Genomic DNA, 93,818 nt, shown 5'->3' with positions numbered 1-93,818 from the left:
TCGGCAATCCGAACAGTGATTTCGGAAAAAGGCTAAAAGTGATCGGATAAAACCGAAACAGGTGATCGGTTTAAACCGAAATGGGTGATCGGATTGAACCGAAATGAGTGTTCGGATTCATCCGAAACATGCAGTACTAGCAGAATACAAAAGTTACGGTACATTTGCCGCTGTTTTTATATCTACAATACTACTTGTTCTGAACTCTTACACCAAGGATTATGACCTTGGGGAAATTGCCCAAAAACATCGACAAGCTGGAGCTGATTTATGGGTAATTCGTGAAAATTATCTCTCTCTATTAACGGACTTGAAAATGGATGCTGACACAGCACATGAAATCCGACGTCGGCGAGATGAGCTAATTGAAAAGTTACACGCTGTATATACTGGAAGCCCGATCACCAATTACCGTGCTTATACCAAGGCCCAAAAAGCATTAAAGAAGCTTGAAGACATGACTTTTGCCGAGGCCGAAATTGACGCTTTTCTACCCAAAGAGTTGAAACAAAAAAATACATGCTAAAACTCCACCCCACCCGCAAGCTCTTCGACAAACTAACGCTCACCAGCGACGGTGCACTGCCGGTCACTCCAATGAGCAAGTGGCTGTATGAAAAGCCGAGCCTTGATATCAATCCTTTGAGCGGATGGCATGGTCACCTGGTTACGCTGCAACGAAGAAACTGCGTATTAATGGCGCATGACAGCACACGCTTCCCGCTGGTGTTGCCGGCGCTGACTAAGCCGGACTTCGCTGAGCTGAACGACCGCTTTGTCGATACCTTTATGAATACCCTGCTTAAATGCGGCGCTAATGAGGTTCACCTTGAAACTGCGGATAAATACCTGCGCCCATTACAAATCGATAGTGACTGTAGCCGATCCGTTCAGGGCACGCTAAACCGCATGAAAGACGAGTTTGAACATCAGCTTTATTACGACCGGCTGAATATAGCCGACATGACCGGCTATAACGCCGGTGCCTGGCTCGCCGACACGCCACGCTCAGTAAAAGGTCAAAAGACGGTGCTATGGCCAAAAGATGCTATGCTGACTCTGCTGGAGCGATTGGCTAAGTCCCCCGCAGATAATCAGGACATTCGGTAATTATGAACACTCGCAATCAACCATCCGGAAATTCCGGATGGTTAGTAAAAGCGCGTTGAAGCAGTCATTGGATATAATGAACTCAAGAGATAATTAATATGCCTCGGCAACAAAAACCCTGGATATCATTAGGTCAGCAGTTAGAATTGCTAACCGACCGTGGTATGACAATTGATGAACCTGAAATAGCAAGAAGTTACTTGGAAAAGCTGGGTTACTACCGGCTAAGTGGGTATTGGTACCCCTTTCGCAAAATATCAACGCACTTCAACCAAGAATTGGATATACCTATCCGTTATGATGAGTTTATTAATGGCTCGCACTTTCGGGATATTGTTGATTTATATATTTTCGATAAGCGACTCCGGCTTCATGCGCTAGATGCCTTAGAACGAATAGAAATGGCAGTACGAGTCGACATTGCTCACTTACTAGGCGAAATAGACTGTTATGCGCATGAGAACCCAAAATGCTTGCATGGCCGCTTTAGTAAACAGGCTAAAAAGAAAGGGCCTGCAAAAGGTAAAACGGAGCACCAAGTCTGGTTAGAAAAGTACGAAAGAGCCATATGGCGAGCTAGACGAGAGCCATTTATTGAACACTACAAAAAGAACTATGAAGGAATACCAATTTGGGTTGCTATTGAAGTGTGGGACTTCGGCATGATGTCGATGCTTTACTCAGGCATGAAGGTACAGCATCAAGATAAAATAGCTGAGAAGTATGGTGCTCCCAGTGGCCATGATTTTAGTAAATGGTTAAGAAGTTTAAACTTTATACGTAATGTTTGCGCTCACCACAGTAGGCTTTGGAACATCAACGTTCTCGAGCGAGCTCCCGTTCCTCATTACGAACATTGGCAAAAGATAAATAACTCACGCCCATTCTTCTACTTTTGCCTTATGCAAAAATTACTCGCAGTAATAAGTCCTAATTCGACATGGAATAAGCGATTTGACACTATTGTTGAAAGCTTCCCCGAACCGGAAAATAACGCAATAAAAATTAGCGAGTTTGGGGTGGTTGATAACTGGGAGTCTTGGCCAGTGTGGGGCCTGAAATGAGAGCCGACGCGTACACAACAAAGTTGCGAAGAGGCGCCGGGCGTATTACGGGTTAGTATAAACAAGATGTTTTACCTGTCAATTACTTTAAGGTAATTTAGGCAAAGTACAATTAAAGGACTAATGGAATGACCGAAGACCAGTTAGAACAACAATGCCTGGAATGGTTTGCCGAGGATGGCTGGGAAATTGCCCATGGTCCTGATATTGCCCATGACGGCCCCTACCCGGAACGGGTCGATTATAAGCAAATTCTGTTGTTCGCTGATCTTGAAGCCGCTTTACGTCGCATTAACCCGCACCTACCCGACAGCGCCATCGAGCAAGTTGTTGCGGTTGTCCGCAAACCCGACAGCCTAGACTGTGTTGTTAACAACCGTGAGTTTCATCGGTTGCTTATTGACGGCGTACCGGTTGAATACAAAAAGCAGGATAAGGTCATTCATGACCGCGCGTTTTTAATGGATTTTGGCGACCTGGAAGCCAATCGCTTCCGAGCCATTAATCAATTTACTATTGAAGGTTCAAAGCAACTGCGTCGGCCGGACATTATCTGTTTTATTAACGGCTTACCGGTCGCTGTTATCGAGCTTAAAAGCCCGAGCGCCGAAAACGTCAGTATTTGGGACGCGTTTAACCAGATACAAACCTATAAAGACGAGATCCCAGACTTATTTGCCTACAACGAAGCCTTGGTTATCAGTGATGGTTACAATGCCAGAGTCGGCTCGTTAACCGCTAATCAAGAGCGCTTTATGCCATGGCGCACCGTCAACCACGAAGACGATAAGCCTTTGCTGGAATGGCGCATGGAAACCATGGTTCGCGGCTTTTTTAAACGTGAGCTGTTGTTAGATTACATTCGCTATTTTGTGATTTTTGAAAACGACGCTGACAACCTCATTAAGAAAATAGCGGGTTACCATCAATTTCATGCAGTACGCGAAGCCGTTCGTGCCACCGTTGTTGCAGCAGCGCAGCAAAGCCTGGATGAAGTTGCGGAGAAGCGCGCAACCTACGCGGATGACGTTGTACCTGGCAGCAAAAAAGCTGGTGTTGTCTGGCACACACAAGGCTCAGGCAAGAGCATTTCAATGTGTTGTTACGCCGGAAAATTACTGCAACAACCGCAAATGAATAACCCGACGTTGATTGTCGTTACCGACCGCAATGACTTAGACGGTCAGTTGTTTGCAACCTTCAGTGCCGCTAAGGATCTGCTCAAACAAGAGCCGGTGCAGGCAGATAATCGGGACAAACTTCGACAGTTGTTAGCCGAGCGCGAGTCCGGCGGAATTATTTTCACCACGGTACAAAAGTTCGCGTTACTGGAAGATGAAAACGGCCACCCCATTTTAAACGACCGCCACAACATTGTAGTGATTTCGGACGAGGCACACCGTAGCCAGTACGGTTTAAAAGCCACGTTGAAAAAGGACGGAAAATATAAGTTTGGCTACGCAAAGCACATGCGCGACGCCTTACCCAACGCCTCGTTCATTGGCTTTACCGGCACACCCATTGCCAGCGAAGACAAAGACACCCGCGCCGTTTTCGGTAGCTATGTGTCTATTTATGACATTCAGGACGCGGTGGACGACGGCGCTACGGTCCCCATTTATTACGAATCACGCCTTGCCAAGTTGGACATCAATCAGGATGTTATCGAAGAGCTCTCCGAGCAGGTCGATGAGGTAGTCGAAGACGAAGAAGATGTCGGCGCTCGAGAGAAAACCAAAAGCGAATGGAGCCGCTTAGAAAAGTTAGTAGGCTCTGGCCCTCGTTTGGCGCAAGTAGCTGAAGATCTGATTAACCACTACGAAACCCGCGCAAAAAGCATTGAAGGCAAAGCCATGATTGTGGCGATGAGCCGCGATATTTGTGCGCATCTGTACAACGAAATTGTGAAGTTACGCCCTGACTGGCACGACCCTGACCCTGAAAAAGGCGCGATTAAAATCGTCATGACCGGCTCTGCGTCAGACAAGCCGTTGTTGCAGCCACACATCTACAATAAGCAAACCAAAAAGCGGCTGGAGAAGCGCTTTAAAGACATTAACGATCCGCTGAAACTCGTCATTGTGCGTGATATGTGGCTGACCGGATTCGATGCGCCTTGTTGCCATACAATGTACGTCGATAAGCCAATGAAAGGGCACAACTTGATGCAGGCCATTGCACGGGTAAACCGCGTATTTAAGAACAAACCCGGTGGCTTGGTGGTTGATTACATCGGTATTGCTAACGAGCTGAAACAAGCGCTTAAAACCTACACCGACTCGCAAGGTAAAGGGCAACCGACACACAGCGCCGAGGAAGCTTTTGCAATGCTCCTGGAAAAGCTGGATGTCATTCATGGCATGTTTGCCAAAGGTCCGAACGCGGACGGTTTTGATTACACCAATCATAATGGTAAGAGCTACGAAGACGACCCAAACCAATTGCTGCTGGCAACGGCGAACTATGTACTCAGTCTGGAAGATGGCAAGAAACGCTTTCTGGACACAGTGCTAGCCATGAATAAGGCATTTTCATTGTGCAGCACGCTGGACGAAGCGCAGAAATATCAAAAAGAAGTGGCGTTCTTGACGTCGGTAAAAACCGCCATTACTAAGTTCACCAGTGTCGATAAAAAGCTCACGCAGGAAGAAAAAAACTCAGCGTTGAAGCAGATTTTAGACAATGCCGTTCGAGCGGAAGGTGTGTCCGATGTCTTTGCCATGTGCGGGCTGGACAAGCCCAACATCGGTCTATTGTCTGAGGAGTTTTTGGAAGATGTGCGGCAGATGCCTTACAAAAACTTTGCCGTAGAGCTGCTTGAGAAGCTGCTTAAAGACGATATTAAGGCCAAGACACGTAACAACGTGGTACAAGAGAAAAAGTACGCTGAGCGCCTGCAAGAGACATTGCGAAAATACAACAACCGCGGCATTGAAACGGCTCAAGTTATCGAAGAGCTCATCGCCATGGCCAAGCAATTTCAGGAAGAGCTGGCTCGTGACGAAGCCCTGGGTCTAAACCCCGATGAAATTGCCTTCTACGACGCCCTCGCCGAAAACGAAAGCGCTGTTCGCGAACTGGGCGACGACACACTGAAGAAGATTGCCGTCGAAATTACGGACAAACTACGAAAATCCACCACGGTAGACTGGCAAGTCAGGGAAAGTGTCCGGGCAAAACTTCGAATTCTTGTACGCAGAACCTTGCGCCGATACAAGTACCCACCCGACCGCGCACCAGCAGCCGTCGAGTTGATTTTAAAACAGGCGGAAGTGCTTTCTAGTCGTTGGACTGGGTGACTTCAAAACTTAAAATCATAGTCGGTCGCTTTTTACTGTAAATAAGACGGCGGCTACTCTATTTAAGAATCCCAACATCCGCTAGCTAAAATACTCATTTTTTTCTAATACATCATAATATTTTGACGCAAAAAACCGGCCTAAAAGTCGAATTTTAGAGCCCACCAAAACCCCCTCTCTAACTTCTTAACTTTTGCAAGTCACTCACACACAATGGGCTCATCTTAACGACGGAGAAACACGATGTACCAAGAACCGAGCCCTGAAAATCGATCAGAGATTTTAAAACGTTATAACCAAACCGAGCGCATGTTGCGTAGTTGCGAAGTACTGGACATGCTGGCGGTTAGTAGAACAAGCTGGTGGCGTTACGAGCAAGCAAACCTCGTGCCGCCTGCCCGTACCCTCGGTGGCTTAAAGTACTGGCGTTTATCGTCAATCCTGTATTTTATTGAGAACATGCCTGCGAGCCGATCTGAATCATGTGCAGCGTAAAACACAGGGCCATTGCTAAGGTATACCCTAAGGTAACCCCAAGCGGAATTCGGCAAAACACAAAATGACCTAAGTCATTGATAAGAGTGGTGGCCCCTCGCAGATTTGAACTGCGGACCAATCGATTATGAGTCGACTGCTCTGACCACTGAGCTAAGGGGCCTTATTCGGAAGGATTGCTATAAAGCGGCGCAAATTATACGAACTTTTTACTCGCTTGTCATGGGTATCTGCAAGATAAATCGAGAGTTTTCGCCATCAGATTCGTAACTCACGGTTGCGTGAATGATCGCAAGCGTGTCGCGCACCAGTTTTAGCCCCTGGCCGTAGGCTTCGGGTAAAACATCATCGTCGCGGAATACGCGCCGTTCCTGTTGTGCGGATAAGCCGTTATGTTCATCGATGACTTCAACGGTAATGGTTTTATCATCGGTGCTACCAGCCTTTATCAATATCTCGCCGCGATCGGGGCCGAAGGTGGCTGCGTGGCCTATTAGTGTATCCAGCGCGAACCGTATTAGTAAAAGATGGCTGTGCAGCGCAAGTTGTTCTGTGCACACCGCGGTAATGGTTTGGGTATCTTTTGCCGTGTGGTCTTGATGGTAATTGGCAATATGATCCAGCCAGTCGGCCAGATTTTCACGTTCGTAGCCCTGCGAACTTGGTGCCGCCAAATCTAAGTTCTCGTAGCACACAACTAAGGTGTTAATCCGGTCCAGTTCAGCGGCAACATGGTTCAGTTGGTCAATACGCTGTTGTTCTGTCGATAACGCCAGGAAGTTGTTTTTTGTTTGCTCCAGCCGTTTGCTCAGTTCTTTGGCGAATGAGGCTGCAATACGCGCCACAGCCGAAAGGTCAGAAGTACGTGCTAACTTAGCCTCCAGCGCAGCAATTGTTTGTTCTAAATTTATATTCTTTTGACGCGCCTGATACAACAGCATTAACAGCGGTTGTACTTCGTTAATATTCGACGTGACAGGCACAGGTTGGGTCTCGTCATCCCCCTGCTTTACTAATTTGTCACGCTCTAGATACCAACGCCGCTCAAACGCTAGCGACTTCAAATACATAACAACCCCGCCGATGGCGAGTAATGCGAACAAAATGACATTAGTAATGGTGCTGGCCGTCGGCACCAAACTACTGCGCTGTATTAACCACGCACTGAGTCCCTCATGGGTCGTTATCGGGCAGGCAACCGCAAGAACTGCCATATTATTGTCCCGCTGTACCGATTCAACCAGCCCGCCTTGTTCAATAGCACGCAATGAGAGTGCAGCCAGCAAGGTGCGCTCTGTTTCCGGCGTGTCTCTTTTTATATCGCTACCGCGATAGGACGGGAAGGTATAACCAAAAAAGCCACTGTCTAAATGCCACAGACCGCCCTCAATTCCTTCTTGGCTGGACAAGACGCGTGTTAACTGTTGTTGGAACAGTTCTGGGTTATTAACCCGGGTCTGGGTTTCTTCTTCATTGGGGAAAAGCTGTTGAATCTCTGACTGTATTGCCCCACAGGTTTCAAACAGGTGCAGTTGACGATTATCGACTGTTTGCTGTGCTGATTGTGACAAAGCAAAGCTAAAACCAATAACCGCAATGGCGACAAAAGCTATCGCCATCCAGCGGTTATACTTGGAATGATTAGAAAGTGAGTACACCCAATACCACGCTTGTCTCGTGAATAAACTAACTAAGGTAGCTTATAAAACTCTCGCGCATTTTGATAGAAAACTTTATCAACGGCTTGTTCGTCATCAAGCGCTGCCACCATGGTATCGATGTCACTGGGTTCAAACGACCGGTTACTGCGAGTTCCCGGTAAATCAGTGCCAAACATCAGGCAATCCGGATTAGCCTTGTATAAGGTCTTCATCGCGTCGGTAATATTAACTTCGGTACGTCCGAATCCACTGGCTTTGATTTTCACACCAGCTTCTGCCAGCCGGCGGACTTGTGACAAACCTGACTTTGCCATACCCAGGTGATCCACGCTAAGTTTAGGTAGCTTCAACAAAGTTGGCACCATGTCATCCAGCTCTCGACTGTCGACATAAATTTCCAGGTGCCAGCCAGCCAGATCCCAAATACGTTTACCAAAGTCGACAATACCTTCGATGTCGCGGTGAACACCACGCTTTAGGTTGACTCGTACACCACGAATACGGTGTTCATTGAGCTGCTGAATTTTTTCATCGCTAACACTACCGGGTAACTGAGTTACGCCGACAAAGTTATCACCGAGATTTTCCAGCGCCGCTTTTAAGTAACGCTGCTCAAATCCCTGAAACGAGCCCGACACGATAACGCCGCCCTCGACAGGCATGCCGGTAACTAACTTGCGGTAGTCGTCGATGTAAAAAGGCTCTGGGATATGCCCTTGGTTTTCAATCAACGGAAACTGTTCATCGTATATATGCAGGTGTGAATCAATAATCCGTTTTGGCCAATTGTTGCGGCTATTTCCCATAGTGCCTCCTGACATTGCAATCGAATCGTGGTCAGGTTAACGCACCTGACCTCATAACGTAAGCCTTATCTTTACTCGTCCAGGAACGACTTAAGCTGTTCAGAACGGCTAGGGTGACGAAGCTTACGTAATGCTTTGGCTTCAATTTGACGAATTCGTTCCCGAGTTACATCAAACTGCTTACCCACTTCTTCCAATGTATGGTCGGTATTCATATCAATACCAAAACGCATACGCAAAACTTTCGCTTCACGCGCAGTTAAACCACCGAGTACTTCACGCACCGAATTGCGCAGGCTTTCGGAGGTGGCTGAATCAATCGGTAGGTCCAGCGTGTTATCTTCAATAAAGTCGCCCAGATGCGAATCTTCGTCATCGCCAATCGGCGTTTCCATCGAGATCGGTTCTTTTGCGATCTTAAGCACTTTACGAATTTTGTCTTCCGGCATCATCATGCGTTCAGCAAGCTCTTCCGGTAACGGCTCACGTCCCATTTCTTGCAACATTTGGCGTGAGATACGGTTTAATTTATTGATCGTCTCGATCATATGCACCGGTATACGAATGGTCCGCGCCTGATCCGCAATCGAACGCGTAATCGCCTGCCGTATCCACCAGGTCGCATAGGTAGAGAATTTGTAGCCACGACGGTATTCAAACTTATCTACCGCTTTCATCAAGCCGATGTTACCTTCCTGGATCAGATCCAGGAACTGCAATCCGCGGTTGGTGTACTTTTTGGCTATTGAGATAACCAAACGCAGGTTGGCTTCGACCATTTCTTTCTTGGCTCGACGTGCTTTCGCTTCGCCAATCGACATGCGGCGATTGATGTCTTTTACCTTGGCAATCGTCAACCCGGTTTCGCGTTCAACTTCGAGTAATTTACCGACGCTGCGCTCAATGTCAGCACGGATTTCCTTAAGGCCGTCAGCGTAATTTTCCCCTGAAGCAATGTGCTCATCGACCCAGGCCATAGAGTTCTCATTACCTGAAAACGCCTTCATAAACGCGCGTTTAGGCATTCCGCCTTGCTCAACGCTGGCCTTCATCACCAGGCGTTCCTGCACCCGCACTCGATGCATCATGTCGCGCATGTCTTTTACCAGGCGGTCAAATTGCTTGGGCACAAGACGGAACTGTTTAAACAGGTCGCTAAGTTTTTCTATTTCAGCGCGTGCTTTTGCATGTTCGCGCCCATTGTCGATAATCGCTTGGCGGGTTGCTTCGTACTGTTCACGCAGCTCGGTAAATTTAGCACGAGCAAACTCTGGATCGATGCCGGTATCAGTCTCTTCATCGTCTTCATCTTTGTCGTCTTCTTCCTCTAACTCGTCTTCAGACAACTCAGAGCCTACGTGGGTCGCGCTAACCGGCGCCTCATCAACCTCGTCAGGGTCAATAAAACCAACAATAATATCGGTTAAACGCAGTTCTTCCGCCTCGTACGAATCCCACTGATCCAGCAAAAAGTTTATCGCTTCGGGATATTCCGCAACGGAACACTGAACTTGGTTAATACCTTCTTCGATACGCTTGGCGATATCAATTTCGCCCTCACGGGTCAGTAGTTCCACGGTACCCATTTCGCGCATGTACATGCGAACGGGATCCGTTGTTCTGCCGATTTCGCTATCGACAGAAGCAAGTGCCTGGGCTGCTTCTTCTGCGGCATCTTCGTCGGCTGCACTCTCCGCCATCATCAGATCATCGGCATCAGGCGCACTTTCGAATACGCGAATACCCATGTCATTAATCATGCGGATGATGTCTTCTATTTGATCGGAATCAACAATTTCCTGAGGTAAGTGATCATTTACCTCAGCGAATGTCAAAAACCCTTGTTCTTTGCCTTTCGCAATAAGGACTTTAAGTTGCGATTGCCGACTCTGCTGCATACAGATGTTCCACCCAATAACTGACTAAAGATTACTCAAAATGACCAGAAAGTATAACAGATAACTGACTTTTAAACCAGCCAATCACGCATTTCTGACCGTTCAATGCTTTTTACGAAGATGTTGTAACAACATCAAATATTCCTGCTTTTCTGCTTTAGTTAATTGTGTTGTTTGTTCCTTTTTCAATAGGTCATTTGCTCGTTGCTCGACATACTGATCAATCAAATAAATAAAAATATCGTTAAACTCAGCGGCAATTTGTTCCTCATCCAATTGGTGATCCCAACTCGCCAATTTGGTTAACGCACTATAATAATCTGTATCACGCCACTGCTCTAGTAACTGCGCTGTCGTCATAGCCTGCGTTGCGGTCTGCTGGTGTATGGCTGCAAACAAATCTATACCGGCTATTCTCAATTGCGCCAGCTCCGCTCTTACCGGTGCTGTTTGGCCTAAACCCGGATGCTGCAATAACAAGGCAATGGCCTTTCGCAGCGGCGTCATTCGCATTGACTGCGGCATGGCCCGTTGTTGCGCCGGCTTATCCACATAACGCTCTAATTGCGACCGGTCACGGCGTAAAAGCGTTGCCAATTTTTCCATCAGTGATTCACGATAAAAATCGCTGGCAACCCGTTCAATACGTGGCTTAGCTTCATTTAATAATTGAGAACGTCCGGCATCGCTACTTGGATCGATTTCTGCCAATAAATGCTCGAAAAAGCAATCGATGAAAGAACTTGCCTGTTTAAGCTTTTCCTCGAATACCTCTGCACCGTGACGTTGTACCAGCGAATCAGGATCATCGCCGTCGGGCAGAAACAAAAACTTCATGTCGACACCGTCTTTAAGCAACGGTAACGCATTCTCCAACGCCCGCCATGCCGCATCTCTCCCAGCCCGGTCGCCATCGTAGCAACAGACCACGGTTTGCGTTGTACGAAACAATCGCTGTAGTTGCTCGCTGGTGGTTGCCGTACCAAGTGAGGCCACCGCATAATCAACGCCCGCCTCTGCCAGGCTAACGACGTCCATGTAGCCTTCCACGATGACGATTTGCTGTGGTCGTTTATGAGCCTGCTGTAAATGCCAGAAACCATAGAGTTCCTGGCCTTTATGAAACAGTCGGGTTTCCGGTGAGTTAAGGTATTTGGGCCCGTCACTATCAATCACGCGGCCGCCAAAGCCAACAACCCGACCCCGGCGGTCATGGATAGGGAACATAATACGATCACGGAAAAAGTCGTAATGACGGCCGTTATCATTTTTATTAATTAACTTTAATTCAAGTAATTGCTGGCGTTGCTGTGCGGATTGCCCAAACGTAGTTAATATTCCGTCCCACTCGTCGCCGGCGTAGCCTATTTGAAAACGTTTTACCGTTGCGCCGGATAAGCCCCGGTTTTTTAGGTAATTAATGGCTTTATCAGCCTGCGCGTGGTGCTTTAACTGATGCTGAAAATAGCGTGCGGCCTTAGCCATAAGGTCGCTGTCGGCTCGTTGTTGCTGCTGGCGTTGTTGCTGTTGTTGTGGGTTCTGTGTAGCGCTTTCCCGCGGTACTTCAAGCCCCATCATGTTGGCGAGTTCTTCCACCGCATCAGGGAATTCAAGACCATCGTAGTTCATCAGAAAATCAATGGCATTACCGTGTTCGCCGCAACCAAAACAATGATAAAATTGCTTATCCTGACTTACCGTAAACGAGGGTGTTTTCTCGTTGTGGAAGGGACAACAGGCCTGATGATTTTTGCCCGCCTTTTTTAACGTAACCCGGCTGTCGACGACGTCCACAATATCAGCTCTATCCAGCAAATCGTGAATGAAGGATTTTGGGATCAGCCCAGCCATGCAACACCGTACCTTTTAAGTTACCCACATAAAACACAAAAGCCGCGACGGCTTTCCGACACGGCTTTTATAACATGACAATGATTAAGTTTATAAACTCAATGCGTCATTGTTGTTGCGAAAGAATCCGCTCGTTGGGCTCGGTGTTCGAGCACCAATCTATTAATACAAACGAGTACGACGAGCGTTTTCGCGAGCCAGCTTTTTAGCGTGACGCTTAACAGCGGCTGCTTTCTTGCGCTTACGTTCTGCAGTTGGCTTTTCATAATGTTCGCGACGACGAACTTCAGACAGAACGCCTGCTTTTTCACAAGAGCGCTTGAAGCGACGCAGAGCTACGTCAAACGGCTCGTTTTCTTTCACTTTAACGACTGGCATTAAAAAATCACCTCGGATAAATTATCTGTTTTGGTTAAAAATTAACCGTTTCGGGTTCAATTGGTGCTGAATTGTACCGAGTCAGATTACAGTTGTAAAGCCTTATCCGAAATTGATCTTTCTGATCGTTTGCCATCTTTTACCGCAAGAACCGACAACGAATTGAGCAATAAGTTTTGCATCAACTGCACCCGTTGCTCGTCACTTAAATCACATTCCAGACCAATCCGCCATTGCCTTGGCCCTCGTTCTTCGACAAGCTTAACCCGCACCGACAGCGATTCGCATTGGTCATCGGAATACTGAATTCTAAGGTCGAGTTCCCGCCCCAGAAGCTGACTTTCAAAACATGGCAACACGCCTTCGCAGTCAAAGCCAAACCCCTGCGCCGACATGTCGTGTAACATACCATTTAACAACGGCTCAGGTGCCTCGGGCTCTATTAGTTGAGCTCGCACCTCTATTTGCATACGGGGTGTTTTTCGCAGTGCACGGGCTTGCAGGTTTTGTGGGTACGAAATAAACAATAGTTTGTCAGGAAACTGCGTTGCATGAACAATATTGACGTAACCGACAATAACCTCTCCGTTAGCCGATATCGTCCGCATAACTAACTTGTCGCTGTTACGCAGCGCGGGCAGAACATCTTGCCAGCGATATAACGTTGGCACATCAAGGATCAAATAGTCAGGGTAATGTTGCCCGATTAAAGTGAAATGAAAGGTAGCCTCGCGCTCTGCATTGTCGTTAACAACACCCTGAATTTCTACTACCTGGTTGTAGCCAGAGGCGATGAGCTTATCCGCGCTTGTTTTCATATAGTTATTATTATGATGTTTTAATTGATGAATTCAGCATAGCGCATTTTTTTCTGATGTAAAAAGTTAGCTTTAAAAAATAGTTATGACGTTATTTGACGTCAATTTATGACTGCCTATGCTGTGTGTATCACAGTCTTTGTGCGAAATCAGTTTAAATAGGTACACTAAAAATGGATTAAACCTGTCAGCAGAAGGGATGCGGCTTTGGTTAGAGAGGGCAATAACGCCAACAAGTATAATGTGTTGATCAGTGATAACGACGGCGACGCTTCGTTTCCGTACCGTATCGCTGAGCGTTATCATTGCAAAGGCTTTCTTGGCAGTGGCGGCAGCGGCTTAGTATTTAAAGCCTGGGACGATATGTTGCAACGCATGGTTGCAATAAAGTTTATCCGCAACCCTTCCTTTGTCGCACGGCAACGTTTGGTTGCAGAAGCTCGCGCTTTGGCTAAAGTCAATCATCCGAGTATTTGCTCAATCTATGACATTGGCGAGCCAGTTGACGAGCATTCATCACTATTTATGGTTATGGAGCTTATTGAAGGTCCCCGCCTTGCTGAACTGGCCGGCAAATTAACCACCACTCAGGCTATTAAACTCATCCACAAACTTGCCGAGGGCGTGAGTGAACTGCATGCCGTTGGTTTAGTCCACAATGACATCAACCCAGGCAACGTCATCATTACCCAGCAGGGTAATGAAGAGCCGATGCCCACGTTAATTGATTTAAGTATTGCCGGCAGGCCCAGTAAACAGTCGCGACCCAAAGGGTTTGGCGTTACGCCGTTATTTTGTGCGCCCGAGCAGCGAGAAGACAACGAAATTGCAGCCGATATGCTGGAGAAGGTAGACATATACAGCCTGGGTGCATTACTGCTGTTTTTAGTCAGCGGACAGGCGCCATCGAAAAATCCTGCGGCTCAACTTAAAACAATAAGAAGACGCTGTTCGCCTCCTTTACGTAAATTTATCCTGCGATGCCTTGCCGAGTCACCGAAAAAGCGATTCAGCTCAATGGCCGAGGTCGTCGGTATCTTAGGCGAGCTTAGTTACTACAAACCCAACCGACAGCCAGCTATTTTAGCTGCCAGCGCAGGTGTCATTGTAGCGTTAAGCGTGTTAGTTACCACGCAATTAACCCCGTCTGCATGGTCTGATGACGAGGATAGCGAGGGTTTAGTAAATCAGGCTTCTATGCATGCACTTTATGCCACTCAACTTATGCATGAAGGTAAAGGTAGGGAAGCACGACAACAAGCACAAAAATCGATCCAATATTATCGTCAGGCGATCACTTTAAGTGACGGTCAAACTATTGAACCATTACTGAGACTGGTTGATTTTGTCGTTACCCAGCAACAGCTATTTAGCCAATCGGAGTTATCGGCACTGTTGCTGGATACGTTATCTCTGGCAGAAAATATAAACAGTGAGCAACCACAGTTAGCGTTTGCGATGGCAAAAATATACTATCACCTGGCCAAGCTTCACCAACCCCGGACAAACGTTTATCAGCGATGGCTTGAACATGCCAAAACCGCTATAGAGCGGGCGCTTTCGATTCAGCCTGACACACCGCACTACCGCACGCTTGAGTGCAAAATTGATGCACTGCAAAATCAATCCAGTGGCGGCACCTGCTGATCACGAGCCGCATAAAAGCCGCTTACAAATTCGTCAAAACTATCATTATCCAGCGCTTCGCGCATATCGCTCATTACACGCTGGTAGTAGCGCAAGTTATGGATAGTATTGAGCCGTGCGCCCAGGATCTCATTGGTGCGATCGAGGTGATGTAAATAGGCCCGTGAATAATTTTTGCACGTGTAACAATCACAGTCTGAATCCAGTGGCCCGGTATCAGTGCGATGAACAGCGTTGCGGATTTTTACCACACCGGTACTGATAAATAGGTGGCCATTGCGTGCGTTACGGGTTGGCATCACACAGTCAAACATATCAACGCCCCGGCGCACTGCCTCGACCAGGTCTTCAGGTTTGCCAACGCCCATCAAATAACGCGGTTTCTGTTCCGGCATTTGTGGTGCTGTGTGCTCGAGAATACGCATCATGTCTTCTTTCGGCTCACCCACCGAAAGACCACCGATAGCGTAACCATCAAAGCCGATATCTGTTAACCCCTTTAACGAGATGTCGCGCAGTTCTTCGTACATACCGCCTTGAATAATACCGAATAGTGCAGCTTGGTTACCTTGGTGAGCCTGTTTCGATCGTTCAGCCCAACGCAGTGAGAGCTCCATCGACTTTCGCGCTTCACTTTGCGTTGCCGGGAAGGGTGTGCACTCGTCAAAAATCATGACAATGTCTGATCCCAGTTCGCGTTGCACCTGCATCGACTTTTCCGGCGTTAACAAGATTTTTTCGCCATTTATCGGCGAGCGAAATGTTACGCCCTCTTCGGTGATTTTACGTAACTCGCCTAAGCTAAACACCTGGAAGCCGCCCGAGTCAGTTAAAATCGGTTTATTCCAGTGCATAAAATCGTGTAAGTCACCATGCTGCTGAATAATCGAGGTGCCCGGACGCAGCATTAAATGGAAGGTGTTGCCCAGGCAAATTTGTGCTCCGGTTTGTTCAACCTCTTCTGGCGTCATGCCTTTTACGGTACCTAGTGTACCGACCGGCATAAAGGCCGGTGTTTCTACCGTGCCACGCTCAAACTTCATACGCCCGCGACGCGCGCGGCCATGTGTTTTGTCTAATTCAAATTTCATCATAGTCATTAATCTTTGTTGTTAACACGTCAAAAACATCGCGTCGCCATAACTAAAAAATCGGTATTTCTCGTCAATAGCTTGTTGATAAGCACTCATAATCAGATCTCGTCCTGCAAAGGCAGAAACGAGCATGATTAGTGTCGATTCCGGCAAATGAAAGTTTGTGATCAAGCCGTCGATAACACGGAACTCGTAGCCCGGATAGATAAAAATATCAGTGTCATCAAAAAAGGGTTCAATGAGTTTCGCTTGACTAGCGGCAGCGGCTGACTCCACCGAGCGAACGGATGTTGTGCCGACAGCAATAACACGTTTGCCCGCTGCCTTGGTCGCTATAATTTTCTCGCAAGTTTGTTCGGGGACTTTCGCATATTCACTGTGCATAACATGCTGCTGGATATCATCCACGCGCACAGGCTGGAAGGTGCCGGCGCCAACATGCAATGTCACATAGGCAAACTCAACGCCCTTATCCTGTAATTGCTGTAAAATATCATTATCGAAATGCAAACCGGCGGTTGGTGCTGCAACCGCGCCCGGCTCTTTGTTGTAAACAGTTTGATAACGCTCTTTATCACTGTCTTCATCAGGTCGGTCGATATAAGGTGGTAACGGCATATGGCCATATTGCTCAAGCAAATCGAGCACCGTCTGTTGGTGCTCAAAGCGCAGCTCAAATAATGCATCATGACGACCTATCATCGTCGCCGTTATTTCACCTTCTAAGCGCAATTGTTGATCAGCTTTGGGCGCCCGGTTTGCCCGTACATGAGCCAATACCCGATGATCATCAAGGATCCTCTCTACCAGAACCTCAACTTTTCCACCCGATACCTTTTCGCCTAACAAGCGTGCCGGAATCACCCGTGTATCATTAAAAATCAGCAGGTCACCCGGTTCAAGCAAGTCGATAATATCGGTGAACTGATTATGGCCAATGTGCTGCGTTGCCGCATCAACACGCAACAAGCGACTGGCACTACGTTGCTGCTGCGGATACCGCGCAATGAGTTCATCGGGTAAATCAAAATTGAAGTCGCTGACTTTTAGCGAAGTCTCAGGTCGGCTCATGGGTCGCACAAGAAATCTGTTAAGGTAATGTGCGCGGATTTTACTCGAAACTCGGCAACCTGTCACGGCTGCCGAGTCGTTCAATGAATTAAAAGTAGTAGGGTTTTGCCTGTTCCAACAGTTGCCGGGCGCCATTATCGTCGGTGCACGCATCTATCGTCTCTTTGGAAAACACATAAACACGGTCACGACGACGCTCACCCACACTATTATCAGCCCCTTCAATTATGAAGGTAACAAACTCGTCTTCAGGAAGAGATTTTAACGTAACCCCATAGTCACACAACGTTTTTGAAAGTAACTGCTCAGCTGTCGCAATTGTTTTGTCTCGTGTTTCTATACGTTGTTGACGTGCTTCTTGCTGTTGCTGCTTAAGTTGCTGCTTTAACGCGGCTGCCTCAGCTTTTATTGCCGCTTGCTGTTCACGCAGCTGTTCGATCTCTAAGGCTAAATTATTGCGCCGTTTTGTCAGCTCAGCTTTATCACTGTCCTTGGCATTACGTAACTGAAATTCTAAGTCTCGTAACTCGCGTTCGCCATCACGAATATCCCAGGCCAGGTCGCGTTGCTGCTCAACTAGATCAAACCACTCCTGTGAATATTCACCGCTTAGCTTACTCAGTATTCTATGGGCACTGCGCAGCCCCTGCTCAACGACAACATCAAGTTGCATATCCCGTGCAAACTCGCCCATCTCCGGTGCTTCCGGTGGTAACGGCGGTTCTGGAATATCGGGGGCAACAAAACGCCAATTAGATGCGCCAAGACGAGCTCGATAAATTACGCCCTGATCTCTGACGTAAGTGTAACGAAAGTCCTCCAGCTTTGTTTGCTCGTCACTTTGCTGGCCAACTGCAGTCGTCAGAATACCGGTGAATATCTCTAACTGATTCTTCAGTTCCTGATAAGGTTCATTTGCTGCCGCCGGCACCGATAATATGGCGCTACCTAAAATCAATCCACTCATCCACTTATTCATCATTCATTCTCCAGCATCGTTGATGGACCTGCTACTTCAGCGCGACGTAACTGCTGTGCATAAAAAGTTAAGTCGTCTTCGCGTGTTTCGTTTACATATTCAACTATGTTTTGCATATCGTCTTTTCGTTCCTGGCGGTTAGTTGCCAAAATGTAGGTTGCCAACTGGGTGGTCGACGTCGATAACTGCTGCCGAAAATCGTTACGTAATGCTTTACTTTGCTGAGCCAAACGTATTTTCTGCTGTTCTTCGAAAACGCTTAGCTTCTGCTCCACCAGTTCTGCCACCCGATGATCAACTTCAGCGGCCATATCAGCTCGATAACTTTGAACAACAACTAAGGACACAGCGACACAGGACAGGGCAAAAGAGGCAAAAGCCATCGGTTGTAACCAGCGCTGACGTTTACCGGAAGGCGCATATTGGCGTATCGCATGCTCCCGATCCCACTCCGGTAATTCCTCAGTTGACTGGTAACGTTCTGTCGTATGACTCAGCCATTGCTCGAAGTTAGGCGCATTTTTACCTGACTGCTTGTTCATATACATCCTCCAGGTACACTTTTAATTTATCTAAACCACTGTACAGGCGCGACTTTATGGTGTTTTCTGATTCACCCTGCTGCTGCGCAATTTCACGTGTCGTTAACTGCTGAAAAAACTTTGCCTCGACAACACTGCGTTGTTCTATGGGCAAATGTTGTAGTGCCTCGATGATACATTGCTGCTGTTGTTCCAGCGTCGCGACATCATGCGGACTCGCTGCGACTGTTTCATCGACTTGGTCATGTTCGCTTAAATCCCAACCCTGTTCATTCTTCCGTCGCCGGTAATATTCTACGCAGCGACGATGCGCAATCGTCATCAACCACGCATTAAATGCGTGCGCCTGGTTCCAGCTATGTAAGCTTTTAAACACACTGGTAAAGGTTTCCTGCACCAAATCCATTGCTTCATCAGCACTGGGAAGCATCCTTAAGCCATAGTGAAATACTCTTTTTTCATACCGCTTAACCAGTGCTACCCATGCTGATGACTTTCCCTTCAGCGCTTGTTCCGCAAGTCGTTTATCCGATTTTTTGAACACGTGTCAGTTTGTCCATCAAGTTATTTTTAATCGTTTGCTAGTTAAGTCGATAGTGGCGAAAAAATAGTTGGATGAAAATAAAATATTTTTGTTGAGAGGCAGTAATAAAAAAGCCCCGCAACGAGCGGGGCTTTTGAGCGTATTAAAGCATCGCTTAAGCAACGCCAAATATCGCCTTAAGAATATAAAAGAAGATAATCGACATAATGGCACCAGCCGGTAAGGTGACAACCCAGGATACTACGATGTTACGCACAACCCCCAGGTTAAGCGCGGCAATACCTCGCGCCATACCGACACCCAAGACCGCACCAACCAAGGTTTGTGTGGTAGAGATGGGCAGGCCTGTACCCGATGCCAGCACCACTGTTGAAGCGGCTGCTAATTCTGCGGCGAAACCCCGGCTTGGGGTCAAATGCGTTATACCTTTACCGATAGTGGCGATAACGCGTTTACCCAACATTGCCAAACCAGCGACGATGCCAACAGCACCTACTGGTAATACCCACCAGGCTAGCGCGGCAGTTGAATTAATCTGGCCTTCGCTGGAAACAATACTGACTACTGCAGCCAATGGCCCGATGGCATTGGCAACGTCGTTTGAGCCGTGCGCAAACGCCATCGCACACGCGGTAACAACCATTAGTACAGCAAACACCTTTTCAACGTTGGTGTAATGCATTTCTTTGTCATCAGAAGGATTAAATTTAAGCCGCGAAATCGCAAACTTACCGATAACAAAAACGACAGCTGCAACACCTAACGCCCATAGATAGCCCTCTAGCGAGCCCAAGTCTAAACCAACGTGTTTAAGGCCTTTTTTGATGGTCACCAGCGATAGCACAAAGCCGGCAAATGCCATGTAAAATGGCACATAACGTTGCGCCATTTTTAGCGGGTTAGAGCGGTCAAAAATCAGTTTCTGAGCACTCATAAAGATCATATAAGCTATAAACCCGGATATGGCTGGTGTTACAACCCAGGAGCCAACAACCCCTCCGACTTTAGCCCACTGCACCGAATCCATGCTGACGCCAATGGCGGAGAAACCGACAATAGCACCAATGATCGAGTGCGTGGTTGATACCGGCCAACCCAGATACGACGCAATAAGCAGCCAAAAACCTGCAGCCAATAGTGCGGCGATCATACCAAACACGAGCAGTTCCGGTTGGTCGACAAAGTACGCAGAGTCGATAATACCTTTGCGTATGGTCGAAGTCACTTCGCCCCCCGCCAAGTAAGCACCGGCAAACTCAAACACCATCGCAATAATAATGGCTTGTTTAATCGTAAGCGCTTTTGAGCCAACGGAGGTGCCCATGGCATTGGCTACGTCATTTGCGCCGATACCCCAAGCCATAAAAAAGCCAAAGACTGCCGCCATGATCACCAGGATCATGCCATAAGAAGTAATAATATCCATGAATCGCTCCTTTAAACTCGTGCTAGCATGAGTTCGAAGCGTGCGCCGACACGCTCTGACAGGTCGGCTAAGTCACCCACCCAATCTAAAATCCGATAAAGGAACATCGCATCCAACGGATTCATTTCGGTTTCTATCTTGCGCAAGTCTTGGCGTAATTGTACTTGCAGGCTGTCTGTGTCGGCCTCTATGGCGTCGAGTTCAGCGATAAAATTATTAACTAAGTCACGCTCACGACCTTTAAAGCCGGTTTCCAGCAAGTCATCAAACTCGCCAATCGTTTCTCTGGCTTTTTCTGTCGCATCAAGGCAACGATGAAGGTAGGCATCAAATGATTTAACTAAGGTTTCAGGAATTTCCAACTGACGCCCCGTCATTAAGCCGGAAATATCTTTAGCTTTGTTAGCTATGCGGTCCTGTTGCGATACCAACTCGAGTAAGTCTGTGCGCTCTACCGGCATAAACAAACCGCCCGGCAAATTTAAGCGAATTTTGCGCTTTAATTCATCAGCGCGCTGTTCATGCTCAACAACGTGTTGGCGCGCTTTTTCTGCAGCGCTCCAGTCTTTTGCATAAACGGCTTTAAAAAACTCCTTTAACCATTCAGCACACCGATGCACTTCATCCATGTGCTCGATCATAGGTTTTATCGGGGACTTAGCAAACACCCCTAAAAACGAGTTTACCGACATATCGGATCCTTACTTGGCTTAGCTTGTTTTAGCTGCGCGAATGTTAGCTAAATCTTAGTTCAAAAGGAACCGTTTTGCCGACAAAACTTGCAGCTAGTCGCCAAAAACCTGCTCAATTTTTTGTTGTTGCTGTGCCGTTTGGGACGCCGTATGCTGCAACAGTTGTATACTTTCACTCAGTTTATGCAACATATCTTGCATCGCACGTTCAAACTCCGACATTTTGTCAGCTTGGGATGCTACTAATGCATAGGCTTCATTTACTTCTGCCGACGACGACCGTGCTTGCGCGCCGGTCTCTGCATTGATCGATAAAATTTGCTGAATTTGCTGCTGTTGTTCTGACGCTGACTGGTCAATAACAGCGTAATTTTTACTGAGTGTACTGGCCGCACTCTGCAAGCGTTGCAATATACCCTGAACTTGAGCCAATGAATCATTGGTCTTACTGGCGAGCTTTCTAACCTCGTCGGCCACCACTGCAAAGCCGCGCCCATGCTCTCCGGCACGAGCCGCCTCAATCGCTGCATTTAACGCCAATAGATTCGTCTGTTCAGCAACGGTACTGATCACATTAAGTATCTGGCTTACTTCATCAACCGAACTATTAAGTTCTGTTACTGAGCTTTCGCCGTTGCTAATAATTGCCTGAGTTTGTTTGGATGAGTCGGTTAGTCGCGCACTCGTTGTCTCACTTTCAGCCACAAATTCAGCCGTCTGATTGGTATTTTTTTCTAACACGTCAAATCGTTCACGGAGCCGAATACCAATGTCAGCCAACACAGATAACTGTTGTTGGTTATCACCTGCAACTTGATGGTTGCGTTGCGAGTCCTGCTGAACCCGCGCTATTTCTGAACCAATCGAATCCAGAGCTGAGTTGACTGCCTGCATTTGATGACGTTTTTGCTCAGCCTCCGCATCATGTTGTGCCAGTATGTGATTAAAGCTAGTGGCTATTTCTCCCATCTCGGTATCGACATTTGCACCCGCAAGTTTTTCCTTGTGTCCGTCACTAACCAGGCGCTGCATAGCATCCCTCAAGCGCCTTAGCGGTGCCAGCACCATACGATTTAATAAAAGATAATTCACCGCTGAAAATAACATCAGCACAACCACCAGACCTACTACCGCAAGCTTTACTTGCAGCAGAGTTTCGTCACTGTGCTTAGCAACGTTAGTCTCTGCTTTAATCACGCTATCCTGCACATGTGCAATGTCTTCACGCAGCTTAGAAAATGCTTGTTGCCGCTGGACAATTTGTTCCCGCGTCTTTTGCATTTCCCCGGGGTAGCGGCCCAATAAGCTGTTAAGTTCGCTAATGATGCCTAAGCCGAGATCCTTGGCTTCACGTTGTACGAGCATCATACTTTGGTCAGGTAGCGACTCTTTTATCCCCAGCAGGGGCAATTGCTCTAGCTGACTCATACTTGCTTGCATCTGGTTAATCGTGACTAAGTAATCGGCCTGTTGTTGACGGGCATGGATTAAATGGATTAACTGCTGCATCAAGTCATTTGCCAGCGCCAAATAGTCGCTCGAATTAGGTCGTCCCTCTTTTAAGCCCTGCTCGGCGTAATCCAGTAAGCTGGATATCTCATTCCCTATCGAGCGTTCGGCGTTAATCACTAATTCCTGTTCGGCCCCTGCAAGCTTTCCCAGCGCTCGATAATCACTGTTAGTTCGTTTAAGCAGTGTACTCACTGAAGGTTTAAGCAACTGCTGAGTCTCGGGTGTCATTGTCTCAAGTTGCGTATTTACGGCCACCAGTATCTCCGACGCCTGACTTAAAAGCACGGCGTCACCTGATTGCAGGTACTGACTGAGTGTTGTCACCAATTCGACCTGCACCTGTTGCTTTAATGCTTGAAATGAATCAGTTAATTGCTTTTGCTCAGAAAGCTTCTGGTTACCCCAAAGTAGCAAACCTAAAAAAGCGAGCGAAACAAGCGATAACGATAATGACGATAGGCGACTAAAATGAGAGACCCGCATACGGTACAAGAGACGGTGAAACGTAGCGATAGAATACGTGTTAAAAATGACACTTTTATGAAAAAGCCCGCTCAAAGGCGGGCTTGTAAAGAGGGTACTCGCTTTTAGAAGCTATAAACCAAGGTCACTGCGGTTTCTGTATCTAAATTTTCGATCGTTTCGTTAGCAACCTCAGAGTTATGGGTTGCCGAAAGTGAAATTTTCATGGCCAGCGAACTATTCAGGTTTGATGAAACAGACACCTCACCACGGCTCTTGGTGTTGTCTTCACCAATCTCTGATGACAGCAATGCATTAAATTTCGAGTTTTCAGATATTTTCCAATGCGCATTGCCTGCTAGACGCAAAATTGCTGAGCCTTCAGATTCTTGTGCTATACCATTTTCTATTGGCTTAGAACGAGCGTAACCAGGACCGATCTCATAGTCTGCATACACGTTTTCGCTATAACGATAACGTGCACCATAACCCAGCGCTACTGTGCTCTGATATTCATAACCACTGTATTCATCCTCTTCGTAGGATACGAAGACAAACATGGACGATTTACTATTCGGAGCAAATTTGTAGTTACTTTGTGCGGATAAAAACAAACTGTCAGCCGTTTCGTAGGTATCGCCGGTTGACTGATCTTCCTGCTCCGCAGTGTAATAATCTAACACCCCTTTGTGACGCCACTTTTTATAGTCACGCGCCACATTAAGTTTACCTTTTAGACTTTCTGTTTCAGTATTACCTGTTGTAAACAATAAGCCGAATTCAGCACTTGCTTCCCATTCTTCGACGGTATCGGTATCCATATCGTTAGCATCGTCAAACATAAATGTTTGCGCTGATGCACTAAGTGGAAGCATTAAACTGGCAAATAAAACTGATAAGCGCACGCACACCTCGATATACTGCTGTAAATATCAGTTACTGCCGCCCACGACAGAAGTAACTAACGTTAAGTGATTTTTTGCAAAGTTTACGTTACTTTACGATGGCCTTCAAATCACCGTTTTCGTATTGTTTAAACATTGTCTCAAGAGAAATCGGTGTAATTTTGCTCGCCTGACCTTCACAACCAAAAGCCAAATAACGTGCTTCACAAATTTCCTGCATGGCTTCAGTTGCTGCAGTAAAGAATTTACGTGGGTCAAAGTTAGACGGATTTTCTGCCAGGTGGCGGCGGATAGCCCCCGTCGAAGCTAGGCGCAAGTCTGTATCGATGTTGACTTTGCGAACACCGTTTTTAATGCCTTCTTGGATCTGCTCAACAGGAACACCATAAGTTTCGGGAATCTCACCACCATATTCATTAATAATGGCAAGCCAGTCTTGCGGTACCGAAGATGAACCGTGCATCACTAAATGCGTATTTGGAATGCGACGGTTAATTTCTTTAATGCGGTCAATGGCAAGAATGTCACCCGTTGGTGGACGAGTAAATTTGTAAGCACCATGAGAAGTACCACAGGCGATTGCCAATGCATCAACCTGGGTTGCTTTGACGAAGTCAGCAGCTTCTTCCGGATCGGTCAACAGCTGTTCATGCGATAACTTACCTTCAGCACCAACGCCGTCTTCCTCACCAGCTTCACCTGTTTCTAACGAACCCAAACAACCGAGCTCACCTTCTACCGATACACCACATGCGTGCGCCATAGCTACTGCTTGCTGGGTTACACGTACGTTATAGTCGTAGTCTGCTGGTGTTTTGCCGTCTTCCAGCAACGAGCCATCCATCATAACCGAGGTAAAGCCCAATTGGATTGAACGCTGACATACCGCTGGCGAAGTGCCGTGGTCCTGGTGTACAACCACAGGGATATGTGGCCATTCTTCGGTAGCCGCTGCCATTAGGTGGCGCAAAAATGGAGCACCGGCATATTTACGCGCGCCAGCTGACGCCTGCACAATCACCGGGCTGTTGGTCTTATCTGCGGCCTGCATAATCGCGCGCATTTGTTCCAGGTTATTAACGTTAAACGCTGGCACACCGTAGCCGTTCTCCGCGGCGTGGTCCAGTACTTGTCTAAGTGACACAAGGGCCATGATATAACTCCTTACTATTCGGTTCTGTTAAGCGTCTTTCGCGCGCTGTTCTAAAATTTCTACTGCCGGTAGCTTTTTGCCTTCTAAAAACTCCAAAAAAGCGCCGCCGCCAGTGGATATATAGCTCATCTTATCAGCGATACCATATTGGTCAATTGCTGCCAGCGTATCACCACCGCCGGCAATAGAGAACGCATCACTATCTGCAATCGCATTCGCCATCACTTCGGTGCCGTTACTAAACGCCTCAAATTCAAAAACACCAACGGGTCCATTCCAAACAATGGTACCGGCAGTTTTTAATTTCTCAGCAAGCATATTTGCCGTATCGGGACCGACATCAAAAATCATGTCGTCTTCTTCGATTTCAGTAACGGGCTTTGTTTCTGCACGAGTGTCAGCGCTAAACTCTTTACCCGTCACCACATCTGTCGGTAACGGAATTTCAGCATTATTAGTTTGTGCCTGTTCCATTAAACGTCGCGCTTCAGCAATTAAATCAGGCTCATACAATGATTTACCGACATCATGCCCGGCCGCAGCAATAAACGTATTAGCAATACCACCGCCGACAATCAGTTGGTCGACAACGTGAGACAACGATTCTAGTACGGTCAGCTTGGTCGACACTTTTGAGCCGCCAACGATAGCAACAAGCGGACGCTTCGGGTTATCCAATGCCTTGCTTAAGGCATCCAGCTCGTTGGCCAACAACGGCCCGGCACAGGCAATTGGCGCATACTTTGCCACGCCGTGAGTTGACGCCTGAGCGCGATGCGCGGTGCCAAATGCATCCATAACGTAAACGTCACAAAGTGCCGCTAATTTTTTTGCCAACGCATCATCATTTGATTTTTCGCCGACATTGAAACGCACGTTTTCGAATACCACCACGCTACCGGCAGTGGTCTCTACACCGTTCAAATAATCGTTTTCCAGACGCACCGGCACATCCAGCGCTGCAGCCAAGTAATCGACCACCGGGGCCATTGAGTAAGCCGCATCAAACTGCCCTTCGGTGGGGCGGCCTAAGTGCGACATCAGCATCACAGTTGCGCCTTTTTCTAAGGCTAACCTGATGGTTGGTAGTGCGGCCCGCAGGCGTGCATCAGAGGTGACTTTGCCGTCTTTTACCGGTACGTTAAGGTCTTCGCGAATTAATACCTTTTTGCCGTTAAGGTCTAAATCCGCCATCGCTAAAACTGACATGGTTTGTCCTCTTAATTCAGTGTGTTGATCATCACGTTAGTGGTATCAAGCAGGCGATTTGCGAAGCCCCACTCGTTATCGCACCAACACAACAGTTTTACTAAGCGCTTATGACTAACCCGCGTCTGCGTTCCATCGACAATGCTGGAGTGTGAGTCGTGGTTGAAATCAATCGAAACCAAGGGTTCTTCGGTGTAATCGATAATCCCCTTTAAACCACTGCGAGCAGCCTCTTTAATCACCCGGTTGACGTCTTGCAGCGACGCGTCACTGTTAAGTGTAACGCTTAAATCCATTGCCGTAACATTGGTAGTAGGCACGCGCACCGCAATCGCTTCAAAACGACCTTCGAGGTGCGGCATAATCCGCTCGATACCACGTGCAAGTCGTGTGTCGACCGGGATAATCGAACGTCCCGCCGCCCGGGTTCTGCGCAAATCAGGATGATAAGCATCTATCACCTGTTGGTCATGCATCGCTGAATGGATTGTGGTCACAGCCCCCGAGTCGATGCCGAACGCATCGTCAATAAGCTTGATAACCGGAACAATACAGTTGGTCGTACAAGAGCCGTTAGAGACCACTTTATGGTTTGAGGTCAGCTCATCGTCATTGATGCCATAGATGGCTGTAAAATCAACATCCGGTGTGCCAGGGTGAGAAAACAACACCCGTTTAACGCCCTGTTGCAAATACCGCTGCCCATCTGCCTGGCTGCCAAACACGCCGGTGCAATCAATAACGATATCGACGGCGTGTTCAGCCCAGTCAATGGCTTCTATTTCGGTCTCGTGAGTTAGCGCAATGCTATCGCCGGCTACGGTTAATATCTCGCCTGCGTATGCTACCGGAAACTTAAAGCGGCCATGACTGGAGTCGTATTTTAATAAGTGCGCCATCGATTCTGCCGGCGCCGGCTCATTAATCAGCACGACACTGAAGCTCTCACGATAATTATTCTCGTAAAGCGCACGCAAGCAACTACGCCCGATGCGACCAAAGCCATTAATAGCAATGCGTACGCTCACATCTTACCCCAGCATTTTTTGTGCGTGTTCAAGAGCTGCTTCAACGGTAATGTTAAAGTGTTTATATAAATCGGCAGCCGGCGCGGACTCACCAAAACTATTCATACCTACAACAGCACCATTTAGGCCAACATATTTATACCAGTAATCAGCAATACCCGCTTCGATCGCAATGCGACGGCTAACCGCAGCAGGCAGCACCTGCTCTTTGTATTCCGCACTTTGCTGGTCAAATACGTCAGTCGATGGCATCGATACTACGCGAACCTTATGCCCTTTGTCGGTTAACTGTGCCGCTGCCTGCACCGCAATATCAACCTCAGAGCCGGTCGCAATCAAGATCAGTTCAGGTGTTCCTGAACAATCTTTTAATACATAGCCACCTTTGCTGATGTCATTCAATTGTTGCTCATCACGTTCCTGTTGTGGCATCCCCTGGCGACTGAATACCAATGCTGTTGGTGCGTCGTTACTACTAATCGCATTACCCCATGCAACAGCCGTTTCGACCGCATCACAAGGGCGCCAGCAATTCAGGTTTGGAGTTAAACGCAGGTTTGCCATTTGTTCTACCGGCTGGTGCGTTGGGCCATCTTCACCCAGACCAATCGAATCATGCGTGTAAACAAAAATCGATGGCTGCTTCATTAATGCCGCCATACGAACAGCATTACGTGCATATTCCATAAACATAAGGAAGGTTGCACCATACGGCTTAAAGCCGCCGTGCAGTGTGATGCCGTTCATAATTGCCGACATCGCAAACTCACGCACACCGTAGTAAACATAGTTACCACTTGCATCATCAGCCGTAACCCCTTTAGCGCCGTCCCACAAAGTCAGGTTTGAGCCGGCTAAATCGGCGGAGCCACCTAACAACTCAGTTAGTTTAGGTGCAAACTCATTCAGCGTATTTAATGACGCTTTGCGCGTTGCCGGATGGTCGGGGTTATCTTGTAGTTGCTTCGCATAAGCCGCAACGTGCTGCTGAAAATCTTCCGGCAACTCGCCATTTAGGCGTCGCTTTAATTCTGCTGCCAGCTGGGGAAACTCTTGTTCGTAGGCAACCCAACGCTTATTCCAGCTAGCTTCAATTGCATCGCCGCGATCTTTCGCAGACCACTGTTGATAAACATCATCAGGAACTTCAAACGGTCCATAGTTCCAACCGAGCTGGTCGCGCGTGGCGGCAATTTCGTCATCGCCTAATGGTGCACCGTGGCAGCTCTCTGAACCTTGTTTATTGGGGGAGCCAAAACCGATAACGGTTTTGCAAATAATCAATGTTGGCTGAGAAGTGTTTGCCTGAGCCTTGTCTATTGCGTCGGCAACAGCTGCGGCGTCATGGCCGTCAACGTCGCGGATAACTTGCCAGTTATAAGACTCGAAACGCTTGGCGGTATCATCGGTAAACCAACCTTCGACTTCGCCGTCAATGGAGATACCGTTATCATCGTAAAACGCGATTAGTTTACCCAGTCCCAGCGTACCTGCTAACGAGCAGGCCTCGTGAGAAATGCCTTCCATTAAGCAGCCATCACCTAAAAAGGTATAGGTGTGATGGTTTACAATGTCATGTCCGTCACGGTTAAATTGTGCAGCCAGCGTTTTTTCGGCTAACGCCATGCCGATGGCGTTGGCAATGCCCTGACCTAGGGGACCGGTGGTGGTCTCAACACCCGGTGTGTAACCATACTCGGGGTGACCGGGAGTCTTAGAATGTAACTGACGGAATTGCTTTAAATCATCGATACTCAGGTCATAACCACTAAGGTGCAGCAACGAGTAAATCAGCATCGAGCCATGGCCGTTAGACAACACAAAGCGATCACGATCGGCCCAGTTAGGGTTGTTGGGGTTATGTTTTAGATAATCACGCCACAGTACTTCGGCAATATCAGCCATACCCATGGGCGCACCCGGGTGACCTGACTTAGCTTTTTGTACCGCATCCATGCTGAGTGCACGAATGGCGTTGGCGAGATGACGACGATCAGACATGAAAAACCCCCAAAAGGTGACAAGCAAACGTTTGAGCGCGTATTGTCCACATTTCGGGGGTTACAAGCAAATTTAATGCGTTTTTTATGAACAGATAGTGTGAACCAAAAGCCGATCAAATATCGGCTTTCAACTGCTCTGCTTTATCCGTTTGCTCCCATGGGAATTCATCACGACCGAAGTGACCATAAGCTGATGTTGCGCGATAAATGGGGCGCTCTAAATCCAGCATTTTTATTAGTCCATAAGGGCGCAGATCGAAATGTCGGCGCACCAGCGCAATCAGCGATTCCTCGTCATGGCGTGAGGTGCCAAAGGTATCAATGCTAATAGAGGTTGGTTCGGCTACACCAATTGCGTACGAAACCTGAATTTCACATCGTTCAGCCAACCCGGCAGCAACCAGGTTTTTGGCAACGTAACGCGCCGCGTAGGCAGCGCTGCGGTCAACTTTAGACGGATCCTTACCCGAGAACGCGCCACCACCATGACGTGCCATACCGCCGTAAGTATCAACAATGATTTTACGTCCTGTCAGGCCACAGTCGCCCATAGGGCCGCCGATAACAAAGCGCCCGGTTGGGTTGATATGAAACTTGGTGTCTTTACTGACCCACTGCTGCGGCAGAACCGGTTTGATAATTTCTTCCATCACAGCTTCTTTTAACTGCGCCTGAGAGATATCTTCATGGTGCTGCGTTGATAACACCACCGTGTCGATCGCAACAGGCTTGCCGTTCTCATAAACAAAGGTTAACTGGCTTTTAGCATCCGGTCGTAACCACGGCAAAGTGCCGTCTTTGCGCACCTGAGACTGGCGTTGTACCACTCGATGAGCATAGGTAATCGGCGCCGGCATCAACACCGACGTTTCATTTGAAGCGTAACCAAACATCAAGCCCTGATCACCGGCACCCTGCTCTTCAGGGTGGTCTCGATCAACACCTTGGTTGATATCCGTGCTTTGTTTACCAATGGCGTTTAATACCGCGCACGAATTAGCATCAAAACCCATGTCTGAATGCACATAACCTACGTCTTTGATGGTATTTCGGGTAAGCTCCTCGATATCAACCCAGGCATTGGTTGATATTTCGCCGCCTACCAGCACCATGCCCGTTTTAACGTATGTTTCACAGGCAACCCGAGCACGAGGATCATCGGTAAGAATTGCATCCAAAACGGCATCAGAAATTTGATCCGCAATTTTGTCCGGATGTCCCTCAGAAACAGACTCTGAAGTAAACAGGTGACGTGACATATGCCCTTCATTCCTTTATTTTGATTAAAGCTAATAGTACTAAGATGCTAATGTAACCGATCAGTAAAACTTTTTCTACTTCTGGACGTCTAAAAGTCCACTACACAAGAGAAGAATTGATGCGAATTCCGCGACTATTTCATCCGGGCAACCTTGCTGTTGGTGATCAGGTTAAACTTTCAGCCGATGCATTTCAGCACAGCGTAAAGGCGCTGCGGATGAGCAACGAACAGCCGGTATGCCTGTTTAATGGCGATGGCAATGATTATCAGGCTGAATTGCTGGAGGTCGATAAACGCAGTGCATCGGCGCGTGTTGTTGCGGTAGAGAGTAACGACTCTGAGTCAACAGTAAGTGTTCACTTAGGCCAGGTAATCTCACGCGGTGACCGGATGGATTTTGCCTTACAAAAATCCGTTGAGCTGGGCGTTGCGGAGATCACCCCGCTGTTTAGCGACCGTTGCGGCGTTAAGCTTACCGGTGAGCGACTAGAGAAGAAACAGCAACAATGGCAAAAGGTCGTCATCTCCGCATGTGAACAGTGTGGCAGAAGCCGTGTACCGGTGGTGCACGCAGCTCAGACGGTGGCAAACTTTGTGCAGCAAGTTACCGCCGATTTAAAACTGACACTCGACCCTTATGCGCCGCTACCACTGCGCCAACTAACCGGCGCTGACCAGCCAGCGTCAGTTGCCTTGCTGATTGGGCCCGAGGGTGGTTTTACTGAAGCAGAAGTCGATTTAGCCAAACGCGGCCAGTTTAAACCGATACGAATAGGCCCGCGTATTTTAAGAACCGAAACGGCAGCGTTGACCGCGCTAAGTGTTATCCAATATGAATTAGGTGACCTGGCCTAACGAACTTTGCATTAAAAGGATACTGTAATGAGAAAGCTTGCCATGGTGATGGATCCCATTGCGGACGTTAAAACCGTTAAAGATACCAGTTTTCGTTTGTTGTTGGAGGCTCAGACACAGGGCTACCAATGTTATTACGTCGAGATGGGCGACCTACTCATCGACAATGGCACACCCTATGCCGTTACCCGCAAAGTTAAGGTGACTGACCAAGTTACTGACTTTTATCAGCTGGGTGAAGACGAGCGTGTCCGGCTTGGTGATTTCGACGTTATTATGATGCGCAAAGATCCCCCTTTCGACAGCGAGTTTTTATATGCCACACATATGTTTTCGCTGGCAGAACGCGACGGTGCGCTGGTCGTAAATAATCCACAAAGCTTGCGCGATTGTAACGAGAAACTTTATACCAGCTGGTTTGCTGAACACATCGCTGACACTCTGGTAAGCGCAAACAGCGACGTGCTGCGTGAATTTCATAAAACCCATGGTGAGGTTATTATGAAACCGCTTGATGGCATGGGTGGAGCGTCGATATTCAAAGTCGGCCGTGACGGCTCTAACCTGGGCGTTATTATCGAGACGTTAACGCAAAAAGGCACGCGTTACGCGATGGCACAGAAGTACCTGCCAGCCATCAAGGACGGCGATAAGCGTATTTTGATTGTGGACGGTGAACCCATGCCCTATGCCCTGGCTCGCGTACCATCGGCTGGCGAAACACGGGGTAATTTAGCCGCAGGCGGTAGTGGTCGCCCGCAGCCGCTGTCAGAATCAGACTGGGCAATCGCGCGGGCGATAGGACCCACGCTAAAAGCTAAAGGGTTAATGTTGGTTGGGCTGGATGTTATCGGAGACAAGGTCACAGAGATAAACGTAACCAGCCCCACCTGTATGCGCGAGATTGAAGCGGCCTATGACATAAACATCGCCGCCAGGCTATTTGCAGCCATCGATGAAAAACTAGCGAATAAGCATTGAAATTATTGCCATCGTACCGATATTTAAACTATCGAATGTTAAGGAGTCACCGATGGAAAGCTTACAGAATCACTTTTTAATTGCTACGCCAACAATGGATGACCCGTTGTTTAAGCGCAGCGTGACGTATATCTGCGAGCATAACGAGGACGGTGCGATGGGGCTGATTATTAATCAACCTGCCAATCTGAATGTCGATAGTTTGTTAGATAAGCTCGAAATTATTTATCCCGATGCAACTGCATCTCTTCAGGGCCCGGTTTATCAGGGTGGTCCTGTAGGTCAAGAGCGAGGCTTCGTCATCCATCCGCCCCAGGAAAACTGGCGCAGCAGCCTTAAGTTAAGTGATGACATCATGGTTACTACCTCGCGGGATATTTTAGAAGCACTGGGTTCATCAGCAGCGCCGTTAAAATTTCTCCTGACACTGGGATACGCAGGTTGGGAGGCCGGCCAATTGGAAAAAGAACTGGCAGAAAACGCCTGGCTTTCTATCCCTGCCGACCCCGATATTATTTTTAACACGCCGGTAAAAGACCGCTGGCAAAAAGCCACTGAAAAACTCGGTTTCGATGTCTGGCAACTTGGACCGGACGTAGGCCACGCATGACCTTGCTGGGTTTCGACTTTGGCACCAAAAGTATTGGCATCGCGGTGGGTCAAACCGTGACTGGCACGGCTTCGGTACTTACCGCAATAAAAGCCAAAGAAGGCATTCCGGACTGGACTGTTATAGAAAAACTGCTTAAGGAGTGGCAGCCACAACAGTTAGTGGTGGGATTGCCGCTGAACATGGATGGGTCAGAGCAGCCATTAACAGCCCGCGCACGTAAATTTGGCAACCGATTACACGGGCGCTTTGGTTTACCTGTAAAGTTTCAGGACGAACGACTAACCTCGACAGCGGCACGAGAGCAACTGTTCGATCGTGGCGGCTTTCGCAATTTGGACAAGGGAAAAGTCGACAGTACCGCCGCACTATTGATCGTTGAGGACTACCTAAATCAACTTAATGACTAATACGACTGGTGTCTAATTGACGTCATGTTGGTTAATCTTTAATATTTCGTTATAGTATCGCCTATAACTTTTGGAAGGAGTAACCTCGTGTTTGGTAATGAAGAACCTTACACCTTAACGGGCAATACCATCATGCTGAAAGACGAGAACAAAAAACTGTTACTCGTTACCAATGAGCGGTACAAAAATATCTTAGTAACACGCTCCGGCGTGGAGATGTCTGACTGGGGTCAGGAGCGTCGCCCCGGCGTTAAGATCGTCTCGCTACAAGAATTGTTCAAACGCGATAAGACTTACTTCTTTGTCCGTGCCGGTGGCGTAGAATATCAAATCGATTTGAAGTTTGAAGAAAGCCCCATTACCGAAATGAAGTTCTAATCACGATGCGTTTTGGCCAGTCCTGCTTAATGTTTAACGGATTGGCCACAGCGCTGTTTGTTGTTTTCTGCCTCGTTGCGGTCAGTGCCAAGGCCCAACAGCTCGTCTTTGAACGTAGCCAACTCCCTGACAGCGACGACACAAACTTTTCATATACCTGGCAACCCTCTAACAGCCAACCCAGAACGCTCCAGTTTGAAGTTAATCAGACAGAGTTCCTGGCTCCGTTTAAGCGTTTCAGAAACTACAACAAAAAGCGCGCAAACCGCGAATTATTTCAACAGCTTAATCGCTACATTCGGCAACAAAACTGGCGCGGTGTGGAAGTTAGTCTAGCACCACGAGAGCAACAATTAAGCATTAACGTTCGCGAAGCTCGCGATAGCCAACAGCAACAGCGCTATCGACAACAAGCAGAACGCCTTCGCCAATATTACCGACAGCGTTGGCAAGATTACTTACAAAGCAATTACTACCGCCACCTAACCCTGCCCTCGGGGGAACAAGGTATTATTCCTGATGCCGTCGCTATCGCACGCCAACAAGAGCCGCTGTTTAATCCACTGGTTAATGCTATTGGCGAGACTTTAAGAGACAACAGTCGGCGCGGCTATACCGACTTTATCGCACAGTTTATACAGGCCATTCCTTACAATGCGCTCGACGATGGTATCCATAACCGCGGCGATGGCTTTCTTCCTCCCAACCAAGTGATTTTTTACAATCAGGGCGACTGTGATAGCAAAGCCAGTTTAATGTCATCGTTGCTGCGACCTATTATTCCGTCGGCAAAAATGGCCATCGTCTACTTGCCCGGCCATGCACTGTTCGCCATCGCAATGGCACCACAGCCTGATGACAGTATTATCACTGTTGAGGGAACGAAAATGGTATTAGTTGAAGTGGCAGGGCCAGCACAGATGCCGGCCGGCCAAATTGCATCGCAAAGTCAGTTTTATATCGACAACGGTCAGTACCGCACTGCTGCGATAAACTAACTTATAAATGTTCCTCGGCGAATTTTGCCAAAGCACTCCTGACAACACCATTGAGGTTAATCGTGGCACTACCGGGGTAGTCTTTAAATCGCTCCACGATGTAGGTTAAACCAGAGGTAACGGCAGTTAAGTAATAGCTATCGATCTGCGCTAAATTACCGGACACCACTAGCTTGGTATTTTCACCACAACGGGTAATCAGAGTTTTAAGTTGAGATGCGGTCAGGTTCTGCGCTTCATCCAGAATTACCACCGCATTCTGGATGCTGCGCCCGCGCATAAAGTTGAGCGATTTAAACTGAATATTAGCCTTTTTCATGATGTAATTCAGGCTGGAGTCCATACTTTCGTCATGGCGGTGCAATACTTCCAGCGAGTCAGTAATCGCGGACAGCCAGGGCGCCATTTTTTCCTCTTCAGTACCCGGCAGGAAACCAATCGATTCTGCTATTTCAGGGGTGTTTCGCGTTACGATAATCTTCTCGTATATCCCTTGCTCCACCACCATCTCTAACGCGGCCGATAAGGCTAACAAGGTTTTACCTGAACCCGCCGGACCGGTTAATACCACCATATCCATATGCGTATCAAGCAACGCATGCAGCGCCATCGCCTGATAAATATTTTTAGGTCTTACGCCCCATGCATTATAAGCCATCATGCGGTCGTAACCCAGATCCTGCAGCGTCACACTGACGTCGTCGTAGCTATCGACTCGGCTGGCAAAGGTGTGCGTGTCATCAACAATGTACTCGTTATGAAAGACCTGCGGCAACACACTCCGTGACACCGTGTGATAGGCATCACGCCCCTCCTGTTGGGTAGAAACATCCTTTACCTGCGCCCAAAAATCACCTTCAAATTCGTAAAAGCCCTTGGTTAGCAAACGAATATCGTCAATCAGCTGATCGGTACGATAATCTTCGACATAGCGCATGCCTGCACCCTTTGCTTTTAGGCGCATATTGATGTCTTTCGTGACCAGGATCACGTCCGCGGGCGACTGAGTGCGCTGAATTTCGAGTGCGGCCTGAATAATGCGATGGTCATTTTCTTTTAGCGACAGCACCGATTCATTTTGCTCCAGTTGATAATCCGGAAAAATAGCCAGGGTGCCATTGGCCTGATGATCACCGTGTACTCGAGTTAAGGGCACTCCGGCTATTATTTGTTCCGGGCTTGCCTCTTTTAAAACCTCCTCTAATGAACGAATAGCGACTCGAGCTTCGCGGCTAACGTCTTTGTGGCGGTCTTTGATATTGTCGAGTTCTTCCAGCACGACCATAGGAATAATCACGTTATGTTCGTCGAAGTTTAAAAATGCGAGCGGATCATGCAAAAGGATGTTGGTATCGAGGACAAACGACTTAAGAGTGTTATCAGGCATGGATTTTGGGCTCATCACGTCACCTTGTTAGCGTCAGTTATTATCGTTATCGTTTTTTTACAGCTTAGACTAAATTTGATGACAGCGTGATGACATGATTGTTTTTTTAGCGCGTGGCCTTTACCATTTGCGACCTTCTAACGGGTCAGCAGTAAGGATGAAGAGTGAGCGATTATAGTCTGGGACAACGGTGGTTAAGCGAAACAGAAACAAACCTGGGATTGGGCATCATTACACAAATTGATGGTCGCCAGATAACCGTGATGTTCCCCAGCAATGGTGAAAGCCGCATCTATGCGAGTAATGACGCGCCTCTGGCCCGACTGCAGTTAAGCGAAGGCCAGCAAGCACACCATGCTGAGGACTGGTCCTTCACTATCACTGAAGTCAAAGAGCAGGGCGGCCTGCTAATTTATTTTGGCGAGCGTCTGGACGATGGTAGCGAGGTAATGGTACCCGAGTCCCAACTGTCTCATCATATAGCTATAAACCCGGCGTTGACACGCTTAGTCGCGGGTAACGCCGATCGCCACGATTTGTATTTACTGCGTAACCAGGCCAGTGAATATTACGCCAAATGGCAGCAAAGTGAGGTTGCCGGTCTGTTTGGCGCACGTGTCGGGCTGTTGCCACATCAACTTTATGTAGCCCATACCGTCGCCGAACGTTATCACCCACGGGTACTTCTTGCTGACGAAGTTGGCTTGGGTAAAACCATTGAGGCCGGCATGATTATGCAACGGCGGTTGCTAACGGGTCGCGATCAACGCGTACTAGTGGTGGTTCCGGAGTCATTAAGAAATCAATGGCTGGTAGAAATGCGCCGCCGCTTCGCGCTGACTTTTAGTGTGTTTGATGATGAGCGCTGTGAACAGCTTCAGGATGAGCACGACAATCCTTTTTTTGCTGAGCAGCTTATTATCGTCAGCACTGACTTTGTTATTCAGCAACGTTGGCAAGAGGCCTTGCTCAGTGCCGAATTTGACCTGCTCGTTGTTGACGAAGCGCATCATATGCAACCAGAAACTCAAGGTTATGAACAACTTCAGCGCTTATCTGAAACCATCAATGATGTATTATTACTAACTGCCACCCCTGAGCAAGAAGGTAGTGAAGGCCACTTCCATCGTCTACGGCTACTAGACCCCAACCGCTTTGATTCGCTGGAATCCTTTACCGAGCAGCAACGTCACTATCAACAGCTGGCCAGCGAAGCTGAAAAATTATCAGGCGACCAACTGGATCGATTGTTAGATCGTCATAGTACCGGCCGGGTCATGTTCCGAAATCGTCGCAAACACGTTGGCGGTTTTCCAACCCGACATCTGCATGTTCATCAACTGCCCGCTTACACACCGGAAAGCGGCGAGCCGTGGTGGTTGGAAGATCCCCGAGTGAGTTGGCTATTAGAATTCTTAAAAAGCCAAAAACCTAAAAAGACACTGCTGATCTGTCACCATGCTGATGACGTGCTCGATTTATCAGAAGCGTTGCGGGTATTGGCCGGTATTCATGCTGCAGTTTTTCATGAAGGTATGTCGTTGTTGGAACGCGACCGCGCCGCAGAATTCTTTGCCTCAGCCGAAGACGGAAGCCCGATATTGCTTTGCTCTGAGATCGGCAGTGAGGGGCGCAACTTCCAGTTTGTCCAGGATCTGGTTTTATTCGATCTGCCTGCAAATCCCGACTTACTTGAGCAGCGCATCGGCCGTTTGGATCGCATCGGTCAAAAAGACGATATTCACATTCACGTGCCTTATCTGGAGGAATCAGACGAGGCCTTATTGTTACCTTGGTATCACCAGGGAATGAATGCGTTTGAGCAGTGCAACCCAGTTGGTCGACAGGTTTACGACGAGTTTAAAGAGCAATTATCGAAAGCGATGACGACCGCGGCGGAGCTGCCTGACGAGTTATTGCAGCAAACGAAACAGCGTCATCAACAACTTACCGCCGATGCAGAAGCCGGCCGGGACAAGTTACAGGAATTGAATGCCTGTCGCCCCGCTATTGCGCAACAACTGATTACCAGCATAGAACAGCAAGCAGATCCCGACAGCCTGTACGACTTTATGGAAGCATTCTGGGATCGTTTTGGCGTAACCACCGAAGTGCTTGATGAACATCGGTTATTTGTTCGTCCCAGCGAGCACATGCGGGTGCCGGCAATTCCCGGGTTGCGGGAAGACGGCATGACCATTACGGTTGATCGTGATACCGCACTAAACTACGAGGACATCGAATTCCTTAGCTGGGACCACCCCCACGTGCAGGCGGCTATCGAGCTACTAACAACAGAAGATTTTGGTAGTGTCTGTGTAGCCAAGCTACAGAACGCCGCCTTGCCTGCGGGTGCTTGGTTTGTAGAGCTTGACTATGTCAGCGAAGTTACGGCCCCACGTAAATTAGGGGTGCAGGAATATTACCCCCAACAACGGCTACGTATTTTATTGGATAGCCAGGGCCGAAATCTTACCGACAAAGTGCCTCGCGATGCGCTAACCCAACAGGCTACTTTTATCGACAAGAAAACAGCCCGCCAAATTGTAAAACAATTACGCGATACGGCGCAGGGCTTTATTCAGCAGCAACAACCGCATGCAGATGCATGGCGCAACCAGCGTATCACCGAAGCCAGTGAAGAAGCGCGTCAGCAATTGGCCGGGCAAAAACAACGGTTAATCGAACTACAACAGCACAATCCGGCCGTGCGCCAGGACGAAATTGATGCTATAGAGCAGCGCAGTAACGCGTTACTCGAGGTCATGCAGCAAGCCAGTCTGTCGTTATTTTCTATCCGTATTTTGTTCAATCAGCCTTAATGGACGACTATTTTGGCGCTGCTTAACTATGATCCTCCGCAGACTCCCTATCTGCGGATTCTTTATCGTGACGAGCAGCTACTGGTCATTGATAAACCCAGCGGGCTGCTTAGTGTTCCGGGTCGCGCCCCGGAACATAATGATTCGGTCTACAGTCGTGTGGTACGCGTACTCCCCGAAGCAAAGCTCGTACACAGACTCGATATGGCGACGTCGGGTATCATGTTGTTTGCTATTGGTAAGCCGGCACAAAGTCATTTAAGCCGCCAATTTCAACAACGCACTACGCACAAGGTCTACCATGCTCTGGTACAGGGTAAACTACCTGCAAAACGCGGGTTTATTGATCTACCGCTAGCTTGTGACTGGCCCAATCGCCCTCGCCAGCAAATTGACTATGTTAACGGGCGCGCCAGTCAAACAGGCTATCGAGTTATTGAGCACAAGGACGATTGTTCGCGTGTTGAACTAACTCCTGTCACCGGTCGTTCACATCAGTTACGCGTTCATATGCAAGCGCTGGCAACACCCATTCTGGGCGATAAATTTTATGCTTGCCCCCAGGCATTTGCTCTCGCATCCCGTCTGTTACTGCACGCACATGAGCTTCGAGTAGCACACCCGCAAACTGAGCAATTGATTCGGTTTATCAGCCCGACGCCGTTTTAACCAACAACATCGCTCAAGTCCCATCGTTTAGTGCCGATAATTAAGGCATGAAAATACCGCTTATAATTACCTTCGTTGCAGTTGCTCTCGTTAGTCTGACCGGTCACGCTAACGACGATTTGCAGCGCTATTTACCGCCCGACCAAGTGCGTTGGCTAAACGCTGATGCTGGTTCGGGCAACGATGCTGATAGCAACACCCGCTACCTGGCACTTTACAAAGAGCCGATGGCCAGTTTCCCACGCGGACAAATTGTCAGCCTGCCCGATTGGCACCTGCACCCATTGCAATCAAACCTTATTCAGGGTGTCTACGCTGATAGCCCCGATTTGGGCTGGCACAGCTGGGCTTTAGTGCCGCCGGTGTTAACGATTGAACGATCGCAATTAGCCACTACGCAAGCTAATTCAGTATTTCCTGAGGTTGTTGACGAGGCGTTTTTTGAGCCGCACCGCGAGGCGCTCAAGCAGCGTGTTCAGCGCCTGACAAGAGAGTTTGATAATGAACCGGGCTTTACCGTATGGGTAGTAGAGGGAATAACTGCCGCTATAGCCGTCAAGCTCATTTCAGCTGAACCAGAGTTGATGCCTGACGCACTGGTGGTGATCGACTTATATTTGCCACAACTGCAACTGAATCAGGCCGTATCCCGTCAGCTGGCCCAACTGCAATTACCGGTGCTTGATATTATCAGTAATAGTGGCAATCGCTGGATTAAAAACGCACAACCGTTACGTCGCCAGTACAGCCAAAAATATCAGCAAGTAAACTATCGGCAACGACAGTTATTAAGTAACTCCACGCTTGCTACCGCCGAACTACGCAGTACACTCAAAGGCTGGTTGAAATATCACGGATTTTAGCGCATCCCGCGTTTCTGCTTGATTGTATCGTAAGCAGCCTGTATATCCTGTGCCCGCGCCTGTGCTTCTTTCATCACCTCTTCTGGTAATCCTTTAGACGCCAATTTATCCGGGTGATGGCGTGCCATTAATTTGCGATAAGCCTTTTTGATTTCGGCATCAGACTGGCTCTCTTTAACCCCCAGTATTTCGTATGCATCCTTTATGTCATCAGCACTTGCTGTCTTAGCACGACCACCACTGTGGCCCTGTTGCTGATGCCGTTGATGAAAACGAAAAGCGGCTTTTTGCATCATCAGCCACTGGTCTATTTGAAAACGGGTAAAACCAAGTGTTTTACCAACGGTCACTAACACGTCATGTTCTGCTTTATCCAACACGCCGTCATTCAGTGCCAGTGCCATGAGTTGCTCCATAAACAGCTGCAACACGTCGCGGTTGCCGTAAAACGCCTGCTTAAAGTCTTTTACCACCTGCTGCAAAGGAAAGGTAGCTTCTTTGCCTTCTCGAAATGCTTGCTGTGCTTCAACGCGCGCGTCATCACTTAAACGTAAACGCTCCATCAGCGCGCTCGCTTGCGCAATATCCTGAGCTGTCACCCGTCCTTTTGCTTTGGCGACATGGCCCATTACCGCAAATAGCGTATAAAGAAAATTTGCGTCTTCGGCGGCTTTATCCGCACCAAACATAAACTGACCAAAACCGCCCTTGCGAGTGAAGTCTTGCGCCATACCGCGATCAAACCAGTGACCGATTACGGCACCAATAATAGCTCCAGGCAATCGTAAAAACAGATAGCCGGCTAATGCACCGATGACTTTACCCCAAATCATTTGCACCTCTTAATTTACTGTCTAATGCGGCCAGTCGTTGTGGCGTGCCAATATCAAACCAGTCACAATCTGTTAATAACGTGCCGGCCAAACTATCCGTTGCTATCGCTTGCTCAAACAGCGGCCGCAAGGCTAGCTTTTCCGCCGGCAGGCCACTAAACCATTGTGGCCTGAATAAGCCAATGCCGGCATAGGTGTAACTGCCATTGTCTGCCGACTTTGCCCGCAACCGTCCGTTTTCTATACCGAAGTCACCCGCTTTATTATGCGCTGGGTTATCCACCAGTATCAGGTGTGCCATATCATCGCGGCCTAAATGGCGCGGCAGCCGGTTAAAATCGATGGTAGTCCAAACGTCACCGTTTATAACCCAAAATGGTTCGCTACCCAGCGCCGGCAAAGCCTTAATAATGCCACCCGCGGTTTCTAACCCTCCCTCAGGCTCCGGAGAGTACGTAATCGACACCCCCCACTGACTGCCGTCACCCAACATGCGCTCGATTTTTTCACCCAACCACGCATGATTGATAACCACATCAGTGACACCCGCGGCTGCAAGTTTTTCTAAATGGTATGCAATCAAGGGTTTATCGTTGACCGATAATAACGGCTTGGGTAATTCATCCGTCAATGGACGCATCCGCTCTCCGCGCCCGGCTGCCAGTACCATAGCCTTCACTACTTAAGCTCCCACTGCTCAATGACACGCTCTGATAACCACTGGGTATAATCAGATAGCTCCGCGTAGCGGCTGGCAACCGACTTTAGATAACCAAGCGTACGCGGGACATCCTGCAGATAACCAGGCTTGTCATCACGATGCGCTAAGCGAGCAAAAATACCGGCTGCTTTGGTGTGACGCTGAAGCCCCATATAATCAAACCATGTTTGCCACTGTTGCTCGTCAATACTGGCTGCCAACAAGTCTTGTGCTATTAATTCCTCGCGCAGATTCAACGACAACTCGTCAATCATTGCTGTCGGCCATTCGATATAACAATCACGCAGTAGCGAAACTGCATCGTAGGTTATCGGACCCTTCACGGCATCCTGAAAATCAATAATACCCAGTTCGTCATCAGCCAGAACCATGATATTGCGCGAATGATAGTCGCGATGAACGCCAACTTGAGGCTGGTTCAGCGCATTGTCGATCATAGTGTCACTAAAAGCTGACCAAACGGCTTCATCGTCGGCGTTCCAGGACAGCGATAAATGAGTCTTTAACAACCACTCTTTAAATAGTTCAAGTTCACGCTTGAGCAATGCGTGATCATATAATGGCAGTTGCCCTGTTTGAGTCGTTGTTACCTGCATAATACGCGGCAGGATCTGCAGTGCTTGTTGGTAATACTGGCGGGCATTGCGCGGATGAAGTTTAGATAGCAATAAAATTTGCCCGAAGTCAGCTTGCAGCATAAACCCGTGCTGCTGGTCCACAGCCAATACCGAGGGGACTTTCACGCCCGCTTGCTGATAGGCGTCTGCCACCGCGATAAAAGGCGTCATATCCTCTTTATCCGGCGGGCAATCCACCGCAATTAGACTCTGCCGACCATCGGTAGCACGAAAGTATCGTCGAAAACTTGCATCGCCAGAAACCACCTCCAGGGCGGGTTGTGCGGTACCAGTTTGAGCCTCACACCAAGCTTTAAGGCTACGTTGTCGTTTATCTTCCAAGCACTCCCCCTTATGTCACGCGAGTGTCCACCTTATATGCATAATCTGCGTTTGCGCAAATGGCGGAATCTAAAAAATTGCTATATCATAGCACCCGAACAAGACAAATATTAACGCCTTACAATAATTAAACGGATCCACCTTTGCCTGTTTGCAATAAATTCTCGTCTATCGCTGCGCTTAGTTTTTGCTTGCTACCATCGGCCTTTGTCACAGAAGTTGCCGCGCAAGAGCCTGCACCGCTATGTCCTTCAACAACGGTAGCTTTTGACTTTAAAGCAATACAGTCAGCAGAACCACTAGCACAAGACGTCATTAAAGTATCGGCAAACGATGCGGAAATTTTTGATAACGAACGCGCGAACTTTGGCGGTGACGTTATTATTCGCCGCAATAATCAATGGCTGTTTACCGAGAGTGCGCAAATCAATCAACAACAGAGCGTGATTGATGCAACAGGTGGTGTTCGCTTCACTGACGGCTATATCAACGTCTATGGTGAATCCTTCAATTTTGATGGCGGTACCGAAGTCGCAAAATTACGGCAGACCCAGTATGAGATGTCGACCACCAATGCACGGGGTCAGGCAGAGCAATTAGAGATATCTCCCCAACACGTTAATTTGTTAGGTTCCAGCTTTACCACGTGCCCGGCAGATAACCCAGCCTGGCAGCTTACTGCAGAAAGAATTGAGATTGATGAAGAAAGTGATTTTGGCCGTGCCTGGGGGGCGAAGCTCGAACTTTTTGACGTCCCTGTATTTTATCTGCCTTATTTTACTTTTCCTGTTACCGAGAATCGTAAGTCGGGCTTTTTATACCCCACCATTGACTCGTCATCACTAAACGGTGTTGAGCTGGAAGCTCCATACTATTTTAATATCGCACCCAACATGGACGCGACCGTTGCACCAGTGCTCATGAGTGAGCGGGGTGTGATGTTAAAAACTGAGTATAGATATTTGTTTGCCGATCACGCCGGGCAGGTTAACGTTAATTATCTACCCAGTGATGATGCTCGCGTTGATAATGCCGATCGGTATTTATGGCATGTGAATCATAACGCGCGCTTTAATGAACATTGGAGCGCCTATCTGGATGTCACCCAGATAAGCGACGATAACTACCTGAATGACTTTGGTAGTGAGTTTGCCGGGCGTGCCGACACTCATTTATATAGAGTTGCACAGCTGGATTATGTGGAGCGTAACTGGCACCTGCGAATGCGCACTGAAGATTACGAACTGTTGGGTCAGTTTCGCAGCCCCTACCGAACGTTGCCCCAACTCAGCCTGAATTATCAAAGTAATCAGTTAGAGGGTCTGAGCCTGGACTGGTACAACGAACTGACCTATTTCCAGAATCAAGTTCGCACGCGCAATTATGCGACGCGAATTCACTCTGCTCCGTCTCTGAATTACTGGTTCGAAGAACCCGCCTTTGATGCTGAAGCGGAAGTCAGTTACCTGGTAACTCATTATCGTCAACAAAATGATAACCCGGCTTTGGAGGATGAAGTCACTCGTGCTCTCCCTCGTGCCCGGCTTAGAGGACGCCTAAATTTAGAGCGCTATTTTAGTCAGGATGGTAATGAGTACCGCCAGACATTGGAGCCTCAGATTCAATACCTTTTTGTACCATACGAAAACCAACAAAATATCGGCATCTACGATACCACGCTGATGCAGGATGACTACAACGGCCTGTTCCGGGCACAGCGTTTTTCGGGACTGGACCGAATTGCAGAAGCTAACCAAGTTACCTATGGCGTCAGTAGTAGCTTGTTTGATCAGAATGAACGTGAGCGCCTGCGCCTGAGCCTGGGCCAAATTTATTATTTTGATGACAGCCGAACACAACTCTTAGATAGCCAGTCTCAGGTTACCTCCAGTAACTCTGAATGGGTCGGTGATATTAACTGGGCTATAGATTCTAGCTGGAGCCTGCGTAGCTCAATACAGTACGATACGGAACTTAACCGTACGCGTAAGAGTCAGACCGCTTTAGAGTATCGGCTCGATAATAAAAATTTGGTGCAAATAAACCATCGCAAAGCAACTAACATTCTTAATTCTGACATTGAGCAGATGGGAACCCAGGCAGTCTGGCAGCTGAGTAATCAGTGGCAGGTTGCTGCTAATGTGTATTACGACCTGAGTAATGATCGCGTCAATGACGCTATACTCGGGGTACAATACAGTAGTTGTTGTTGGGCGCTACGTGTGTCAGCATACCGCCGCATAAATCGCGATTTAGAATCCGCAAGCTCAGCATTTGCTATGCAGGCGGCAGGCAACCCGGCACAATTTGATAACGGCGTCAGTTTGCAATTTATCATCAGCGGGCTTTCGTCCGATAGCAATAGCTTAATTGATATGCTCGAAAAGAGTATTTATGGTTATCGTCGGCCTTTTTATCTTAGTAACTAGTGGTAGGTATAATGAAATATTTGTTGACTCTCGTCTTGGCGATATCAAGCGTAGCGCTTAGCGTTATCACCACGGCGCCAGCCCACGCACAGCAGACGCTTGACCGTGTGGCAGTCATCGTCGATGAAGGTGTTATCTTACAAAGCCAAATTGACCAGATGATCCAGCAAGTCAAAAGTGGCAATAATTTTGAAGATGCAAATGCACCCACTGAGCAAGTATTAGAAACCCAAGTAACCGAGCGGCTGATTTTGCAGGAACTCCAATTGCAGATGGCCGAGCGTATGGGTGTAGAAATTGGTGAATCTCAACTTGAACAAGCAATTACCCGTGTCGCGCAAGAACGAGAATTAAGCGTTGATCAATTACGTGCACAAGTCACTGGCGATGGTATTAGCTGGCCAACATTTCGTGAGCAAATTCGAAATGAACTTATTACCTCACAGGTAGAACGTGCAGCGGTTCAGCGTCGGGTTAGCATAACGCCGCAGGAAATTAACAACCTGGTCGAGTTAATCGAGTCAAATAGCGAGACGCGCACTGAATATCGCTTAAGCCAAATATTGATTGCCAGTCCATCAGATGCGTCACAACAAGAACAAGAAACAGCCAAACGACGTGCTGAAGCAGTTTTGGAGTTACTGGAAGAAGGCCAGGACTTTGCCGACTTAGCCATTCGCTCGTCATCAGGCAGTAACGCCCTTGATGGCGGTGATTTAGGCTGGATGACAGAAAACACCATGCCAACGCTGTTCGCGGACGTTGTTCAAGGTAAAGAAGTTGGCGAAGTTGTAGGACCTTTGCGCAGCGGTGTAGGCTTCCACATCCTTAAAGTCGCAGATAAACGTGGCGAACAAAAAGTCGAAGTTCAGGAAGTTAAAGCTCGCCATATACTTATCAAGCCGTCAGTCATTTTGTCGGACAAGCGCGCCAAAGAAATGTTAACTAAATTCCGTGAACAAGTGCAGCAAGGCGAAAAGACCTTTGCAGAGCTAGCCCGGGAAAATTCAGCCGACCCTGGTTCAGCCTCTCGCGGTGGCGATTTAGGCTGGTCTCGGCCAGACCGCTATGCGCCAGAGTTTAAGCAAATGGTAGAGACTATTGAACAGGGCATAATTAGTGAGCCGTTCCAAACCCAGTTTGGCTGGCACATCGTCGAAGTCACTGATCGCCGTACCCTGGATGCAACCGAAGAAAGCAAACAGGACCGTGCCTATCAGATGATTTTTGCACGTAAATATCGCGAGGAACTGGATAACTGGCAACAGGAAATCCGTGACCGCGCCTATGTCCGTAAAGTGGTTCAGTAGACGCGTGAATAGATGTTACCCGTTATAGTATTCACGCCCGGCGAGCCCGCCGGCATAGGTCCTGACCTAGCCATCATGATATCGCAGCAGGCATGGCCTGCTGCGATTGTCGTTTGTGCGGATAAAAACTTGTTACAAGCCCGTGCCGAGCAGCTAGAGCTGCCCATCACTATCCAGGAATATAAAGGGCATAGGCCAACAACTCCTAGTCCGGCTGGCACGATCTTGGTTGAGCACATTCCGACGGCAGTAGCGGCGGTTGCGGGCCAACTGAATGTAGCCAATGGGCAATATGTGGTAGAAACGCTAACCCGGGCAAGCCAGGGCAATCTGAGTGGCGAATTTGATGCGGTGGTAACAGGCCCGGTACATAAAGGTATCATTAACGATGCCGGCATCGCTTTTTCAGGCCACACAGAGTTTTTCGCTAATCAGGCTAACCGCAATGATGTAGTGATGATGCTAGCGACCGAAGGCCTTCGTGTAGCGCTGGTAACGACACATATTCCGCTAGCTTATGTGACCAAAGCGATAACACCAGAACGACTAACGCAGATTATAACCATTCTGCATCATGACCTGGTCAATAAGTTTGCTGAAGTTAACCCCAAAATTCTTGTCTGTGGCCTAAACCCACATGCGGGTGAAAACGGTCATCTGGGGCGTGAAGAAATTGAAGTTATCGAGCCGGTACTCGAGCAGCTACGTGAACAAGGCATTAACTTGATTGGGCCATTACCGGCTGACACCTTATTTCAGCCCAAATATCTGGACGATGCTGCAGCTGTCGTTGCTATGTATCACGACCAGGGACTACCTGTACTAAAATACAAAGGCTTCGGCAACGCCGTTAATATTACCCTTGGACTACCCTTTATTCGAACCTCGGTGGATCATGGCACGGCACTGGACATGGCTGGCTCCGGCGATATTAATTCCGGCAGTTGTCTATTAGCAATCAATACCGCTATCGATATGGTAAGAGCATCACACAATGAGTAAAACGCACCTGGGTCATCGTGCCCGTAAGCGCTTCGGTCAGAATTTTTTGCATGACCAGAACATCATCGAACAAATCGTCGATGTGATTAATCCACAACATGGCGAAAACCTTGTAGAAATTGGCCCGGGATTAGCCGCATTAACCGAGCCCGTAGCGGACCGCACTGATCACCTTAACGTTATTGAGATTGACCGCGATCTGGCAGACAGACTTGAGTCGCATCCTTTTTTGCGGGAAAAACTAACCGTGACGCGTGGCGACGCGATGAAAATTGACTTTAACGAGTTTGTAAACCCGGAACAGCCAATGCGGGTATTCGGCAACCTGCCATACAATATTTCTACGCCACTAATTTTTCACTTGTTGCAATATACTGACCGCATCAAAGACATGCACTTTATGCTGCAAAAAGAAGTCGTCGACCGCCTGGCCGCCGAACCCGGCTCTAAAACCTATGGGCGTATCAGCGTTGCCGTGCAGCAAGCCTGCCGCGTCACCGCGGTTGTTAATGTTCCCCCGGGAGCCTTTAACCCTCCGCCTAAGGTGGAATCAGCTGTAGTACGACTTGAGCCTTACAGCGAAAGCCCAACGCCTGTCAAAGACAGGCAACAACTGCATGCTCTTTGTCTGCAAGCATTCAATCAGCGCAGGAAAACGATTCGCAATAACCTAAAAGGTTTATTAAACGAAGCGCAACTTAATCAGTTAGGTATTGATCCGGGCGCTCGACCCGAAACGCTGAGTGTGGCAGATTATTGTGCTATGGCTAACTATTTAACCGATCAGAAAAATCCCCATGAGTGAAACCAGCAAAGTTGACATTACAGTCACTACACAATACCTGGCCGCACAATCGGTTCCGGAAAATGGGCAGTATGTTTTTTCCTACACCATTATTATCGCCAATAATGCCAATAGCAGTGTGCAACTGTTGAGTCGAGAGTGGCGCATTGTTGACGCCGATAATAAAGTAACTCGCGTTGCGGGCGAAGGCGTTGTCGGACAAAAGCCATTGATCAAACCTGAAGAATCCTTCAGTTACACCAGCGGTACCGTATTAGCCACACCAATAGGAACCATGCAGGGTCATTATTTGATGGTCGATGCCGATGGCTGCCATTTTAAGGTAGAAATTCCATCGTTTAGGTTGGCAATTCCAAATATTATCCACTAATCATGAGTTTATACGTCGTTGGCGACATTCAAGGCTGTAACCGCGAGCTGATGCAACTGCTGGATCGGGTGGGGTTTTCATTCTCACACGATCAGCTTTGGTGTGTCGGCGATATTGTCGCGCGGGGTCCTGACTCGCTTGAGGCGTTAAGGTTTTTCGCTGATGCGCCTACTGGCTCAGTGCGCTCCGTGTTGGGTAATCATGATTTAAATCTTATTGGTGTATTACTTGGCCAACGCAAGGTTAATCCGAAAGACAAGCTTGATGCAGTTGTCGCTTCCATACGCAAGCTGGATTGGATTGATTGGCTGCGCCATCAGCCGTTATGTCACCTTAACCGGGAACATGACTTGTTTATTAGCCATGCCGGTCTTTATCCCTGGTGGACCGATATGGAAGCCTGCACGCATGCAACTGAGGTAGAACAAATCCTTAAAAGTGAGGACTTCAGTACATTTATCGAGGCAATGTTTGGTAACGAGCCGCAAAAATGGGACTCAAGTCTTAGCGGCTTTGACCGATACCGTTTTATAGTTAATGCATTTACAAGAATGCGCTATTGCTCGATTAACGGAGAATTGGATTTTTCTGTAAAAACACACCCTAACGACGTTAACAATAACGACTTACGACCGTGGTTCGATTTTTTCCGGGGTAATCATCGTGTGGCTTTCGGTCACTGGGCTGCGTTAATGGGTGAAACATCGCACCCAAGGACGATCGGATTGGACACTGGATGTGTTTGGGGTAATCATATGACGTTATGGGACGTCGACAACGATAGCTATTATCGGCAGTCAGCCATACGTCAATAGAACTTATACTGTGCTGAGAGGTTTTCATGAAATTAACAGTAGCCATGCGTGTCATTGGCGGATTTGCCATCATAACCCTGCTGTTGCTGGTTATCAGCCTAAGTTCAATCTTTAACGTCAATAGTATTGGCTCATCTGTCGACCGCTTAAATCAAAAAGCGGTGCCCGCATTAGAGAGTGTTGCCAGTGTTCAGGTCGACGTACTCAAATTAGGCGCACTGCAAACAGAAACCTATTATGACGAAAACCTCCAGTTAGTCGAAACCCACACACAGGAATTAGAGTCCACTAGCCAGGATTTTCAAGCCTCATTGACTAACCTTCGCGATTTAATTCGTGGCGAAGGTTATGGTGAGGTGATTAAACGTATGGATAGCCAAGCCGAGAGCTACATCGGTTTGGTCGAACAACTGTTTTCGCAACAGAGTCGTTATTTAGAACTCGGCAATACTGCCCAGGCACAACTTGACGAGCTCGCCTTTGCCGTTGACGACGCCTCGATTATGCTGCTTGATGCGTCGGATATGACGCAGAGTGACGAAGTGGCTGAAATAGCAGGAACTATCGAGAAATCGCTCGCGTCCTTAATCACGCTGATGTATGACCTAAGCAATGCCGACGATATTGATACCGCAAAAATTATTCGCAGCGAAATCGATATTAATGTTGATGCGCTTAAACCAAGATTAGACGACCTGGATAACGTCGCAACCGGTGCATCTGAGCAAATTGTTGACGACGCTATTGGTATGGTTCGTTCAGCTATCGAAGGACTTCAGGGCGCAGGTTCATATCCCGACAACATTGTCGCACAAAAGCAAACCCGGCTCGATGAGGCTCAGACGCTACAACAGTCAGAGCAGCAACTAGAGGGCTTGTTAGCACTGGCAGAGGAGCTACGCCAAGCGGTACGCGGTATCGCAGACGAAACTCAGTCCTCGGTTGCGACATCAATCAGTAGCTCAAGCTGGATTAACGGTATTATTACTCTGGTTTCGATTGCGTTGGCCGTATTTATTTCATGGTATACCGTACGCAGCATCAGTGTGCCTCTGAGCAAAGTGAATCATATGCTCAACATTATGGCTGACGGTAACCTGACGGAGCGTGTTGAGTACCAGGCTGAAGACGAATTCGGCACATTAGCGTCAAATACCAATAAGTTAACCGATAACCTGCGTCAATTGATTGAAGGCATAGCCAATCGTGCGACGCAGTTAGCGACCGCCGCAGAAGAAAGCTCCAGCGTCTCGGATGAAACTACCGGGGCGATCGAAGAGCAGCGCCGTCAAATAGAACAAGTTGCCACTGCCACTCAGGAAATGAATAGTACCGCCAGCGAAATGGCACACGGTGCAGACAAAGCATTAGGCGAAATTCAGCATTCAGACGACGAAGCCAAGCGAGTGCGCCAAATTTCCGAGCAAAACCGCGGCACGATCGAGCAATTAGCAAACGAGATCCAGGGCGCGTCAGAAGTTATCCATCAATTGTCCGAGAACAGCAAAAATATCGGCGGTATTCTGGATGTTATTCGTGGCATCGCCGATCAGACCAACTTGCTGGCCCTGAATGCGGCGATTGAGGCTGCCCGTGCCGGTGAACAAGGCCGCGGCTTTGCCGTAGTCGCTGACGAGGTGCGCACGCTGGCCAGCCGCACACAAGAGTCGACGGAAGAAATTCAGCAAATGATTGAAAGCTTACAAACCGACTCAACGCGGGCGGTAGAAGTCATGGAACGCGGCCGCGAGCAAGCTGAACGCAGCGTTAAGCAAACTGACGAAGCCGCCAGTGCCCTGCAATCGATCACCGACTCGGTGCATCAAGCAGCCGACAGCAGCAATCACATTGCCACCGCAGCACAAGAACAAAGCCGCACGGCGCATGACATCAGCGAGCGCTTAGAGGCCATTGTTTCCATCGCCGAGCAAACCGCCTCCGGCTCGAAACAAACAGCACAAGCCTCCAACGAAGTCGCCAAACTCGCCGACGAACTGCAAGACTCCATCAAGAGCTTCACCGTCTAGCGTCGCTAGGGACTGGGCTACCAGTCCCTTTTGCTTATCACTCACACTGCCCCCCGTCTCAGGGGGACGCTGCAAGAGCGGTTGTTTGAAGATGGCGGGGGATTGACACTTCTGTTCCAAGAGACGCCCGCAAGTACGTCCCTGTAGGGCTTGACTGGCGCCATCCATGGCGCCAGACACTCTTGGAACAGAAGCTGATCAATCCCCTTATCGCCACCTCCAAACGACCGCTCTTGCGCCACTTAGCAGCCAAACCCTATCGCGTTTGATTACAGCGTTGCTCTCAACCAGGGGGTGTTGGAGGCCATGGATGGCCGGAAACAAGCGTACAGGGATGTACTTGCAGCGTCCCCCTGGTTGATGGGCAACGCTGTGATTAAAGAGTGATAGGGTTTGGCTGCAACCTCGCGAGGCGCGGGGCTTTGGTGTTATTTAAAGACGATTTTGGCGAAGCGGCGTTTGCCGACTTGGTAGACGCCACTGTGCTCGGTGGTGCAGATTAGCTTGGTGTCATCGACTTTTTCGCCGTCGCGTTTTACCGCTGATTGTTTGATCATGCGCATGGCATCAGAGGTTGATTTGACCAAATCGGCGGCTTTTAGTGCATTGGCGATGGCTATGCCATCGGCGCCGGCTTCGACTTCGACTTCCGGGATATCGTCGGGAATCGCGTTCTTCTGAAAGCGCTGGACAAAGTCTTGCTCTGCTTTCTCTGCCGCTTCCTTAGAGTGAAAACGCTCGATGATTTCTTTTGCCAATAATACTTTGATGTCGCGTGGGTTTTTACCGTTAGCAACGTCTGCTTTGAACTGTTCAATTTCGGCAAGCGGACGAAAACTCAGTAATTGGAAGTAACGCCACATCAATTCATCCGAAATTGACATCACTTTACCAAACATATCATTGGCTGATTCGGTGATGCCAATGTAATTGTTCAGCGACTTCGACATTTTCTGGACGCCATCCAGACCTTCCAGCAAAGGTACCATTATCACCGTTTGTGGCCGCTGCCCCTCTTCCTTTTGCAGTTCACGCCCCATTAGCAGATTAAAACGCTGATCGGTGCCACCGAGTTCGACATCTGCTTTTAATTCGACTGAGTCCCAGCCTTGTACCAACGGATATAAAAACTCATGGATGGCAATGGACTGATTAGCTTTGTAACGCTTTTTAAAGTCGTCTCGCTCTAACATCCTTGCTACCGTTTGCCGCGCTGACAATTTTATCATGTCGGCAGCGCCCATCTTATTCATCCATTCCGAGTTAAAACGAATTTCGGTTTTTTGCGGGTCGAGAATTTTAAAAACTTGCTCTTTGTAGGTTTCGGCGTTAGTAATAACTTCTTCGCGAGTCAGCGGCTTACGAGTAACATTTTTACCGGTTGGGTCGCCGATCATACCGGTAAAGTCGCCGATAAGAAATATCACTTTATGACCGTAATCCTGAAAAATGCGCAGCTTATTGATCAGCACAGTATGACCGAGGTGAAGATCGGGAGCGGTCGGGTCAAAGCCGGCTTTGATAATCAGGGGTTTATCTTGCGCGAGTTTTTCTGCTAACTCGCTCTCGATCAATACTTCCTCGACGCCACGGGTTATTTCCGCCAGCGCCTCTTTAATCTGAGCTGCCATTTAAGTGATTCTCCTGCGCAAAAGGGTCTAGAAAGTGTAAAAGTCATAGTTTACGCCATAAAACGGCTAGTTTTAAGCACTCTAAAACTGGTATTCTGATTTTTTTCGTATTATCCTCACAAATAGCGTGGACGTGCTCAAAAATAATACAACAAGGTGAGCGATTGTCGTGTCGCGACAAAACATCCATAAATTAAGGTAAGAAGTGCGCTAACTATGACGTCAAAAGTTGTATCCCAAATTAAGCAGCTGCTGAATGAGCTGCCTCACTCTCATCGTGTCTTAATTAGTGCGGTGAGCGCAACGCTGTTTTTGTTATTGGTTATTCCTTCTGAACCAGCCACCGCGTCCAAAAATTCTAAGTCGCCTGAGCAGCTCATGCCGGGTAAACGCTATGAGCTTGATTTGGCGTTTGAAACTCAGCAAACCAACCAGCAGGCGTCGCAAAACCAGTTGGCTTGGCAGAGTTACGAAATTAAATCAGGCGACAATCTGGCAAAAATCTTCGATAAATTGGGCTTTTCAGCACAACAGCTTTATCGGGTTACGCAGTCAGGCGATGAAGCGCAATTACTCAAAAAAGTGCACCCCGGCGATATCCTGAGGTTAGCGACCGACGATACCGGTGAACTAGTGCAACTCGTTTTTGAAGTTAACGATATAGACACCCTGATTATTACCCGACAATCCGATGACTTTATCGCTGAAGTCGAAAAGCGAGAAATTGAAACCCGCCGTGAATTTACCCACGCAGTGATTAAGTCCAGTTTTTGGAACGCCGGTATTAATGCAGGCATGACAGACAATCAAATCATGCGCGTGGCCAATATTTTTGGCTGGGATATCGACTTCGCACTTGACCTGCGTAGTGGCGACGAGTTCAGCGTTCTTTATGAAATGCAGTACGCGGACGGCGAATTTGTCGGTTATGGCGATATTTTGGCAGCCGAGTTTATTAATCGCGGTGAGAAGTTCCAGGCTATCTTGCATAATAATGGCAATTATTACACGCCTAACGGGCGCGCTATGCGCAAAACGTTCCTGAGATCACCGGTAAAGTTTACCTATGTTAGCTCTAACTTTAATCCGAAGCGTCTGCACCCGGTAACCGGTCGTGTTCGTCCTCATAATGGCACCGACTATGTGGCTTCGGTTGGTACTCCGGTGATGTCAGCGGGCGACGGTAAAGTAATAAAAGCCAGCTATAATTCGCTTAACGGAAACTACGTTTTTATTCAGCATGGTGAGCGCTATGTCACCAAATATTTACACCTGAGTCGCAAGCACGTAAAGACCGGCGAACGAGTCCGTCAGGGCCAGCTGATTGGTCGCGTCGGCGCGACTGGCCGTGTTACCGGTGCGCATCTGCATTACGAGTTCCTTGTTAATGGCACTCATCGTAACCCCAGAACAGTCGAGCTACCTAAGGCACAATCACTGGCAGAAGCAGAGCTTCCGGCATTTCGCCAGCAGGCCGATCAATTGGTTGCGGTATTAGAAGATAACAAACGCGTAGCACTCGCGATGCGCTAATGGCGGAATACTACATTGGCATTATGTCAGGTACCAGCGTCGACGCAGTCGACGCGGTCCTCTGCCAAATAAATAGCGCCGGTGAAACCGAGCACCTAAGTTCTCACAGCGAACCTTTCTCAGCCCCGTTAAGCGCACGACTACACCAGGCAATGTCGCCGAGCATTAGTGACTTATTGGCATTTAAACAGCTCGAGCATGACTATTCTGAGCTCGTTGTAACTGCGGTTAATAACTTATTAGCGCTATCCAACAAAACAGCTAAGCAGATTAAAACTATAGGCTGTCACGGCCAGACACTATGGCATCATCCGCCAAGTATTGCATCAGCTGATGGCAGCGCCGCATTTACTCTGCAGTTGTTAAACCCTGCTCTCATTGCGGTAAAAACCGGGATTGACGTAGTTTCTGACTTTCGTCAGAAAGATATCGTGGCGGGAGGCGAAGGTGCGCCCCTGGTTCCGGCATTTCATCATCATGTATTTGCCCGTCAGTGTCCTGCCCGTACTGCCATACTGAATTTAGGCGGAATTGCCAACATCACCTACCTCGGCAGCGACAAAACCAGCGTCATCGGTTTTGATACCGGTCCGGCCAATACGCTACTCGACTTGGCGTATCGACTGCACTATGGTTCGCCCGGATATGATAAAAATGGACATACGGCGAGTCAGGGTCTTGTGCAGGAAGCACTGCTACAGCGATTACTCCAGGACCCTTACTTTACAAAGCTACCGCCTAAAAGTACCGGACGGGAATATTTTAGCGAAACGTGGCTAAATAAAAAGTTGAACAGCTCTATTAAGGGTAAAGACTTGCTACGCACGTTATTAGAACTAACTGTCGACTCGATCGTCCAGTCGTTAACGTTGCTGCCTCACTCGCCCTCTTTGATAGTAGCATGCGGTGGCGGTGTGCACAACCAATTACTCATGCGCCAACTATGTACCAAACTCGCACCGACAAATCTAACTACTACTGCAGATTACGGCATAGACCCGCAGGCCGTTGAGGCAATTGCATTCGCATGGCTGGCTTGGTGCTATGACAGGCGCCAGCCGGGCAACCTGAGCGCCGTCACCGGCGCTCAACGCCACGTTGTTCTGGGTAGTAAAACCTACGCTAACTGAACAACGTATAGCTGTAACTCTTTATCCTATTCTCCACCCAGCGCTTTAAACGCATTACGGGTTAAATTTTCATTGTCACCGTTTGCGCCGACGACAATACTGTCTTCGATGCGCACACCGCCGTATGGCCGTAATTTATCAACCATTGTCCAGTTAATATCTTTGCTGTCGGCAAACTCTTCCAACAACTGATCGACAACATATAAGCCCGGCTCTATGGTAAACACCTGTCCAACTTCAATGTCACGCAGCAGTCGTAAGAACGGATGACGTTCGCTACGCTCATAACTGTTACCTTTATCATCTTGCAGGAAGCCGCCAACATCATGCACTTGCAAGCCAATAAAATGACCCAGTCCGTGTGGCATAAATGCCGATGTTATACCTTTATCATAAGCTTCTTGTGCGCTGATATTAATAAAATCAAACTGTTCGAGAATAGCCGCAACTTTTAAGTGCATCGACACATGCAGGTCATAGTAATTAATACCCGGCTTAATTTCGCTAAGTAGCTCTTGCTGCGCAGTATCCATAGCGTTTACCAGATCAGCGTAAAAACCGGCTTCGCTGGCATAACTACGGGTGATATCAGCGCAATAACCTTTGTACAAAGAGCCTGCATCAATTAAAAATGACAAACGCTGTTTCGGCGGCGTAACGTCGTAAACATCGTAATGAAGAATGGCTGAATGGTCGTTAAGCGCGACAATGCTATTGTAGGGAACCTGGCTTTCACGAAAGTTCATCGCGGCCAAATAGTCACTGTGAATCTCTAGCTCACTTTTACCGCCCAAAAATGCCTCTTTTGCTGCCAGATGACCTTTAGCAGCAAGCAGATTTGCCTGGCGTAAATTTTCTACTTCCCAATCCGTTTTAACCGCTCGGTGAAAGTGCAGATGGTCGATTAACGCCTGTGGGTTGCGTGCTTTCACATTCCAATCAGCGACGGGCTGCGCAAAGTCTTCCCCTAGAAACGCGCTCGCGGCCAACGCATCCCCCAAGTCGTCAGTCAACTGGCTTAAATCATCTATGATTTTTAGTTCAACATGTTGCTGCCAATCTTCCTCAGAAATTTGTGCCTGGGAGTGCCAGAAGTCTCGCGCTTGAAATAAGTAAACCGTTGGCTTACCAGAACCCTTGCGGTAAAAAATAGCGCTTTTGGGGCTTTCTAAAACCGGAATCCAATACTTGAATAGAGGATTAACTTTGAAGGTGCCGGGGTTATCGTCGAGAAATGCAACACGCGGCTGGCCCGCGTATATTAATGTCGATTCGTAACCTGTGTCCGCCAATGCTTGGTCGAAACGCTCAGTAACTGTTTTTATATGCTGTGCATACGAGCTCATAAAAGACCCTCAAGCTTAAAATTAAAAGGGTATTCTAGCTGATTACCGGCTTAAAATCAGCCGGCGAGCCATAGACTGACGAGTAACGTATTAAATAGAGAAGCTCGAACCGCAACCGCAAGTGGTTGTGGCATTGGGGTTATCGACAAAAAAGCGCGAGCCCTGAAGCCCTTCTTCGTAGTTAACAACACCACCAACAAGGTATTGTAAGCTCATTGGGTCAACGACCAGCGTTACCCCTTCCTTTTCAATTTGCATATCACCGGGGTTCACCTTTTCGTCAAAGGTAAAACCGTATTGGAAACCTGAACATCCGCCGCCGGTAACAAACACACGCAATTTTAGCGTCGGGTTTTCCTCTTCGGCTATCAGCTTTTTAACCTGATTTGCTGCCTGTTCGGTAAATTCGATGGGCATCGCTTGTTCTACAGAAGCTGACATTTACACTACCTTCGTCTGATGACTGATCACCCGTCAATTTTCTCGTAGTTGACTAAAAGGGTCAAGTATTCTCGCCAGAGGCCTGACCGTTGCGTAAACTATCACGCCAAAAAAAGGTGCGTTGCAAGCGACCAGAGCCACCACGCGTTATATTGGCAGTTACCTCGATACGCTCTGGTACTAAACCTTTGGGTAACAAAAAGTCGCCCTCGTATAAAGTAAAATAGCGCATCATAAAATTATGCTCGCTGGGGCTAATATTGGCTAAGTCGAGCAAGTTAAAGCGTTGTTCTTCACCCTTTACCCGGCCCACCAACTGAATAGCAATTTCACCTTCAACTAACTCCCTGCGTTGCTCCACCTGCAACAATGCCAGCGAGAAGTGATAATGACGCTCAGCGCGATTTTTTGATACCGCCAGTGATTCAATTACCACACCGCTTTGTTGCAGCTCCGGAGCCATTATTTTCTGATAAAACGCAACGTTTTCGCGCAAACTATAATTTTCTTCCTGCAGCTCACCCAGCTGTGCTTGCAGGTTTTGGTTTGCTGACTTTTCAACATCCAACTCAACTTGCAGGACATTGCGCTGATATTCGAATTGATCGAGCTGCTGATACAGTTGCGCTAATTGTTGCTTTTGTTCGCTCACCTGTTGTTTTAAATAGCGCGCATGCCAAACGCCAACCTGATAAGCACTTATTATTACCAAACACAATAACAGCAAGCTAACCAGTACCACCGGAAGTCGGCCAAAACGTTGTTGCAGCTGTTTGATAGATAATAATTTTTTAATCAAAACGTGTCCTTTTCAGATCGCTGTTCTGCGGTTTGTGTTACGCTTAGTCTAAAGGCTTTGGTCCTAGTTAACGTGCGCTTCAGGAACCCTTAAATGACTCACGTTCAGGCAATTAAAAAAACGTTAAGAAGACAGCTTGCAGCCCCCACCACGACACTCGCAATTTGTTTGCTTGGGCTTGTTGGCGGTATTGCAGCAGCCTTATTAATTGTTGTTTTTCGTTTCGCCATAGAGCAAGGTGCCTATCTTGTCGGTAACTTCAGCCATTGGCAACAACCCTTAGACAACTTTACGCGATTTGCCTTACCTATTGCAGCAGCTTTGCTCATTTTCTTATTATTCAGTTTATCCCGTTCGCGCCGCGTGCGCATGGGCATTCCCTACGTGATACATCGCATGAAACAGCATTACGGCATGTTGCCATGGCGCAGCACCGTGAATCAGTTTCTGGGTGGCATAATTGCCTTGGTCGCAGGCTTTAGTGTAGGTCGCGAAGGGCCTGCAGTGCATTTAGGCGCGGCCGCCAGTACCTGGGTCGGTTATCACGTAGACACCCCAAAAAATGCGATACGCACCCTTGCAGCCTGCGGAATTGCAGCAGCTATAGCTGCCTCATTTAACACCCCCATTGCCGCCATGATTTTAGTGATGGAAGTCGTGCTGCGGGAATATAAAGTACATATTTTTATTCCCGTCATGTTAGCGGCTGTTGCCGGGTCTTTGATTACCGAACAGATTTTTGGCCCTGCCTCTGAATTAGCCATGCTCAGCAGTACCGAAGTGCCTAACATTCAACTGCCGTGGGTGGTCGCTTTAGGCGTTATTCTGGGTATCAGTGGCGTAATTTTTAAACAGTTGATGCTCGATGTCATGAATACCGTTAAGGATATGTCCTTACTTACCCGTTTACTGTTTGCTGCATTCATCACCGCATTACTGGCGCTTATTATACCCACCAGCCTGGGCCCCGGCTTAACAGCCATCCAGCAAGTGCTGCAGCATCAGGCAGAGTTATCGATACTCTTTACGCTGTTGCTGGCAAAACTTGTCGCCAGTGCGATTGCGCTCGGTATGGGTATTCCCGGCGGGCTTATTGGTGCCGTATTTGGTATCGGCGCCGTGGTTGCCGCGCTATTCACTACTATAGTGAACCAGTTGCAGCTAGAGCAGTTATTGCAATACGACACCTATATATTATTAGGCATGGCGGGCATTTTAGCAGCCTGCATTCATGCCCCGATGGCCGCACTATTAGCGATTGTAGAGTTGTCCCGAAGCGTCGAAATTATAATTCCGGCCATGCTGGTTATTGTGCCTGCCTACCTGATTTCGTCTCAGCTATTTAATTCTAAATCGATTTTTATTGCCCAGTTAGATGCGCAAGATTTGCCATACCAAATCCCCCCTGTGCAAGTCGCCCTGCAGAAAACAGGGGTAGAGAACATGATGGAGACAGAGTTTAAACTGTTGCTGGAACCGACCCAAAACGAGTTGTTAGACGTACTCGAAAAGTCCTCTAATCAAAGCGTCATCGTGATGAATGTCGACGAGGACAACCAGCCGGTTTATCGTTTAGTCACTTATGATATTGGTGCCGGCGATAGTCCATCGTTGAATTACATGCCCATTAACGGCTTAAAAGTTACATCAACACTAGCCGAGGTGTGGGATGAATTAAGCGGCGCACGGCGCGGTGCGGTTTATATTTACGATCAAGAACAAGGCGAGCCTTGTGGTATCGTTACCTGGGAAACGGTACGTAAAGCATTGCAACGCGAGCTGTCTTAAACGGGGAATAATTAATGAGTTGGATTTTATGGGTTAAAGCCCTACACATCGCCTTTATGGTCGCCTGGTTTGCCGGTATTTTTTATTTGCCACGGCTATTCGTCTACCACGCCATGACCAACCAACCGGCAGTGGATGAGCAATTTAAGGTGATGGAGCGAAAGCTGCTGTATTTTGTCACGCCCTTCGCAATCTTGACGTTAGTATTCGGGGTCGTGTTAATTTTCGCCTATGGCAGTGCCTGGTTTGCGGCCAGTGGCTGGATGCACACTAAACTGCTATTGGTCACCATACTCTATGGCTACCACGGTTATTGTTTTAAATTACTTGCTGACTTCAAAAACAACCGTAACCGCCGCAGCCATCGTTTTTACCGGGTGTTTAACGAAGTGCCGGTACTTATTTTATTTTCGGTCATTATTTTAGCGGTGGTAAAACCGTATTAGATTCTTTTTGACTCCATATTTTGCTATAGTGTGCGTCCAGTGACTTTCGGCCAACAAGGGCGCACATCACCATGAATTTCACCGGTTCTAATATTCTCTCCGTTAACCAGTTTGACCGTGACAGCATAGACTATATATTTGCCGTTGCTGATAAAATGCAACCCTACGCCAGACGCAAAAAACGTACTAAGGTTCTGGATGGCGCCATCCTCGGGAATCTGTTTTTTGAGCCCTCGACGCGGACACGAGTTAGTTTTGGTACCGCATTCAACCTACTGGGCGGTGAGGTCAGAGAAACCACCGGCATGGAAAGCTCTGCTATTGCCAAAGGCGAATCACTCTATGATACGGCGCGCGTTTTAAGTAGTTACAGCGACGTGATTGCCATGCGCCACCCCAAAGCAGGCTCAGTCAGCGAGTTTTCCCAGGGTAGCCGAGTGCCTGTTATCAATGGCGGCGACGGTGCCAACGAGCACCCGACACAAGCGTTACTTGATTTGTATACCATCCAAAAAGAGCTCGCCTACCACGGGCAGGGCATCGACGGTATGCATATCTGTATGATCGGTGACCTCAAATACGGCCGTACCGTGCACTCACTGTCGAAACTGTTAGCGATGTATAAAAATGTGCGATTTACCCTGATTTCACCATTGGAACTGTCCATGCCCGCCGGCGTGCTCGATACGTTAGAAAACTCCGGCCACCGGTATACGGTGACAGAAAAAGTTGATGGTTTAGTTGATGCCGATATTGTGTACCAAACACGTATTCAACAAGAACGCTTTGCCTCGCCGGAGGATGCTGATCAATATCGCGGTAAGTTTCGTTTAAACCAAGAAATCTACACTAAGCACTACAAACCCAATACGGTCATTATGCACCCGCTACCCAGGGATTCCCGGTCTGAGGCGAACGAGTTAGATAACGATCTCAATCAAAATCCGAATCTGGCGATTTTCCGGCAGGCGGATAATGGAGTTTTAATTCGCATGGCGCTGTTCGCCTTGACTCTGGGCGTGGTTGATCAAGTAGATAAATTCGAATGTGAGGTTAACTGGTATAGCGAAAAGAGCCAGTTTTAAAATTTTAATTAAAGGAAAGGTTTACGATGAGTCGTTCAGAAGAACTCTTTCAGAAAGCACAGTTAAGTATTCCCGGCGGCGTTAATTCGCCGGTACGGGCATTTAATGGCGTTGGCGGTAGTCCAATTTTTATCGAACGTGCCGAAGGCGCGTACATGTTCGATGCGGACGGTAAGCGCTATATTGATTATGTAGGCTCGTGGGGGCCGATGATCCTCGGCCACAATAACGCCGCGGTGTTAGAGGCCACGATTGCCGCAGCTCAACGCGGTCTTAGCTTTGGTACACCAACTGAAATTGAAATTACAATGGCTGAAAAAATTAAAGCCATTGTGCCGTCGATAGAAAAGGTCCGCATGGTTAACTCGGGCACCGAAGCTACTATGACCGCTATTCGACTGGCGCGCGGTTATACAAAACGCGATAAAATCCTAAAGTTCGAGGGTAATTATCATGGCCACGCCGATGCGTTGCTTGTTAAAGCCGGATCAGGCGCGTTAACGCTGGGCGTACCTAACTCGCCCGGTATCCCGGAAGACTTTGCCAAACACACCCTAACGGTCGACTACAATAATATCGACTCCGTTAAACAGATATTTACAGAGCTTGGCGACCAGATTGCCTGCATTATTGTCGAACCTGTCGCCGGTAATATGAACTGCATACCGCCCGTACCAGGCTTCCTTGAAGGCTTACGTGAAATCTGTGATAGCTATGGCTCAGTGCTCATCTTTGACGAGGTGATGAGCGGATTTCGTGCAGCCCCTGGTGGCGCACAGGAGCGCTATAACGTGACCCCGGATCTGACAACCTTGGGCAAAGTCATCGGCGGCGGTATGCCGGTAGGTGCTTTTGGCGGTAAAAAAGACATCATGGAGTATATTGCGCCGACAGGGCCGGTGTATCAGGCAGGTACACTATCAGGCAATCCGGTTGCCATGTCAGCAGGTTTAGCGGCACTGTCGCAGCTCAATCAACCGGGTTTATATGACCAACTCTATGCACGTGTCGACCAGCTCCTTGATGGCATGCAACAACTTGCCGATGAGGCTGGCATACCCTTGACCACCAACCGAGCGGGTTCAATGTTTGGTTTCTTCTTTACCAAAGAAAAGCAAGTGACCACTTACAAACAAGCTACCGAGTGCGATATGGACGCGTTCCGGCGCTTTTATCACTTAATGCTAGAGCAAGGTGTTTATTTGGCACCATCTGCATTTGAAGGTGGCTTTATGTCAGCAGCTCATACCGAGCAGGACATTAACGATACCTTAGCGGCCGTTAAAAAAGCGTTCGCAACGATGAGCGCTTAAGCTGACGGTGCTGGCGAACACTATTGTCGCCAGCACCCTATTTAACGCCCAAATAGCCGTTCGAGCCAACTTTTTTCCTCAACATCTGCCTCACAATTGATATCTTCATCCAGCGCTACTGGCGGTGCAGGCACTGTCTGAGACTGGGCGCAATTACTCGGTATGCGAACGCCTTTTTGGTTATGGAAGCTTTGCAAACGAACATTACCAACCGGGCGCAACGACATTGGTTGGGGTGGCGTCTGCCGATAAATTTCACGATTGATCATTAACGCTCCGCTACTTCCCGTTAAGCCGGTCGTCTCATTATCATCGCGTCCCAGCCAGGTGGTAATGACATGTTCACCGTCAATACTCACAAACCAGCTATCTTTATAATCGTTAGTGGTCCCGGTTTTGCCGGCTACCGTTGCCCCTCGCAATGTCTCGCGGAGCTTGGTTGCAGTTCCCAGCGATACCACGCCAGCCATACCATAGCGAATCATGTAACTCACTTCAGGACTAAATACCTGTTCCGCCTCTGCAGCGTGCGATTCATAAACGCTTAGGCCGTCGTGGGTGGTAATACTGGTGATTGCCGTCAGAGGCTGATAGCGTCCATTATTCGCCAGCGTGGCATAAACACGGTTAATTGCTAAAGGCGATAGCTCCACTGCACCCAGTGTCAACGATGGATACTCATTAATTGCGGTAGTAACGCCCATGGCGCGCAAATAGTTAGCCAGCGTTTTCGTACCGACTCGCAAACCAATACGCACAGCCGGTATATTGCGAGACTTAACCAAGGCTTGATAAATTAACATTTCGCCGTGATACTCTTTATCATAGTTCTCCGGCTGCCAGCGTTTACCGTTTTCATCTTCCAGCACCACCGGTTCATCAATGACCTGACTACCTAAATGCATTTGATCCGATACCGACATAGCGGCAGCATAAATAACTGGCTTTATGAGCGAGCCAACAGGCCTTAGCGCCATCAATGCACGATTAAAACCCTGACCATCATCGGTGGTTGAACCCACAATCGCACGGATATGACCGCGCTGATAATCACTGATGACCACGGCTCCCTGCAGTTTCTCAATATCACGCCCCGGTACTCCGGCCCGCAACACCTGTTGCGCTGATGACTGCAAATCGACATCCATTGCCGTGTAAATCTTTAGCCCGACGTCATGCCAATCGGTCGGCAGCACAATTTCACCTAATTCGCGACGAATTAAATCCAAATAGTGCGGATAACTCTCCTCCACAAGGCGTCGGCTTTCGCGCACATTAATCGGTGCTTCAACGGCAGCAATATAACTTTCTTTCTCAACTAAATCGTGCTCATACATCATCCGCAGAATGGTATCGCGACGGCTTTTGGTGCGTTGCGGGTGGCGGCGCGGATCGTAATAAGATGGTCCTTTTATCATCGCAACCATTAGCGCCGTTTGGGCGGGGGTCAGCTCCTGTATCTGACGACCAAAATAGTATTGGCTCGCTAAGCCAACACCGTGAATTGCGTGACGACCATCCTGACCGAAATAAACCTCGTTAAGATAGGTTTCGAGTATGGTATTTTTATCGAACCTGAAATCGATGACCAAAGCCATCATAGCCTCATGAAATTTACGCCAAAGCGTCTGTTCGCGGCTTAGGTAAAGGTTTTTTACTAACTGTTGCGTGAGCGTAGAACCGCCCTGCACGGTTCGGCCTGCTTTAATATTGGCAACCAACGCTCTGAGCACCGACCAGGGCGACACCCCCGAATGATGATAGAAGTTACGATCCTCGACTAACAATAGCGTTTCGATAAGCAGATTGGGCACAACTTCCAACCCAACCAATAAACGATCTTCATTGTCCAGCGGGTTGATTCGGCCAATTAACTGGGGTTCTAGCCTAAGCTCCCGCAGCGCCGCACCGCTTGGCCAACCCCGTATTGATTGTATTTGTTCACCATCGAACCGAACCTCAACCCGGCGCGACATTTGCGCGCCGTCAGAGAAGTCGAACGGCCGGCGATGAATCATTAGCAGGCTTTTATTAACCGAGTAATAGCCAGTTTCTTCTGTATTGGTGCTGCGTTGGTAGCTTAAGCGTTCAAGTTGTTCAATCAATTGCGACTGACTGACATGTTTGCCCGGAAATAGTCGCGTTTCTGATGCGTAAACTAATGCCGGCGCCTGATAACGTTCAGAGGCAAATACTTTGGATAAACTAGCGTCCAGATAAATTAAATAGACAGCAACAGCTGCTACCGCTACCAGCGCTAATTTTATGCTGGTCTTAACAAGATATCTAAGCCAGGGTCTTTTTATCATCGCAATTGTCTATTGGTCTTTATGGTTGCTTTAGCATTGATCGGATCGTCCGGCCACGGGTGCTTTGGATAACGACCTCGCATCTCTTTACTAACATCGGCATAGGCATTGCGCCAAAAGCTCGCCAAGTCCTCGGTACGCTGTAACAAACGCCCGGCAGGTGACAATAAATCCATCACTAACCGCTGTTGCCCCGCCAGAATAGTTGGCGATGAAGGTTCGCCGAATACCTCTTGTAACTTCAGCGTTACCCTGGGCTTTACCCCTTGGTCAGCATCACTCAAACTTGGGTAATCGATGGTCACCCTACGTCCACTCGGTGCCTGCCATGTTGTAGGACATAACTGCTGCAATTGTTGTTGCGCTCCGTAATCAAGTAACTGTTGTAATGCAATCGTGGGATTCCAGCGCTTTAAATCCTCTACACTGCGGATATCCGTCCAGAACGGACATGCCCAGCGTTGCAGGTTTATCAATAATGATTCAGGCGTTGGCTCAATCCCATTAAAAGCTGACTTAGCATCGTCCCAATGCTTATAAAAATAATACAGACGCTGCCAATAGCGGGTTGCATCGGTAGACCAGTTTAATGCCTTGAGCCCTCGCTGTGCGAGCCAATTTACTAAACCTTGATGAATTTGCTCAATGCTCGGAGGCTCAGCTGCACGACTTTTTTCCAGCGTTAACGCACCTATCTTTTTTATGCTGTAAAGCGCTGGTTTACGCCCCGATTCAACGTCAACCTCTGTCATTTCATCTACTGGCAGTATCGGGTGTCCATGTAAGTCACTTTCTCGCAATGCTATTAACCATGTCGCGCGATTAGCCGACTCCCTCTCTGATAACCGCACATTAAGCGCCAGTGACCACTCACTTACGACATTGTCTGCCTGCAACCTAACACCAGTCACTAGTTGCACTGTTTGTTGGTCCACACGTTTTGCCAGGTACTCCGGAAAACCATAAAGGAGCAGCCCGGCCAGGCTAGTCGAGCTCAACGTTTCACCAGCACGATTGCAATCAAGTTGTTGCATCCAGTATTTCAAACGCTGTCGCCAACGGCTCTGTTTTGGCGCTTTAGCTAAATGATTACTGAGCGTAATCTCGATGTCATCATCAACCAGCGTTTTAATGGGCTCTTCCAGACAGGTCAGTGCCACAGCGACGCCGTAACGCTCCTGAGTTGAGTGCTCTTGTGCAGCCACTGCGATACATGCCAGACGAATATCTGCCCCCATAGCTACAACCTTGTTTCCCAACTCTGTTAACTGCTGCGTTGATGACACCACGCCCAATTGCGTTAGCGCCTCTTGCGCCCTGTTAACATGTGCCTCTGACGGCTCAGTAAGCCAGTTGAGCGCATCGACGGTAGCGCCCCATGCATTAACTTCCGCCACCAGTTGGGTCAGATCATGAGTGGCAATATCTGCTTGTGAAAATTCGTTAAAGCCATGTTCATCAGCAGTACCCCATAGCCGATAGACTTGACCGGGTCCCAGCCTTGCGGCTCGCCCCGCCCTTTGCGTGGCTGATGCCATCGAAATGAAGCGGGTCACTAACTGCGATGTTGCATATTTCGGCCGATAAAGACTAACGCGCTCGCGTCCGCTATCGACCACACAATCAATACCATCGATGGTCAGCGAAGTTTCCGCCACGTTGGTGGCGACAACCACCCGCCGCTGTCCGTTGTAAGTTAGCGCTTGGCGTTGCTCTGCCAGCGACAATTGCCCGTGCAAAGGTAAACAGGGCTCAGCAATAACGCTTGCCAGTTGCTGTATCAGATTTGATATTTCTCGTACGCCCGGAACAAAAACCAAAATGCCTTGCGGCGCTGTACTTAGGGCTTCCCTTACAACGTCGACCAACCGTTGCTGCCAGGGGTGCCGTCCAACCGGGCGATAGTGCGTAACCAGTGGATGTTGGCGACCTTCGCTTTTAAGTACCTTAACCGGTTCTGATAAAACCTGTTCCAGCCACTGCTGAATTGGCTCTGCCGGTAACGTGGCTGACATGATAAGTAACGATAAATCAGGACGTAATGTTAAGCTGTCCAACAGCAGCGCTAAACTCAGATCGCTGGCCAGATTCCGTTCATGAAACTCATCAAAAATTACTGTATCGACGCCATCCAGCTCGGGGTCATCTTGTAGCCAACGTACTAAAACGCCCTCGGTAACAACCAACAACCGCGTCGCTGCAGACCGCCGTCGCTGACCACGGATAACATACCCCACGGTTTCGCCCGGCTGCTCACCCAATTGTTCAGCCAAATAATGGGCAATATTAACCGCAGCAAGTCTACGTGGCTGCAGCATGACCATCAGGCCGGTATGGGGTGATTTTAGCAGCGTCAGCGGTAACCGCGTCGATTTACCGGCGCCGGGCGGCGCCTGGATAACCAGTCGCGCAGCGGGAAACTGCGCGACAATATCATCACTGATGGCATCAATAGGTAACGCCATAGCTGACGACATGACTTCTACGACCTGCTTTTAACGTTAACGCGCTAACGTCGCAGCGATGGTTCTTACACCCATAGCTGTTGCGCCGGCAGGCCACATCGATGTTGCTGATTTTTGGAATGCTCCGGCCAAATCAAAATGCAACCAGCCCTGGCCATCATTCGGTGCAAAACGTAATAAAAAGCCTGCAGCGTTGCTCGCACCGCCTGCGCCACCGCCTTTTTGTGGACGGCTGTTAGCTGTATCGGCGTACGGCGATGGGCAATTTTCAGCATGCCAACGGTTAAGCGGCAAACGCCACAGCAGTTCGTGTTCCTGCTGAGCGCAGGCCAATGCCGTTGTTGCTGCTTCATCATCAACACTAAATAACGCATTATATTCATTGCCGACTGCCATCTGTGCCGCACCCGTTAAGGTTGCAGCATCAATAATTTGTTTAGCCCCGGCTTCACCCGCTGCCTGTAAACCATCAGCTAAGACCAAACGCCCCTCGGCGTCAGTGTTAACTACCTCAACCGTCAAGCCGTTTTTATAGGTGATGATATCGCCAAGTTTATAAGCCCGACCGTCAATCATGTTCTCGGCGCAGCATAGGAATAACTTGACGCGCTTCTTCAGCCCCTGACGAATCGCTAACGATAGCGCACCACTGACAGTCGCGGCGCCACCCATATCGCATTTCATCGATAACATGCCTTCACTCGGCTTGATACTGTAGCCGCCCGAGTCATAGGTAATGCCCTTACCAATAAGTGCAGACTCTACCGGCGCATTAGCATCGCCAGTGGGGTTGTAATCTAATACCAACATTGCCGGCTCATGTTGACTTGCACGGCCGACCGTATAAATCCCCATCCAGCCTGCTTGTTTTAACTCCTCACCTTTAATCATTTCATAGCTCACATGATCCGGCGCAAGCTCGGTCAGGTGGCTGGCAACCCGTTCTGCTAGTGCGACCGGATAAATATCCTCGGCCGGCAGATTAATCAATTCACGCGTAAAGCGATAAACATCACTAATCTGTTGCAGTTCATCAGCAACTTCAGCGGTCCATTGAATATGGTTGCGCGACAAGGTTGAGGTAAAACCTAACGACAACGACCACTGACGCTCTTTATCCCAGCCCTGGCCCTTTACCGAAATGGCCGTGACACCCTGGGTGTCTAATTGTCGCCCGGCTTTTTGGATACGGCGCAGGTTCTCTTCTTCGTTATCGCCAATGACAATATGTGCCGCCTCGTCTTTAAACGCGATTAAAGCGGACTCTGATAGGTAATTGTTGGGTAGCGTTTTAGTAAGATAAACCGATAATGCGCTGGACATAACATGCCTCTCCTTATAATTTGTCGCTGCCTTTACTGTTAATTTATGAGGCCTAAATGCAATTTAACAAGCCCCTGATACGCGGCGTTCTGCAAAAACGCTATAAACGCTTCCTGGCAGACATTGATTTTGGTGAGCAACAGTTTACCACAGTTCATTGCCCAAATACTGGCGCAATGACAGGCTGTGCAGAGCCTGGATTTATTGCTTATTGTAGTGACTCAGACAATCCTAAGCGCAAATATCGTTACACCTGGGAACTCAGTGTTAATGGTAATAATGAATGGATAGCGGTCAATACACAGCGAGCCAACCAGTTGGCCGGAACGGCGCTTAAAACCGGGTTTATACCCGAGCTTGCTAACATCACTGAATGGCAGGCGGAACAAAAATACGGTGAACATAATAGCCGTATCGATTGGTTGGGTCGCGCCGGCAACGGCCAGCAGTGTTTTGTCGAAGTAAAAAGTGTCACGTTAAATGACCACGGTCAGGGATATTTTCCCGATGCCGTCAGCACTCGAGGGCAAAAACATCTTAATGAATTAATCCTTATGCGGCAGTCAGGGCAGCGGGCGGTGATGCTCTTTGTTGTTATGCATACGGGCATCAATGAAGTCCGTCCTGCCAGCCATATTGATCCTAAGTATGCGCAATTATGTATTCAAGCTGCGGAACTTGGGGTTGAATTCTATGCCGTTAAAACCCATATCAGTGACGCGAAAATAGAACTGGATCGTGTTGTGCGATTCCAGTTGCGGTAAGTAAATCTTTCTGCTATATGTAGCGTCCTTTTTTGGAGCGACCGTAAATTAAGGGTCGATTAATCGCTCAGCGATGATTAAATATTTAGGAGAACCATGATGCCAGAGGGCAAGAAAAAAACGCATGGCATCCTGGCGCTGGCCGGGCTAGAGCCGTATCAAGAGAAGCCGGGCGAAGAGTATATGAATGATGAGCAACTGACTCATTTTCGTAAAATACTGGAAGAATGGCGCCGTCAACTACGTCAGGAAGTCGATCGTACCGTGCATCATATGAAAGATGAAGCGGCTAACTTTCCTGATCCTGTAGACCGTGCCGCACAAGAAGAAGAATTCAGCATAGAACTTCGTACACGCGACCGTGAACGCAAGCTGATCAAGAAAATTGAGAAAACCCTGCAAAAGATCGAAGAAGATGATTTTGGCTTTTGTAATTCATGCGGCATCGAAATCGGTATACGCCGGTTAGAAGCGCGCCCAACAGCTGACCTTTGTGTTGACTGCAAAACGCTTGCAGAAATCAAAGAAAAACAAATGACCGGTGCCTAACAACAGTCACCCGGATAATTCAGCACCTCATTACAGGGGGCGGTTTGCGCCGACCCCTTCAGGTCCCCTTCACTTCGGCTCGCTAGTCGCTGCACTCGGTTCCTATCTGGATGCCAAAGCTCACAATGGAAGTTGGTTAGTTCGCGTAGAAGATGTCGACAAAACTCGCGCAGTCGAGGGTGCAGACACCATGATTCTGGCGCAGTTAGAAACGCATGGTTTGTACTGGGACGGCGAAGTCATCTATCAAAGCGACCGCGATGAGGTCTACCAGCAGGTTCTGCACGACCTTGGTAATGACATTTACTCGTGCGACTGCAGCCGCCAGCAGATTCGGCAGCGGGGCGAATGCTATGATGGTCTTTGCCGCACGCGCCAACCTCGGCCGCAACCCTATGCACTTCGGTTTATCAATGACAAGCCGGTCACTCAGTTTACTGACCGTTGGCATGGTTTGGTCAGCCCCGACAGCGATTGTGTCGAAGAAGACTTTATTGTTAAACGCCGCGATAATTTGTTTGCCTACCAACTTGCCGTTGTTGTTGACGATATTGCACAACAAATTACTGACGTAGTCAGGGGGTCTGATTTGTTGCAGCCAAGTTTTTGGCAACTGACGCTATGGCAACGATTTAAAGGCGCTTGCCCACGTATGATGCATCTGCCGCTGGTACTAAATACTGACGGGCGTAAACTCAGCAAGCAAAACCATGCAGCCCCGATTGACTCGGGTCAGCCATTACAAAATCTAAAACTGGCTGCGACGCACTTGCAGCTGGGCGAAATTAATGCCGAAACAGTGACTGAGTTTCTGCAAAAAGCTACCGCGTCGTGGTGTAAAAAGTGGCACATCATGGGCAACTAACGGTACACTATTGTGGTATTTATTTTAATCAACACCAACCATTGATGATTAGGGAGAACCATCATCATTAAGAAATTAACAGAACTTGCGCGACGCGCATTTTCAGACAAAAAGACAGTTAAAAATACATCGGTTCTGCCGCCGCTGCGCGTTATCCCCAGAGATGAACATCCGATATCCCGTAAAGACATTAGTCCCAACGCGCTTAAGGTGCTTTACCGGTTACATAATGCCGGTTTTGACGCTTATCTGGTTGGCGGGTGTGTACGCGACCTGTTATTGGGGTTGCAACCGAAAGATTTTGACGTAACCACCAATGCTACCCCCGAAGAAGTTAAAAAGTTATTCCGCAACTGCCGTTTGATCGGTCGTCGATTCCGACTAGCACATATTTTATTCGGTCGTGAGATTATCGAGGTAGCAACTTTTCGTGGTCATCATAACGAAGATGACGAGAGCCATGCCAAAATCGCGCAACAAGATGAGCATGGGCAGCTAGTGCGTGACAACGTCTATGGCAGCATCGAAGAGGACGCCGAACGTCGTGATTTCACAGTCAATGCGTTGTACTACAACATTGCAGATTTTTGCATTTACGACTTTGCCAACGGCGTCGCAGATATCGAAGCCGGGGTATTAAAGTTAATCGGCGACCCTGAAATACGCTATCGTGAAGATCCCGTGCGAATGCTGCGAGCAGTTCGGTTTGCCACTAAATTGAATATGGCACTAGCTGACGATGTCCGCCTGCCCATCAAGTCGCTTGCCGGATTATTAAAGAACATTCCGCCAGCGCGTCTGTTTGATGAGTTTTTAAAATTATTTATGGCCGGTCGTGCACAAGCTAACTTCGATATGATGTGCGAATTTCAGTTATTTCAACAGTTATTCCCCATATTAAAAAGTTATCTGGATACAGCAGATGCTCCCCCCGTAAAAATGCTACGCAAAGCTTTTGCCGACACCGATAAACGCGTAATTAATGAGCAACGCGTTACACCGGCGTACCTTGTAGCCGTATTACTTTGGTGGCCATTGCAAGCTCGCCGCGAGCAATTGCAAAACGAGGGTGGGCTGCCGCCAATGGATGCCATTAATATAGGCAGTGCTGACGTTGTTCATCGTCAATCACAAACGATGGCAATTCCTAAACGATTCAGTTTAACGGCGCGTGATATTTGGCAAATGCAGCTGCGCCTGCAAAACACCCGCGGAGCCCGTGCTAAAAAGGCCTTAGAGCAAAGTAAATTCCGCGCAGGCTATGATTTCCTGATGTTGCGCCAGGCATGTTCGGCGCCTATGCCCGGCGAGGACTTGCCGGCACTGGCGAAGTTCTGGACTAACGCCCAGAATGATCCGAATTTGGTGCAGAATAATGCGCAACCTAAAGGTAAGAAGCGACCTACCCGCCGGCGTCGTGGCGGACGTTCCCGAGGCCGCCAGAACACCGAACGGGCTCCAAAGAATGACTAACGCTGTAGTCGCGCTGGGGGCGAACTTAGGCTCGCCCCGGCAACAAATTATTGATGCCTTGAGGGCGATTAAGAGCCAGCCTGAGTTTAGCTTACTGGATGTATCGTCTATTTACAGCAGTCCGCCCATGGGGCCACCGGATCAGCCAGACTACATGAATGCGGTTTGTATTATTAGCAGCAACATCGGTGCTGCTGACACATTAGCCACTTTGCATAATATTGAAGATAGTTTTGGCCGCACGCGAACGCGCCACTGGGGCGAGCGCACGCTGGACTTAGATCTGATACTGTTTGGTGACCAGCGTTCCGATGCTGATTCACTTCGGTTACCCCACCCCGGACTTTATCAACGAAATTTCGTTCTGCTTCCACTAGCCGAAATTGCTGCCGATCTGACATTACCCAACGGCGATAGTGCCCAACAACAAGCTCAGCGTGTTACCGAAGAGGGGCTAACTGTGGTACTTTTAAGAGATAAATTAAAACAACAACTGGGCTAAGGAGCGAATGATGGCAACAATGACCATTTCAGCGCTGCAAAAAATGAAACAGCAGGGACAGAAAATTGCTTCATTGACCGCATACGATGCCAGCTTTGCCAAATTAATGACAACCGAAGGTGTTGATTTTATGCTGGTAGGTGACTCTCTCGGCAATGTCATGCAGGGCTTAGATTCCACCGTCCCGGTGACCATGGAACACATGGTTTATCACACGACTTTAGTCCGCCGCGGCGCCCCCGATGCTTTTGTTATGGCAGATATGCCATTTATGAGTTATTCAACCCCATCTCAGACCTATGACAACGCCGCGCAGTTAATGCAAGCCGGCGCTAACATGGTAAAGCTTGAGGGCGGTAGCTGGTTAATAGATACCATTAAAGGCCTGACAACCCGCGGCGTGCCGGTATGCGCGCACCTCGGCTTATTGCCGCAATCTGTCAATGTACTGGGCGGTTACAAAGTACAGGGCAAACAGCAGCAACAGGCCGACGATACACTCGAGCAGGCATTGGCATTAGAACAAGCGGGCGCACAACTGTTAGTGCTTGAATGCGTGCCAGCAGCTTTGGGCAAGCGTATTTCAGAGGCATTAACCATACCAACGATAGGTATTGGTGCAGGCCCCGACACTGATGGTCAAATCTTGGTTATGCATGATATGTTAGGGATTAACAGCGATTACCTGCCTAAGTTCGCCAAGAACTTTTTGGCCGAGAGCGGATCATTAGCCGGCGCGTTCAGTACCTATGTTGAACAAGTCAGAGATGGCGCTTTCCCTGGCCCCGAGCATTGTTATAAGTAAGAACTACAAGGTCATTAGCTATGCGCTTATTAAAGAATTTAGCAAACCTGCGCCAGTGGCGGGGGCAGCAACAAGGCTCTGTAGCGTTAGTGCCCACCATGGGTAACTTGCACGAGGGTCACCTGACGTTGGTTAAGCGCGCACAGCAACACGCTGACGTTGTTGTGGTTAGTATTTTTGTTAACCCAATGCAATTTGGCGCGAACGAAGATCTTGATAGTTATCCGCGAACCCTTGAGCAGGATTGCCGTGCCCTTGAAGCGCTTGGCGTTAATGCCGTATTTACTCCACAAGTTGAGGATATGTATCCGCGCGGCATGGATCAACAAACCCGAATCGAGGTGCCCGGCATCAGCGATATTTTGTGCGGCGCAAATCGCCCGGGCCATTTTGTTGGCGTTGCTACGGTGGTTTGCAAACTCTTCAACATGGTACAGCCGCAATTTGCCGTATTCGGCGAAAAAGACTTCCAACAATTACAGGTCATTCGCTTAATGACGCAGGACTTGAGCTTACCTATTGATATCATAGGCGTGCCAACAGCACGGGCTGAAACTGGACTCGCACTAAGTTCTCGTAACGTTTACCTGTCCGAATCACAACGCGAACAAGCCGCGGTCATATACAGAACGCTAGCCGGTATTGCTGAAAAAATAAACGCGGGGACGTCAGTAGAAGCTGCTCGTCAGTGGGCCGTAACAGAGCTGGAAACTGCAGGTTTTGCTATCGACTATGTTGAAATTCGCAATGCCAATGACCTGCAGCCAGCCTCAGCAACCTCTGGTCGCTTAGTTGCTTTAATTGCGGCTAAATTAGGTAGCACGCGCCTTATCGATAACTTAGTTATCAATAAGGATCATCCCTAATTCGCGCATCTCGGTATGTAATGCACCTCTTAAGCTGGTCGCTTTTTGGGCAATCTCACGCTGTTCTTCAATGATCTCTTGCAGCATGACTTCTGTGGTTAACGGGTTGGCCAACACCACTCTGAAGACCACGCTGGGCTCGTGATAATATTGTGATGGCGTGAGCTTTGTGCGTGATACAAAAGAACGACCATTCTCACGTTGGCGCTTCTGAATGTAGCGAGTCAGTGCATTCAAATGTGGCGTTAAACGCTCAATTTGATCAGCAGTAGCGGTCTTCATCGCCTGCTTAACTTTCGCCGGCACAAAGCGGTAAGTCAATAAACACAGCTCAGGTTCGGTGATCACCTCAAAATCATCTTGTTCAGCGATCAACTGAGCAAAATAACGGGCTTTTTTCAGGCTATTGTTAATCAGTAATTCGTAGCCCCTGCGGCCAATGACGTGCATAGCCGAGAACACCATCATAGCCATACCGGCGCGCGAACCTTCCATCGAATGCGAGCCTAAGTCTTTAGAACCCTGGCGTATAATATATTCTGCATGGTGTTCAATTGATTTAACTAAAGAAGGATTCTTGAATAACACCATGCCCGCCCCCATTGGAACGTACATCTGTTTATGCGCATCAATGGTTACACTATCAGCTTGCTCGATTCCGTTAAGCAAGTGGCGATAATCATTAGACAGCAAGGTCGCCCCACCCCAGGCCGCGTCGACGTGAAAATGGGCGTCAATTTCGCCGGCGACTTCGGCCATCTCCGCAAGCGGGTCGATATGTCCGGTTTCGGTGGTGCCGGCTACCCCAACAATAGCAAGTACACGGCCGCCCTCACCGGCAACTTTTTCACAAGTCGACCGTAATGCATCAATCTTGATTCGGTTATTTTCATCAGTTGCCACCGATACCAGGTTGCGTCGACCGATACCGAGTACGTCTGCTGCTTTAGCTAATGAATAGTGACCTCGCTCAGAGACTAAAACGACTAATTTTTTAAAGCCATAGTGCGCCAGCCCGGCTGCTAATCCATCGGCAGCGATACCGGCAAAGTCGCCATCAGCTTTTAATAGCCGATTGCGAGCCACCCATAGCGCAGTCATATTGGCGACGGTACCGCCTGAGCAAAATGCACCAAGAGAGTGCTGGGCGCTGTGCATCCAGCGGTTGTAAAATCCGGCATCCTGTTGATAGATCAAATGGTGCAACATGCCAATAACGTTGCGCTCTAATGGCGTGAAGGCCTTAGACGTTTCAATCTTAACCAGGTTTTGATTTAAGCCGACCATCAACTTGGCCAGCGGCAATAAGAAATACGGCAGTGCCGATGTCATGTGTCCAATAAACTTCGGAGACGCCGTGTGTACTGAATGCGCGACTAATTTATTAAGCAAAAACTCGGTATGCTCGGAAACGAACTGCGGATCTTCCGGGATGTTAGCTTGATCGAAGTCGCGCTCGATTTCCTGCAGTGGTTTTTCACGGGCTACGATGTGGTCACCCAGAAACCCCATCAAATTCTCGGACAGGTGGCGCTCAATTTTGCCTAAGGTCGAATCTGGCGCTTCGGGAATAGTAAAAATACGATAAAGCGCCTGCTGGCTGACCTCAGCAATTTGCTTGTCATCCGTATCAAACAACTCGGTTTCTAATTTAGAACGATTGGTCAATGGAATTCTCTCTTAACTCTGATGTCGCTTAGTTCAGAGCATTCAAGTCGGCGGTCAGCTGCCATAAGGACTGTCCACTGTCTTGGTATTTGCGCTCAAACGGAGTCATTGGCGCGGTATTGTGCATGTCCAATAGCGAAATACCCGCTTTTATACGGGACAAGCTTAAAGCCTCGGCGACTTCCAGTAAATAGGTGCTCCAGTTCGAACGCAGCGTCAGTTGCCCACCCAGTTTAACCAGGTAGGGCCAAACAGGCGAACCATGCCAGCGACGTGCTAAATGCGCTGCTTTTGGCCAGGGATTTGGGTACAGCAAAAAGTGCTGGCTAATCTGCCAGTTAGCGTTGCAAGCTAAGCGCCAGAAATCCAGCAAGTCAGCACGCAACACATAGTAGCGTTCGCCATGACCACCCTGTTGATAATTGCTGTGCTTATCGATGCGATGAGCCGACTTATCCACACCGATAACCAGAGCATCGGGATGTTGCTGCGCAATAACTGCCGTACTCTCACCAACACCACAACAGGAATCCAGAATTAACGGACCTTGCCATTCACTTACCAACGCATTGACTTCATCAAATGCGGTTTGGTTATGAGCCTGGATTGGCTTTTTAAACTCGCTGTTTAAGTGCCGCGAAACAACCGCTTTAACGTCCTCATGTGGCCCTGTTTGGTTTGAGTGAACCGGGCGTGCCTGAGTATTCACGAACGTATACCTATGCCTTTTTCAAGTAAATAGTATGCAAGCGCAAAAAACACCACATTAAAGCCAACTAGTACCGTCATTGCTGTCGCAATACCGACATCCGACTGCCCCAGAAAACCATAACGAAAGCCGTTAACCATATAGAGAATGGGGTTAGCCATGGACACTTTCTGCCAAACATCCGGCAGTAAACTTACCGAATAAAAAACACCGCCCAGGTATGTTAACGGCGTAAGCACAAATGTCGGTACAATCGAAATATCATCGAATGTTTTACCAAATACGCCATTAATCAGGCCGCCCAGAGCAAACAAACTAGAAGTTAAAAAAACAGTCAACACGACGTAGCCAAAATGCGCCATCTGAATATCAACAAACGCAAATGAGACCAGTGTTACAATAACCGCTACGATCATCGCGCGCGCCATACCGCCACCAACATAACCCATAATAATGGCTGCTGTTGGCACCGGCGACACCAGCATTTCTTCGATATTGCGCTGAAACTTAGCGCTAAAAAACGACGAGGCTACGTTGGAATATGAATTGGTAATGACCGACATCATAATCAGCCCGGGAACGATAAACTCCATGTAGGTTACACCGCTCATCGTGCCGATACGCTCGCCGACGATGCTGCCAAAAATGATGAAGTAAAGTGTCATGGTGATGGCTGGCGGCACTAAGGTCTGGATCCAAATACGCAGAAATCGTGTGCATTCTTTTATCCAGATTGTCTTTAATGCAATAAAATTTGACGACATGTAGCTCATGCTTTGTCTCCTCCCTGACCGCGGCCTTTTTCAACCATCGATACAAACAACTCCTCTAACCGGTTTGCTTTGTTGCGCATCGACAATACTTTTACTTCAGCACGACTCAATTGCTCAAACACGCCGTTTAGGCCGGCATTTTTATCGACATCGACTTCCAACGTATTATTGTCTTTCCAGCGATGTTCGAAGCCTTCTATAACGGGCTCCTGGTGCTCATCTTCTAAATCAAGCACAAAGGTTTCTGTATTCAATTGCGCCAGCAATCGTTTCATCGAGGTATTCTCAACAATTCTTCCGGCGTCGATGATACCGATATTTCGACACAACATTTCTGCTTCTTCCAGATAGTGAGTGGTCAAAATAATGGTGATACCTTCTTGGTTAATCTGTGTCAGGTAATCCCACATCGAACGTCGCAGTTCGATATCGACCCCTGCAGTGGGCTCATCTAGTATCAGTAGCTTGGGTTCATGCAGCAATGCACGGGCGATCATTAAGCGGCGCTTCATGCCACCGGATAATGACCGTGCGGGCTCATCTCGTTTGTCCCACAATCCCAGTTGGCTGAGATACTTTTCTGCACGTTGGTATGCTAATTTTCTGGGAACACCGTAGTATCCCGCCTGATTAACTACGATTTGGCGAACCGTTTCGAACTGATTAAAGTTAAATTCCTGTGGCACCAGACCAATCTGACGTTTTAGCTCCGTCAATTGTGTATCAAGGTCATAACCAAAAACCTTCACGCTACCGCTGGTTTTATTAACTAATGACGAGATAATCCCGATAGTCGTTGATTTACCGGCTCCGTTAGGACCAAGAAGCGCATAAAAATCGCCTTCTTCAACAACTAAATCGATGCCCTTTAGCGCCTCAAATCCACCACCATAGACTTTACGCAACTCCGAAATTTCTAATGCTTTCATCGGCTAAAATGACTCCTTTGCGTTGCCGTAACCCCAGCGCCTGACGAGATTCTGCTCAAGACCCAGATGGTCGAGCATCCGCGCTACCATAAAATCAATGAGATCATCAATCGATTGCGGTTGATGATAAAACCCCGGTGATGCCGGCATAACCGTCACCCCCAGCTGACTCAGCTGCAGCATATTTTGCAGGTGCAAAGTAGAGAGTGGTGCTTCTCTTGGCACCACAATTAATTGCCCGCGCTCTTTCATTACCACGTCAGCCGCACGTTCAATCAACGTATTACTGCTGCCGGTAGCCAGCGCCGATAACGTACTGGTCGAACAGGGGCATATTATCATACGCTTAGGGGCCGCTGATCCAGACGCGACGGGCGAAAACCAATCTTCCTTACCGTAAACGTTAAGCTGCTGCGAACTCAGTACACAACCACGCTGAGTAAAATAATCAACTAACTGCTCAGCGGCTTGCTGCGGCGCTGCTGACAACTTTAGATTTTGCTCTGTTGCCAACACCACCCGAGCGGCACTTGAAATAAGCAACAGCACTTTTTGTTTTTGCGCCAGCAAGCACTCGATAAGCCGCAACCCATAAGGGGCGCCCGACGCTCCGGTTATTGCGACTGTAATGCGATTATCTGTCATCCGGGTTCCTTTCGCTCAATGCGTCAATTAACTTGTGGTGCAATCCACCGAAACTGCCATTACTCATTATAACAATAGCGTCCTCAGCCTCTACGTTCGCTATTACGGCCGCAACTAATTCATCTACCGTTGCGGCTATGGTGGCTCCCGGTAAGTGCTCAGTTAAATTCCAGCTAATGTTATCGGGTTGCAGTACAAACTGCTGATCCGCTAATGACAACGCATCCGCCAACTGATTGGCATGCACACCAAGCTTCATGGTATTCGAACGCGGTTCCAGTACCGCTATAACGCGACCACTGTGGTGCGATTTGGCGGCCGTTAATGTTGTCTTTACTGCGGTCGGATGGTGGGCGAAGTCGTCATAAACCCTAATGCCATCAACATCTGCCAGTAGTTCCATTCTGCGTTTAGGCGACTTAAAACGAGCTAATGCCGTTGCACTTAATGATGCATCCACACCGACATGGCGGGCCGCTAGCATTGCCATTGCTGCGTTGTGCGCATTATGCTCACCGATAAGTTGCCAATTAACATCAGCTGTCGTGGTTTTATCGCGGCTGGCAAGCGTAAATTGGCTGGCATCACCATTGCCAATATTGACCTGCCAATCCCCCCCGTTACCCACGGTAACAGTCTCGCTCCAGCACCCCTGCTCAATAACCTGTTCTATTACTGCATCATTTGCCGGTACGATCACTTGGCCGGTGTCAGGAACAATTCTTAACAGATGCGCAAACTGACGTTGTATTGCTGACAAGTCATCAAAAATATCAGCATGGTCAAATTCAAGGTTATTGATAATCAATGTATCCGGACTGTAATGAACGAATTTAGATCGTTTATCAAAGAATGCGGTGTCATATTCATCCGCTTCGATAACAAAGAATTGTGAGTCAGTAACCCGCGCACTGATGCCAAAGTTTTCTGGCACGCCGCCAATCATAAAGCCCGGATTGTAACCCGCTGACTCGAGTATCCAGGCCAGCATGCTGGCGGTGGTTGTCTTACCGTGCGTACCGGATACAGCTAAAACCCAGTGATTTCGCAGTACTTCGTCATGCAGCCATTGCGCTCCCGAGATATAGCGCATACGGTCACGCAATACTTTTTCAACTTCTGGGTTACCGCGGCTTAGCGCATTACCAACAATGACCAAATCGGGCTGCGGTACCAAATTGTTCTGGTTATAGCCGGCCATTAAGGTAATACCCAGGCTCTCTAACTGCGTGCTCATGGGTGGGTAGACATTAGCATCGGAACCACTAACTTGATGGCCCAGTTGTTTAGCAATGGCAGCAATACCGCCCATAAAGGTGCCGCAAATACCGACAATATGAATATGCATGATAGTATTTATGTTAATTCTTAACGATGACCAAAGTGTATCATTGTCCGCTACACAGAGCAGGATTTTTGCGCAAAAATAAGGTATCATTTGCGCCCTGTTAACACACAGTGACCAGGTATACAGAGGCAACCATGAAACGTTTACTGCCAACCCTACGCGCAGACCAAACCAGCGAATCATTAATCTCGGTGATTAATACGATTCAAATCGCAGCAAAAGAAATTTCTTTTCGCTTGCATCAGGGAGCGCTAGCCGGCGTTCTGGGCTCAACACTTGATGAGAATATTCAGGGTGAAACCCAAAAGAAGCTCGATGTTGTCGCTAACCAGCTACTTAAAACGCTATTGCTGGAATCGCCAAATGTTCATGCCATAGCTTCTGAAGAAGAAGACTCTATCGTTGTGAGCCCCAACTCAGGTCACTACCTGGTCGCTTTTGATCCATTAGACGGCAGCTCAAACATTGACATCAACGGCTCCGTTGGCACGATTTTTTCGATTTTGCGCAAACCAGAAGGCGAAGATACCGGTGAGTCGATGTTTCTGCAGCCGGGCAAAGCTCAGGTGGCAGCAGGCTACATTGTCTATGGCCCCGCGACCATGATGATACTAACAACGGGTAAGGACGTAAGAACATTTACCTTAGACCAAACCGTTGGGGAGTTCTTGCTGACCAAAGAGCGGGCGGAAATTCCCCGTTCAACCAAAGAATTTGCCATCAATATGTCGAATCAACGCCACTGGTCTGCACCTATTAGTGAGTACGTTGCCGATTTACTTAAAGGCGAGACCGGCCCGCGTAAGAAAAACTTTAATATGCGCTGGAATGCGGCAATGGTATCGGACGTGCACCGCATTATTACCCGCGGCGGTTTGTTTACGTACCCCTGGGATGCCCGGAACGAGAAGAAACCGTTTAAACTGCGGTTAATGTACGAGGCGGCACCGATGGCGTTGTTAATAGAGAAGGCCGGTGGTAAAGCCAGTGACGGTTATCAGCGCATTTTGGATATTGTCCCCAATGATATTCACCAACGTGTCGGCGTTGTGCTGGGTTCGGCTGCCGAAGTCGATAAATGCCTTGAGTATCATGCTCGTCACAGCAAACCTTTTTAATCGGCAAGACTTAGACTAACGCAGGGTTGCGCGGGATCGCGGAGAAGCTATAATCGCGCAACATTGTTTATTTTTACTTATCAAAATATAGGAAGTCATCATGAGCTTAGGAAACGTTCCTGCAGGGAGTAACCTGCCTGACGAAGTTAACGTTATTATCGAGATCCCGGCAAACGCGGACCCAATCAAGTACGAAGTTGATAAAGATACCGGAACGCTTTGGGTTGACCGCTTTATGGCGACGCCTATGTTTTATCCGTGCAACTACGGCTTTGTTAACCACACTTTATCCCTGGATGGTGACCCGGTAGACGTTTTGGTGCCAACACCTTATCCGCTGCAGGCCGGCTCTGTAATTAAGTGTCGTCCGGTTGGCGTACTGAAAATGAGTGACGAGTCTGGTGAAGATGCCAAGGTTATCGCGGTGCCGGTCAGTAAACTGTCTAAAGAGTATGACCATATTCAGGACGTTAATGACTTACCTGAGTTACTTCGCTCACAAATCACTCACTTTTTTGAGCGCTACAAAGAGCTGGAAAAAGGCAAATGGGTTAAAGTTGAAGGCTGGGGCGACGTTAACGCAGCAAAAGAAGAAATCAAATCATCTTTTGAACGTGCTCAAAAGTAGTCACTGTTAGCTTATGTCCGCTGCCATTGAACTCGATAAAGTTCGGTTTAGCTGGTCTTCGCAAGTGCCTATAATCGATATAGACCACTGGCGTGTCGATTGTGGTGATACGCTATTATTGCGAGGCGCCAGTGGCAGCGGAAAATCAACATTGTTATCGCTGCTGGCCGGCATTAATAAGCCTCAGCGCGGTGAAATTTGTTTGCTCGGAAGCGATATCACCCGATTAAGCGCTCGCCAGCGAGATAAATTTCGTGCCGATCATATCGGCTACATCTTTCAGCAATTTAATTTGCTCCCCTACCTAAGTGCACACGAAAACGTGCTACTGGGCGTTCATTTCTCTGCACTCCGACGTCAGCGATTAACTCAGTCAGCTACGCAAACAGCGACCGATTATCTATCGCGTTTGGGCTTGTCAAAGCAACAACAACAGCAACCCGCTGCTGTTCTAAGTGTCGGTCAACAGCAGCGGGTTGCGGCTGCTCGTGCACTGATTGGCGCGCCCGAAATACTCATTGCCGATGAGCCAACGTCTGCGTTAGATACCGAGCATCGCGATGTATTTATTAAGCTCCTACTAGAGCTTAGCCAGGCAAATAACACCACCGTTGTGTTTGTAACCCATGATGCAACGTTGGCCGGGCACTTTAATACCCACACAGAATTAAGCCAGTTAAATCCTTTACCGCAGACTGCCTCTGCCGGAGGTAGCAATGTTTAAGCTGGCTTTAAAAAGTCTGTTGAACCGCAAAACTAGTGTCATCCTGACGGTTGTCGCAATTGCGGTTAGCGTTGCTTTGCTATTAGCAGTTGAACGAGTCAAAGAACAAGTACAGCAAAACTTTGCCAACACGGTGTCCGGAACCGACCTGATCATTGGCCCACGAAGCAGTCAAACACAGCTGTTACTGGCATCAATTTTCCACATCGGTAGCATGACCAACGCGATGAGCTGGGATAGCTACGAAAATATTGCCGGCCGGGATGAGGTCGACTGGGCTGTACCAATATCGCTGGGTGATAGCGTTCAGGGCTTACCCGTGGTCGCCACCACAGAAGGCTACGTTAAACATTATCGTTACGCTGATAAACAAACGTTAAATGTGATTCAGGGACGATGGTTTGCTGACAATGAGCAAGCTGTTCTGGGGGCAGAGGCCGCTAAAACTCTGGGACTTGCTGTCGGTGACCAATTAACCATAGCGCACGGCAGTGGTGGTTTAAGCTTTAGCGAGCACGACCAGCATCCGATTGCTGTCGTCGGTGTATTAGCACGAACGGGTACGCCGGTTGACCAAGCAGTGTTTGTCAGCCTGGAGACCATAGAAACTGTACACGGCATTGAGCCAGGCTCTGCGGAACATGCCGACAACCATCAACACGAGGGGCATGAACACCCGGCAGAAAGCATTACAGCTGCGCTGCTGGGCTTAAAAGTTAAACCGCTAGCGTTACGTTTACAGCGCGAAATAAATACCTACGAAAAAGAACCCTTGACTGCGTTGATGCCCGGAATGACGCTACAACAATTATGGAAGACGTTAAACGTATTTGAACAAACCCTAAACGGTATGTCGGCGATCGTGGTATTTATCGGACTTATTGGCATGCTGACCATTCTGTTGGCCAGCTTGCGCGAACGACGCCGTGAAATGGCGGTCTTACGCGCAGTAGGAGCAGGCCCACTGACGCTATTTTCTTTACTCGTAACCGAAGCCGTATTGGTCACGTTATTCGCAACCTTCGCCGGCTTAGCCTTACTGTATACTTTACAATGGTCTTTGATGGACTTTATTCACAGCCAAACAGGCATACTGTTTAGCTTAAATTTACCCACGCCTGCCGAATGGTGGCGAATGGGGTTAGTGGTTATCGCGGGATTTCTGTTAAGTTTAATCCCAGCCTGGCGAGCTTATCGCCAATCACTTTCGGATGGATTAACGGTGAAAGTATGACGTTATTAAAAAAGCTCAGCACTTTATTGGCACTGGGTCTGGTGCTGGCATTACCGGTTAGCGCTGCAGAAAAAATTGGCTGGAAGGATCTTCTGCCTGACGGATTTACGCCGCCTCCTGTGCGTCCGCAATCCTATTATGATGCCAACCCTGAGGCCGACAAACAATCGCATCTCGACGCTCCCGTGGTGGAGTCTCTGGATGGCAAAAAGGTTCGTATTCCCGGTTACGTGGTGCAGTTAGAAGGCAACGCAGATGCGGTAACAGAGTTTCTGTTAGTCCCTTATTTTGGTGCTTGTGTCCACGTACCGCCGCCACCGCCTAACCAGATTATTCACGTTGTATACGAACAAGGCGTACCTTACGAGCACACCTACGATGCAGTCTGGATTGAGGGTACGATAAAAACACAACGTACCGAAGGCGAGTTAGCCGTTACCGGATACTCAATGACTGCCGACAGCGTCGAAGTTTATCAGTAAGTTCACTTGTTGTTAGTCTGATGCTGCAGATGAGCTCAGGCTAACACAATCGCCATTCTCTCGTTCCAGCAGCTTCATCAGTTGCTCGGCAGGCATAGGGCGCGCGAAGTAGTAGCCTTGTGCTTCTGCACACTTTAACCGCTTAAAGTACTCCAGTTGCTGTTGGTCTTCGATACCTTCGGCAACAATACCCAGCCCCAGACGGTGTGCCATATCAACTATAGTCTCGATAATGATTCTGCCGCTGTCTTGCGAGGAATTATGAACAAATGTTTTGTCAATTTTTAACCGGTCCAGCGGTAACTTCTGTAGGTAACTCAAGGATGAAAAGCCTACGCCGAAATCATCAATTGCTACGTGAATACCTTGTTGCTTTAAGCGGTATAAAATATCAGCGACAAAGTCAGGATCTTCCATCACAATACTTTCGGTGATTTCTAGTTCCAGGCGGTCCGCATTAACCTGGTGATTATTAAGCTGTTGCTCTATGAGTTCGGGAAAGTCACGCATACGAAATTGCGGCACCGAAACGTTAACTGCAATACGAATATTATTATAGTCACGTTCGTTAAAGCGTCTAATTTGCTGACATGCTTCTTCGATTACCCAGGCACCAATATCAACGATCAAGCCGGAGTACTCCGCCAATGGAATAAACTCTGCCGGACTAATAAAACTACCGTCACTTTGCGGCCAACGCAGCAGCGACTCTACACCAATAATGCAACCCGTGTTCAAATCAACCTGAGGCTGATACCAGACCTCGAGTTTGCGTGCAGCAAAATCTGCTCGCAAACGCCGCACCATATGCAGACGCCGTTGCGTTTCTTCTTCCATGTATGGGCGATAATAATTAAAGCGCTCAAAAGAGTTCTTTTTGGCGTTTTTAAGCGCAATATAAACCTGTTTCAATAAACCTTTGCCATTGGCTTGCTCCGGGTTTTCACCCGAGGTAAAGCCGGACGTAATACTAAGCGGTATATAATGCTCACCAGCTCGGAATGGCAGCTTAAACAGTTCATTAAGGTTTTGTGGGGAAACTAAATTGACTGGACCAATCAGACCAAACACATCGGCTGCAATTCGCGCAACAAAGATGTTTTTACCCAGCTGCTCAGTTAAGCGCAGCGCCACTGAACGAAGTAATGCGTTGCCCACATCCTGGCCTAACCCGTCATTAACGTCAGAAAAATGGTCGATATCGACGATGGCTGCAACCTGGCTTTTGTTAGGGTACTCGGATAATTGCTGCAACTTACGAGTAAACTCTGCTCGGTTAGCAATACCAGTTAATGGATCGAGATAAGCTGCCGAGCGAAGCTCCTCAAAAAGGTTGGCATTTTCGAAACCAACGGCGATATTGGCTAAAAAGACTTCCAGTAATTCCTGATCATAATTTTCAATCGACTCAGAGGTCTCAATATAAGCCGCGGCCTGATGCTCCTGGCCGTCAATAAAGAACACCGTGGCTCCTTCAAGCTGAATATGTCTTCGCTCGATAAGACAACGTTGCACGCCTTGCTCGATACGCTGAGACTCTAGCGACCGAAGGGTTTTATTAATACTCCCGGCAAAATGCCCCGCAGCGCCCAATACAATAATTTCATTATCCTTGTCCAGCGCCCTGGCACCGACAATTCCCTCAGCTCGCAAACCTAATAGAGATGCTAACTGAGTCACTACTCCCTCGGAAAAATTAACAATGGAATATTTTTCCATTAAGTTTGAGGCTGAATGAATGATTTTTCTTAGTCCGCGGCGATTCTCATTAATCGTTCGTAATTGCTGGTATGAGCGGATGGCAGAAAATACAGTGGTCAACAAACGGCTACGGGTGAGTTCCGTTTTGGTCTTGTAATCATTGATGTCGTAACTTTTTACGACGCTTTCTTCGGGCGCGTAACCAGGCTGACCGGTACGCAAAACAATCCGTACTTCGTCATTATTAAGCTCTTCGCGTATTGCTCTAGCGACATTCAGGCCGGCATCATCAGTTTCCATCACGACATCAAGCAACACCATTGCAATGTCATCATGATCCGTCAGCGCATCTAATGCCTCTTCACCGCTGTAAGCATGCAGAAACTCAAGTGTTCGGTTGGCAATAATCACGTCAGAGAGCGCCATCTTGGTGACAGCATGAATCTCCTGATCGTCATCAACGATCAGGAGTTTCCAAACACCTTCTGTAAGTTCCCCGGGCAGTTCTTCAGGGTCATCATTTAAGAAGAGTGGCTCATCGTGGTTACTGCTCATTAAATACCAGCTGCCTTTTATTAACCCATAACGTTAACAATCTAGCTACAACTGGATGTGACTGCAAGCGCTAATCGTTAGAAATGTATATCTAACGCGACAAATGGGCCATCAAAATTAAGATCGGAATAAATACCATCGACATCGTCTAGCTCGACACGCATAGAGCGGTAACCTGCACTGACACTCATATCAATGGCTAAGTTATCAACAAAACGGTACTCCAGAGCCGCTTGAACGTCATGCAGGCTACTGTCATCAAAGCTAACCGCCTTCGCTTCGCTGGTTACCGTCCAGTTAGTGAAAGGCAAGCCGACTCTTGCCGCCGCATACGCGGTCGGTACTACGCCCGAAAAGCTCACTGACTCAATAATATCGCCGTAAATAACCTCTGCTTCGCCGTCGAATTTTTTGCCGTTAATGCCGACATCGATAGCTATAATATCGTTATCGAAAATTTCGTAGTACAAGGTGTAATCGGTATTGTCGAAATTCCCTGCGCTCATGCCATGTGGGCTATCAACCTCCAGGCTATTTTGCTGTATTTTCAAGTTAGGTACTAAGGGGACAGGATGTTCTAGCGCTGCATAAAAGCTTGTCATGGTGTCATCGTTGTCGATGTAATAAGGGGATATATCTGAACCGATGCCATAACGCCCATCGTAATCAGCTTGCCACCCCTGAGCACCAATATAAAGTCCCAACACGGTGTCGGCTGACGCTACCGTAGGAGCCGCCGCAAATGCTGCTGACAGTATTGCAACACTTAATTTTTTCATCATAACTCCGTTTAACCTTCCGCTAGTAAATTTCGCAAATCGATCAGCGCTGCATTCGCGCGCGATAAATAATTAGCCATCACTAATGAGTGGTTAGCCAATAAACCAAAGCCCGAGCCATTTAATACCATCGGGCTCCAGATAGCTTGTTGCGAAGACTCTAACTCTTTTATTATCTGCTGCAAGCTTATTAACGCATTTTTATTATTCAGTACATCAGCGAAATCTAATTCAACCGCTTTTAGGTAATGTAGTACAGCCCAACTGGCTCCCCTGGCTTCGTAAAACACGTTATCAATTTCCCACCAACTGGTTTTACTATTCATGAGCTGAGGCGTCGGTGTAGACTGTGAGGAGCTCACATCCCCGGCTAATGAAACGTCGGTTTCGACTCGGGCTACACTTGCGCTTAACCGCCTCGATAACGACCCCAATCGTTTCTCGACTTCTTGTATATAGCGCCTTAAATTATCGGAGCGTGCGTAGAATTGAGCCGAATGATCATTAGGATCTGCAAGCGCCAATCGATACTGACTTAATTCGTTAACAACGGTTTGATATTCGTTTTCTGCAGTAGGTGCAAACCAGCTTTGATGATCGATATTCATCGCCGGTTGTGCGGTTGTTAGATTTGGGTTTTCAACCGACTGCGACTGCGAGCGGCTAAAGTCATTACGTAGTGATAACAAAATATCACGGGTCATTTGAATAACGCCAAACTCCCATGCCGGAATGTTATCGAGCAAGCTGGTCGGCGGTAAAATATCGTTGCTCATGTAGCCGCCGCGCTTATCGGTTAGGGTGTTGGTAACTCGAATAACAGCAGTGGTGGTAGCGAAACCCTTTACCGGCTCTAGTTTTAACTGCTGCGCTTGCTGCTCAACCGCTTGTTGTACTGAAAATTGTTCGGGTTCTTTGCTTAGTATCCATCCCAATAGCCAAAGTAAGACAACCACAATCAGCAACGAATAGGTTACCCAGCGCCATGGGATATGAGCAAATCGACTACTTGCATCCTTCATTAAGGTTTCCTTATGCCAACATCAAGAGTTTGTTGTGTTCCATCAGCAAAGTCTAGCACAATGTGGAGCATTCCATTCTCTTGCAATGGTTGCTTTAGCCCCATCAACATTACGTGATAGCCACCTGGCTGCATAATTAACGATTCGCCCGGCGATATAACTTTTGATGGAACATGCTCCATTCTCATCATGCCGTCAGCATGAATGTGTGTATGCAGCTCAGTAACCTTAGCTACTTCGCTGGACATGCCGACTAATGTTACTGCATCATCGCCTGTGTTTTTCAGGCTCAGATAGGCAGCACCATTAGCCGCCCCGGGAATCGATGCCCGCGCCCAGCCATCAGTCATAACAAGCTCGGCCGTATTGCCCATAAAAGAAATGCAGGCGGTGAACAGTAATAAAATTGTCTTTCTCATCTTTTGTCTCTTTAGTAACCCTGCGGTTATACAGTTTTGCGTGGACTCCTAAAGACAAAGTACAACACTAAGACGCAGAGTACTAGTGGCCAGAACAAGCCGATACCTGTAAATATCAACGCTAACAACGCGGCTCCTAAACCGAGCAGTACACTACCGAACAAGGTCATTACCAGGAAAAAAACCAAGCCTACGATAGCCAGGCTGAAAACTATAGAAATAGCAAACTCAATAACAGAACCGATGGCAAAGCCTAGTGTTGAAAGTATTTCCGGAGCAAAGAATAACACCAATACTGTGATGACAGCGATTGCGATAATTTGATTACGTGACATAGACACCTCATTAAAACTAATCGTTACAGGTCATCACTTTCAATTTTAATGCCAAGTTAATATCTTTAAAATTCAAGTGGTTACATATAATTAAACAGGCTGAGTTCGTGGATTTAACGAATTAAATAAAAAAGCCGCCACAAAGTGGCGGCTTTGGTTAATACGGTCATTTAAAAAGTATATTGCAGTTCAGTGAAGAAGTAACCGCCATTAAACCCTATTGGCGAGTTTGTTAATGGGTACTTAAATATTCCGTTGAACTGATTGCCCTCTGAGCGCATATCAGGGTAGTCACTGAATAAATTTTGGGCACCGACACTAATTTTTAAATTATCATTCCATTGATAATTAACCGTCACGTCGGTAATCCAATCCGGGCCATAAGTTTCGGTACCACTGCTGTAGTAAATATCGTAAGTACCAAAGTAGCTAAACTGGATATTACTGCTCCACTTGCCTAACTCATGCGTAAGCCCCAGTGAACCAGAATTTTTTGGTACCGATTCAGTCATCCTTGTTTGTTCTTCCTGATCGAATAACACATCATCCAGCCCATCGAGAAGCGGCGGTAAGTTAATCGCGTCAATCTCAGTATCATTGTAGCCGTAAGCCAATTGACCTTTCAGGTCGCCATAGCCACCCAAATCAAACTGCTGAGTCACTACAATATCGACACCTTTGGTGGTGGTATCCACTGCGTTGACAAAGAAGCGCGCATTTTCGGCTGTAGTGTTTGCCAGAGCATCCGCAACCGCTGGCGAGTCCTCTGGTGTCACATCGCCCGAGAGAATAATCCGGTCCTGAATTTCGATCTGGAACGCATCAACGGTAATTGCCAGGCCCTCGTAACCATTCCAAACTAAACCCAAGCTTAGGCTATCAGATTCTTCAGGTTGCAAATTACCAATACCCAACGCGTTAGTCACCGGACTTATATTATTAAACGTGCCTGATTGTTCTGGCACGGGGCCATCGCCGCGATCAACAAACAGAGTCGAAATGTTGGTAAAATACAATTGCTGCACGCTCGGTGCCCTGAATCCGGTGTTTGCGGTACCACGCACCGCTATCCGATCAGTGAGATCATATCGACCCGAAAGCTTCCAACTGGTGTTTGTACCAAAGTCTGAGTAATCTTCGTGCCGAATTGCAGCACCCCATAAAAACTCAGTTGTTAACTGGTTCTCTGCTTCTACGTAAACGCCAATATTATCGCGTGACCGATCGACTTCAGATTCCGGCGTAAACCCGGTAAAACCCTGACTTCCGCCGGGACGATCCTGATAACCGCCGTTAATATAACTTTCTTCCTGGCCGGCACTGACCTGGTAATTATTTTCGCGGTAACTCACCCCCATTGCTAGAGACAAATCAGAGTTATTAGCAAATGGGATGAAGCGCTGGGCATCGATGGTGACGTTCGTTTCAGTGTTTTCGAGTGTACCCGCTTCAAATGAGGTTGGTGTTAACTCTGGGCCCAAAGACGCATTCAGGGAGTTGTTTACATTATACTGGAACTCACTCAGGCCATACCCTGCACTTACGTCAAACGTCCATTCGCCAAGCATCCACTCGTAACCTAAGTAACCTGAGTAATCTTTTACATCAGGCGCAAGAATCGGCAAAAAGCCGTCGGGGTAGATTTCGGTGAGGGTATTCGATTGCAAAGCGCGACGGTAAAATGCGCCGGATTCTGACGTTCTGTCACTGAAGCCGCCAAAAGCATAAAGCGTTCCGGAATCACCTACTGCCGTCTCAAAGTTTGCGAAAAGCGCAGCGTTTTCATATTCACCATCACCAACATGGAAGCTCTGTCGGTTAAAAGTTTCCTCGCGAGGATCGAGTTCGCCATTAGGTAACAATGGGTATTGTTGCCGTGGATCATCCCCTGCACGGTTAGTACGGTTTTTGTGATGTAACTCGCCGGACAGTGTAAAACTACCTTCCTCTCCTACTGTAAAACCTTGGCTACCCGTGAGTTTCCATTGTTCACCGTCACCCTTATGCGTTTGACCTAGCTGCAAGTTGGCAGAGCCACCCTCAGCGTTGTCTTTCAAAACGATATTGATTACGCCGGCTATAGCATCGGAGCCATACAAGGCTGCCGCTCCGTCTCGTAATACCTCGATACGTTTGATCGCGGCAATAGGAATAGCGTTTAAGTCTACGTTAGAACTACCGCGACCTGTGGTACCATTCAAATGAACCAGCGCAGAACTATGACGTCGCTTACCGTTAATGAGTACCAGAGTATGGTCAGGCGCGAGACCTCGCAGAGAGGCAGGTCTGACTGCATCGGTACCATCGGTGATCGAAGATGATGGGAAGTTAAAACTTGGTACAGCGTATTGCAACGCCTTGCCGGTTTCCGTTATACCTGTAGCTGCCAAGTCTTCACCTGAAATAATGTCGACCGGTGCGGCACCGTCAGTTGCAGTACGAAAAGACAGTCGCGAGCCAACGACTTGTAACACTTCCTCGACGTCAGCCTGTGACTCCGTATTGGCCTCTTGGGCTATTGCCGGTGCGCCTAGCGTCGCGCTGGACAGAATGGCTAAAGTAATAAGATTTTTTCTTTTCATAACTGCTCTCCCACTATGATTGTTCATTCAATATAGCAGTTATACGAAAAACCTCATAAAACGGTTGGTAATGGTCTAGATAAATAAAATCTATACCGCCGTGCCCAACCCAGTTTATATCGTCAGTACCCGAAGAGCGGGCATAAATAACCACCGGCTTAGCGGCGCAGCGGCGTGACGGTGGAGGTAAAAAAAGCCAATCGCTGAACGATAGACAATAAAAAACCCCAGCCATACGGCTGGGGTTGTTTTATTTGAAGTCTGGCGGTGTCCTACTCTCACATGGGGAAGCCCCACACTACCATCGGCGCTGGTATGTTTCACTGCTGGGTTCGGAATGGAGCCAGGTGGTGCCATACCGCTATGGCCGCCAGACAAAAACTGTTGTAACAACTGAAAGGCTGATTGTGATGCCACTCTCTTGCTGTCGCGCTATAAGCGCGACCTACTTTTACGTAACTTGCGCCTTGGGCGCAAGCCGTCATGATTTGGTAAAGGTTATCAACTTGTGCTTAACGACACCAAACACCTTGGGTGTTGTATGGTTAAGTCTCACGGGCAATTAGTACGGGTTAGCTCAAC

General features: G+C 48.2%; 83 protein-coding genes, 1 tRNA gene and 1 rRNA gene. 40 read left to right on the top strand and 45 right to left on the bottom strand.

What is annotated here, in order from left to right:
• The first annotated feature begins 103 nt into the window (after window positions 1-103).
• The 5 genes from DEU29_RS08340 (at window position 104) to DEU29_RS08320 (ending at window position 5,968) form a co-directional block, all read left to right on the top strand.
• Entirely contained in the window at window positions 104-526 is a 423-nt protein-coding gene (locus DEU29_RS08340; RefSeq protein ID WP_133539902.1) for an SLATT domain-containing protein, read from the top strand.
• The gene (locus DEU29_RS08335; RefSeq protein ID WP_133539901.1) at window positions 520-1,110 is read left to right on the top strand and encodes a DUF6933 domain-containing protein; all 591 of its coding nucleotides are present in this window, start codon (window positions 520-522) and stop codon (window positions 1,108-1,110) included. Before DEU29_RS08340 ends, DEU29_RS08335 begins: the two co-directional genes overlap by 7 nt.
• Before the next feature lie 98 nt (window positions 1,111-1,208).
• Complete coding sequence (locus DEU29_RS08330; RefSeq protein ID WP_053954624.1) at window positions 1,209-2,174, top strand: Abi family protein; 966 nt, start codon at window positions 1,209-1,211, stop codon at window positions 2,172-2,174.
• 128 nt (window positions 2,175-2,302) lie between these two features.
• Window positions 2,303-5,473, top strand: a complete 3,171-nt coding sequence (locus DEU29_RS08325) for a type I restriction endonuclease subunit R (protein ID WP_133539900.1) — start codon at window positions 2,303-2,305, stop codon at window positions 5,471-5,473.
• A gap of 243 nt (window positions 5,474-5,716) precedes the next feature.
• A complete protein-coding gene (locus DEU29_RS08320; RefSeq protein ID WP_133539899.1) occupies window positions 5,717-5,968 on the top strand; it encodes a helix-turn-helix transcriptional regulator in 252 nt (83 codons plus the stop codon).
• An 87-nt stretch (window positions 5,969-6,055) separates the two neighbouring features.
• Here the strand turns inward: DEU29_RS08320 and DEU29_RS08315 are convergent.
• The 7 genes from DEU29_RS08315 to DEU29_RS08285 form a co-directional block, all read right to left on the bottom strand.
• Window positions 6,056-6,131: transfer RNA gene (locus DEU29_RS08315), tRNA-Ile, on the bottom strand.
• 46 nt (window positions 6,132-6,177) lie between these two features.
• Window positions 6,178-7,587, bottom strand: a complete 1,410-nt coding sequence (locus tag DEU29_RS08310) for a hypothetical protein (protein ID WP_133539898.1) — start codon at window positions 7,585-7,587, stop codon at window positions 6,178-6,180.
• A 71-nt stretch (window positions 7,588-7,658) separates the two neighbouring features.
• Complete coding sequence (locus DEU29_RS08305; RefSeq protein ID WP_133539897.1) at window positions 7,659-8,435, bottom strand: amidohydrolase family protein; 777 nt, start codon at window positions 8,433-8,435, stop codon at window positions 7,659-7,661.
• Window positions 8,436-8,506: 71 nt separating this feature from the next.
• Complete coding sequence (gene rpoD, locus DEU29_RS08300) at window positions 8,507-10,333, bottom strand: RNA polymerase sigma factor RpoD (RefSeq protein WP_133539896.1); 1,827 nt, start codon at window positions 10,331-10,333, stop codon at window positions 8,507-8,509.
• A gap of 102 nt (window positions 10,334-10,435) precedes the next feature.
• Complete coding sequence (gene dnaG, locus DEU29_RS08295) at window positions 10,436-12,184, bottom strand: DNA primase (RefSeq protein ID WP_133539895.1); 1,749 nt, start codon at window positions 12,182-12,184, stop codon at window positions 10,436-10,438.
• 162 nt (window positions 12,185-12,346) lie between these two features.
• Window positions 12,347-12,562 carry a 30S ribosomal protein S21 gene (gene rpsU, locus DEU29_RS08290; protein ID WP_006954239.1) on the bottom strand — a complete coding sequence of 72 codons (216 nt, stop codon included), beginning with the start codon at window positions 12,560-12,562 and terminating at the stop codon, window positions 12,347-12,349.
• 86 nt (window positions 12,563-12,648) lie between these two features.
• Window positions 12,649-13,380 (bottom strand): PilZ domain-containing protein, encoded by a 732-nt coding sequence (locus tag DEU29_RS08285; protein ID WP_133539894.1) that lies wholly within the window; start codon window positions 13,378-13,380, stop codon window positions 12,649-12,651.
• 243 nt (window positions 13,381-13,623) lie between these two features.
• Here DEU29_RS08285 and DEU29_RS08280 point away from each other — a divergent pair, with 243 nt between their 5' ends.
• Window positions 13,624-15,027, top strand: coding sequence for a serine/threonine-protein kinase (locus tag DEU29_RS08280; protein WP_166635897.1), 1,404 nt, complete (start codon window positions 13,624-13,626; stop codon window positions 15,025-15,027).
• Here DEU29_RS08280 and tgt read toward each other — a convergent pair.
• The 14 genes from tgt to metK all read right to left on the bottom strand — a co-directional run bounded on the left by tgt (window position 15,003) and on the right by metK (window position 30,906).
• Window positions 15,003-16,118 carry a tRNA guanosine(34) transglycosylase Tgt gene (gene tgt, locus DEU29_RS08275; protein ID WP_133539908.1) on the bottom strand — a complete coding sequence of 372 codons (1,116 nt, stop codon included), beginning with the start codon at window positions 16,116-16,118 and terminating at the stop codon, window positions 15,003-15,005. The genes DEU29_RS08280 and tgt overlap by 25 nt on opposite strands.
• Before the next feature lie 21 nt (window positions 16,119-16,139).
• Window positions 16,140-17,192 carry a tRNA preQ1(34) S-adenosylmethionine ribosyltransferase-isomerase QueA gene (queA, locus tag DEU29_RS08270; protein WP_133539892.1) on the bottom strand — a complete coding sequence of 351 codons (1,053 nt, stop codon included), beginning with the start codon at window positions 17,190-17,192 and terminating at the stop codon, window positions 16,140-16,142.
• Between the two features lie 88 nt (window positions 17,193-17,280).
• Window positions 17,281-18,174 (bottom strand): hypothetical protein, encoded by an 894-nt coding sequence (locus tag DEU29_RS08265; protein ID WP_133539891.1) that lies wholly within the window; start codon window positions 18,172-18,174, stop codon window positions 17,281-17,283.
• Window positions 18,171-18,713 (bottom strand): hypothetical protein, encoded by a 543-nt coding sequence (locus DEU29_RS08260; RefSeq protein WP_133539890.1) that lies wholly within the window; start codon window positions 18,711-18,713, stop codon window positions 18,171-18,173. The genes DEU29_RS08265 and DEU29_RS08260 overlap by 4 nt, the downstream gene beginning before the upstream one ends.
• Window positions 18,694-19,257, bottom strand: coding sequence for an RNA polymerase sigma factor (locus DEU29_RS08255; protein WP_133539889.1), 564 nt, complete (start codon window positions 19,255-19,257; stop codon window positions 18,694-18,696). The genes DEU29_RS08260 and DEU29_RS08255 overlap by 20 nt, the downstream gene beginning before the upstream one ends.
• Window positions 19,258-19,411: 154 nt before the next feature.
• Entirely contained in the window at window positions 19,412-20,683 is a 1,272-nt protein-coding gene (locus DEU29_RS08250; RefSeq protein WP_133539888.1) for an inorganic phosphate transporter, read from the bottom strand.
• An 11-nt stretch (window positions 20,684-20,694) separates the two neighbouring features.
• Window positions 20,695-21,375: a TIGR00153 family protein gene (locus DEU29_RS08245; RefSeq protein ID WP_133539887.1), complete on the bottom strand. Its 681-nt coding sequence runs from the start codon at window positions 21,373-21,375 to the stop codon at window positions 20,695-20,697.
• Between the two features lie 93 nt (window positions 21,376-21,468).
• Complete coding sequence (locus tag DEU29_RS08240; protein WP_133539886.1) at window positions 21,469-23,370, bottom strand: methyl-accepting chemotaxis protein; 1,902 nt, start codon at window positions 23,368-23,370, stop codon at window positions 21,469-21,471.
• A gap of 104 nt (window positions 23,371-23,474) precedes the next feature.
• Window positions 23,475-24,254 (bottom strand): DUF481 domain-containing protein, encoded by a 780-nt coding sequence (locus tag DEU29_RS08235; RefSeq protein ID WP_243734519.1) that lies wholly within the window; start codon window positions 24,252-24,254, stop codon window positions 23,475-23,477.
• An 88-nt stretch (window positions 24,255-24,342) separates the two neighbouring features.
• A complete protein-coding gene (gene fba, locus DEU29_RS08230) occupies window positions 24,343-25,407 on the bottom strand; it encodes a class II fructose-bisphosphate aldolase (protein WP_133539885.1) in 1,065 nt (354 codons plus the stop codon).
• A 27-nt stretch (window positions 25,408-25,434) separates the two neighbouring features.
• Window positions 25,435-26,616, bottom strand: a complete 1,182-nt coding sequence (locus DEU29_RS08225) for a phosphoglycerate kinase (protein ID WP_133539884.1) — start codon at window positions 26,614-26,616, stop codon at window positions 25,435-25,437.
• 11 nt (window positions 26,617-26,627) lie between these two features.
• A complete protein-coding gene (gene epd, locus DEU29_RS08220; RefSeq protein ID WP_133539883.1) occupies window positions 26,628-27,644 on the bottom strand; it encodes an erythrose-4-phosphate dehydrogenase in 1,017 nt (338 codons plus the stop codon).
• A 3-nt stretch (window positions 27,645-27,647) separates the two neighbouring features.
• Window positions 27,648-29,645: a transketolase gene (gene tkt, locus DEU29_RS08215; RefSeq protein ID WP_133539882.1), complete on the bottom strand. Its 1,998-nt coding sequence runs from the start codon at window positions 29,643-29,645 to the stop codon at window positions 27,648-27,650.
• A gap of 115 nt (window positions 29,646-29,760) precedes the next feature.
• Window positions 29,761-30,906: a methionine adenosyltransferase gene (metK, locus tag DEU29_RS08210; RefSeq protein ID WP_133539881.1), complete on the bottom strand. Its 1,146-nt coding sequence runs from the start codon at window positions 30,904-30,906 to the stop codon at window positions 29,761-29,763.
• Between the two features lie 119 nt (window positions 30,907-31,025).
• Between metK and DEU29_RS08205 the strand changes: the two genes are divergently transcribed.
• From DEU29_RS08205 to DEU29_RS08180, 6 genes are all read left to right on the top strand, one after another.
• Complete coding sequence (locus DEU29_RS08205; RefSeq protein WP_133539880.1) at window positions 31,026-31,763, top strand: 16S rRNA (uracil(1498)-N(3))-methyltransferase; 738 nt, start codon at window positions 31,026-31,028, stop codon at window positions 31,761-31,763.
• A gap of 27 nt (window positions 31,764-31,790) precedes the next feature.
• Entirely contained in the window at window positions 31,791-32,744 is a 954-nt protein-coding gene (gene gshB / locus DEU29_RS08200; RefSeq protein ID WP_133539879.1) for a glutathione synthase, read from the top strand.
• Window positions 32,745-32,796: 52 nt separating this feature from the next.
• Window positions 32,797-33,354 carry a YqgE/AlgH family protein gene (locus tag DEU29_RS08195; protein ID WP_133539878.1) on the top strand — a complete coding sequence of 186 codons (558 nt, stop codon included), beginning with the start codon at window positions 32,797-32,799 and terminating at the stop codon, window positions 33,352-33,354.
• Window positions 33,351-33,764 carry a Holliday junction resolvase RuvX gene (gene ruvX / locus DEU29_RS08190; RefSeq protein ID WP_133539877.1) on the top strand — a complete coding sequence of 138 codons (414 nt, stop codon included), beginning with the start codon at window positions 33,351-33,353 and terminating at the stop codon, window positions 33,762-33,764. Before DEU29_RS08195 ends, ruvX begins: the two co-directional genes overlap by 4 nt.
• An 87-nt stretch (window positions 33,765-33,851) precedes the next feature.
• Window positions 33,852-34,142, top strand: coding sequence for a hypothetical protein (locus DEU29_RS08185; RefSeq protein ID WP_133539876.1), 291 nt, complete (start codon window positions 33,852-33,854; stop codon window positions 34,140-34,142).
• Window positions 34,143-34,171: 29 nt separating this feature from the next.
• Window positions 34,172-35,140, top strand: coding sequence for a hypothetical protein (locus DEU29_RS08180; protein ID WP_133539875.1), 969 nt, complete (start codon window positions 34,172-34,174; stop codon window positions 35,138-35,140).
• A gap of 1 nt (window position 35,141) precedes the next feature.
• Here the strand turns inward: DEU29_RS08180 and DEU29_RS08175 are convergent, their stop codons facing one another.
• A complete protein-coding gene (locus DEU29_RS08175; protein ID WP_243734518.1) occupies window positions 35,142-36,542 on the bottom strand; it encodes a PhoH family protein in 1,401 nt (466 codons plus the stop codon).
• 149 nt (window positions 36,543-36,691) lie between these two features.
• On the opposite strand from DEU29_RS08175, the gene rapA reads away from it, so the two are divergent.
• The 3 genes from rapA to DEU29_RS08160 are packed head-to-tail and all read left to right on the top strand — an operon-like array spanning window position 36,692 to window position 40,881.
• A complete protein-coding gene (gene rapA / locus DEU29_RS08170) occupies window positions 36,692-39,349 on the top strand; it encodes an RNA polymerase-associated protein RapA (RefSeq protein ID WP_133539873.1) in 2,658 nt (885 codons plus the stop codon).
• Between the two features lie 12 nt (window positions 39,350-39,361).
• The gene (locus DEU29_RS08165) at window positions 39,362-40,018 is read left to right on the top strand and encodes an RluA family pseudouridine synthase (protein WP_133539872.1); all 657 of its coding nucleotides are present in this window, start codon (window positions 39,362-39,364) and stop codon (window positions 40,016-40,018) included.
• Between the two features lie 47 nt (window positions 40,019-40,065).
• Window positions 40,066-40,881 carry a DUF3530 family protein gene (locus DEU29_RS08160; protein WP_133539871.1) on the top strand — a complete coding sequence of 272 codons (816 nt, stop codon included), beginning with the start codon at window positions 40,066-40,068 and terminating at the stop codon, window positions 40,879-40,881.
• On the opposite strand, the gene djlA is transcribed toward DEU29_RS08160, so the two are convergent.
• Genes djlA through DEU29_RS08145 form a run of 3 tightly spaced genes read right to left on the bottom strand, consistent with a single transcriptional unit; the run spans window position 40,878 to window position 43,394 of the window.
• Window positions 40,878-41,714, bottom strand: a complete 837-nt coding sequence (djlA, locus tag DEU29_RS08155; protein WP_133539870.1) for a co-chaperone DjlA — start codon at window positions 41,712-41,714, stop codon at window positions 40,878-40,880. The two genes, DEU29_RS08160 and djlA, sit on opposite strands and share 4 nt — an antisense overlap.
• Window positions 41,701-42,393: an N-acetylmuramate alpha-1-phosphate uridylyltransferase MurU gene (gene murU / locus DEU29_RS08150; RefSeq protein WP_133539869.1), complete on the bottom strand. Its 693-nt coding sequence runs from the start codon at window positions 42,391-42,393 to the stop codon at window positions 41,701-41,703. Before murU ends, djlA begins: the two co-directional genes overlap by 14 nt.
• Window positions 42,393-43,394 (bottom strand): aminoglycoside phosphotransferase family protein, encoded by a 1,002-nt coding sequence (locus DEU29_RS08145; protein WP_133539868.1) that lies wholly within the window; start codon window positions 43,392-43,394, stop codon window positions 42,393-42,395. Before DEU29_RS08145 ends, murU begins: the two co-directional genes overlap by 1 nt.
• 143 nt (window positions 43,395-43,537) lie before the next feature.
• On the opposite strand from DEU29_RS08145, the gene DEU29_RS08140 reads away from it, so the two are divergent.
• The 7 genes from DEU29_RS08140 to DEU29_RS08110 are packed head-to-tail and all read left to right on the top strand — an operon-like array spanning window position 43,538 to window position 52,152.
• Window positions 43,538-45,823: an LPS-assembly protein LptD gene (locus DEU29_RS08140; protein WP_133539867.1), complete on the top strand. Its 2,286-nt coding sequence runs from the start codon at window positions 43,538-43,540 to the stop codon at window positions 45,821-45,823.
• Window positions 45,824-45,834: 11 nt separating this feature from the next.
• Window positions 45,835-47,133, top strand: a complete 1,299-nt coding sequence (surA, locus tag DEU29_RS08135) for a peptidylprolyl isomerase SurA (RefSeq protein WP_133539866.1) — start codon at window positions 45,835-45,837, stop codon at window positions 47,131-47,133.
• 12 nt (window positions 47,134-47,145) lie between these two features.
• A complete protein-coding gene (pdxA, locus tag DEU29_RS08130; protein WP_133539865.1) occupies window positions 47,146-48,135 on the top strand; it encodes a 4-hydroxythreonine-4-phosphate dehydrogenase PdxA in 990 nt (329 codons plus the stop codon).
• Window positions 48,128-48,940, top strand: coding sequence for a 16S rRNA (adenine(1518)-N(6)/adenine(1519)-N(6))-dimethyltransferase RsmA (gene rsmA / locus DEU29_RS08125; protein ID WP_133539864.1), 813 nt, complete (start codon window positions 48,128-48,130; stop codon window positions 48,938-48,940). The genes pdxA and rsmA overlap by 8 nt, the downstream gene beginning before the upstream one ends.
• Complete coding sequence (gene apaG, locus DEU29_RS08120) at window positions 48,933-49,310, top strand: Co2+/Mg2+ efflux protein ApaG (RefSeq protein ID WP_133539863.1); 378 nt, start codon at window positions 48,933-48,935, stop codon at window positions 49,308-49,310. The genes rsmA and apaG overlap by 8 nt, the downstream gene beginning before the upstream one ends.
• A 2-nt stretch (window positions 49,311-49,312) precedes the next feature.
• On the top strand, window positions 49,313-50,125 hold the full coding sequence (locus DEU29_RS08115) for a symmetrical bis(5'-nucleosyl)-tetraphosphatase (protein ID WP_133539862.1): 813 nt from the start codon (window positions 49,313-49,315) through the stop codon (window positions 50,123-50,125).
• A gap of 26 nt (window positions 50,126-50,151) precedes the next feature.
• Window positions 50,152-52,152, top strand: a complete 2,001-nt coding sequence (locus DEU29_RS08110) for a methyl-accepting chemotaxis protein (RefSeq protein ID WP_133539861.1) — start codon at window positions 50,152-50,154, stop codon at window positions 52,150-52,152.
• A gap of 428 nt (window positions 52,153-52,580) precedes the next feature.
• Here the strand turns inward: DEU29_RS08110 and tyrS are convergent, their stop codons facing one another.
• Complete coding sequence (gene tyrS / locus DEU29_RS08105; RefSeq protein WP_133539860.1) at window positions 52,581-53,783, bottom strand: tyrosine--tRNA ligase; 1,203 nt, start codon at window positions 53,781-53,783, stop codon at window positions 52,581-52,583.
• Between the two features lie 216 nt (window positions 53,784-53,999).
• On the opposite strand from tyrS, the gene DEU29_RS08100 reads away from it, so the two are divergent.
• Both DEU29_RS08100 and DEU29_RS08095 read left to right on the top strand, forming a co-directional pair.
• On the top strand, window positions 54,000-55,316 hold the full coding sequence (locus tag DEU29_RS08100; protein WP_133539859.1) for an OapA family protein: 1,317 nt from the start codon (window positions 54,000-54,002) through the stop codon (window positions 55,314-55,316).
• The gene (locus tag DEU29_RS08095; protein WP_133539858.1) at window positions 55,316-56,446 is read left to right on the top strand and encodes an anhydro-N-acetylmuramic acid kinase; all 1,131 of its coding nucleotides are present in this window, start codon (window positions 55,316-55,318) and stop codon (window positions 56,444-56,446) included. Before DEU29_RS08100 ends, DEU29_RS08095 begins: the two co-directional genes overlap by 1 nt.
• 26 nt (window positions 56,447-56,472) lie before the next feature.
• Here the strand turns inward: DEU29_RS08095 and pepQ are convergent, their stop codons facing one another.
• The 3 genes from pepQ to DEU29_RS08080 form a co-directional block, all read right to left on the bottom strand.
• Complete coding sequence (gene pepQ / locus DEU29_RS08090) at window positions 56,473-57,792, bottom strand: Xaa-Pro dipeptidase (RefSeq protein WP_133539857.1); 1,320 nt, start codon at window positions 57,790-57,792, stop codon at window positions 56,473-56,475.
• Window positions 57,793-57,882: 90 nt separating this feature from the next.
• Window positions 57,883-58,233 carry an iron-sulfur cluster insertion protein ErpA gene (gene erpA / locus DEU29_RS08085; protein ID WP_133539856.1) on the bottom strand — a complete coding sequence of 117 codons (351 nt, stop codon included), beginning with the start codon at window positions 58,231-58,233 and terminating at the stop codon, window positions 57,883-57,885.
• 61 nt (window positions 58,234-58,294) lie between these two features.
• Window positions 58,295-59,032: a DUF6776 family protein gene (locus tag DEU29_RS08080; protein WP_243734517.1), complete on the bottom strand. Its 738-nt coding sequence runs from the start codon at window positions 59,030-59,032 to the stop codon at window positions 58,295-58,297.
• A gap of 93 nt (window positions 59,033-59,125) precedes the next feature.
• Between DEU29_RS08080 and DEU29_RS08075 the strand changes: the two genes are divergently transcribed.
• The 4 genes from DEU29_RS08075 to hemL all read left to right on the top strand — a co-directional run bounded on the left by DEU29_RS08075 (window position 59,126) and on the right by hemL (window position 63,664).
• A complete protein-coding gene (locus DEU29_RS08075) occupies window positions 59,126-60,820 on the top strand; it encodes a chloride channel protein (RefSeq protein WP_133539855.1) in 1,695 nt (564 codons plus the stop codon).
• Window positions 60,821-60,834: 14 nt separating this feature from the next.
• Window positions 60,835-61,266, top strand: coding sequence for a CopD family protein (locus tag DEU29_RS08070; RefSeq protein ID WP_133539854.1), 432 nt, complete (start codon window positions 60,835-60,837; stop codon window positions 61,264-61,266).
• 71 nt (window positions 61,267-61,337) lie between these two features.
• Window positions 61,338-62,351: an aspartate carbamoyltransferase gene (locus DEU29_RS08065; protein ID WP_133539853.1), complete on the top strand. Its 1,014-nt coding sequence runs from the start codon at window positions 61,338-61,340 to the stop codon at window positions 62,349-62,351.
• A 26-nt stretch (window positions 62,352-62,377) separates the two neighbouring features.
• Window positions 62,378-63,664, top strand: coding sequence for a glutamate-1-semialdehyde 2,1-aminomutase (hemL, locus tag DEU29_RS08060; RefSeq protein ID WP_133539852.1), 1,287 nt, complete (start codon window positions 62,378-62,380; stop codon window positions 63,662-63,664).
• A gap of 41 nt (window positions 63,665-63,705) precedes the next feature.
• Here hemL and mrcB read toward each other — a convergent pair whose 3' ends face one another.
• From mrcB to pepB, 3 genes are read right to left on the bottom strand one after another with little or no spacing between them, the layout of a single operon-like run.
• Window positions 63,706-65,973, bottom strand: a complete 2,268-nt coding sequence (gene mrcB, locus DEU29_RS08055; protein ID WP_133539851.1) for a penicillin-binding protein 1B — start codon at window positions 65,971-65,973, stop codon at window positions 63,706-63,708.
• A complete protein-coding gene (gene hrpB / locus DEU29_RS08050; protein WP_133539850.1) occupies window positions 65,970-68,450 on the bottom strand; it encodes an ATP-dependent helicase HrpB in 2,481 nt (826 codons plus the stop codon). Before hrpB ends, mrcB begins: the two co-directional genes overlap by 4 nt.
• Window positions 68,451-68,474: 24 nt before the next feature.
• Window positions 68,475-69,761, bottom strand: coding sequence for an aminopeptidase PepB (gene pepB, locus DEU29_RS08045; protein ID WP_133539849.1), 1,287 nt, complete (start codon window positions 69,759-69,761; stop codon window positions 68,475-68,477).
• 56 nt (window positions 69,762-69,817) lie between these two features.
• On the opposite strand from pepB, the gene sfsA reads away from it, so the two are divergent.
• The 7 genes from sfsA to panC all read left to right on the top strand — a co-directional run bounded on the left by sfsA (window position 69,818) and on the right by panC (window position 75,585).
• Entirely contained in the window at window positions 69,818-70,525 is a 708-nt protein-coding gene (gene sfsA / locus DEU29_RS08040) for a DNA/RNA nuclease SfsA (protein WP_133539848.1), read from the top strand.
• Window positions 70,526-70,624: 99 nt separating this feature from the next.
• Complete coding sequence (dksA, locus tag DEU29_RS08035) at window positions 70,625-71,074, top strand: RNA polymerase-binding protein DksA (RefSeq protein ID WP_105307316.1); 450 nt, start codon at window positions 70,625-70,627, stop codon at window positions 71,072-71,074.
• Window positions 71,067-71,939: a tRNA glutamyl-Q(34) synthetase GluQRS gene (gene gluQRS, locus DEU29_RS08030; protein ID WP_133539847.1), complete on the top strand. Its 873-nt coding sequence runs from the start codon at window positions 71,067-71,069 to the stop codon at window positions 71,937-71,939. The genes dksA and gluQRS overlap by 8 nt, the downstream gene beginning before the upstream one ends.
• Before the next feature lie 153 nt (window positions 71,940-72,092).
• Entirely contained in the window at window positions 72,093-73,412 is a 1,320-nt protein-coding gene (gene pcnB / locus DEU29_RS08025; RefSeq protein WP_133539846.1) for a polynucleotide adenylyltransferase PcnB, read from the top strand.
• On the top strand, window positions 73,405-73,914 hold the full coding sequence (gene folK, locus DEU29_RS08020; RefSeq protein ID WP_133539845.1) for a 2-amino-4-hydroxy-6-hydroxymethyldihydropteridine diphosphokinase: 510 nt from the start codon (window positions 73,405-73,407) through the stop codon (window positions 73,912-73,914). The genes pcnB and folK overlap by 8 nt, the downstream gene beginning before the upstream one ends.
• A 10-nt stretch (window positions 73,915-73,924) precedes the next feature.
• Window positions 73,925-74,719 (top strand): 3-methyl-2-oxobutanoate hydroxymethyltransferase, encoded by a 795-nt coding sequence (panB, locus tag DEU29_RS08015; RefSeq protein WP_133539905.1) that lies wholly within the window; start codon window positions 73,925-73,927, stop codon window positions 74,717-74,719.
• Window positions 74,720-74,739: 20 nt separating this feature from the next.
• On the top strand, window positions 74,740-75,585 hold the full coding sequence (gene panC / locus DEU29_RS08010; RefSeq protein ID WP_133539844.1) for a pantoate--beta-alanine ligase: 846 nt from the start codon (window positions 74,740-74,742) through the stop codon (window positions 75,583-75,585).
• On the opposite strand, the gene panP is transcribed toward panC, so the two are convergent.
• Genes panP through mpl form a run of 6 tightly spaced genes read right to left on the bottom strand, consistent with a single transcriptional unit; the run spans window position 75,559 to window position 81,657 of the window.
• A complete protein-coding gene (panP, locus tag DEU29_RS08005; protein WP_243734516.1) occupies window positions 75,559-77,253 on the bottom strand; it encodes a pyridoxal-dependent aspartate 1-decarboxylase PanP in 1,695 nt (564 codons plus the stop codon). The genes panC and panP overlap by 27 nt on opposite strands.
• 28 nt (window positions 77,254-77,281) lie before the next feature.
• Window positions 77,282-77,962: a tRNA (guanine(46)-N(7))-methyltransferase TrmB gene (gene trmB / locus DEU29_RS08000; RefSeq protein ID WP_133539843.1), complete on the bottom strand. Its 681-nt coding sequence runs from the start codon at window positions 77,960-77,962 to the stop codon at window positions 77,282-77,284.
• A complete protein-coding gene (locus DEU29_RS07995) occupies window positions 77,959-78,735 on the bottom strand; it encodes an ABC transporter permease (RefSeq protein WP_133539842.1) in 777 nt (258 codons plus the stop codon). The genes trmB and DEU29_RS07995 overlap by 4 nt, the downstream gene beginning before the upstream one ends.
• Window positions 78,732-79,664, bottom strand: coding sequence for an ABC transporter ATP-binding protein (locus DEU29_RS07990; RefSeq protein WP_133539841.1), 933 nt, complete (start codon window positions 79,662-79,664; stop codon window positions 78,732-78,734). The genes DEU29_RS07995 and DEU29_RS07990 overlap by 4 nt, the downstream gene beginning before the upstream one ends.
• A 3-nt stretch (window positions 79,665-79,667) precedes the next feature.
• A complete protein-coding gene (locus DEU29_RS07985) occupies window positions 79,668-80,309 on the bottom strand; it encodes a flavin prenyltransferase UbiX (protein ID WP_133539840.1) in 642 nt (213 codons plus the stop codon).
• Window positions 80,299-81,657, bottom strand: coding sequence for a UDP-N-acetylmuramate:L-alanyl-gamma-D-glutamyl-meso-diaminopimelate ligase (gene mpl, locus DEU29_RS07980; protein ID WP_133539839.1), 1,359 nt, complete (start codon window positions 81,655-81,657; stop codon window positions 80,299-80,301). Before mpl ends, DEU29_RS07985 begins: the two co-directional genes overlap by 11 nt.
• 134 nt (window positions 81,658-81,791) lie before the next feature.
• Between mpl and DEU29_RS07975 the strand changes: the two genes are divergently transcribed.
• The 5 genes from DEU29_RS07975 (at window position 81,792) to DEU29_RS07955 (ending at window position 85,843) form a co-directional block, all read left to right on the top strand.
• Entirely contained in the window at window positions 81,792-82,775 is a 984-nt protein-coding gene (locus tag DEU29_RS07975; protein WP_133539838.1) for a class 1 fructose-bisphosphatase, read from the top strand.
• Window positions 82,776-82,875: 100 nt separating this feature from the next.
• Window positions 82,876-83,403, top strand: coding sequence for an inorganic diphosphatase (gene ppa / locus DEU29_RS07970; RefSeq protein ID WP_133539837.1), 528 nt, complete (start codon window positions 82,876-82,878; stop codon window positions 83,401-83,403).
• Between the two features lie 13 nt (window positions 83,404-83,416).
• The gene (locus DEU29_RS07965) at window positions 83,417-84,127 is read left to right on the top strand and encodes an ABC transporter ATP-binding protein (RefSeq protein WP_133539836.1); all 711 of its coding nucleotides are present in this window, start codon (window positions 83,417-83,419) and stop codon (window positions 84,125-84,127) included.
• On the top strand, window positions 84,120-85,361 hold the full coding sequence (locus tag DEU29_RS07960) for an ABC transporter permease (RefSeq protein ID WP_133539835.1): 1,242 nt from the start codon (window positions 84,120-84,122) through the stop codon (window positions 85,359-85,361). Before DEU29_RS07965 ends, DEU29_RS07960 begins: the two co-directional genes overlap by 8 nt.
• Window positions 85,358-85,843, top strand: a complete 486-nt coding sequence (locus DEU29_RS07955) for a DUF3299 domain-containing protein (protein ID WP_133539834.1) — start codon at window positions 85,358-85,360, stop codon at window positions 85,841-85,843. The genes DEU29_RS07960 and DEU29_RS07955 overlap by 4 nt, the downstream gene beginning before the upstream one ends.
• Before the next feature lie 12 nt (window positions 85,844-85,855).
• On the opposite strand, the gene DEU29_RS07950 is transcribed toward DEU29_RS07955, so the two are convergent.
• From DEU29_RS07950 to rrf, 7 genes are all read right to left on the bottom strand, one after another.
• Complete coding sequence (locus DEU29_RS07950; protein WP_133539833.1) at window positions 85,856-88,099, bottom strand: GGDEF/EAL domain-containing response regulator; 2,244 nt, start codon at window positions 88,097-88,099, stop codon at window positions 85,856-85,858.
• Window positions 88,100-88,176: 77 nt separating this feature from the next.
• Window positions 88,177-88,881 (bottom strand): TIGR04219 family outer membrane beta-barrel protein, encoded by a 705-nt coding sequence (locus tag DEU29_RS07945; RefSeq protein WP_243734515.1) that lies wholly within the window; start codon window positions 88,879-88,881, stop codon window positions 88,177-88,179.
• An 8-nt stretch (window positions 88,882-88,889) separates the two neighbouring features.
• Window positions 88,890-89,900, bottom strand: coding sequence for a DUF2333 family protein (locus DEU29_RS07940; RefSeq protein WP_133539832.1), 1,011 nt, complete (start codon window positions 89,898-89,900; stop codon window positions 88,890-88,892).
• A complete protein-coding gene (locus DEU29_RS07935) occupies window positions 89,900-90,319 on the bottom strand; it encodes a copper chaperone PCu(A)C (RefSeq protein ID WP_133539831.1) in 420 nt (139 codons plus the stop codon). The genes DEU29_RS07940 and DEU29_RS07935 overlap by 1 nt, the downstream gene beginning before the upstream one ends.
• A gap of 26 nt (window positions 90,320-90,345) precedes the next feature.
• Window positions 90,346-90,654 carry a hypothetical protein gene (locus tag DEU29_RS07930; RefSeq protein WP_133539830.1) on the bottom strand — a complete coding sequence of 103 codons (309 nt, stop codon included), beginning with the start codon at window positions 90,652-90,654 and terminating at the stop codon, window positions 90,346-90,348.
• A gap of 170 nt (window positions 90,655-90,824) precedes the next feature.
• Window positions 90,825-93,236 carry a TonB-dependent receptor plug domain-containing protein gene (locus DEU29_RS07925; protein WP_133539829.1) on the bottom strand — a complete coding sequence of 804 codons (2,412 nt, stop codon included), beginning with the start codon at window positions 93,234-93,236 and terminating at the stop codon, window positions 90,825-90,827.
• Window positions 93,237-93,495: 259 nt separating this feature from the next.
• Window positions 93,496-93,611, bottom strand: a 5S ribosomal RNA gene (rrf, locus tag DEU29_RS07920).
• Between the last annotated feature and the right edge of the window lie 207 nt (window positions 93,612-93,818).

Source organism: Idiomarina aquatica (genome assembly GCF_004362895.1).
Taxonomy (GTDB): domain Bacteria; phylum Pseudomonadota; class Gammaproteobacteria; order Enterobacterales; family Alteromonadaceae; genus Idiomarina.
The sequence above is the reverse complement of the archived record's forward strand: the minus strand, read 5'-3'. Positions and strand labels throughout refer to the sequence as shown.

Coding starts and splice junctions, on each gene's coding strand:
- DEU29_RS08065 (WP_133539853.1), top strand. CDS start 61,338: ATGAATTTCACCGGTTCTAATATTCTCTCCGTTAACCAGTTTGACCGT.
- panB (WP_133539905.1), top strand. CDS start 73,925: ATGGCAACAATGACCATTTCAGCGCTGCAAAAAATGAAACAGCAGGGA.
- pepQ (WP_133539857.1), bottom strand. CDS start 57,792: ATGAGCTCGTATGCACAGCATATAAAAACAGTTACTGAGCGTTTCGAC.
- DEU29_RS08095 (WP_133539858.1), top strand. CDS start 55,316: ATGGCGGAATACTACATTGGCATTATGTCAGGTACCAGCGTCGACGCA.
- DEU29_RS07955 (WP_133539834.1), top strand. CDS start 85,358: ATGACGTTATTAAAAAAGCTCAGCACTTTATTGGCACTGGGTCTGGTG.
- mrcB (WP_133539851.1), bottom strand. CDS start 65,973: ATGATAAAAAGACCCTGGCTTAGATATCTTGTTAAGACCAGCATAAAA.
- DEU29_RS08325 (WP_133539900.1), top strand. CDS start 2,303: ATGACCGAAGACCAGTTAGAACAACAATGCCTGGAATGGTTTGCCGAG.
- DEU29_RS07930 (WP_133539830.1), bottom strand. CDS start 90,654: ATGTCACGTAATCAAATTATCGCAATCGCTGTCATCACAGTATTGGTG.
- ruvX (WP_133539877.1), top strand. CDS start 33,351: ATGACCTTGCTGGGTTTCGACTTTGGCACCAAAAGTATTGGCATCGCG.
- DEU29_RS08285 (WP_133539894.1), bottom strand. CDS start 13,380: ATGAAAACAAGCGCGGATAAGCTCATCGCCTCTGGCTACAACCAGGTA.
- DEU29_RS08245 (WP_133539887.1), bottom strand. CDS start 21,375: ATGTCGGTAAACTCGTTTTTAGGGGTGTTTGCTAAGTCCCCGATAAAA.
- rpoD (WP_133539896.1), bottom strand. CDS start 10,333: ATGCAGCAGAGTCGGCAATCGCAACTTAAAGTCCTTATTGCGAAAGGC.
- tkt (WP_133539882.1), bottom strand. CDS start 29,645: ATGTCTGATCGTCGTCATCTCGCCAACGCCATTCGTGCACTCAGCATG.
- erpA (WP_133539856.1), bottom strand. CDS start 58,233: ATGTCAGCTTCTGTAGAACAAGCGATGCCCATCGAATTTACCGAACAG.
- pepB (WP_133539849.1), bottom strand. CDS start 69,761: ATGTCCAGCGCATTATCGGTTTATCTTACTAAAACGCTACCCAACAAT.
- DEU29_RS08160 (WP_133539871.1), top strand. CDS start 40,066: ATGAAAATACCGCTTATAATTACCTTCGTTGCAGTTGCTCTCGTTAGT.
- hrpB (WP_133539850.1), bottom strand. CDS start 68,450: ATGTCGTCAGCTATGGCGTTACCTATTGATGCCATCAGTGATGATATT.
- rsmA (WP_133539864.1), top strand. CDS start 48,128: ATGAGTAAAACGCACCTGGGTCATCGTGCCCGTAAGCGCTTCGGTCAG.
- dksA (WP_105307316.1), top strand. CDS start 70,625: ATGCCAGAGGGCAAGAAAAAAACGCATGGCATCCTGGCGCTGGCCGGG.
- apaG (WP_133539863.1), top strand. CDS start 48,933: ATGAGTGAAACCAGCAAAGTTGACATTACAGTCACTACACAATACCTG.
- DEU29_RS08335 (WP_133539901.1), top strand. CDS start 520: ATGCTAAAACTCCACCCCACCCGCAAGCTCTTCGACAAACTAACGCTC.
- folK (WP_133539845.1), top strand. CDS start 73,405: ATGACTAACGCTGTAGTCGCGCTGGGGGCGAACTTAGGCTCGCCCCGG.
- queA (WP_133539892.1), bottom strand. CDS start 17,192: ATGAGCCGACCTGAGACTTCGCTAAAAGTCAGCGACTTCAATTTTGAT.
- DEU29_RS08195 (WP_133539878.1), top strand. CDS start 32,797: ATGGAAAGCTTACAGAATCACTTTTTAATTGCTACGCCAACAATGGAT.
- mpl (WP_133539839.1), bottom strand. CDS start 81,657: ATGCATATTCATATTGTCGGTATTTGCGGCACCTTTATGGGCGGTATT.
- DEU29_RS08340 (WP_133539902.1), top strand. CDS start 104: ATGAGTGTTCGGATTCATCCGAAACATGCAGTACTAGCAGAATACAAA.
- gshB (WP_133539879.1), top strand. CDS start 31,791: ATGAGAAAGCTTGCCATGGTGATGGATCCCATTGCGGACGTTAAAACC.
- DEU29_RS07950 (WP_133539833.1), bottom strand. CDS start 88,099: ATGAGCAGTAACCACGATGAGCCACTCTTCTTAAATGATGACCCTGAA.
- DEU29_RS07990 (WP_133539841.1), bottom strand. CDS start 79,664: ATGAAAGCATTAGAAATTTCGGAGTTGCGTAAAGTCTATGGTGGTGGA.
- DEU29_RS07985 (WP_133539840.1), bottom strand. CDS start 80,309: ATGACAGATAATCGCATTACAGTCGCAATAACCGGAGCGTCGGGCGCC.
- DEU29_RS08115 (WP_133539862.1), top strand. CDS start 49,313: ATGAGTTTATACGTCGTTGGCGACATTCAAGGCTGTAACCGCGAGCTG.
- DEU29_RS08260 (WP_133539890.1), bottom strand. CDS start 18,713: ATGAACAAGCAGTCAGGTAAAAATGCGCCTAACTTCGAGCAATGGCTG.
- dnaG (WP_133539895.1), bottom strand. CDS start 12,184: ATGGCTGGGCTGATCCCAAAATCCTTCATTCACGATTTGCTGGATAGA.
- hemL (WP_133539852.1), top strand. CDS start 62,378: ATGAGTCGTTCAGAAGAACTCTTTCAGAAAGCACAGTTAAGTATTCCC.
- DEU29_RS08240 (WP_133539886.1), bottom strand. CDS start 23,370: ATGCGGGTCTCTCATTTTAGTCGCCTATCGTCATTATCGTTATCGCTT.
- DEU29_RS08110 (WP_133539861.1), top strand. CDS start 50,152: ATGAAATTAACAGTAGCCATGCGTGTCATTGGCGGATTTGCCATCATA.
- DEU29_RS07925 (WP_133539829.1), bottom strand. CDS start 93,236: ATGAAAAGAAAAAATCTTATTACTTTAGCCATTCTGTCCAGCGCGACG.
- rpsU (WP_006954239.1), bottom strand. CDS start 12,562: ATGCCAGTCGTTAAAGTGAAAGAAAACGAGCCGTTTGACGTAGCTCTG.
- tyrS (WP_133539860.1), bottom strand. CDS start 53,783: ATGGCAGCTCAGATTAAAGAGGCGCTGGCGGAAATAACCCGTGGCGTC.
- DEU29_RS07995 (WP_133539842.1), bottom strand. CDS start 78,735: ATGAGCTACATGTCGTCAAATTTTATTGCATTAAAGACAATCTGGATA.
- DEU29_RS07965 (WP_133539836.1), top strand. CDS start 83,417: ATGTCCGCTGCCATTGAACTCGATAAAGTTCGGTTTAGCTGGTCTTCG.
- DEU29_RS07975 (WP_133539838.1), top strand. CDS start 81,792: ATGAAACGTTTACTGCCAACCCTACGCGCAGACCAAACCAGCGAATCA.
- DEU29_RS08330 (WP_053954624.1), top strand. CDS start 1,209: ATGCCTCGGCAACAAAAACCCTGGATATCATTAGGTCAGCAGTTAGAA.
- DEU29_RS07940 (WP_133539832.1), bottom strand. CDS start 89,900: ATGAAGGATGCAAGTAGTCGATTTGCTCATATCCCATGGCGCTGGGTA.
- DEU29_RS08305 (WP_133539897.1), bottom strand. CDS start 8,435: ATGGGAAATAGCCGCAACAATTGGCCAAAACGGATTATTGATTCACAC.
- DEU29_RS08320 (WP_133539899.1), top strand. CDS start 5,717: ATGTACCAAGAACCGAGCCCTGAAAATCGATCAGAGATTTTAAAACGT.
- DEU29_RS08265 (WP_133539891.1), bottom strand. CDS start 18,174: ATGATGAATAAGTGGATGAGTGGATTGATTTTAGGTAGCGCCATATTA.
- DEU29_RS07945 (WP_243734515.1), bottom strand. CDS start 88,881: ATGATGAAAAAATTAAGTGTTGCAATACTGTCAGCAGCATTTGCGGCG.
- DEU29_RS08075 (WP_133539855.1), top strand. CDS start 59,126: ATGACTCACGTTCAGGCAATTAAAAAAACGTTAAGAAGACAGCTTGCA.
- DEU29_RS08225 (WP_133539884.1), bottom strand. CDS start 26,616: ATGTCAGTTTTAGCGATGGCGGATTTAGACCTTAACGGCAAAAAGGTA.
- DEU29_RS08205 (WP_133539880.1), top strand. CDS start 31,026: ATGCGAATTCCGCGACTATTTCATCCGGGCAACCTTGCTGTTGGTGAT.
- DEU29_RS08180 (WP_133539875.1), top strand. CDS start 34,172: ATGTTTAACGGATTGGCCACAGCGCTGTTTGTTGTTTTCTGCCTCGTT.
- DEU29_RS07960 (WP_133539835.1), top strand. CDS start 84,120: ATGTTTAAGCTGGCTTTAAAAAGTCTGTTGAACCGCAAAACTAGTGTC.
- DEU29_RS08175 (WP_243734518.1), bottom strand. CDS start 36,542: ATGAGCCCAAAATCCATGCCTGATAACACTCTTAAGTCGTTTGTCCTC.
- djlA (WP_133539870.1), bottom strand. CDS start 41,714: ATGATTTGGGGTAAAGTCATCGGTGCATTAGCCGGCTATCTGTTTTTA.
- DEU29_RS08100 (WP_133539859.1), top strand. CDS start 54,000: ATGACGTCAAAAGTTGTATCCCAAATTAAGCAGCTGCTGAATGAGCTG.
- ppa (WP_133539837.1), top strand. CDS start 82,876: ATGAGCTTAGGAAACGTTCCTGCAGGGAGTAACCTGCCTGACGAAGTT.
- sfsA (WP_133539848.1), top strand. CDS start 69,818: ATGCAATTTAACAAGCCCCTGATACGCGGCGTTCTGCAAAAACGCTAT.
- DEU29_RS08250 (WP_133539888.1), bottom strand. CDS start 20,683: ATGGATATTATTACTTCTTATGGCATGATCCTGGTGATCATGGCGGCA.
- panC (WP_133539844.1), top strand. CDS start 74,740: ATGCGCTTATTAAAGAATTTAGCAAACCTGCGCCAGTGGCGGGGGCAG.
- DEU29_RS07935 (WP_133539831.1), bottom strand. CDS start 90,319: ATGAGAAAGACAATTTTATTACTGTTCACCGCCTGCATTTCTTTTATG.
- DEU29_RS08070 (WP_133539854.1), top strand. CDS start 60,835: ATGAGTTGGATTTTATGGGTTAAAGCCCTACACATCGCCTTTATGGTC.
- DEU29_RS08310 (WP_133539898.1), bottom strand. CDS start 7,587: ATGGCGATAGCTTTTGTCGCCATTGCGGTTATTGGTTTTAGCTTTGCT.
- pdxA (WP_133539865.1), top strand. CDS start 47,146: ATGTTACCCGTTATAGTATTCACGCCCGGCGAGCCCGCCGGCATAGGT.
- fba (WP_133539885.1), bottom strand. CDS start 25,407: ATGGCCCTTGTGTCACTTAGACAAGTACTGGACCACGCCGCGGAGAAC.
- surA (WP_133539866.1), top strand. CDS start 45,835: ATGAAATATTTGTTGACTCTCGTCTTGGCGATATCAAGCGTAGCGCTT.
- metK (WP_133539881.1), bottom strand. CDS start 30,906: ATGTCACGTCACCTGTTTACTTCAGAGTCTGTTTCTGAGGGACATCCG.
- tgt (WP_133539908.1), bottom strand. CDS start 16,118: ATGAAATTTGAATTAGACAAAACACATGGCCGCGCGCGTCGCGGGCGT.